The following is a 113,696-nucleotide window of genomic DNA, read 5'->3' as shown; positions in this document are numbered from 1 at the left end:
CTCAGCCTTGTCCCTGTGGTAGCGCTGACGAGTATAGCCTATGTTGTGGTCGTATTGTGTCCGGAGAACGAGTAGCACCCGATCCGTCACATCTCATGCGCTCTCGTTACTGCGCTTTTGTGATGAAAGACGCAGATTACTTAATTAAGAGCTGGCATCCAACCTGCAATGCGGCCGCGTTTCGTGATGATATCATCGCCGGATTTGCCAATACCAAGTGGCTCGGCCTGACTATTTTTGAACATACCTGGTCAGACGCAGAAAATACAGGGTATGTTAGTTTTATCGCGCGCTTTTCCGAACAAGGGAAAACCGGGGCGATTATCGAACGCTCTCGTTTTATCAAAGAAAACGGTCAGTGGTATTATATTGACGGTACCCGCCCGCAGTTGGGTCGAAATGATCCCTGCCCGTGCGGTTCAGGCAAAAAATTTAAAAAGTGCTGCGGCCAGTGACGCCTGACAGTATCGATACAGCAAACACTCTCAACAGGATTTTTCCGGCAATGCAATCACTACAACGTAAAGTTCTGCGTACTATTTGTCCCGATCAAAAAGGCCTTATCGCGCGGATTACCAACATTTGCTATAAGCACGAGCTTAATATTGTGCAAAACAATGAATTTGTGGACCATCGCACCGGTCGCTTTTTTATGCGGACCGAGCTGGAAGGCATCTTCAATGATTCCACTCTTCTGGCCGATCTGGACAGCGCCTTACCGGAAGGCTCTGTTCGTGAACTCAATCCCGCCGGACGCCGTCGGGTAGTGATTCTGGTTACCAAAGAGGCGCATTGTCTGGGCGACCTGCTGATGAAAGCCAACTATGGAGGGCTGGATGTTGAAATCGCCGCGGTCATTGGCAACCATGAAACGTTACGCTCGCTGGTTGAACGTTTTGAGATCCCTTTCGAACTGGTCAGCCATGAGGGATTAACGCGTGAAGAGCATGACACGAAGATGGCGGACGCCATTGATGCCCATCAACCGGACTATGTGGTGCTGGCCAAGTATATGCGTGTTTTGACGCCAGGTTTTGTGGCGCGCTTCCCGAACAAAATTATCAATATCCACCACTCATTCCTGCCGGCGTTTATCGGCGCGCGCCCTTATCATCAGGCCTATGAGCGCGGCGTGAAAATCATCGGCGCTACCGCGCACTATGTGAATGATAATCTGGATGAAGGCCCAATCATTATGCAGGACGTGATTCACGTCGATCACACCTACACCGCAGAAGATATGATGCGTGCCGGGCGCGACGTTGAGAAAAACGTATTAAGCCGCGCGCTGTATCAGGTTCTGGCGCAGCGGGTCTTTGTTTACGGCAATCGGACGATTATTCTTTAATCGTCAGTAATATGAATTGATTAGCTTTAATCCGTTACGGATGAAAAGTACGCAAACAGTTCATTTCAGGCAAAGGAATGCTTTACAGCGGCGTGTCATTTGATATGATGCGCCCCGCTTCCCGAAAGGAAGCGGGCCAGTATTAAGCATTACCCCGTGGTGGGGTTCCCGAGCGGCCAAAGGGAGCAGACTGTAAATCTGCCGTCATCGACTTCGAAGGTTCGAATCCTTCCCCCACCACCATTATTCACTACAGCGATGTAGTTAACTTGATGAGCAATGCAGAAGTTTGCACTTGTCGGGGAAGGGTGAGAACCTTCGATTAAGGTTCGACTTGAGCGAAAGCGAGAGAACGTTGCCAACGGCAACGGCCCGTAGGGTGAGGAGCGAAGCGACGAATAATCCTTCCCCCACCACCATCTTCAAGCTTTACCTACAATTTGAATTACCCCTGGTGGGGTTCCCGAGCGGCCAAAGGGAGCAGACTGTAAATCTGCCGTCATCGACTTCGAAGGTTCGAATCCTTCCCCCACCACCATCACTCTCGTCGCGTATCTTATCCCCGTTAAGCACAGTGCCTCATATCTCTCCGTACGGGGAAGGATGAGAAGCTTCGACTAAGGTTCGATTCGAGCGAAAGCGAGAAAGCGTTGCCGCAGGCAACGACCCGAAGGGCGAAGCGCGCAGCGCTGAGTCAACCTTCCCCCACCACCATCACTCTCGTCGCGTATCTTATCCCCGTTAAGCACAGTGCCTCATATCTCTCCGTACGGGGAAGGATGAGAAGCTTCGACTAAGGTTCGATTCGAGCGAAAGCGAGAAAGCGTTGCCGCAGGCAACGACCCGAAGGGCGAAGCGCGCAGCGCTGAGTCAACCTTCCCCCACCACCATCACTTCCCAGTCGCACTTCAGCAAGATCAAACCTTAATGTCCTATATTCTGCCCTCAATACTTGCCCGCAATATGCCTGATGCGCTGCGCTTATCAGGCCTACAGGAGAGTTGACGCCTGCGTAGGCCGGATAAGGCATTTATGCCGCCATCCGGCAAACAGCCATAAAAAAACTCCGCCGAAGCGGAGTTTAGGGCATCGAGAGAAAATCAGTGACGTGCACGAACAATCTGGTATTTGCGGGTCAGATACTCGACCGGCACGCTCCAGATATGCACCAGGCGCGAGAATGGGAACAACAGGAACAGCGTCATCCCCAGTACCAGGTGCATACGGAAGATAAAGGCCACACCGTCCAGATGTGCGGATGCGCCACCGTGGAAGGTCACAACTGACTGCGCCCACCCGACCAGCTTCATCATTTCACTCCCGTCCATATGCTGGGCGGAGAACGGAATGGTCAACAGGCCCAGCGCGCACTGAATCACCAGCAGCGAGAGAATCAAAATATCTGCTCCGGTAGTGGTGGCGCGGACACGTGGGCTGAACAGACGACGCTTGAGCAGTAAAATACCGCCAACCAGAGTCAGCACGCCGCAGGCGCCGCCGGCAATCATCGCCATCTTCTGTTTCACGTCGACCGGCAGAAAAGCTTCATACATCCAGTGCGGCGTTAACATGCCCAGGAAGTGACCGGCGAAAATACCCAAAATCCCAATGTGGAACAGGTTTGACGCCAGGTTCATTCCTTTGCGATCCAGCATCTGGCTGGAGGCCGCCCGCCAGGTGTACTGGCCGTAGTCGTAACGTAACCAGCTACCGATCAGAAATACCGATCCGGCAATGTACGGGTAGATATCAAAGAAGAACATATTCAGGAAGTGCATTAGTGCTGTCCTCCGGTGGTGATATTCAGATATTGCGGCGCCACGGCACCGGCAAAACGACGCTGGTGAGCGGAGATCTCCGACTCGCCACACCCCTGATCGGCGAAGAATTTCACCTGCTCTTCTTCCCAGACCGCATCCAACGCTTGTGGGGTATCATCACGTGCTTCATTCGCAATTTTTTCAGCCACTTTATCGCTGTCGATAACGGTATTCGCCAGTTTTAACAGCAGATCGAACAGCACCGCATAACGGCTGTCACGCTGTTGCAAACGTGCGCTTAGCAGCGCCAGAATCGGCGCGATATCCTGTAATCCCCCTAACGCTTCGCTTTTCGGCAATTGCGCAAGGTATTCCAGATACAGCGGCAGATGATCGGGAAGTTCGCGGCTGTCGAGCTGCAAACCGTGCTGTTCATACTGTGCCATCAGGTCAACCATCGCCTGACCGCGATCGCGGGATTCCCCGTGTACATGTTCAAACAGCAGCAGCGATGTGGCGCGACCACGGTCAAACAGTTCACTGTAGGCGGCCTGTACATCCAGCATGTCCTGCGCGGTTAAATCGCGCAGGAAAACGCCCAGAGCCTGGGCATCCTCTTTATCCAGGTTCTCAGATGACGCGAGTGCATCGAAAAGTTCCTGCTGATGCTGCCACAGGGCTGCATCCGGGTACTCGAGCAGACGCGAAACAATGACGAGTTCAATCATGCGTGCGGCTCCGTTTTGCTGGTCACATCAACAGCGTCGATGCGGCGGCTGTTGAACAGATTGAATTTGGTATCAGACCCGTGGCAACCATCGCCGAAGGTAAAGCCACAACCGCTTTTCTCCGGGAATGCGTCACGCGCCAGTTCACGATGGCTGCTCGGCACCACGAAACGATCTTCATAGTTGGCAATCGCCAGATAACGATACATTTCCTGCGCCTGGGCTTCGCTTAAACCCACCTCTTCCAGCGCGCGGGTATCCACTTTACCGTCTACGGTTTCCGCACGTTTGTAGTGACGCATCGCCAGCATCCGTTTCAGTGCCAACAGTACCGGCTGGGTGTCGCCAGCGGTCAACAGATTCGCCAGGTACTGAACCGGGATACGCAGACTGTCTACATCCGGCAGAATACCGTTGCTGCCCAGTTCACCCGCGTCGGCGGCAGACTGAATCGGCGACAGCGGCGGCACGTACCAGACCATCGGCAGCGTGCGGTATTCCGGATGCAGCGGCAGCGCCAGCTTCCAGTCCATCGCCATTTTGTACACTGGCGATTGCTGCGCCGCATCGATCACGCTCTGCGGCACGCCGTCCTTCAGCGCCTGTTCAATGACAACCGGATCGTTCGGATCGAGGAACACGTCCAGTTGACGCTGGTACAGATCTTTTTCGTTTTCCGTACTGGCGGCGCTTTCAATGGCATCTGCGTCATACAGCAGTACGCCAAGGTAGCGGATACGCCCCACGCAAGTTTCCGAGCAAACGGTCGGCTGACCGGCTTCGATACGCGGGTAGCAGAAGATGCACTTCTCGGACTTGCCGCTCTTCCAGTTGAAGTAAATTTTCTTGTACGGGCAACCGGTGATACACATCCGCCAGCCGCGGCACTTGTCCTGGTCGATCAGCACGATGCCATCTTCTTCACGCTTGTAGATAGCACCGCTCGGGCAGGTCGCCACGCACGCCGGATTGAGGCAGTGCTCGCACAGGCGCGGCAGGTACATCATGAAGGTGTTTTCGAACTGGCCGTACATCGCCTTCTGCATGTTTTCGAAATTCTGATCGTTGGCGCGTTTTTCGAACTCGCCGCCCAGAATCTCTTCCCAGTTTGGCCCGCTGGTAATTTTGTCCATCCGCTGGCCGGTAATCAGCGAGCGCGGACGCGCGATCGGCTGATGTTTGCTTTCCGGCGCGGTATGCAGGTTCTGGTAGTCGTAATCAAACGGCTCGTAGTAGTCGTCGATGCCCGGCAGATGCGGGTTAGCGAAGATTTTACCCAGCAGCAGCGCCCGGTTGCCCATGCGCGGCTGTAGTTTGCCGTTGATTTTGCGGATCCAGCCGCCTTTCCATTTTTCCTGATTTTCCCAGTCATTCGGAAAACCAACGCCAGGCTTACTTTCTACGTTGTTGAACCACGCGTATTCCATACCTTCGCGACTGGTCCAGACGTTTTTACAGGTGACTGAACAGGTATGACAGCCGATGCACTTATCGAGATTCAGCACCATGCCGACTTGTGAACGAATTTTCATTTTACGCTCTCCTGTACCTGGTCATTGCCTTCGCCATCCAACCAGTTAATGTTCTTCATCTTACGTACCACCACAAACTCATCGCGGTTGGAGCCGACGGTACCGTAGTAGTTAAAGCCGTAGGCTAACTGCGCATAGCCGCCGATCATATGGGTCGGTTTCGGCGTAATGCGCGTCACCGAGTTATGAATACCGCCGCGCTGCTGGGTAATTTCCGACCCCGGCAGGTTTACGATACGTTCCTGCGCGTGGTACATCATGGTCATGCCCGCCGGTACACGCTGGCTGACCACTGCGCGTGCGGTCAATGCGCCGTTGCTGTTGAAGACTTCGATCCAGTCGTTATCTTCAATGCCCAGATCTTTGGCGTCGGTTTCGCTCATCCACACAATCGGGCCGCCACGCGACAAGGTCAGCATCAACAGGTTATCGCTGTAGGTCGAGTGGATACCCCATTTCTGGTGCGGCGTCAGGAAGTTGAGCGCCTTCTCCGGATTACCGTTGGATTTACGCCCCATCACCTCTTTCACCGAGCGGGTGTCGATCGGTGGACGATACACCAGCAAACTTTCGCCGAAGTCGCGCATCCACTGGTGATCCTGATACAACTGTTGGCGGCCAGACAGCGTACGCCATGGAATCAACTCGTGAACGTTGGTATAACCGGCGTTATAAGAAACGTGCTCATCTTCCAGACCAGACCAGGTCGGGCTGGAGATAATTTTGCGCGGCTGGGCCTGAATATCGCGGAAGCGGATTTTCTCTTCTTCTTTATTGGTTGCCAGATGCGTATGGTCGCGACCGGTAAACTCGCTCAGCGCCGCCCAGGCTTTCACCGCCACCTGACCGTTGGTTTCCGGCGCTAACGTCAGGATCATCTCTGCCGCGTCAATCGCCGTGTTGAGCATCGGCTGGCCTTTCGCCGGACCGTCCGCTTTGGTGTAATTGAGCTTACGCAGCAAGTCCATTTCGCTCTGCGTGTTCCAGACAATCCCTTTCCCGCCGTTGCCGATTTTCTCCATCAGCGGGCCGATAGAGGTAAAGCGTTCGTAAGTCGCTGGGTAATCGCGCTCGACGGTCATGATGTGCGGCGCGGTTTTCCCTGGAATCAGATCGCATTCGCCTTTTTTCCAGTCTTTCACGTCCAGCGGCTGCGCCAGTTCAGCGGCAGAATCGTGCTGGATCGGCAGCGTCACGACGTCAGTCTCTTTACCCAGGTGGCCTACACAGACTTCGGAGAATTTCTTCGCAATGCCTTTGTAGATTTCCCAGTCGCTTTTCGATTCCCAGGCCGGATCTACGGCGGCAGACAGCGGATGAATAAACGGATGCATATCCGAGGTATTCATATCGTCTTTTTCATACCAGGTCGCCGTCGGCAGTACGATATCGGAGTACAGGCAGGTGCTCGACAGGCGGAAGTCCAGCGTCACCACCAGATCCAGTTTGCCGTCCAGGCCATTGTCACGCCATTCCACTTCTTCCGGCTTCACACCGCCCTGTTTACCCAGATCCAGCCCCTGAATACCATGCTCAGTACCCAGCAGATATTTCAGCATGTACTCATGGCCCTTACCGGAAGACCCAAGCAGGTTAGAACGCCAGATGAACAGGTTACGCGGGTGGTTTTTACCGTTTTCCGGCTGCTCGGCGGCAAAGCGAATCGAACCCTCTTTCAGGGATTTGACGGTATAATCTACCGGTGTCATACCGGCTTTTTCCGCTTCACGCGCAATATACAGCGGGTTAGTGCCTAACTGCGGCGCCGACGGCAACCAGCCCATACGCTCGGCGCGCACATTGAAGTCAATCAGATGACCGCTATAGCGGGATTTGTCCGCCATCGGCGACAGTAACTCCTCGGCGGTCACCGTCTCGTAGCGCCACTGGCTGGAGTGGTTATAGAAGTAAGAGGTGCTATTCATGTGACGCGCCGGACGCTGCCAGTCAAGGGCAAACGCCAGCGGCTGCCAGCCGGTCTGCGGACGCAGTTTTTCCTGGCCGACGTAGTGCGCCCAACCGCCGCCGCTCTGACCAACGCAACCACAGAACACCAACATATTGATCAGCCCGCGATAGTTCATATCGAGGTGATACCAGTGGTTCAGACCGGCGCCAACGATAATCATTGAATGCCCGTGCGTTTTGTCCGCGTTATCGGCGAACTCCCGTGCGATACGGATGATCTGCGCCCGCGGCACGCCGGTGATCTGCTCGGCCCATGCTGGCGTATACGCTTTGGTATCATCATAACTGGCGGCACAATTTTCATCGTTGAGGCCGCGTTCCAGACCATAGTTCGCCATGGTCAGGTCATACACGGTAGTGACTAACGCTGAAGAACCATCGGCCAGTTGCAGACGTTTAACCGGCAATTTATGCAGCAGGACGTTATCCAGCGCCACATGATTAAAGTACTCTGAACCCTCGCCGCCGAAATACGGGAAGCCCACGTCAGCAATCTCATCCTGGCTGCCCAGCAAGCTGAGCTGCAATTCAGTTTCTGCACCGGTAGTCCCGTCGCGCTGTTCGAGGTTCCATTTGCCTTTTTCGCCCCAGCGGAAACCAATTGAACCGTTTGGCGCCACCATTTCACCGTTGCTGTTAATGGCGACGGTTTTCCATTCCGGGTTATTTTCCTGCCCCAGCGAATCAACGAGATCGGCAGCGCGCAGCATACGACCTGCGGCATAATAACCATCACGCTCTTCAAGCATCACCAGCATTGGCATGTCGGTATAGCGACGGACATAATCGGTGAAGTACTGGCGCGGGTTGTCGAGGTGGAATTCGCGCAGCATGACGTGGCCCATCGCCAGCGCCATCGCCGCATCGGTCCCCTGCTTCGGTGCCAGCCACAGATCGCACAGTTTGGCGATTTCGGCATAGTCCGGCGTCACCGCGACGGTTTTAGTGCCTTTGTAACGTACTTCGGTAAAGAAGTGGGCATCCGGCGTACGGGTTTGCGGCACGTTAGAGCCCCAGGCGATAATATAGCTGGAATTGTACCAGTCAGCGGATTCCGGCACGTCGGTCTGCTCGCCCCAGGTTTGCGGGGAGGCTGGCGGCAGGTCGCAGTACCAGTCGTAAAAGCTCAGGCAGGTACCGCCAATCAGCGAAAGATAACGTGCGCCGGAAGCGTAGGAAACCATCGACATCGCCGGAATGGGTGAGAAGCCCGCGACGCGGTCAGGGCCATAGGTTTTCACGGTGTACACGTTGGAGGCGGCGATCAGCTCGTTCACTTCCTGCCATGAGGAGCGAACAAAGCCGCCACGACCACGCGCCTGTTTGAAGCTTTTGGCTTTATCGGCATCTTCAATGATGGAGGCCCATGCCTCTACCGGATCGCGATGCAGTTTTTTCGCCTCGCGCCACATCTTCATCAGACGTTTGCGCATTAGCGGATATTTCAGTCGGTTAGCGCTGTAGAGATACCAGGAGTAACTTGCCCCGCGCGGGCAGCCGCGAGGTTCATGGTTTGGCATATCAGGACGGGTGCGCGGGTAATCGGTTTGCTGTGTTTCCCAGGTCACCAGACCATTTTTGACATAAATTTTCCAGCTACAAGAACCGGTGCAGTTCACCCCATGGGTTGAGCGCACAATTTTGTCATGCTGCCAACGTTGGCGGTATCCGTCCTCCCAGTCCCGGTTTGTTTCGAGAAGCTGGCCGTGCCCATCGGCAAAGGTTTCGCCCTTCTGCTTGAAGTAGCGAAACCGGTCCAGGAATTTACTCATCGGGTTTCTCCTGTGTGGAACCTTACGGCTCTCTGATAAATCGACATTGCTTAACTAAGGGCGAAGGTAACGCGCTGAATGGGCGTGAGAATTGATAACGATCAAGGCGGACAGGGATGCAAATGGCGCGCAAACCTTCTACATACTCCTTTTGGAGGAGGAATTTTATTTATATATCTTATTGATTTAAATGTATAAAATTAAATTTACGCACGACATGAATGTTAAATTTTCAACAAGTGGGTATTAAGGGGTATCCCCCTGGATGACCGATAAAGATGTGCGTGGTTAGCCCTGTCGCGTCTATCTTTTTGACTATAAGTATGTTGTAACTAAATGCGGGTAAAAAAAAGCGCGGTCTAACGCCGCGCAAAGGATAATCAAAAGTTACTTTTTATTTTTAGAATGACGTCCATATACCGCCCAGGTAATAACGACGCAGGCGATATAGAAAATAAGAAAGACTTTCATCGCGCCGACTGGCGAACCGGTTAAGGCTAAAGATGAACCAAACGCTTTCGGAATAAAAAAGCCGCCAATCGCGCCAATCGCGGAAATAAAGCCCAGCGCCGCCGCCGTATCGGTCGCCGCTTCACGCATGGCTCTTTCGTCCGACCCGCCTTCCGCTTTTACCCGGTCCATCGTCAGTTTACGGAAGATAACGGAGATCATCTGGAAGGTAGAACCACTCCCCAACCCAGCCGTCAGGAACAGCGCCAGAAATACCCCGTAGAACGCGATAAAGCTACCGCCAACGCCGCCAGTAGGTAATGTCAGGAACAGCAGACCGCTGAAAATCGCCATCAGGACAAAGTTGATAAGCGTGACGCGAGTCCCCCCCAGACGGTCAGAAATTGCGCCGCCTGCCGAACGCGCCAGCGCGCCGATAAACGGACCGAAAAACGCATAATGCAGGATCTGCACATCCGGGAATTGCGTTTTAGACAGCATAGCGAACCCCGCGGAGAAACCGATAAACGATCCGAAGGTCGCCAGATACAGCAGACTCATGATCCACAGATGACCACGTTTGAGCACCGGCAGTTGCTCTTTTAGCGAGGCCTTAGACGTCGCCAGTTCGTTCATGCCGAACCACGCCGCCAGCGTAAAAATGGCCAGGAAAGGCACCCAAATCCAGGCAGCGTTCGCCAGATAGAGCTGAGAACCGTCCGGCTGCTCTACACCGTGGCTGCCAAAGGCGGCAAAGATAGAGAGCGAAACCACCAGCGGCGCAACCAGCTGCATCACGCTCACGCCCATATTGCCCAGACCGCCGTTCAGACCCAGCGCGCCGCCCTGCTTTTGTTTAGGAAAGAAAAAGCTGATGTTCGCCATACTGGAGGCAAAGTTCGCGCCGGCAAAACCACACAGCAAGGAAATAATAATGAAAGTGCTAAAGGGCGTACTGGTATCCTGAACGGCAAAGCCTAACCATACGCAAGGCACGATGAGGATACCGGTACTGAACGCTGTCCAGCGACGTCCGCCAAATAGCGGCACCATAAAGGAGTAAGGCACCCGTAGCAGCGCGCCGGAAACAGATGGCAGCGCAGTCAACATAAAGAGCTGATCGGTCGTAAAATTAAATCCCACTTTCGGCAGGTTCACCGCCACTGCGCTGAATAGCATCCAGACGCAAAACGCCAGCAGTAAACACGGGACAGAAATCCACAAATTACGGCTAGCGACACGATGGCCGCGCTGCTGCCAGAACGCCGGATCTTCCGGACGCCATTCCGTGATAACAGCGCCAGTTGCCCTTTCCGGGGCGGATGAGTGACTCATAGACACCTCTGATTCTTGATTTGATGTCTGCCACATTAGGGTTTACTGCCGAAGGTAAGTTGATATAAATCAAAGGAAAAGTCGTCATCACCGGCGACTAAAAAGCGTTATTACCCTTAATGAGTAGGCTATTTTGGTAAAAAAGCTGTGGTTTTTCACCATGCTGTGTCTGTCTACTCCTTCCCGTCGCAGATACCTCTCTACGGCGGCAATTAAGGAGTAACTCGTTATAGGTATGGGTATACTCCGCTGTATCGTTGAGAATAGCGGCACAGCCGATTGACGCCCCTCTTTTTTGCTACGTTTTTTCGGCGACATTACCCCGAAGAAAGAAGGTAACATGTTTAAACGGTGTTTCTCTCCTCTTACGCTGGTTAACCAACTGGCGCTGATTGTCATGCTCTCTACCGCTATCGGCGTGGCGGGGATGGCGGTTTCCGGCTGGCTGGTTCAGGGCGTGCAGGGTAGCGCTCATGCGATTAATAAAGCGGGCTCATTGCGTATGCAAAGCTATCGACTACTGGCCGCTGTCCCGCTGGATGCTAAAGATCAAAAGCTGCTGGATGAGATGGAGCAAACGGCATTCAGCCCGGAACTGACCCGCGCCGCTGAGCGAGACGGGCAGCAAAAGCAGCTTAAAGCGTTGCAGGATTACTGGCATAACGAACTCTCGCCAGGACTACAGCACGCGCAAAACGCGCACGCGGTCGCAGAAGATGTCACGCGCTTTGTGGCGGGCCTGGATCGCCTGGTGACGTCGTTCGACCATACTACTGAATTGCGTATCGAACGCGTGGTATTAGTTCACCGGGTAATGGCGATCTTTATGGCGCTATTGCTGGTATTTACGATTATCTGGCTACGTGTTCGCCTTTTGCAGCCCTGGAAACAGTTGTTATCAATGGCGCGCGCCGTCAGTCAGCGCGACTTTACCCAACGTGCCAATATCAGTGGACGCAATGAGATGGCCGCGTTGGGTTCTGCGCTCAATAATATGTCTGAAGAACTGGCCGAAAGTTATGCGGTACTGGAACAGCGCGTACAGGAAAAAACAGCCGGTCTGGAACATAAAAATCAGATTCTCTCGTTTTTGTGGCAAGCCAACCGCCGGCTGCATTCACCGGCTCCGCTATGTGAGCGTCTTTCACCGGTACTGAATGGCCTGCAAAATTTAACCCAGTTGCATGATATTGAGCTGCGAGTCTATGACCTGGAAGATGAAGATAATCACCAGGAATTTACCTGTCAGTCGGACATCAGTTGCGATGATAAAGGCTGCCACCTTTGCCCACGTAGCGCCCTGCCGATGATTAACGGCGGCACCACCTTAAAATGGCGGCTCACCGATTCTCACACCCAATACGGTATTTTGCTGGCAACGCTGCCCTATGGACGCCATCTCAGCCACGATCAGCAACAGTTGGTGGACACGCTGGTTGAACAGCTTACCGCGACTCTGGCGCTCGACAGGCATCAGGAGCGCCAGCAGCAGTTGATTGTCATGGAAGAGCGTGCCACCATTGCCCGCGAACTGCATGATTCTATTGCCCAGTCGCTCTCTTGTATGAAGATGCAGGTGAGCTGCCTGCAAATGCAGGGCGACGTGTTACCGGAAAGCAGCCGTGAGTTACTCAGCCAAATTCGCAATGAGCTGAACTGCTCCTGGGCGCAACTGCGCGAACTGTTAACCACTTTCCGCTTACAGTTGACGGAACCCGGGCTACGTCCGGCGCTGGAAGCAAGCTGCCAGGAGTTCAGCGCCCGGTTTGGCTTTACGGTAAAACTGGATTATCAGCTTCCCCCCCGCCTGGTGCCTTCACACCAGGCGATACACCTGTTGCAAATTGCCAGGGAAGCCCTCAGCAACGCCCTTAAACACTCTCATGCCGACGATGTGGTGGTGACAGTGACGCAATGTGGCAAACAGGTCAAACTAAAAGTGCAGGATAATGGCTGCGGCGTCCCGGAAAACGCCGAACGCAGTAATCACTACGGCATGATCATCATGCGCGATCGGGCGCAAAGTTTGCGCGGCGATTGCCAGGTACGCCGACGCGAGACTGGCGGAACAGAGGTCACTGTTACTTTTATTCCAGAAACAAACTTCACAGAAACCCAGGGAGATACCCATGAATAATCAGGAACCGGCAACCATCCTGTTAATTGACGACCATCCGATGCTACGCACGGGTGTAAAGCAGCTTGTGAGTATGGCGCCCGATATCAGCGTGGTCGGAGAAGCCAGCAACGGTGAGCAGGGTATTGACCTGGCGGAATCGCTCGATCCCGATCTGATCCTCCTTGATTTGAATATGCCGGGAATGAATGGTCTCGAAACGCTGGATAAATTACGCGAAAAAGCGCTGTCAGGACGTATTGTCGTTTTCAGCGTATCCAACCATGAAGAAGATGTCGTCACGGCGCTAAAGCGCGGCGCGGATGGTTATCTGTTGAAAGACATGGAGCCTGAGGACTTGCTCAAAGCGTTACAACAGGCCGCCGCCGGCGAAATGGTATTAAGTGAAGCGTTAACGCCGGTACTGGCGGCCAGCCTGCGGGCCAACCGCGCTACCACCGATCGCGATGTAACGCAACTCACCCCGCGTGAGCGCGATATTCTGAAGCTCATCGCGCAGGGATTGCCAAATAAGATGATTGCCCGACGTCTGGATATCACCGAAAGTACGGTCAAAGTGCACGTGAAACATATGCTCAAGAAAATGAAGCTGAAATCGCGCGTGGAGGCCGCCGTCTGGGTACATCAGGAACGCATCTTTTAATTATTGCTCCTGGAACGGTTGCCAATGCGGATTATCGTCCGGCATCGTGATAAACGGTTCAGTCAGCGCGAGCGTGATCTCATTGGAAGAGACACGCTGACCTTTTTCATCTTCAACCACCACTGATAAACGCCAGCGATTTGCCGCGCCTTCGCGGTGATCCCAGGCCGGCATAATGATTGTCCAGCCCTCGGTACTGCGGGTGTCCGTTCCTGCCGTCAAACTTAATGCCTGTGTATCGCCCTGCCAGCTCAAATGACGAATACCGTGCACGCTGCGCACCTGCAATTTTAACGCAACCGTCTCACCAGGCGTAAGATCCCAGGGCGGCGTCGCCAGAAAAACCGTTAACGTTTTACGCTGCCGATACTCCATTGTCGGCAGCGAGTTACGTTGCGGCGTATCATAGCGGCTACCGCGTAATGACTGGCTTTGCGCCACTTCACTGACGGCAAGCTGCTTTTTGAGCGGCACGCCGAAGCGGTAGTTAAGCGTCAGCCCCAGGTTATTTTGACTGACCCCGCTCTCGCCCTGTTTGTGCTGGGCGGTCACGGTAAGCAAAGGTACTGGCGTATAGTTGAGACCCAGTTTTAACGCGACAGGATTGTGATACCCCGTTCCGGAGTCAAACAGATCCACGCTATCGCCAAAGTACTGCTCCAGACTAACGCTGGTATTGATATGCTGGTAAAACGGCAGCCGCATTTGCGCGTTGATATCATACCCGCGCGCCATTCGCTGTTCTAAGGTCGCCGTATGCGTCTGCCAGTCGGCAAAAGGCTGATAATAGTTGGCGGATAAACGCAAATATTCTCCCCACGCCTCCGCGCCAAAGCCGGCGCGCTGCAAATTTTCATCCAGCAGATTATCGTAAAAGGTATTATAGCCAAGAAGCCAGCCATCCTGCGCCCAGCGCTGTCCTACGCCAACGTTGCTTACCAGTCCGTCAGTCTGTTGCGTAAGGCCAAGCTGGCTCCAGGTCAGATAGCGCTGTTTATCCTGTAAAGGGATAAACCAGCTTCCGCGACTGCCGTTAAAATGACCTTCGTTATCGACGTTAATATCAACGCTGGCGCTGCCCCAGGCTGATAGCCAGCTTTCAAGCTGCTGGTTAACCTGCTCGCTGACCACATCGCGTACCTGTCCGAAAGCGAATTGCCGCGCCTGTTCACCGGTATCCAGATCGTTATTTTTCATGCTGGCTTCGCCAAACGCTTTGGCCATCTCGGCAAAATGCTTTTCCCCTTCGTGGGATTCCGGCATCATGCCTAAATCCGGCAGACGGTTTTGCGTGAAAGGGTCTTGCGCCTGCGCACAGATCGTACCGCTGGCAGTCAGCAAGAGAAGCGAGAGTGAGAATGAACGAAAAACAATACGGCTCAACGTGTCGGCAACTTCTACAACAAAAGATAAGAGGAATGGCATCAGAGTAAACCATAACGTGTCCGGACAGGTTTTGCAGCCTTTTCTCGTGCTTCCAGGAATATCCTTATTTTTTCCGCAGAGCGTCCCGGGATTTTATCCACGCATTTGGCGGCACCCGGCTCACGAGGTAACATAACGCCATTGCCGACAAAATTTCTCAAGGAGAAGGGTTATTCATGCAAAATATCGTCATTATCGCTAACGGCGCCGCCTACGGCAGCGAATCATTATTTAATAGCCTGCGTCTGGCCATTGCGCTGCGCGAGCAGGAAAGCCATCTCGATTTACGCCTGTTTTTGATGTCAGATGCCGTAACCGCAGGGTTACGCGGTCAAAAACCAGCCGAAGGCTACAATATTCAGCAAATGCTGGAAATTCTGACCGCGCAAAACGTACCGGTAAAATTATGCAAAACCTGTGCGGACGGACGTGGTATCACTCCCCTGCCGCTGATTGACGGTGTGGAAATCGGAACGCTGGTCGAGCTGGCGCAATGGACGCTGGCGGCGGACAAAGTGCTGACATTTTAAATCTGTACGCGGGAAAAGCTCCCGCGTCAGGATAGACTTCCGGCAAGAAAATCAGGCTAACACGCGAGTAATACCGCGTTCATTTTTTCTTATGCCATTTATCATCCTCGCCTTTTTCATAATCGTTTTTAACCGCCGCCCAGGCGACTTTGTGTGCGGTTTCCTCGCGGCTGGCGTCATCACGACGATCGGCTTTATCTTTATATTGCTCCCAGGCGCTATTAAACGCTTCTTTGTAAATGTCCTGGGCATGGGCTGGAAGAACATTCCGTACATTATCGGGTAAATCACTTTTGGCTTTATACGGCATCAGCGCCTCCGTCTTCAGGGAAAACATTAAGTGTGGTAAACAATGCGTTATTACGCCAGTCGAGGAGGATTTTTGCTTTTTACGGAAATTAACTTTTTGTTATTTAAACACTGTTAAAACAAGATGTTTGTTTTACTGACCTTGAAAGAAAAAAATCGTCTACGCCGTAAAACTACGTAAAAAACCACTAAAAAAATACAAATTTCTGCTATTTTTACCTTCTTTACTCTTTCCAAAATATTAACACCTGCACAAGGGAGACCCTCATGACACATGCCTGTGAGGCGGTGAAAACCCGCCATAAGGAGACTTCGCTTATTTTCCCGGTTCTTGCGCTGGTAGTGCTGTTCCTTTGGGGAAGCAGCCAGTCACTACCAGTGGTTATTGGCATCAATATCCTTGCACTTATTGGTATTTTAAGCAGCGCATTTAGCGTGGTCCGTCATGCCGATGTATTAGCGCACCGACTCGGCGAACCCTACGGATCGCTTATTTTAAGCCTGTCCGTCGTTATTCTTGAGGTGAGTTTAATTTCAGCGCTGATGGCCACCGGCGATGCTGCGCCAACGCTTATGCGTGATACGCTCTACTCTATTATTATGATTGTCACCGGGGGACTGGTCGGTTTCTCGTTGTTGTTGGGCGGGCGTAAATTCGCAACGCAATATATGAATTTATTCGGGATTAAGCAGTATCTTATCGCGCTGTTTCCGCTGGCGATTATTGTGCTGGTTTTTCCCATGGCATTGCCGCAAGCCAATTTCTCTACCGGTCAGGCATTATTGGTCGCGTTAATTTCTGCCGCGATGTACGGCGTATTTTTGTTGATTCAAACCAAAACGCACCAGAGCTTATTTATCTATGAACATGAAGATGAAGGCGATGATGACAATCCACACCACGGTAAACCCTCCGCGCACAGTAGCGGCTGGCATACGGTCTGGTTACTCATTCATTTAATTGCGGTCATTGCCGTTACCAAAATGAATGCCAGCCCGCTGGAGGCGTTGCTGACCAGCATGAACGCCCCGGTCGCCTTTACCGGTTTCCTGGTCGCGCTGTTAATTCTCTCGCCGGAAGGACTGGGCGCGCTGAAGGCGGTACTGAATAATCAGGTTCAGCGGGCAATGAATCTGTTCTTCGGATCGGTGTTGGCGACGATTTCATTAACCGTGCCAGTCGTCACGCTCATCGCCTGGGCGACAGGTAATGATCTGGTGTTTGGTTTAGGCGCGCCGGAAATGGTAGTGATGGTAGCCTCGTTAGTGCTGTGCCATATTTCGTTCTCTACCGGACGCACCAACGTGCTAAACGGCGCGGCGCATCTGGCTTTATTTGCCGCCTATCTGATGACGATTTTTGCCTGATATAAAAAAGCCGGATAGTATCTTATCCGGCCTACACAGCTAAAAACCGCAATCAGTTCTCGGTATCCAGCTCGTCGAAGCTTTTCACCAAATCATCAATCGCTTTTATCTGGGTCAGGAACTGCTCCAGTTTCGCCAGCGGCAGCGCGGAAGGACCGTCGCACTTCGCGTTAGCCGGGTCCGGATGCGACTCCAGGAACAGGCCCGCCAGACCGACAGCCATACCGGCGCGCGCCAGCTCGGTCACCTGACCACGACGACCGCCAGAGGCGGCGCCAAATGGGTCGCGGCATTGCAGCGCATGGGTAACGTCGAAAATCACCGGCGAGTTGCCGGAGACCTTTTTCATCACGCTAAAGCCCAGCATATCCACCACCAGGTTGTCATAACCGAAGTTCGCGCCGCGGTCGCACAGAATCACCTTATCGTTACCGCCCTCATGGAACTTATCCACGATATTGCCCATCTGACCCGGGCTTACGAACTGCGGCTTTTTCACGTTAATCACAGCGCCGGTTTTCGCCATCGCTTCCACCAGGTCGGTCTGGCGCGCCAGAAACGCCGGGAGCTGAATCACGTCAACCACATCAGCAACAGGCTGCGCCTGGCTGGCTTCATGGACGTCAGTGATCACTTTTACGCCAAATGTCTGTTTGAGCTCCTGGAAGATTTTCATCCCTTCTTCCAGACCCGGCCCGCGGTAAGAGTGAATAGAGGAACGGTTGGCTTTATCAAAAGAGGCCTTGAACACGTAAGGAATACCCAGCTTCTGGGTAACGGTTACGTAGTGCTCACAAATGCGCATTGCCAGATCGCGAGACTCCAGCACGTTCATACCGCCAAACAGCACAAACGGCAGGTCATTTGCCACCTTAATGTCGCCAATGTTAACCACTTTTTGTTTCATAGGATCGCCTTACACTTATAGGTAAAATGTCGGTTAATTAATGTAGAACAATTTGCTTGTGCGCAATGGTGTTGATCTGCGCACGAATCATTTCGCTGATCGGGTCTTCCGGACACTGTTCAACGAAGTAGCTTAAATCAGTCAGCGCAACGTGTTCACACTCAAGCTGCGCGTAGATCAACCCGCGGTCACGGATTTCGTAAGGATCTTCCGGGTTAAATTGCAACAATGCTTCGCTAACGCGCAGCGCCAGCTCCATTTGCCGTTCCTCCATCAGCGAGGATTTCAGCGTATCCAGTAGCTTACGAATCACTTCGGCGTTATCCGCCTCGTCCAAATCTTCGTTAAACAACTCGGCGACCGGACTAATATTGCCTTTTAACCAGACTTCGAGGGTATGTTCATCAAGCGTTTCACCGTTGAACGGGTTAATCAGCCACATTTCCCCTTCCAGCGATTCAATACGCAAAATCAACTGCGTTGGGAAGATAACGGGCACCAACGGCAAATCAAGACGGTTTGCTATCCATAATAAAATAGCGCCCAACGATACCGCGCTACCCTGGCGTTTTTTCAGGACTTTATCGAGCCATAAAGCATCAGAAAGACGGTAGACGCCGCGGGAATCCGTGAACCCCCACTCGCCGTAAAAAAGTGCCAGCAATTTTTCCAGTTGCTCATCCTGAGACAGGAGCTGGCTAATTTCTTCCTGCGCCAGACTGACCAGACGTTCCAGTTCGTCGTAGACAAACTGCGTGGGAAAATCCAGGCGAATCATCTCTGATGCCAGGATCATGCCATCACACAGCGGCGCATTGTTAAATTCGAAATCAGCTAACGACCTCATGACTTACCCCAGTAACGGTATTTTTGTGGTGGCGAGTTTAATGATGATGTACAGCACCACCAGCGCCAGCGGAAAAGCGATAAAACGCGCCTGCTGGCTGCGCGCCTGACGATAATCAAGCGCAATAAAACCCAAAACGATGTAGATGATAACGCCAAACAGTTTTTCAGTCAGCCATGAGCCCGACTCCGTGAATGGCAGGATGTGCGTTTTAACGATTAACCCAATACCGCTAAGCAGTAACAGGGTATCTATGACGGGAGGCACGATTCGTGTCCAGCGCGCGGCGGCCAACGCATGGCCGCAATAGCGCCACCAGTAACGAGCGACAAACAAACTGACGGAGAGCGCAACACAGATAAGATGAAGCGTGAGCAACATTGCAATTGTCATGGCGTAAAACGTCCGCAGGTCACGCGTTCATTACCGCCATAATCACGACACGTTTCTACATCCGTGTAACCAGACCGCCTGAAAACCGCTCTTACCGCTTCGCCCTGCTGCCAACCGTGTTCCAGCAGCAGGAAGCCGCCGGGCGTTAACATCTGGCGGGCGTTATCGATAATATGCGTAAGATCCGCCATACCGTTTTCGTCCGCCACCAACGCCGAGCGCGGTTCAAAGCGTACATCGCCTTCGCTAAGATGCGGGTCCTGCGCGTCAATGTAGGGCGGATTGCTGACAATCATGTCGAACTGCTGCCCCGATAGCGCGCTGAACCAACAACTTTGCAGTATACGCACATTCCGGATAGCCAAATGTTCCGCGTTGCGTATCGCCAGCGCAACCGCATCAGGCATACGATCGACCGCAGTCACCTCGCAATCCGGTCGCTCGCAGGCCAGCGCCAGCGCAATCGCGCCGGTTCCGGTGCCTAAATCCAGAATACGACAGGTTTTTACCGGCAATCGCGCCAACGCCTGTTCAACCAGACATTCGGTATCCGGGCGCGGGATTAGCGTGACGGGAGAAACGAAGAGCGGCAGCGACCAAAATTCGCGTAAGCCCGTCAGGTACGCAATGGGTTCGCCCTGTTTACGCCGCTGCAGCAGATCCGCGAGCTGTTGTTGCTGGACGTCGGTAAGCGGCGTTTCGCCAAAGGCCATGATATACGTCCGCCCCTTGCCCGTAACGTACTCAAGCAGGATCTCGGCGTCGCGCCGGGGGCTGTCGCTGTCCCGGAGCTGGTTTACCGCCTCATGCAGCCAGTGCTGAAAATCCATTATTCCTGCTCGGACAACGCGGCTAACAGGTCAGCCTGATGTTCCTGAACAATCGGCTCAATCAGCATATCCAGCTTACCTTCCATCGTTTCATCAAGGCGATATAACGTCAGATTAATACGATGATCGGTCACGCGCCCCTGCGGGAAATTATAGGTCCGGTTACGATCGCTGCGATCGCCGCTGCCAAGCAGATTGCGTCGCGTTGACGCCTCGGCCTGCTGGCGTTTTGCCGTTTCGGCGGCGTGAATGCGCGCCCCGAGCACCGAGAGCGCTTTCGCTTTGTTTTTATGCTGCGAACGCTCGTCCTGGCATTCCACCACGATGCCGGTCGGCAAGTGGGTAATACGGATAGCGGAGTCGGTGGTGTTAACGTGCTGACCGCCCGCGCCGGAAGAACGAAACGTATCAATGCGCAGATCCGCCGGGTTAATATCCGGCAGCTCGGCTTCCGGCAGCTCCGGCATCACGGCGACGGTACAGGCGGAGGTATGGATACGCCCCTGCGACTCGGTCGCCGGAACACGCTGTACGCGGTGTCCGCCGGACTCAAATTTCAGTCTGCCATACACGCCGTCGCCGCTGATTTTGGCGATGATCTCTTTATAACCGCCATGCTCGCCTTCGCTCATGCTCATGATCTCCACGCGCCAGCGGCGCGATTCGGCATAACGGCTGTACATGCGGAACAGATCGCCGGCAAACAGCGCGGCTTCATCGCCGCCGGTGCCGGCGCGAACCTCAAGGAACGCGTTTCGTTCATCGTCCGGATCTTTCGGCAGCAGCAGTACCTGTAACTGTTGCTCCAGTTGTTCGCTTTTTTCTTTCGCTTCGCGCAGTTCTTCCTGCGCCATTTCTCGCATTTCAGGATCGTCGAGCATCATCTGAGCCGTCTCGATATCGTCCTGAACCTGTTGCCAGTCCGTAAAACAGCGAGAAACGTCGCTTAATTGCGCATATTCGCGCGACAATGCGCGAAAGCGGTCCTGGTCGGCGATAATTCCCGCATCGCCCAGCAACGCCTGAACTTCCTCATGGCGTTCGTGCAGGGCTTCCAGTTTGGCAACGATAGAAGGCTTCATAGGCGTAAATTCACCCTGTAAAAAAGTGTGGTGTGTGCTGCTACTCCAGCCCGAGGCTGTCGCGCAGAATATTCAGGCGTTCGTCATCCCCGTCACGGGCAGCCTGTTGAAGTGATTTCGTTGGCGCATGAATCAGGCGGTTGGTCAGTTTCCATGCCAGATCCTGCAAGATGGCTTGCGCATCACCGCCCTGTTGAAGGGCCGACAGCGCTTTGGTAGTCAGTTCGTCACGAATCTGCTCCGACTGACTACGGTATTCCCGAATGGTCTCGCTGGCCCCCTGGGCGCGTAGCCAGGCCATAAACTCGCTGGTTTCCTGCTCAACAATCGTTTCCGCTTCTACCGCCGCAGCCTGACGCTGCGCCAGATTATGCGAAATGATGCTCTGTAAATCATCGACGCTATAAAGATAAGCGTTCGCCAGTTTGCCGACTTCCGGCTCAACGTCGCGCGGTACGGCGATATCCACCAGCAGCATCGGCTGGTTGCGACGGCTTTTTAATGCGCGCTCCACCATGCCTTTACCGATAATCGGCAGCGGGCTGGCGGTCGAACTGATGATAATATCGGCATCCTGCAAACGGGCGTCGATATCGCTGAGCGAGATAACCTCAGCGCCTACCTCATCCGCCAGGGCTTGCGCGCGCTCGCGGGTTCGGTTGGCGATAATCATCTTTTGTACTTTATGCTCGCGCAGGTGACGCGCCACCAGTTCAATGGTTTCGCCCGCGCCAACTAACAGTACAGTGACCGTCGACAGCGATTCAAAGATTTGGCGGGCGAGCGTACAGGCGGCAAACGCGACGGAGACGGCGCTGGCGCCGATATCGGTTTCAGTCCGCACTCGCTTGGCGACGGAAAAAGACTTCTGAAACATTCGCTCCAGCGCGCTGGCGTTAAGGTGGCCTTTTTGCGAATCCGCAAACGCTTTTTTCACCTGACCGAGGATTTGCGGTTCGCCCAGCACCAGTGAATCCAGACCGCTGGCGACGCGCATCAGGTGGCTGACGGCGTCATTGTCCTGATGCCAGTACAGACTGTTGCGCAGATCGTCCTCGTTCAGGTTATGGTAATCGCATAACCAGCGGATCAGCGCTTCTTGCAGGTTATCCTGCTCTTCCACGCTCAGATACAGCTCTGTACGGTTACAGGTTGACAGCACGACCCCGCCCTGCACCATTGGCTGCGCAAGCAGGCTGTCCAGCGCCTGATCAAGCGTGTCCGGCGAAAACGTTACGCGTTCTCGCAGCGATACAGGTGCCGTTTTATGGTTAATACCGAGCGCTAAAAGGGTCATGTCTGCGGGAGTAGTACCAGCGTTGATATGGTTAGTCTGCTTGCATCATACAGGATGCGCGTGGTCAATAAAAGAGAGAGCCCCCTTTTGGAGTAATTGGCAGCGCTCGCTAATTTGATGATTTAAGACAACTTGAAAGTAGACGATGTCACCAGGCGGCGCTAGCATTAAAGGCTATAACTGTAACCGATAGCAAAAATTTGCCGAATCGCGACGCGAACGTTTTTACAGCCTGCAGGTTCAGTTTTCAGGCCTGATAAGCGTAACGCCATCAGGCAATTATTGCACCGTATCACAAGGATTCGTCATCACTATGACCCTGCCCGATTTTCGCCTGATTCGTCTACTGCCGTTAGCAAGCCTGGTTCTCACCGCCTGTACGCTTCCTGGGCATAAAGGCCCGGGCAAGAGCCCGGATTCCCCTCAGTGGCGCCAGCATCAGCAAGAGGTGCGTCATCTGAATCAATACCAGACGCGCGGCGCCTTTGCTTACATCTCAGATGATCAGAAAGTCTATGCGCGCTTCTTCTGGCAACAGACCGGACAGGATCGCTACCGCCTGCTGCTTACCAACCCGCTGGGCAGCACCGAGCTGGAGCTTAACGCCCAGCCGGGCAACGTCCAGTTGGTGGATAACAAAGGCCAGCGTTATACCGCCGATGACGCCGAAGAGATGATCGGCAAACTCACCGGGATGCCGATTCCGTTAAACAGCCTGCGGCAGTGGATCCTCGGTCTGCCTGGCGATGCCACTGACTACAAACTGGACGACCAGTACCGCCTGAGCGAAGTGAACTATCGCCAGGATGGTAAAAACTGGAAAGTGGTTTACGGTGGCTATGACAGCAAAACGCAGCCTGCCATGCCTGCCAATATGGAGCTTTCCGACGGCAGTCAGCGCATTAAGCTGAAAATGGATAACTGGATTGTGAAATGATGACCCATTGGCCTTCTCCGGCAAAATTAAATCTGTTTTTATATATCACCGGACAGCGTGCAGACGGCTACCACACGCTGCAGACGCTGTTTCAGTTTCTGGATTATGGCGACACACTCCACATCGAACCGCGTCGCGATGGCGAAATCCATTTATTAACGCCGGTTAACGGCGTTGAAAATGAAGACAATCTGATCGTCCGCGCCGCGCGGCTGTTGATGAAAGTCGCCTCGGAGAGTGGACGCCTGCCCACCGGAAGCGGCGCGGATATCAGCATTGAGAAGCGCCTTCCCATGGGCGGCGGTCTGGGCGGCGGCTCGTCTAACGCCGCGACCGTTCTGGTGGCGCTCAATCATCTTTGGCAATGCGGGCTTTCGGTTGATGAACTGGCGGCAATCGGCTTGACGTTGGGGGCGGATGTTCCCGTGTTCGTGCGCGGCCACGCGGCTTTTGCCGAAGGCGTAGGCGAAATATTAACGCCGGTGAATCCGCCGGAAAAATGGTATCTGGTCGCGCACCCTGGCGTAAGCATTCCGACGCCGGTTATCTTTAAAGATCCTCAATTGCCGCGTAATACGCCAAAAAGGTCAATAGATACGTTACTAAAATGTGAATTCAGCAATGATTGCGAGGTTATCGCAAGAAAACGTTTTCGCGAGGTTGATGCGGCGCTTTCCTGGCTGTTAGAATACGCGCCGTCGCGCCTGACTGGGACAGGGGCCTGTGTCTTTGCTGAATTCGATACAGAGTCTTGTGCTCGCCAGGTGCTTGAGCAAGCCCCGGAATGGCTCAATGCTTTTGTGGCGAAGGGTGTCAACCTCTCCCCATTGCATCGAGAGTTACTCTAACGCATTCGGGTTTCAGGAAGATGGCGAAATGACGAATCGCCGGTCATATATGCCGTATTTGACCGGTGTGAGGCATCGATACCAGCGCACATGAAACGTGAATGAAGACGAGTAAGCCGGGCAAGCTGAGCTTCGGTGACAACGTCACCTTGTTCCAGACGTTGCATCGCGCTCTTTAATACACCGCCTGGATAGGATTTTGCCTGGCCCGCACAGTTTTCGGCAGATTCTTTCCACCAATGGACGCATGCCTGAGGTTCTTCTCGTGCCTGATATGAAGCTTTTTGCTGGTAACGCCACCCCGGAACTAGCACAACGTATTGCCAACCGCCTGTACACTTCTCTCGGCGACGCCGCCGTAGGTCGCTTTAGCGACGGCGAAGTCAGCGTACAAATCAACGAAAATGTACGCGGTGGTGATATTTTCATCATCCAGTCCACTTGTGCCCCAACCAACGACAACCTGATGGAATTGGTCGTTATGGTTGATGCCCTGCGTCGTGCTTCCGCAGGTCGTATCACCGCCGTTATTCCCTACTTTGGCTATGCACGTCAGGACCGTCGCGTACGTTCCGCCCGTGTGCCGATTACCGCAAAAGTTGTCGCTGACTTCCTGTCCAGCGTCGGCGTTGACCGCGTTCTCACCGTAGATCTGCATGCTGAACAGATCCAGGGCTTCTTTGACGTTCCGGTTGATAACGTGTTCGGTAGCCCAATCCTGCTCGAAGATATGCTGCAACTGAATCTGGATAACCCGATCGTGGTTTCTCCGGATATTGGCGGCGTGGTTCGTGCCCGCGCTATCGCTAAGCTGCTGAACGATACCGATATGGCTATCATTGATAAACGTCGTCCGCGCGCGAACGTTTCTCAGGTGATGCACATCATCGGCGACGTCGCTGGCCGTGACTGCGTGCTGGTTGATGATATGATCGATACCGGCGGTACTCTGTGCAAAGCAGCAGAAGCATTGAAAGAACGTGGCGCTAAACGCGTGTTTGCCTACGCGACGCACCCGATCTTCTCAGGCAATGCGGCAAACAACCTGCGCAACTCCGTCATTGATGAAGTCGTTGTCTGCGACACCATTCCGCTGACCGACGAAATCAAAGCGCTGCCGAACGTGCGTACCTTGACCCTGTCAGGTATGCTGGCCGAAGCGATTCGCCGCATCAGCAACGAAGAATCGATTTCCGCCATGTTCGAGCATTGATCGAACCCGGATCTGAAACCCGCTGCGGCGGGTTTTTTTGTCTGTAACACCCTTTTGTATGACTTATGCCTCCTTCACCTGCCATTTAGTTGACAGATGATGCGCTCATGGATGAAACATTATTGTGAACAAATTATTTTCCTCACATGTGATGCCTTTCCGCGCTCTCATCGATGCTTGCTGGAAAGAAAAATATACCGCCTCCCGGTTCACCCGTGATGTGATAGCCGGGATCACCGTCGGGATTATTGCTATCCCGCTGGCGATGGCGCTGGCAATTGGCAGTGGCGTTGCGCCGCAATATGGCCTCTATACCTCCGCTGTCGCCGGGATCGTGATCGCGCTAACCGGCGGCTCGCGCTTTAGCGTTTCCGGCCCTACCGCCGCGTTTGTGGTGATTTTGTATCCGGTATCGCAACAGTTTGGTCTGGCGGGCCTACTGGTCGCCACGCTGATGTCGGGCTTCTTCCTGATCCTTTTCGGCCTGGCGAGACTGGGGCGATTGATTGAATATATCCCGGTGTCGGTCACGTTGGGTTTTACCTCAGGGATTGGTATTACCATCGGTACCATGCAGATTAAAGATTTTCTTGGTCTGCAGATGGCCCATGTGCCAGAGCACTATTTGCAGAAAGTCGGCGCGCTGTTTATGGCGTTGCCCACCGTCAATATTGGCGATGCCGCCATTGGCGTGGTAACGCTGGGAACGTTGATTTTCTGGCCGCGTCTCGGTATTCGTCTGCCAGGACATCTTCCCGCGCTGCTGGCCGGTTGCGCCGTAATGGGGATTGTTAATCTGCTGGGCGGCAATGTGGCGACTATCGGCTCACAGTTCCATTACGTTCTGGCTGACGGCACCCAGGGCAACGGCATCCCGCAGCTCCTGCCGCAACTGATGCTGCCGTGGAGTCTTCCTGGCTCCGATTTCACGCTAAGCTGGGATTCACTGCGCGCGCTGCTGCCAGCGGCCTTCTCGATGGCAATGCTGGGGGCAATCGAATCATTGCTCTGCGCCGTCGTGCTGGACGGCATGACCGGCACCAAACATAAAGCTAACAGCGAACTTATCGGCCAGGGGCTGGGGAATATGGTCGCGCCGTTCTTTGGCGGCATCACCGCCACCGCCGCGATTGCCCGCTCTGCCGCCAACGTTCGCGCTGGCGCGACCTCTCCCGTCTCGGCGGTAATTCACGCTATCCTGGTCATTCTGGCGCTACTGGTCTTAGCCCCGCTACTCTCCTGGCTGCCGCTTTCCGCGATGGCGGCGCTACTGCTGATGGTGGCATGGAATATGAGTGAAGCCCATAAAGTGGTGGATCTGTTACGCCATGCGCCGAAAGACGACATCATCGTTATGCTGCTGTGCATGTCATTAACGGTTCTGTTTGATATGGTCATCGCCATCAGCGTGGGGATTGTTCTTGCTTCCCTGCTGTTTATGCGCCGTATTGCGCGAATGACTCGACTTGCGCCGGTCAATGTCGATGTGCCTGATGATGTGCTGGTGCTGCGTGTTATCGGTCCGCTCTTTTTCGCCGCGGCGGAAGGGCTGTTTACCGACCTTGAGTCACGTATTAAGGGCAAACGTATCGTCGTTCTGAAATGGGACGCAGTACCAGTGCTGGATGCAGGCGGGCTTGATGCTTTTCAGCGTTTTGTGAAGCGTCTGCCGGAGGGTTGCGAATTGCGTATCAGTAACCTGGAGTTCCAACCGCTGCGCACAATGGCGCGTGCCGGTATCAAACCTATTCCTGGGCGTCTGACCTTCTTCCCGAACAGGACGGAGGCGTTAGCGGATTTACTCAGTTAATGGACAATGCCCGGTGGCGATAACGCTTACCGGGCCTGAACCGGTTAGCTATGACGACGATTGTCGTTACGGCGGCAACGTTTGTCATAGTGACGTACCCACCAATATTTGTCGCTCACCTGCTCATGCCCCCCTACACGAGCCCCCGCCAGCCAAAGAACTGCACCGACAAAAATGCTCAGTATTGCGCCATGCGCAAAAAATTGCGGCAAATTAAACTGCGGCAGTTGGTTTAAAATAGAGTAACCCACGCCGACAACCATCACGACCAGCCCCAACCCCATCAGCACGTTACCGAATAACGAAGCGTTTTTGCGTTTCATATGTCACCTCCGGAACTTTTGGGTTGTTTTTAGGAAATCCCCCTAAACTTTATGTGTAAAGTATAGACAACACTTTCGTTTGTAAGTGCGGCTGTGATCACAAATGTAAAGTTTCATTTAACAAAACTTTACAAATAACACACTGAACAGTTTACATTTTTAATAATCAATGCTGGCAATTATTTAATTTACTTCAGAGTGTCGCTGTGTTTTGTCAAGCGGGCAGACAGACAGTAAACTACGCGCCAGTTATGGATCTACTCAGGACAAAAAACGTGGCAATTAAATTGATTGTTGGTCTGGCGAATCCCGGCGCGGAATATGCCGCGACGCGACACAATGCAGGCGCATGGTACGTCGATTTACTGGCGGAGCGCCTGCGTGCGCCATTGCGTGAAGAGCCTAAATTCTTTGGCTATACCTCACGCATCACGCTGGAAGGGGAAGATGTTCGCCTGCTGGTACCCACCACGTTCATGAACCTCAGTGGTAAAGCAGTTGGCGCAATGGCCAGTTTTTACCGTATTCAGCCGGACGAAATTCTGGTCGCTCACGACGAGTTGGATCTCCCTCCGGGCGTCGCGAAATTTAAACTTGGCGGCGGCCACGGCGGCCACAATGGTCTGAAAGACATCATCAGCAAGCTGGGCAATAATCCCAACTTTCACCGCTTGCGCGTTGGAATTGGTCATCCAGGCGATAAAAATAAAGTTGTTGGTTTCGTGCTGGGTAAACCCCCTGTTTCTGAACAAAAATTAATTGATGAGGCCATTGACGAAGCGGCACGCTGTACGGAATTGTGGTTCAAAGAGGGTCTGGCCAAAGCAACAAGCCGTTTGCATACCTTTAAGGCGCAATAACCAGTGATGTGCGGCATTTTTGCCGCACGCCGTGTATAATAGGCGAAGTTATTTCCATTTCTGCAATCTGTTTTCTATAACAGGTTGATTATTAAGATATTAAGGTGAGTTAAATCATGGGATTCAAATGCGGTATCGTCGGTCTGCCCAACGTCGGGAAATCCACCCTGTTCAACGCGCTGACAAAAGCCGGTATTGAAGCGGCAAACTTTCCGTTCTGCACTATCGAACCGAATACCGGTGTCGTGCCGATGCCCGATCCGCGTCTGGACCAGTTGGCTGAGATTGTTAAACCGCAACGCATTCTACCAACCACGATGGAGTTCGTGGATATCGCCGGTCTGGTGAAAGGCGCGTCCAAAGGCGAAGGGTTGGGTAACCAGTTCCTGACCAATATCCGTGAAACCGAAGCTATCGGTCACGTGGTTCGCTGCTTTGAGAACGACAATATCATCCACGTGGCGGGTAAAGTAAATCCGGCAGAAGATATTGATGTTATCAATACCGAACTGGCGCTGGCTGACCTCGATACCTGCGAGCGCGCTATCCATCGCGTACAGAAGAAAGCCAAAGGCGGCGATAAAGACGCCAAAGCGGAACTGGCCGCGCTGGAAAAATGCCTGCCGCACCTGGCCGAAGCGGGGATGCTGCGTTCGCTGGACCTGACGGACGAAGATAAAGCGGCTATCCGTTATTTAAGCTTCCTGACGCTGAAGCCGACGATGTATATCGCTAACGTCAATGAAGACGGTTTTGAAAATAACCCGTATCTCGACCAGGTTCGCGAAATCGCCGCCAAAGAAGGTTCGGTCGTGGTTCCGGTGTGTGCCGCCGTCGAAGCTGATATTGCTGAGCTGGATGATGACGAGCGCGACGAATTTATGGCTGAACTGGGTCTGGAAGAACCGGGGCTGAACCGCGTTATTCGCGCAGGTTATCGCCTGCTGAACCTCCAGACCTACTTTACCGCCGGGGTGAAAGAAGTTCGCGCATGGACCATTCCGGTTGGCGCAACCGCGCCGCAGGCGGCAGGTAAAATCCATACCGACTTCGAAAAAGGCTTTATCCGCGCCCAAACTATCGCCTTTGACGACTTTATTACCTATAAAGGTGAACAAGGCGCGAAAGAAGCCGGTAAGATGCGAGCGGAAGGCAAAGATTACATCGTTAAAGATGGCGATATAATGAACTTCCTGTTCAACGTCTAAATAACATTTGTTGTCTCATGAGGTTTCATTGAACCTCATGAGAGGCAAAGAAAGTCATAAAATCCACGCAGCCGCGTGGATTTTTTATTTCATAATATCTCAACTCATGCTGACAGGCTCAATTAACGCAGAGCTAACAGGGTAAGTTCTTTTCTTAATTACCAGTCGACATTCACTGTATGATTATAAAAAGGATGCTGCTCCTTTAGCGGCGTCTCATAACTTGGGATCGCATCATAATCATCTTTTCCCCGAACGGAATACCTTCCCGCTTCGATATCAAAACGATGTTTGAGCCATCCCGCAACATGACTTGCGAAAGCTTCTTTTCTTCTTAATGGCCAATCAACAGAAGCCAAATTAACATCTAATAAGTACCGCCCTTCTTTATTAACCTTGATCATTCCAGCCTGCAGTAACGCCCGTACCACCTGGGATTGGTTATCATGAATCCAGACCCAGGCATTTCCAAATTCCATTGCATAACTATCATTTAAAAAATCTTTTTTTGAATATAATTCATTTACATAATCATTGATAGAATCAGCATAATTTTTTACTTTAGATGCAGATAAATCAAAAAAAGATTCAAATCCGAAAGTATTATCATTAATACAAGACAGTAACGCGCCCGGTTCCGAGAGCTGGGTCCATGATTGTAAACTCTCTACAGCTATAATGAATTTGAAAGTATTTCTTCCGATTACACCCCGGTCAATTAAAGTTAAAATATCGTGAGCTACGGTAGGAATATCTTCTACAAATGGGACGATTATTCCCGCACCACTTATTTCGCTTGATTTAAAATCAAACCCTGGGGTGCTTTCAATGTTTTCCGGAATACCATACTCTTTAATATGATTAAGGAAATTTTTAATATCGCCACGATATGGCCATCGCCATTCGCGTTCATGTGTCCAGTCAATCTTACCTGAAACATAAGTAACATATCTATATTGTTCAATCAAAGGAAGAGCAGTTTCATCAAGAATACGTTCCCCGTTTCTGCCTTGCGAGCATCGAGCATTGTTATGCTCATCCAACCCATATATGACTGGCCTTGCCCCATAATTAAACATTTGCTCTTTAGGTAAAACGATTGCATATAAACCGATTTTTTCTTTTCGTTCTAATCGGCGAACACCAGTTTCTAAATAAGCTGCAATCGGCATATCTGTAAAGCATACCACCGGGGAGTCACCATATACGGTTCGTTGCCCATTTCGGTATGACCAGGACGAGAAAATTTTATGACTGCGTAAAGATAATCGAAGTAAATATTTAGCATCAATGAAACATGCGTGGTGCTGATTATTAAAACCACAGTGTTCAGGCAAATAAATATGGCTACCGGTCTCTAAATCAACGTCCCGAAAAAAATGAATCAAATAATCGGACAAGTCAAATCTGATGTTATTTTTCATGGGACGCCCTCTTTCAAACGGTCTCTTTTTTGCATTCCTTTAAAACCAGCATCACTATTTTATATAAAAATCTTCACGAAGTATGCTTCTTTTAACGATGACATCAAATCCTCCCTCCTTTTGCGTCAACTTACGTATCCTGAAATGGCGAGACCAGGCTAAATCTACCCGAGGTCACTCGCTGAAACCTCATCCTGGAACAAGCTCAACCGTCCTTCCCCGCCACGGCCCTTTCGCCGAAAAACCGATAATGGGTATAAATATACCGCTATAAGCTATACCCACACACTTCACATTGTTTCTTATCGTTAATCCGATACGCTTTTTTCACATTATTTCTGGCGATATACGCCGGTGCAAAGTGAATCGGGCTCGTTTCCGCGCTCGCGCGTAACACAATTGATTTGCCTTGCTGGCGGAACGTCAACGGACCCGCAAAAGCGCCTTATGCCCCTGGCGGAGCGTGGTGCAAAAAGGAGAAAAAATACGCGTTATGAATAACGAGGAGACCTTTTATCAAGCCATGCGTCGTAAGGGAGTGACCCGACGCAGCTTTCTCAAATTCTGTAGCCTTGCCGCCACATCGCTGGGACTGGGCGCCGGAATGACGCCAAAGATCGCCTGGGCGCTGGAGAATAAACCGCGGATTCCGGTGGTCTGGATTCATGGACTGGAATGCACCTGCTGTACCGAATCCTTTATCCGTTCCTCGCACCCGCTAGCCAAAGATGTGATCCTCTCGCTGATTTCCCTTGATTATGACGACACCCTGATGGCCGCCGCCGGCGCACAGGCCGAAGAAGTCTTTGACGATATTACCACTCGCTACGCCGGGAAATACATTCTGGCGGTGGAAGGCAATCCGCCGTTAGGAGAGCAAGGAATGTTCTGTATCAGCGGCGGCCGCCCGTTTATTGAAAAACTGAAGAAAGCCGCCGCGGGCGCCAGCGCTATTATCGCCTGGGGAAACTGCGCCTCCTGGGGTTGCGTCCAGGCCGCCCGCCCCAATCCGACCCAGGCAACGCCTATCGATAAAGTGATCACCGACAAGCCGATCGTGAAGGTTCCAGGATGTCCGCCAATCCCGGATGTCATGAGCGCCATTATCACCTATATGGTGACGTTTGATCGTCTGCCGGAACTCGATCGCATGGGCCGTCCACTAATGTTCTACGGTCAGCGTATCCACGATAAATGCTACCGCCGCGCCCATTTTGACGCCGGTGAATTTGTCGAGAGCTGGGATGATGACGCCGCCCGCAAGGGATACTGCCTGTACAAGATGGGCTGTAAAGGACCAACCACCTATAACGCCTGCTCCTCCACACGCTGGAATGACGGCGTCTCCTTTCCTATCCAGTCCGGTCACGGATGTCTGGGATGTTCAGAAAATGGTTTCTGGGATCGCGGCTCGTTTTATAGCCGCGTGGTGGATATTCCCCAGATGGGTACCCATTCAACCGCCGATACGGTGGGGCTGACCGCGCTGGGCGTGGTCGCGGCGGGCGTTGGCGGTCACGCTGTCGCCAGCGCGCTCAACCAACGTAAACGCCACAAACAACAGTTAGCGCAAGCCGAACAACAGCCGGACAATGAGGATAAACAGGCATGAGTAACCAGTATCAAACCCAGGGTTATACCGTTAACGACGCCGGCCGTCGTCTGATCGTGGACCCGATTACCCGCATCGAAGGGCATATGCGCTGCGAAGTGAACATTGATGAGCAAAACGTCATTACCAATGCCGTTTCCTGCGGCACAATGTTCCGCGGGCTGGAGATCATTCTGCAAGGCCGTGACCCGCGTGACGCCTGGGCGTTTGTTGAACGTATTTGTGGTGTCTGTACCGGGGTACATGCTCTGGCATCGGTGTACGCTATCGAAGATGCGATTGGTATCCAGGTGCCGGATAACGCCAATATTATACGTAACATCATGCTGGCTACGTTGTGGTGTCACGATCATCTGGTCCATTTTTATCAGTTAGCCGGCATGGACTGGATTGATGTCCTGAATGCGCTGAAAGCCGATCCGCGCGCCACCTCGCAGTTGGCGCAAAGCCTTTCCGCCTGGCCGATGTCATCGCCGGGCTACTTCTTTGACGTACAAAATCGATTGAAGAAATTTGTCGATGGCGGCCAGCTTGGGATATTCCGTAACGGCTATTGGGGACATCCACAGTACAAATTGTCGCCAGAGGCTAATCTGATGGGCTTTGCCCACTATCTTGAAGCCCTCGACTTCCAGCGCGAGATCGTCAAAATCCATACCATATTTGGCGGTAAGAACCCCCATCCTAACTGGATCGTCGGCGGGATGCCGTGCGCGATCAATCTCGATCAAAGCGGCGCGGTCGGGGCTATCAATATGGAGCGCCTCAACCTGGTGCAGTCGATCATCACCCGCACCGCCGACTTCATTAACAACGTGATGGTTCCGGACGCGCTGGCTATCGGCCAGTTCAATAAAGCATGGAGTCAAATTGGCACCGGTCTGTCGGATAAATGCGTGCTGAGTTACGGCGCATTTCCGGACATTGCCAACGACTTCAGCCAGCAAAGCCTGTTAATGCCGGGCGGCGCGGTGGTCAATGGCGATTTTAAAAATGTCATGCCGGTAGATTTGGCCGATCCGCAGCAGATACAGGAGTTTGTGGATCACGCCTGGTACCGCTATCCGGACGATCGGCTGGGTCGTCATCCTTTTGACGGCATTACCGATCCCTGGTACAACCCGGGTGATGTCAAAGGCAGCGATACGCATATCCAGCAGCTCAACGAGCAGGAACGTTACTCCTGGATTAAAGCGCCGCGCTGGCGGGGTCATGCCATGGAAGTCGGCCCGCTTGCCCGAACGCTTATCGCGTACCACAAAGGGGATGCCGCCACCATAGAGTCGGTAGATCGCATGATGTCCGCCCTTAAACTGCCGCTCTCCGGTATCCAGTCTACGCTTGGTCGTATTTTATGCCGCGCGCACGAAGCGCAATGGGCCGTCGGTAAGCTGCAGTATTTTTTCGACAGGCTTATGACCAACCTGAAAAACGGCGACCTGGCCACCGCCAATACCGAGAAATGGGAACCGGCCAGTTGGCCGCAGCACTGCCGCGGCATCGGTTTTACCGAAGCGCCTCGCGGAGCGTTGGGACACTGGGCGTCAATACGCGATCAGAAGATTGAACTCTATCAGTGCGTGGTTCCCACCACCTGGAACGCCAGCCCGCGCGATCCTAAAAAACAGATCGGCGCCTATGAAGCGGCATTGATGGGAACGCAAATGGCGATTCCCGACCAACCGTTAGAAATCCTGAGGACGCTGCACAGCTTCGACCCCTGCCTCGCCTGTTCAACCCACGTGCTCGGCGACGACGGCAGCGAACTGATTGCCGTCCAGGTACGCTAAGCGTTAAGGAAAAGAACGATGACTGGAAAGCTATCTCCACGCGTCGGGGAGGCGCGTGATACTGCCGTCAGCCACTATGTGTTTGAAGCGCCGGTACGCCTGTGGCACTGGCTAACGGTGGCCTGCATGTTGGTACTGATGGTAACAGGCTACTTCATTGGCCGACCGCTGCCGTCGGTGAGTGGCGAGGCGACCTATATGTTTTACATGGGCTATATCCGGCTGATCCACTTTGCCGCCGCGATGATCTTTACCGTGTTACTGCTGGGGCGAATTTATTGGGCCTGTGTCGGCAACCGCTATTCGCGAGAGCTGTTTATCGTCCCGGTCTGGCGTCGCAGTTGGTGGCAAGGCGCTTTCTCCGTGGTCCGCTGGTATCTGTTTCTGGAGAAAAAACCGGGGAGCGACATCGGACATAACCCTGTCGCGCAGGCCGCGATGTTCGGCTATTTCCTGTTATCGGTATTTATGATCCTCACCGGTTTCGCTCTGTTTGGCGAGCATAGCCAGTACGCCATCTTTGCGCCGTTCCGCTATGTAGTTGAATTTTTCTACTGGACCGGCGGCAACTCCATCGATATTCACAGTTGGCACCGACTGGGCATGTGGCTGATCGCCGCCTTCATCGTCGGGCACGTTTACCTCGCTATCCGGGAAGACATTATGTCCGACGATACGGTGATCTCCACCATGATCAATGGCTATCGCAGCCACAAATTCCCCAAACCGCACGACAAGGAGCCCTCATGAATGCGCAACGCGTAGTGGTGATGGGGTTAGGAAACCTGCTGTGGGCCGATGAAGGATTCGGTATCCGGGTCGCGGAGCGTTTGTATGCCCGATATCACTGGCCTGAAGAGGTAGAAATTGTGGACGGCGGTACGCAAGGGCTAAACCTGTTAGGTTATGTAGAGCAAGCCAGCCATCTCCTGCTCCTTGACGCGATCGATTATGGCCTGGCGCCGGGCAGCCTGCGAACCTATGCCGGCGAGAAAATCCCCGCGTATCTCAGCGCCAAAAAAATGAGCCTGCATCAAAACAGTTTTTCCGAAGTTCTGGCGCTGGCCGACATCCGCGGGCATCTGCCCTGTCACATTGCGCTGGTCGGCCTGCAACCGGCGCTACTGGACGACTACGGCGGTAGCCTGAGCGAAATAGCTCGCAGCCAGCTACCGGCGGCGGAACAGGCCGCCCTGGAGCAACTGGCCGCCTGGGGGATCGTACCGCAGGCAAACGAGGTCGCACGCTGCCTGAACTATAAATGCCTGTCGATGGAAAATTATGAGGGAGTGCGCATACGTCAGTATCAGACACGTCTGGAGGGCAAAAGAAGTGGCGAATGACACCCCGTTCTCTGCGCTATGGCAACGCCTGTTAACCCGGGGATGGCAACCGGTAGAGGCTTCCACGGTAGACGACTGGATCAAACTGGTTGGAGATGGCGTCATCCTGTTAAGTAGCGATCCGCGGCGTACGCCGGAAGTCAGCGATAACCCGGTGATGATTGCCGAACTCCTGCGTGAGTTCCCGCAGTTTGACTGGCAGGTGGCGGTGGCCGACCTTGAACAAAGCGAAGCTATCGGCGATCGCTTTAATGTTCGTCGGTTTCCGGCGACGTTGGTTTTTACAGACGGCGAGTTACGCGGCGCGCTCAGCGGCATTCATCCCTGGGCTGAACTGCTCACGCTGATGCGTTCGATGGTTGACACTCCCGCAGCGCAGGAGACAGCACAATGAGCAACGCCTTTTTTCATCTGCTGGGGCCAGGTACGCAGCCTGATGACGCCAGTTTCTCGATGAATCCCTTACCGCTCACCTGTCAGGTCAATGGCGACCCAAGTATGGCGGCGCTGGAGCGCTGCGCTCACAGCCCGGCGGTGATGGCATTGTTGACCGATCTGCGAGGTCAGCTTGCCCGGTGCATTCCGGAAGTCGGCGACGTGCTGGGATGGGAGTTATCTCCCCTGAATGCCGATGATCTCTCATTCCTCAATACGTTATTGGGAGAAGGCGAAGTCTCGGTACGCATTCAGCATCCGGACGGGAGTGAAAGCGAGATCCAGGAGACCATCTTCTGCGGCCTGTGGCGGGTACGCCATCTGCATAACCGACGCCTGCTGACGGATCGTCTGGAAGCGGGTAGCGCGCCCCTGACATTGTGGCAAGCGGCGACTGCCGATACGCTGCCTGACGACTCTCTGCTGCCTCCGCCTGTCGCTGGCCTGATGAATGGACTGCCGCTGGCCCATGAGTTATTGGCGCACGTACGCGATCCGGCGTTGCAACCTCACAGCATCAATTTGACCCAACTGCCACTCAGCGAGGCCGATCGTCTTTTTCTGGCGCGTTTATGCGGACACGGGAACATCCAGATTCGCATCTCCGGGTATGGCGAAAGCCAAATCAACGCCACAGCATTGCGCCATCTCTGGCATGTGCGCTGTCTGGACGCCCTTAAAGGGCCGTTGCTCGATAGCTATGAGATTTGTCCTTTGCCGGAGCTGGTACTGGCGGCACCGGAAGATCTGGCCGATTCGCGCCAGCGCCTGGATGAAGTCTGCCGATGGCTGGAGACGCGCTAACGCTCTCAACAGGAACGTAACCGGTGTCCGGTACTGATTAGCTTTTTACTCTCTTTCTGCCTACAGGAGTTAGCATGTGGGATGTCATTGACTTATCGCGCTGGCAGTTTGCGCTGACCGCGCTGTATCACTTTTTATTTGTTCCTCTTACGCTTGGGCTGATTTTTTTGCTGGCCGTCATGGAGACGATCTATGTGGTGACGGGGAAAACCGTCTACCGCGATATGACGCGTTTCTGGGGCAAGCTCTTCGGGATCAATTTTGCTCTCGGTGTGGCTACCGGCCTGACCATGGAGTTTCAGTTCGGGACTAACTGGTCGCTCTATTCCAACTATGTGGGCGATATTTTCGGCGCGCCGCTGGCGATGGAAGCGTTACTGGCCTTCTTTCTCGAATCCACTTTTGTCGGCCTGTTCTTTTTCGGCTGGCAGCGGCTGAATAAATACCAACACCTGCTGGTCACCTGGCTGGTGGCCTTCGGCTCCAATATTTCAGCATTATGGATTCTGAATGCCAATGGCTGGATGCAGCATCCTACCGGCGCTCATTTCAACATCGATACGTTACGGATGGAAATGAGCAGCTTCAGCGATCTGGTCTTTAACCCGGTGAGCCAGGTGAAATTCGTCCATACCGTCATGTCCGGTTATGTCACCGGCGCCATGTTTATTATGTCCATCAGCGCCTGGTATCTGCTACGTGGCCGCGAGCGTGAAGTGGCCTTGCGCTCGTTTGCTATCGGCTCAGTATTCGGCACCCTGGCCATTCTGGGAACCCTGCAACTGGGGGACAGTTCGGCCTACGAGGTCGCCCAAATTCAGCCGGTGAAACTGGCGGCGATGGAAGGCGAATGGCAAACCGAACCCGCGCCCGCGCCGTTTCATCTGATTGCCTGGCCGCAGCAGGAACAGGAGCGTAATGCGTTTGCCGTGAAGATCCCTGCTCTGCTGGGTATTCTGGCCACCCATTCGCTGGATACGCCAGTTCCGGGGTTAAAAAACCTGATGGACGACACTCTGCCGCGCCTGAAGCGTGGCCGGGAGGCCTGGCTACTCATGCAGGAGATAGCGCAAGGCAATCGCTCGCCGCAGGTGCTGAATGCGTTTCACGCCGTTGAGGGCGATCTGGGGTACGGCATTCTGCTGGCGAAATATGCCCCGGATATGAACCATGTGACGCCGGAGCAATATCGTGCGGCCCAGCGTGGCGCTATTCCTCAGGTGGCGCCGGTGTTCTGGAGTTTCCGTATTATGGTCGGCTGCGGTTCGCTGCTGTTAGTGGTGATGTTGATTGCGTTGATACAGACGCTGCGAATGCGTATCGACCAGCATCGCTGGGTATTGCGTATGACGCTCTGGAGCCTGCCGTTACCGTGGATTGCCATTGAAGCCGGTTGGTTTATGACGGAGTTTGGCCGTCAGCCCTGGGCGATTCAGGACATTCTGCCGACCTGGTACGCTCACTCCGCGCTGACGCCGGGCCAGTTGGCCTTCTCAATGGGACTTATCCTCGGACTTTACACCCTGTTTTTAATCGCGGAAGTCTATCTGATGCAGAAGTACGCGCGTCTTGGGCCAAGCGCCATGCAACATCAACAACAAGCGCAACAACAGGGATAAAGGAGACAATCATGTTGGATTATGAAACGTTGCGGTTCATTTGGTGGCTGCTGATCGGCGTTATCCTGGTGGCATTTATGGTAACTGACGGGTTTGATATGGGTGTCGGTTGCCTGCTCCCGCTGATAGCGCGCAACGATGACGAACGCCGGGTGTTGATCAATAGCGTCGGCGCCCACTGGGAAGGAAACCAGGTATGGTTGATTCTCGCGGGCGGGGCATTATTCGCCGCCTGGCCACGGGTCTATGCCGCCGCGTTTTCCGGTTTTTATGTGGCGATGATCCTGGTGCTGTGTGCCCTCTTCTTTCGCCCGCTGGCCTTTGATTATCGGGGTAAAATCGCCAATGCTCGCTGGCGCGCGCTGTGGGATACCGGTCTGGTTATCGGCAGCCTGGTTCCCCCCGTCGTATTCGGTATCGCGTTCGGCAACCTGTTTTTAGGCGTGCCGTTTGCCTTCACGCCGCAGCTTCATGTTGACTATTTTGGCACCTTCTGGCAGTTACTCTCGCCCTTTGCCCTACTGTGTGGATTATTGAGTCTGTCGTTGGTGATTATGCAAGGAGGCGTCTGGCTACAGTTGAAAACGGAGGGCGTTATTCGTCAACGGGCTCTGTCGGCCACCCGCCACAGCGCGCTGCTGATCGTGATCTGCTTCCTGCTGGCCGGTTACTGGCTGTGGGCCGGCGTTGATGGCTTTGTCTTACTCACGCAAGATGCCAACGGCCCTTCCAATCCGCTCTTAAAAGGCGTGGCGATACTCCCTGGCGCATGGATGAACCACTTTATACGCTCGCCGCTACTGCTCATCATCCCGTTGCTCGGTATGATCCTGCCGATTCTGGCTTTCTATGCCTGCCTTCGCGGTCAGACTATTCGTGGATTTCTGTTCGCTTCCCTGACCCAGGCCTGCGTCATCTTTACCGCCGGCATAACGCTATTTCCTTTTGTGATGCCGTCGAGTGTTAGTCCTCTCTCCAGCCTGACGGTGTGGGACAGCACCTCCAGCCAGATGACGCTCGAAATCATGCTGGTGATTGTGCTGATTTTTCTGCCGATCGTACTGCTCTATACGCTGTGGAGCTATTACAAAATGTTGGGGCGTATCAACCTGGAGACCCTCCGCCGCAACGATCATGAACTTTATTAGGGAGCGGAAGCGATGTGGTATTTACTGTGGTTTGTCGGCATTCTGCTGATGTGCTCACTGTCGACACTGGTGTTGGTATGGCTTGAGTCGCGTCAACAATAAAGAGGTAAACCGGGGTCAGCGCCGTCTGACTCCGGTTATTTTTATCTTTTTACGCGCCTGGTGAAGACGTTTCCCCGCCGACAGGACGACATAACATTGATACATGTCGTTATCATAATGTTTACTTTTAGAGGTGCGTCATAATTATGACAAATAGCCGCCTTGCACATATTACGCATATTTAAGCAATTAATTGCATAATTAGCGATATATCACCTCTTATATAGGATAGTTAACCACTTCCAATCCAAAATCATAACGAAAATCCAACTGCCTGCCATTTTTGATCTGAGTTAATTGTTTAAAAAAGTGTTAAATTTATCGCTACATGGTGTGATCTACTATGTACCACGGTCAATTAAAGAACATATTACTTTTATCACTAAGGTTTATCATGGATAAGTTATCTTACGCTTCAGATAGCAGCACATCTGCCTGGAATACCTACCTGCAACAAATCGAGCGTGTGGCCCCTTATCTGGGCGAGTTATCCCCCTGGGTGGATACTCTGCGCCACCCAAAACGCGCTCTGATCGTCGATATTCCGGTACAAATGGATGATGGCACTATTCGTCATTTCGAAGGATATCGCGTGCAGCACAACCTCTCCCGAGGTCCGGGTAAAGGCGGTGTTCGCTACCATCCTGACGTTGATCTCAATGAAGTGATGGCCCTGTCAGCATGGATGACCATCAAATGTGCCGCGCTGAACCTGCCGTACGGCGGCGCCAAAGGCGGCATCCGCGTCGATCCGTTCTCGCTGTCGGAAGGTGAACTGGAGCGTTTGACCCGCCGCTATACCAGCGAGATCGGCATTATCATCGGGCCGCAGAAAGATATTCCTGCGCCGGATGTCGGCACCAACGGTAAAGTGATGGCCTGGATGATGGATACGTATTCCATGAATCATGGCACGACGGTCACTGGCGTCGTCACCGGTAAGCCTATCCATCTTGGCGGTTCGCTGGGCCGTGAAAAAGCGACGGGGCGCGGCGTTTTCGTCAGCGGGCTGGAAGCCGCGCGTCGGGCGAATATCGCCGTTGAAGGCGCTCGCGTTGCGGTTCAGGGTTTTGGTAACGTCGGCAGCGAAGCCGCGCGTCTGTTTGCAGGCGCTGGCGCCCGTGTCGTGGCGATTCAGGATCATACCGCAACGCTGTTTAACGCCACCGGTATTGACATGAAGGCGCTCACGGCATGGCAGACAGAACACAAACAGATAGCCGGTTTCCCGGGCGCGGAAACTATCGCCAGCGATGCGTTCTGGCGTCTGGAGATGGATATTCTGATCCCGGCGGCGCTTGAAGGCCAGATAACTCGTCAGCGCGCGGAAGCCCTGACGTGTAAGCTGGTGCTGGAAGGGGCTAACGGCCCGACCTATCCGGATGCTGATGATGTTCTGGCCAGCCGTGGTATCCTTGTGGTGCCTGACGTGGTCTGTAACGCAGGCGGCGTAACCGTCAGCTACTTCGAATGGGTACAAGATATGGCCAGCTTCTTCTGGAGCGAAGAAGAGATCAACGCGCGCATGGACAAAATCATGACCGACGCTATCGTCCATGTCTGGGAGAAAGCGACTGAGAAATCCTGCTCTCTGCGCACCGCAGCCTATATTGTCGCCTGTGAGCGCATTCTGTTGGCCCGTAAAGATCGCGGTATCTATCCGGGTTAAGGCGACAAATCATTACGCTAAAATCCACGTCCCGGCGTGGATTTTTTGTCTGTATACCCCGTTTTCCACGCGCGCGCCGATAAATTCCGTCTCAATAAAATGTCTGTTTGTTCGCAAAATAGCGGTTCAATCACGCGTATCTGGTCATCGTAGACTAAGGTTTTGTCATGGTAAATGCCGTTGGCTTTGGCTCACCGCTAAGGAGATAACTTGATGATACCCCCAGAGATTCGCCGTTCTGTTCTACTGCAGAAAGCCATAAAACTGGCGCTGGCAGGGACGCTGCTGACGTTTGCATCGTTTTCGGCGACTGCCGCAGACCCGTCTTCCGACACTGAAACTCCGCAGCCGCCGGATATTTTGCTTGGCCCGCTCTTTAATGATGTCCAGAATGCAAAACTCTTCCCCGATCAGAAAACCTTTGCTGACGCCATACCTAATAGCGATCCGCTCATGATTCTTGCGGATTATCGTATGCAGCGGAACCAGTCCGGCTTCGATTTGCGTCATTTTGTTGATGTTAACTTCACCCTGCCGAAAGCGGGTGAAAAATATGTCCCGCCGGCCGGACAGTCATTGCGTGAACATATTGATGGCCTGTGGCCGGTGCTGACCCGCTCAACTAAAAACGTCGAAAAGTGGGACTCGCTCTTGCCGTTGCCTGAATCCTATGTCGTACCGGGTGGGCGATTCAGAGAGATTTACTACTGGGACAGCTATTTTACGATGCTGGGGCTGGCGGAAAGCGGGCACTGGGATAAGGTGGCGGATATGGTGGCGAACTTTGGTTACGAAATTGACGCCTGGGGGCATATTCCCAACGGCAACCGTACCTACTACCTGAGTCGTTCGCAGCCGCCTTTCTTTGCGTTTATGGTTGAGTTACTGGCGCAACATGAAGGTGACGATGCGCTGAAAGAATACCTGCCGCAACTGCAAAAAGAGTACGCCTATTGGATGGAGGGCGTTGAGACATTGCAGCCAGGGCAACAAAACCAACGCGTCGTCAAACTGGAGGACGGCAGCGTTCTCAACCGCTACTGGGACGATCGGGATACGCCCCGCCCTGAATCCTGGGTTGAAGATATCGCTACCGCCAAAAGCAACCCCAACCGCCCGGCAACGGAGATCTATCGAGACCTCCGCTCTGCCGCCGCCTCTGGCTGGGATTTCAGCTCCCGCTGGATGGATAATCCGCAGCAGCTCAGTACCATTCGCACCACCACGATTGTCCCTGTCGATCTTAACGCTCTGCTGTATCAGCTGGAGAAGACCCTCGCCCGCGCCAGCGCTGCGGCGGGCGATCGGGCCAAAGCCTCGCAATATGACGCGCTGGCCAACGCGCGGCAAAAAGCCATTGAAATGCATCTGTGGAATAACAAAGAGGGTTGGTATGCCGACTACGATCTGCAGAACAATAAAATCCGCAACCAACTCACCGCTGCCGCGCTGTTCCCGCTCTATGTAAACGCCGCCGCGAAAGATCGCGCCGCGAAAGTGGCGGCGGCGGCCCAGGCGCATCTGCTACAGCCTGGCGGGCTGGCTACCACCTCGGTTAAAAGCGGACAGCAGTGGGATGCGCCAAACGGCTGGGCGCCGTTACAATGGGTCGCTGCCGAAGGATTGCAAAATTATGGGCAGGATGACGTGGCAATGGAAGTCACCTGGCGCTTTTTAACCAATGTGCAGCACACCTACGATCGCGAGAAAAAACTGGTCGAAAAATATGACGTCAGCAGTACCGGAACCGGCGGTGGCGGCGGCGAATATCCCCTTCAGGACGGCTTTGGCTGGACCAACGGCGTGACGCTGAAAATGCTCGATCTGATTTGTCCGCAGGAAAAACCGTGTGATAGCGTACCGTCTACTCGTCCGGCATCGTTAAGCGCAACGCCGACAAAAACGCCGTCTGCAGCGACGCAGTAACGCGTGTTTATAGTAGGTTGACCCGGCGCTGACCGGGTCAACGCTTACACGTTCTGCAGCGGTTAGCCGCGTCGCAGAAGGCGGAAAATCACCAGCACCACAATCGCGCCCACCACGGCGACCAGGAAACTGTGCAGATTAAAGCCGCTGATACTGCCGCCAATACCAAACATCGTCGCCAGCCATCCGCCAACGACCGCCCCGACGATACCGAGAATACAGGTCAGGATAAATCCCCCGCCATCGCGCCCCGGCATAAGCAATTTGGCGATAACGCCGGCAATCAAACCAAAAATAATCCAGGCGATAATTCCCATTTGCAAACCCTCTTTCCAGTAAAAACGTTTTAAGTATAGGCAAAGTCGAGCGTCGCATTTCTGAACACTGATTTATCTCGCGGACATAAAAATTTATTTATCGCTATTAAGTTCTTTCTACCGATGCCGATAACCCAACGATAGTCTGCGTATCAGGGGTTATTTCGTGTGAGTGGTTACAATGAGCAGTTCCTGAAAAAAAATCCATTAGCGATATTAGGCGTGCTACGGGATTTAAATAAAAATCAGGTTCCACTGCGTATTTCATGGGCGCATGGTCAATTCATCAGTAAAATTTTGGCGGTAGACCCGGAAAAACTCATCGTAGATTACGGCAGCCAGGAATATGAAAATAGCGCCGTATTACGTGCCGGGCAGGTAGCCATTATCGCAGAAACGCAGGGTGCAAAAGTCGAGTTCACGTTGCCGCAACTCGTTACAGGCGAATATCAGCGGCTGCCGGCCTTTATCACGCCCCTGCCGTCGTCACTGTGGTTTGTCCAGCGCCGGGAGTATTTTCGCATTGGCGCGCCGCTGTATCCGCCTTATTACGGCGTCACCACGCTACCGGACACCCGTACGTTACGTTTTCGCCTGTTTGATCTTTCCCTGGGCGGCATGGGCGCGCTACTGGAATCCGCCATCCCCGACGGACTAATCGAAGGCGCACGCTTTTCGCAGGTTGAACTGAACATGGGGCCATGGGGGATTTTTCACGTTGACGCCCAGCTTATCGCCATCAGCGAGCGTAAGGTGATTGATGGGAAAAATGAAACGATCACCACTCCCCGCCTGAGCTTTCGTTTCCTTAACGTTAGCCCGGCGGTGGAGCGGGAGTTGCAGCGGATTATTTTTTCGCTTGAGCGCGACGCCCGAGAAAGAGCGAATAAAGTGCGAGAATAATCTTCACGCTAAACTACATGGCGTCCAGCGCCTGCTGAAGCTTCCAGATATAGCGCGGCGCCTGCGGCGCGGGATGATTATCAACAACATGTTCAAAAAACTCGTCCGCATCCAGATCGTTAATTTTTTCTATCGCCTTCTTCCTGTCGGATGAAAAAGTACGCAATAACGCGCCTGCGCCGTTAGCATAAGAGACGACCAGCGCATATTGCATCACCTGCGGATCTTTGATGCCGGCCAGCGGCCCATTTTCCAGAATGCTCAGATACGCCGCGCCCATTGAGATGTTACGCTCAGGGTTTTTCAGCTCGCTGGTGGTCGGTTCGCCACGCCAGCCCATACGACGGTAAACGTCACGCCCGGAGGTCGACGCCTTTAACTGCATCAGGCCAATCGCATTGGACTTACTGACCGCGTTAGGGTTGCCACCGGATTCAATGGCGATAATCGCGGTGATTAAATGCGGATCAACCCCCCATGCCGCCCCGGCTTTTTCACTGATGGGCATCCACTGCATCGCACGCTTTACAGGCACTTCGGCATTCCACGGCGGATTCCTGTAATCCTGTTTTGAGCTACAGCCAGCCAGTATTACTACCAAAAAAGCAAACCATCTTAATTTCACGTCATCTATCCTTATAGCCGTAACTTATCTGCCGAAGAGGTCATACCGCCCCGGCCAGGTACTTAGGTTGCCTCCCTGGTGCGCATCCAGAAACGTCGCACAACGAGGGACATCGCCTAATATATGCGGCATGATATACATTTGCATTCTATTGTCAGCAAGGAATTACCATGTCTCTGTTTCATTTAATCGCCCCCTCGGGCTACTGTATTAACCAACAGGCCGCGTTACGCGGCGTTCAGCGCCTGACTGACGCGGGTCATCAGGTGGAGAATGACGAGGTGATTCGTCGCCGCTATCAGCGTTTTGCCGGTACGGACGCGGAACGGCTGGCCGATGTTAATTCGCTGGCCTCGCTAACTTCGCCGGATACGATCGTCATGCCGGTTCGCGGCGGCTATGGCGCCAGCCGCTTGCTGGATCGTATCGACTGGCAGGCGCTCGCCTCCCGGCAACAGCGCGATCCCTTACTGATTTGCGGTCATAGCGATTTTACGGCGATTCAGGCTGGACTCCTGGCGCAGGCCAATGTCATCACCTTTAGCGGTCCTATGCTGGCGGCAAATTTTGGCGCCGAAACGCTGAATACGTTCACCGAGCAACATTTCTGGCTGGCGCTACGTAAGGCGCAATTTACCGTAGAGTGGCAAGGCGACGGCCCTCAGTGCGACGTACAAGGCACCTTATGGGGCGGAAATCTGGCGATGTTGATTTCCCTTATCGGTACGCCCTGGATGCCGACTATCGATAAAGGAATTTTAGTGCTGGAAGATGTCAATGAGCATCCTTTCCGGGTGGAGCGTATGCTTTTGCAACTGGAGTACGCCGGAATTTTAAACCGTCAGAGCGCCATCGTTCTCGGCAGCTTTAGCGGCGCGGCGCCCAACGAGTATGACGCTGGCTATTCTCTGGAGAGCGTCTACGCGTTTTTACGTTCCCGTCTGTCCGTTCCGCTGATTACCGGTCTCGACTTCGGGCATGAACAGCGTACGGTGACGCTCCCTATCGGGGCAAACGCGACGCTTAAAAATACGCGCCAGGGGACTCAACTCACTTTATCTGGTCATCCTACGCTGCAATTGTAAAAAAAGTCCCCGACAGGCTAAGTAAAACGCTGCCCTGGCCGTTATTATGTTAATGTTAAATAATACGAAGTCGTGTGAGTCAGGAGATATAAAACGTTGGATGCTGCAACAATTATTAGTCTATTTATTTTAGGTTCCATCCTTGTAACCAGCAGTATCCTGTTAAGTTCATTCTCATCGCGACTGGGTATCCCGATTCTGGTCATTTTCCTCGCCATTGGGATGTTAGCGGGTGTGGATGGCATTGGCGGTATTCCTTTCGATAATTATCCTTTCGCTTATATGGTCAGTAACCTGGCGCTGGCGATTATTTTACTCGATGGCGGAATGCGCACCCAGGCCAGCTCTTTCCGGGTAGCGCTGGGCCCCGCGCTGTCGCTGGCGACGCTCGGCGTGCTGATCACGTCGGGGTTAACAGGTATGATGGCCGCCTGGCTGTTTCATCTGGATCTTATCGAAGGTCTGCTTATCGGCGCGATAGTCGGTTCCACTGACGCCGCAGCGGTCTTTTCTCTGCTTGGCGGCAAAGGGCTAAACGAACGTGTAGGCTCCACGCTGGAGATCGAATCGGGAAGTAACGACCCGATGGCCGTTTTTCTGACCATTACATTAATTGAGATGATCCAGAAACATGAAACCGGCCTGGACTGGATGTTTGCCGTCCATATTATCCAGCAGTTCGGTCTCGGTATTGTTTTTGGCCTCGGCGGCGGTTACCTGCTACAGCAGATGATCAACCGTATTTCTCTGCCCAGCGGCCTGTATCCGATGCTGGCGCTCAGCGGCGGTATTCTGATTTTTGCTTTGACGACCGCGCTTGAAGGCAGCGGCATTCTCGCGGTCTATCTGTGCGGATTCCTGTTAGGAAACCGTCCGATTCGCAACCGTTACGGCATCCTGCAAAACTTTGACGGACTGGCCTGGCTGGCGCAGATCGCCATGTTCCTGGTCCTGGGACTGCTGGTGACGCCTTCCGATCTGTGGCCGATTGCCGTCCCTGCGCTTATTCTCTCTATCTGGATGATTTTCTTCGCCCGCCCATTGTCGGTGTTTACCGGCCTGCTGCCATTTCGCGGCTTCAATCTTCGGGAGCGCATTTTCATCAGTTGGGTCGGACTGCGCGGCGCGGTGCCGATTATTCTCGCCGTTTTCCCGATGATGGCCGGGCTTGAAAACGCTCGCCTGTTCTTTAATGTCGCTTTCTTTGTGGTACTGGTGTCACTGCTCCTGCAGGGAACATCGCTGTCATGGGCGGCGAAAAGAGCCAAAGTGGTCGTGCCTCCGGTTGGCTGGCCAGTATCGCGCGTGGGGCTTGACATCCATCCTGATAATCCGTGGGAGCAATTCATCTATCAGTTGAGCGCCGACAAATGGTGCGTCGGCGCGGCGTTGCGCGACCTGCATATGCCGAACGAAACCCGCATTGCCGCGCTATTTCGCAATAATGAACTGTTTCACCCCACGGGTAGTACTCGTCTGCAGGAAGGCGACGTACTCTGCGTGATTGGCCGGGAGCGCGATCTGCCAGCGCTGGGCAAATTGTTTAGCCAGTCGCCGCCGGTTTCGTTAGATCAGCGTTTCTTTGGCGATTTTATCCTCGAAGCGAATGCGAAATTCGCCGACGTGGCGCTTATCTACGGGCTGGAAGAAGGAACGGAATACCGGGATAAACAACAAACCCTGGGTGAAATCATACAGCAACTGCTGGGCGCTGCGCCGGTCGTCGGCGATCAGGTGGAGTTTGGCGGCATGATTTGGACGGTAGCTGAAAAAGAAGATAACGTGGTACGCAAGATTGGGGTGCGCGTCGCCGAAGACGAAGCAGAATAAGGTCGCCTGGCAACGTCGACCCGCCCCCAAGTGGACCGGTCGACGCCTTAGCCTGAATTAGGTTACGTTGTCACAAACGGCACACGCGGCGCTACGGCGCACAGTAGCTCATAGCCCAGCGTGCCTGCCGCAGAGGCGACATCATCGACCTTAATTTCTTTGCCCCATAATTCAACCGGCGTGCCGATTCCCGCCTGCGGACACGGCGTCAAATCCACCGCCAGCATATCCATTGAAACGGTGCCTACTGTTCTGGTACGGATACCGTCCACCAGCACGGGCGTCCCGGTCGGCGCATGGCGTGGATAGCCATCGGCATAACCCGCCGCGACGATGCCAATGCGTTGTTCCTGAGTCACAGAATACCCTCCGCCATAGCCTACCCTTTCACCCGCGCTCAGCGTCTGCACGCCAATAATTTCGCTACTCAGCGTCATCACGGGTTTTAGCCCGGTATCGGCAATATCCCGCCACTGTCCTGACGGCGACGCGCCGTACAAAATAATGCCCGGCCTGACCCAGTCATAATGCGCCTGGGGATGCCACAGCGTCGCTGCCGAATTTGATAACGAGTATGCACACTGCAGGCCTTCTGTCGCCAGCGCAATACGTCTCATCGCCTCCCCGATACCTTCCGGATGATCGGCCTGAGCAAAATGTGACATCAGGGTCATTTCACCGACATTGCGCATTGTCCGCAATTGCTGCCAGACGGTCTGCACCCGCTCAGGCTGAAAACCGAGTCGGTTCATGCCGCTGTTGACTTTGACATAGATATCCAGCGGCGCGTTAAGCCGCGCATTTTGCAGCGCTTTCAACTGCCAGTTACTGTGGATGCAGGTGGTCAGCCGATAAGTGTCATACGCCTCCAGGTCTTGCGCATGGAAAAACCCCTCCAGCATCAATATCGCCCCTTTCCACCCGCGCTCACGCAGGGTAATCGCCTCTTCAAGGTTGAGCATAGCGAAACCATCTGTGGCGCCCAGCGCGCTCCAGACGCGTTCAATACCGTGGCCGTAGGCGTTGGCTTTCACTACCGACCAGACGCGCGCCTCTGGGGCCGCCCGGCGCACAATAGCCAAATTTTGTTTCATTACCTGTAAATCAAGGCTGGCCTGTATAGGGCGGGTCATTTCACTTCCTTTATCAGTTATGCGCGCTATGCAAACGTTGCGGGCGGGTGGGCGTAAAATCGGAACGGTATCGCGCCACGCTCAGATCGTCGTAGGGTATCGCTGGCGTACGACCCGACAAGATATCGCTTAACAACTGGCCTGAACCGCAGGCCATCGTCCAGCCTAAGGTGCCGTGTCCAGTATTAAGCCACAGATTTTTATAACGGGTGCGTCCTACTACCGGCGTGCCGTCCGGCGTCATGGGGCGCAGGCCGGTCCAGAATGTGGCCTGCTCAATATGACCGCCGCGCGGAAAGAGATCGCGCACAACCATCTCCAGCGTCTCGCGGCGTGGTTGCAGTAAGTCGGTATTAAAGCCCACGATTTCCGCCATTCCCCCCACGCGAATACGCTTATCAAAACGCGTAATAGCGATTTTGTAGGTTTCATCAAGAATCGTCGATACCGGCGCGCCGTCTGGCTCGACGATTGGGATGGTTAATGAATAGCCTTTCAGCGGATACACCGGGATATCAACAATGCCTTTAAGCATCGCCGTCGAATACGATCCAAACGCCATGACATACGCATCGGCTTTAATGATCTCATCGGCGCATTTCACGCCGTAAATCTGATCATTTTCGTACAGTAATTTTTCCACGGGAGTATTAAAGCGAAAGGTTACGCCCGCCTGCTCCGCCATGCGCGCCAGACGCTGGGTAAAGAGCTGACAGTCCCCGGTTTCATCATTCGGTAAGCGCAGTCCGCCGGTTAATTTATGCGCAACCTCAGCCAGAGCGGGTTCAACTTCCGCCAGTCGGCTGGCTTCCAGGAGCTGATACGGCACCCCGGCATCTTCCAGTACGGCGATATCACGGGTGGCGTTCTCATACTGTTGCGCGGTGCGGAAGAGTTGCAGCGTTCCCCCCTGGCGGCCTTCATATTCGATACCGGTCGCGGCGCGTAGCGTTTTCAGACAGTCGCGACTATATTCCGCCAGACGCACCATGCGGCCTTTATTTTCCATATAATGCCGGGTATCGCAGTTACGCAGCATTTGCCACATCCACTTCAGTTGAAACGGGGTGCCATCCAGACGCACCGCCAGCGGCGCATGGCGCTGGAACATCCATTTTATCGCCTTCAGCGGTACGCCAGGGGCCGCCCAGGGCGCCGCATATCCCGGTGAAATTTGTCCGGCATTCGCCGCGCTGGTTTCTTGCGCCGGGCCGGATTCGCGATCGATGACGGTGACATCATGCCCCGCCTGACTCAAGTACCAGGCGCTGGTCACGCCAACTACGCCACTCCCCAGGATGACAACTCGCATAGCCACTCCGTTAATAGTAAAAGAACAATCTTCTGATTACATCTTGATAACCCAGATGAAAATATTATTCAACATATGACTTTTTTATGGTGACGTGCTTCACATATACCCTAAAGACAAGCGATCCCACTGGTTTGGGATCTCCTGCTACGCGGCATGGCTATACAGCATAAAATGATGCCAATACCCGATTTTTTGCCGTTCAATGTGGAGGAAATCGCAAAGAAAAGTTTTCACGATCAAGTCGTTTTTTAACATGGTGTTCTATGCTTGAAAGGAGGCGCTCCATACAGAGAGCGTCGCCAACAATGAGGGTGCGCGAATGGCAACGATTGATTCCATGAACAAGGACACCACACGTTTGAGCGATGGACCCGACTGGACATTTGATCTGCTGGATGTCTATCTGGCAGAGATAGACCGCGTGGCGAAACTCTACCAACTGGATACTTACCCGCACCAAATTGAAGTCATCACTTCCGAACAGATGATGGACGCCTACTCCAGCGTCGGGATGCCGATCAACTATCCGCATTGGTCGTTTGGCAAAAAGTTCATTGAGACGGAACGTCTGTATAAGCATGGTCAACAAGGACTGGCTTATGAAATTGTGATCAACTCTAATCCCTGCATTGCCTACCTGATGGAAGAGAACACCATCACCATGCAAGCGCTGGTCATGGCGCACGCCTGTTACGGACACAACTCCTTTTTTAAAAATAATTATCTCTTCCGGAGCTGGACGGATGCCAGCTCTATCGTCGATTACCTGATTTTCGCCCGAAATTACATTACCCGCTGTGAAGAACGCTACGGAGTGGATGAAGTAGAAAAACTGCTCGACTCCTGCCACGCGCTGATGAATTACGGCGTCGATCGTTATAAGCGCCCGCAGAAAATCTCGTTGCAGGAAGAGAAAGCGCGACAAAAAAGCCGGGAAGAGTATCTACAAAGCCAGGTGAATATGCTGTGGCGCACGCTGCCAAAACGCGAGGAAGAAAAAACTGTCGCCGAAGCACGCCGCTTTCCCGCTGAACCGCAGGAAAACCTGCTCTATTTTATGGAGAAAAACGCCCCGTTGCTCGAGCCGTGGCAGCGCGAAATTCTGCGCATCGTGCGTAAAGTCAGCCAGTATTTTTATCCGCAGAAACAGACGCAGGTCATGAACGAGGGCTGGGCGACCTTCTGGCACTACACCATCTTGAACCATCTCTATGATGAAGGCAAAGTGACGGAACGCTTTATGCTGGAGTTTTTACACAGCCATACCAATGTCGTATTCCAGCCGCCCTATAATAGCCCCTGGTATAGCGGAATTAACCCCTATGCGCTCGGCTTTGCCATGTTCCAGGATATCAAACGTATTTGTCAGTCGCCCACGGATGAAGATAAATACTGGTTTCCGGATATTGCCGGTTCCGACTGGCTGGAAACGCTGCACTTCGCCATGCGCGATTTTAAAGATGAAAGCTTTATCAGTCAGTTCCTGTCGCCCAAAGTGATGCGTGATTTCCGTTTCTTCACGGTACTTGATGATGACAGGCATAATTATCTGGAGATCTCCGCCATTCATAACGAAGAAGGTTATCGGGAGATTCGATCAAAACTGTCGTCACAGTATAACCTGAGCAACCTGGAGCCGAATATTCAGGTCTGGAATGTGGATTTACGTGGCGACAGATCGCTGACGTTGCGTTATATCCCGCATAACCGCGCGCCGCTGGATAAAGGCCGCAAAGAGGTGCTGAAACATGTGCATCGGTTATGGGGCTTTGATGTGATGCTGGAGCAACAAAATGAGGATGGCAGCGTAGAACTGCTGGAGCGTTGTCCGCCGCGCATGAACATGCTGTAATCGAGATACTGCCCGGTAGTGTTTGCGCTTACCGGGCATCGCGGGATTATCGTCCCTGAATCGCTAAATCGCCGGGCAGATTTTTCTGCATCCGATGCCAAATCTCGCCGCTGTCATGCCCGTAACGCCGCACCGTTTCATACACCTGGTCGTGCGCACCCTGCTCGCATAACGACGATAATTTATGATAGAAACCCAGTGCCAGACTGCGCGCTTCCGGATTGGCGAAATAGTGGCGACCAATGCGGGTGTATAACCCTTTCATACCATTCAGGATCAAGCCGTAAATAGGATTGCCGGAGGCGAATGCCAGACCACGAAAGATGTTATAGTCCAGATCGGCGAATGCATCAGCATGGTCGGCCACTTCGTGGGCAGTGGCCAGCACTTCCTGCGCCTTATCCGGGTGTTGACGCAACGCGGTACGAATAAAGATAGTAGAAATATTGGTACGCACCGACAACAAATTGTCGATCAGTTGCGGAACGCTTTCATGGTCAAGGCGGGCCAGCGTTTCAAGGATATTCAGCCCTGACGTTTCCCAAAAATTATTAACCTTTGTCGGTTTGCCATGCTGAATAGTCAGCCAGCCATCTCGCGCCAGCCGCTGTAACACCTCGCGTAATGTCGTGCGCGTCACGCCGATCAGTTCGGAGAGTTCTCGTTCTGCCGGTAAGATCGTGCCAGGAGGAAAGCGGTTATTCCAGATACTTTCAATAATATACTCTTCCGCGAAACCCGCCGGGCTCTGCGCCTTAATGACCATAGTGAGATTTCCATTACACAGCAAAACATAGTTGCACTCATCATACCAGACGGGCGTAACACCTGATAGCGGACGCAATGAAGAAAAAGGGGATCAAGGCACCATTTCTGATATCGCCTGCCAATATCGTTAAGGACTTGCTTGCATTCGTCGCGCTCGCTACTCTCTGTGTTTAAACATAAAAACGCTATTTCATTTTTCTAGGTAAGGAAAAATTTCATGGAGATCTCATGGGGTCGCGCCATGTGGCGCAACTTTTTAGGCCAGTCGCCCGACTGGTACAAACTGGCACTACTTGTCTTTTTAATTATTAACCCATTCATTTTCTTAGCTAATCCCTTTATTGCCGGTTGGCTGCTGGTGGCAGAGTTTATCTTCACCCTGGCGATGGCGTTAAAGTGTTACCCCCTGCTGCCCGGCGGGTTACTGGCCATTGAAGCCGTCATCATCGGCATGACCAGCGCCGCCCATGTACGTGAAGAGGTTGCCGCCAACCTGGAAGTCTTGCTGCTGCTGATGTTTATGGTGGCAGGCATCTACTTTATGAAGCAGTTATTGCTGTTTATTTTTACCCGTCTGTTACTCAGTATCCGCTCGAAGATGGTTCTGTCGCTGGCCTTTTGCGTCGCCGCCGCGTTCTTGTCGGCTTTTCTTGACGCGCTTACCGTCGTTGCGGTGGTGATCAGCGTCGCCGTCGGTTTTTACGGGATTTACCATCGTGTGGCCTCATCGCGCGGCGAAGAGAACGATATGCTGGACGATAGCCATATCGATCCGCATTACAAAACGGTGCTGGAGCAATTCCGCGGATTCTTGCGTAGCCTGATGATGCATGCGGGCGTGGGGACGGCGCTGGGCGGCGTCATGACCATGGTCGGGGAGCCGCAAAACCTGATCATCGCTAAAGCGGCTGGCTGGCATTTCGGCGACTTCTTTTTACGGATGTCGCCTGTCACCGTCCCGGTACTGATATGTGGACTGTTAACCTGTATGCTGGTCGAGAAAATGCGCTGGTTTGGCTATGGCGAAACGTTGCCCGAAAAAGTCCGCGACGTCTTGCAGCAATTCGACGATCAAAGCCGTAAGAAGCGCACCCGCCAGGATAAAATTAAACTAATAGTCCAGGCAATTATTGGCGTCTGGCTGGTTACCGCCCTCGCCCTCCATCTCGCGGAGGTGGGGCTGATTGGTCTGTCGGTTATTATTCTGGCCACCGCGTTAACGGGTGTAACCGATGAACACGCCATCGGCAAAGCGTTTACCGAGTCGCTGCCGTTTACTGCGCTGTTAACCGTTTTCTTCTCCATTGTGGCGGTTATTATCGATCAACATCTTTTCGCGCCGATTATTCAGTTTGTCTTGCAAGCCTCTGAACACGCGCAGCTAACGCTGTTCTATCTCTTTAACGGCCTGTTGTCTTCCATTTCGGATAACGTCTTTGTCGGCACTATTTATATCAACGAAGCGAAGGCGGCAATGGAAAACGGCGCTATCAGCTTAAAACAGTTTGAGCTGTTAGCTGTGGCCATCAATACCGGTACTAACCTGCCATCGGTAGCGACACCAAATGGTCAGGCGGCATTCTTATTCCTGCTGACCTCCGCGCTGGCGCCGTTAATCCGTCTCTCCTATGGCCGTATGGTCTGGATGGCGTTACCGTACACTATCGTACTGACCCTGATAGGGCTACTGTGCGTCGAATTCACTCTTGCGCCGGTCACCGAATGGATGACTCAGGCAGGATGGTTAGCAACGCTTTCGTAACGTTTGGCCGGGCAATACACCGCCCGGCTCCGATTTTTGCCTGATAATTATCCAATTACACATTATTTCATTTCCCGCTAGTGGCGCACGAATTGAATTGGTTTACACTGCGGTCTCTACGCATGTTGCAGGGAAATTATTATGTTGCGATTTTTAAACCAGTGCTCACGGGGTCGGGGCGCATGGTTACTGATGGCGTTTACCGCCCTGGCGCTGGAAATGGTGGCGCTGTGGTTCCAGCACGTCATGTTACTTAAACCTTGCGTGCTATGTATTTACGAACGTTGCGCCCTGTTTGGCGTGATGGGCGCGGGTCTGGTCGGCGCAATAGCGCCGAAAACGCCGTTGCGATACGTGGCGATGGTTATCTGGATTTACAGCGCCTGGCGGGGTCTACAACTGGCGTATGAACATACGATGATTCAGTTGCATCCCTCGCCGTTCATGACCTGTGACTTTATGGCGCGCTTTCCAGACTGGTTGCCGTTGGGTAAATGGCTGCCGCAGGTGTTTGTGGCATCCGGTGATTGCGCCGAACGCCAGTGGTCGTTTTTAACGCTGGAGATGCCACAATGGCTGTTGGGGATCTTTGCCGCTTACCTTGTGGTGGCGATAGCCGTCGTCATAGCCCAGGCATTTAAGCCTAAAAAACGCGACCTGTTCGGTCGTTGATACACACGCTCCTTCGGGAGCGTTTTTTTTGCCCGAAGCGTTGTTTGCCAGTGATTAAAAGGTGTATATTAAATACATCTTTTAATCACCACATCAGGGAGATGTCTTATGTCCCACTTGCGCATCCCGGCAAACTGGAAAGTTAAACGCTCTACCCCCTTTTTCACCAAAGAAAATGTTCCGGCGGCACTGCTCTCTCATCACAACACAGCGGCAGGCGTTTTCGGACAACTCTGCGTGATGGAAGGCACCGTGACCTACTATGGCTTTGCGAATGAAACCGCGACAGAACCCGAAGTGAAAGTGGTGATTAATGCCGGGCAATTCGCCACCAGTCCGCCGCAATACTGGCATCGGGTAGAGCTGAGCGATGATGCGCGGTTCAACATTCATTTTTGGGTAGAGGAAGACCATCAGGGCGAGGAAATGTATCAACAGAAAAAAGCCTGACATCGGTAAACCAGTCACCACTGGGCGGCGTCCCGCCCAGTAGCCAGGTAATTGATGGCGCTAATTAAACGCTAGAGTAGTTTAATTTTAACGTGGTATCCCTCAAGCCCTTTCATCGTTTCTCGCGGCGCGAACTCTATTTCGGAAACCTCTTGCCCGGTTTTCTTCCGTAGTTCGGCGACCTTTTTGCTAATGAGTGCCGCGATTTCCTCTTCTGCTTTATGTGTCAACTCTTCGCTGTTCATTGATTTCCTCCTTTGAACTCGCAAACGGCTAAGCGCAAATAAGACAGTGTCGTCATGGACGCGCTACTATTTTAACGTACAAAAAATTATAGGCTATCTTTCTGAGGATTATCAGGATGTTTCGCTTTAGAAGATGCAAAAAACCGCCTGGCACAGACGGTGCATCAGGCGGTTGGTTAATAGCACAAGACGCTATCTACGAGGATCTTCAACCTCATTCTGGGTATCCGGGTCGAGAGGATCGTCTCCCTCTGGTGTATCCGGAATATTTTCACCAGGAAGCGGCTCATCCTCTGGTAATGGATCGACTAAATCAGGACGTTCAGACATAAAGCCTCCAACGAACCATAGTTATTAAAGATACCCTACAGCACTACTTTTGGTTTTTCTTTGGATTTTTTCCTTCGTCTTCGGGTGTCTTATCAGGCTTCCTGGGCTGATCCTTTGAAACGCGCAACGGTTGGTTATTCATGGGGTAACTCCTCAGGATAGGCAGCGATATACTGCTTTGAAAGTATAGAGTCGCCGCCATACGTGCGCGAGCGCAGCGACAAGGCGCGTCAGGGAAGAATAGAAGGCAGTGATAACGCCAGGTGACGGAATTTGCACGCAATTCCTGATTTCAGGGGCCGCCCAGCGTAAATTAAAGAATTGTAAACAATCAGCCGTTTTGCCGAAGACTTATTCTGCCCACGACGGTTTATTTAAAATATGATCCTGCCAGTCCCGTACTTCGGATTCTTTAACCGCGATATGACGGACAGAAATTCGCTCGCCATGCATAGCGGCTTTCGATCCAGTCAGCAGCGGATGCCATGTCGGCAAGGGCTTACCTTCCGCCAACAAACGGTAGGCGCAGGTCATCGGCAACCATTCAAAGTCTGGCAAGTTTTCGCGAGTGAGTTTGATACAGTCGGGTTCAAATTCAAAACGGCGTTCATAATGACGGCACTGGCACGTTTTGATATTTAATTGCCTGCACGCCACGTTGGTGAAGTAGATTTCATCTGTATCTTCATCCATCAGCTTATGCAGGCAGCATTGACCGCAGCCATCGCACAGCGACTCCCACTCGGCATCGGTCATTTCATCCAGGGTTTTACGTTGCCAGAAAGGTGTATCGCTCATTAAAGTATCCGCCATTGCACTAAAGCTGCACCTTATAACCAGTCTGGCCTGCAGATGCAAGTTTTACCGCCGCTGAAGGCGGCAAGCAGATTTTACAGAACGCGGGTAGACAACGTTTCGCCATTAAAACGAATGTCCAGCTCATCGCCGCTTAATAATGGCCCCACGCCTGCCGGCGTGCCGGTTAGCACCACGTCCCCGGCTTTGAGCGTAAAATAGCGGCTCATATAGGCGATAAGGGGCACAATAGGATGAATCATATCCGCGGTCGACCCTTGCTGGCGAACCTCGCCATTAACGTTAAGTCCGATAACCGTATTTTGCGGATCGCCGCAGAAGGCCGCGACAGGGATGAAGCCTGAAATCGGACATGCGTTATCAAAACCTTTGGCTTTTTCCCAGGGCTGTCCGGCCTTTTTCATTTTCCCTTGAATATCGCGCAGGGTTAAATCAAGCGCCACGCCATAACCAGCTATCGCTTTACGTACATGATCTTCGGTCGCCTGGCGGAGCGTTGCGCCAATCAGCACAGCAAGCTCAACTTCATGATGAACAGCGCCCATATCCGCCGGAATCGCCAGCGGCTGGCGAATATCACACAATGCGGTTTCCGGCTTGATAAAAAGCACGGGTTCTTCCGGCGTCGCGCTGCCCATCTCCTTGATGTGATTTGCGTAATTACTGCCCACGCAGACCACTTTACTTACCGGGTAATCAAGCAAGGCACCTTGCCAGTTACGATGTTGATACATATTTTCCCCTAAGATCATGATGGAATTCAGGCGCGGCGCCGAATACCGTTTAACGGTCAGCGTGCGACGTATTTTGTCCCACCGAAGAAAGATGTTGTTTCAACAAATCTTCCGGCGGCGGCGGCAATTGTAAATAATAGCCCTGCTCGCTTAACGCCTGTTTTACTTTTTCGAGCTCGGCATTGACTAATTTTTTACGTCCATCAAGCGGCAGCATCATCGCTAACTGCGGCTGACCGAATCCTTTCATCAACGCTTCAGGCACTCGCGAAAAATCGTCTTTTTTTTCGACATACAAATAGGTTTGATCGCGCTTGCTACTTCTATAGATCACACAAAACATACTTTTACTCTGAATTAACGGGATGGTGACTTGCCTCAATATAATACTGACTATAACATGCCTTCTGGACTTCGGAATATCACTCCGTATCGGAGATGATAAATAGCAAATTGAGTAAGGCCAGGATGTCAAACACGCCAATCGAGCTTAAAGGCAGTAGCTTCACCTTATCAGTGGTTCATTTGCATGAAGCGGAACCAGAGGTTATTCGTCAGGCGTTAGAAGACAAAATAGCGCAGGCTCCTGCGTTTTTAAAACACGCCCCTGTCGTTATTAACGTTAGCGGTCTTGAAAGCCCGGTAAACTGGCCGGAACTGCATAAGATCGTGACCTCAACCGGCTTACGCATTATCGGCGTGAGCGGCTGTAAAGACGCCAGCCTGAAAGTAGAAATCGATCGGATGGGTCTTCCTTTACTGACTGAAGGTAAAGAGAAAGCGGTTCGGGCTGCGCCCGTTGAGCCGGCAACGCCCAGCGAACCGCCGCAAAACGCTAATCCCATCACAAAAACGCGATTAATTGATGTTCCGGTTCGTTCCGGTCAGCGCATTTATGCTCCACAATGTGATCTGATTGTTACAAGTCACGTCAGCGCTGGCGCAGAGCTTATCGCTGACGGCAATATCCATGTCTATGGCATGATGAGAGGTCGCGCGCTGGCAGGGGCGAGCGGCGATCGGGAAGCGCAAATTTTTTGTACCCATCTGACGGCAGAACTGGTCTCTATCGCAGGTGTTTACTGGCTGAGTGATAAAATCCCGGCAGAATTTTATGGCAAAGCGGCGCGCCTGCGTTTAGCAGACAACGCTTTGACAGTTCAACCGTTGAATTGATCCCTTTTTAACAAGGAATTTTTATGGCACGCATTATTGTTGTTACTTCGGGTAAAGGGGGCGTTGGCAAGACCACCTCCAGCGCGGCCATCGCTACAGGTTTGGCCCAGAAGGGAAAGAAAACTGTCGTCATTGATTTTGATATCGGACTGCGTAACCTCGATCTGATTATGGGGTGCGAACGTCGTGTCGTTTACGATTTTGTAAACGTCATTCAGGGCGATGCGACACTGAATCAGGCGCTGATCAAAGATAAGCGTACTGAAAATCTCTTCATTCTTCCGGCGTCGCAGACCCGGGATAAAGACGCGCTAACGCGCGAAGGCGTCGCTAAGGTACTGGACTCACTGAAAGCGATGGACTTTGAGTTCATCGTTTGCGACTCGCCGGCGGGTATCGAAACCGGGGCGCTGATGGCGCTCTATTTTGCCGATGAAGCGATCATCACGACTAACCCGGAAGTCTCTTCTGTCCGTGACTCGGACCGTATTCTGGGTATTCTGGCATCGAAATCTCGTCGCGCAGAAAATGGCGAAGAACCGATTAAAGAACATCTTCTGTTGACGCGCTACAATCCAGGCCGCGTAAATAAAGGCGACATGCTCAGCATGGAAGATGTACTGGAGATTCTGCGTATTAAACTCGTCGGGGTGATCCCGGAAGATCAATCCGTACTGCGCGCATCTAACCAGGGCGAACCGGTGATTCTTGACGCCACTGCGGATGCGGGTAAAGCCTATGCAGATACCGTAGATCGTCTGTTGGGAGAAGAACGTCCTTTCCGCTTCATTGAAGAAGAGAAGAAAGGTTTCCTCAAACGCCTGTTCGGAGGATAAATTATGGCATTACTGGATTTTTTTCTCTCGCGGAAAAAGAGTACCGCTAATATTGCAAAAGAGCGGTTGCAAATCATTGTCGCGGAACGTCGCCGTAGCGATGCCGAACCGCATTATTTACCGCAGTTACGTAAAGATATTCTTGAGGTCATTTGTAAATACGTACAAATCGATCCGGAAATGGTTACCGTCCAGCTTGAGCAAAAAGATGGTGATATCTCCATCCTTGAACTTAACGTAACGCTGCCGGAAGCCGAAGAGTCAAAATAAGCTCTTTTATGGGAAAATTCCTGGATTAAAAAAGGCAGAAGAATCTGCCTTTTTTATTTTTTTACATTATTCCGAATACGGACATTTATTTCACTGGCCGTTTTCCCGGCAATTACCGTCGTTAACGCGGATACTCCTGCAACAGAAGAGTTAACTTCTCCGCCATCAGTTCGGCGCGCCAGCCGGAAATCAATTCCGGTTGCCCATTTTGCGGTTTTAATTTCCAGTGCCAGTTAAGTAACTGATTAATCTGCCGACGCGATGCCAGTAGCTCGCCGCTGACGTGATGCGACGCGCTCACCTCCGCCACCAGCGCTTTGATGGCCTTAAACGCTTTGCGATAGCCCGGCATGTCCATCAGATTCAACAGGGGCTCCGGCAATGCCTCTTCCGGTAACGCCTGTGCTTTCGCCACCAGCGATATCAACGTCTTGCCGTGAAAACGAATCTCGCTGCCGAAAAGCCCCAGGCTATCCAGCTCACCGAGACTGCCCGGCATATAACGCGCGACCGCCCACAGGTTTTCTTCACGCACAACAAAGTTCACCGCCATATCGCGCTCACGCGCCTTACGTAGCCGCCAGTCAGCTAAAAGTTGCAGACAGGCTAACTGGCGGGTACGCAGTTGCCAGGCATTAGTGATATCCCGCCATGCTTCTTCCGGTGCCTGAATCTCCTGACGACGCTGCTGCATCAATCGGCATTCATCAAGCGCGGCAGGCAGCCATCCTGCGGCTTCAGTTTCAATCATCAGCTTTTTAGCGATCGGTAACAGATACCAGACATCCGCCGCCGCGTATTCACACTGACGCTCGCTTAAAGGCCGGGCTAACCAGTCGGTACGAGATTCGCTTTTATCCAGCGCCACGCCCGTATACTCTTCTACCATCGCCGCAAACCCCCACGACAGCGGACGCCCGCAAAACGCCGCCAGAATTTGCGTATCAATCAGGGGTTCCGGCAGTTCGCCAAACGCATTCAGAAATACTTCCAGATCTTCGCTACCCGCGTGCAGAAATTTGGTGATTCCCGTATCGCGCAACACCGCTTTTAACGGCGACCAGTCGCTGATGCCGAGCGGATCGATCAGGGCGACATTTGCCCCGTCAAATAACTGGATCAATCCTAACTGCGGGTAATAGGTGCGGGTACGGACAAATTCCGTATCTAAAGCAATAGCCGGACATGCGCGGACAGCTTCACACAGGCTCGCCAGCGCATCGTCCGTTTCAATCATTTGGTAATTCAAATCGTGTTCTCTTTGGTTCGCGCCAAAAAAAACGCCGGCTTAACCGGCGTCTCTCGTTAGCTGACTTAACGCTCAGGCTTTATTGTCTACTTTGCCACGGGCTTCGTCACGCAGTTCTCGTCGTAAAATTTTCCCAACGTTAGATTTTGGTAATTCCTCGCGAAACTCGACCTGTTTGGGCACCTTATATCCGGTCAGATGGCGACGGCAGAAGGTGATCAACGCATCGTCAGTCAATGCCGGATCTTTCTTAACCACAAAAAGCTTCACCGCTTCGCCGCTACTACCGGAAGGCACGCCAACCGCCGCGACTTCCTGCACGCCAGAATGCTGCATCACCACATCTTCAATTTCGTTTGGATAAACGTTGAAACCAGAAACCAGAATCATATCTTTCTTACGATCGACAATCCGCAGAAAGCCGTCTTCATCCATAACCGCAATATCGCCCGTATGCAGCCAGCCATCTTTAATGATTTCATCCGTCGCGTCAGGACGCTGCCAGTATCCCAGCATAACCTGCGGGCCTTTCACGCAAAGCTCTCCGGCCTCACCCGGCGCGACTTCGTTGTCATCGTCATCCACCAGTTTGGCTTCTGTTGAAGGTACTGGCAGGCCGATACTGCCGCTGTGATAATCAATATCATGCGGGTTGACGCTCACCAGCGGGGCGCACTCGGTCAGCCCGTAGCCTTCCAGCAGGTATTGCCCGGTCAGCTTTACCCAACGTTCCGCAACGACATTTTGTACCGGCATCCCGCCGCCGGCTGACAGATGCAGCGAAGAAAAATCCAGCTGTTGAAACTCTTTATTATTGAGCAGAGCGTTGAATAGCGTATTAACGCCAGTCATCGCCGTAAATGGATATTTCGCCAGCTCCTTGACCAGGCCGGGGATATCACGCGGATTGGTAATCAGCAGGTTTTGCCCACCCAGCTCGATAAAAAGCAGACAGTTCATGGTTAAGGCAAAAATGTGATACAGCGGCAGCGCGGTCACTACCAGCTCTTTCCCCGGGTGCAGCAGCGGCCCATAGGTCGCTTTCACCTGCTCCAGATTCGCCAGCATATTGCGGTGGGTCAACATCGCGCCTTTCGCCACGCCCGTCGTACCGCCGGTATATTGCAGGAAAGCCAGATCTTCAGCGACAACCTCGGGTTTGACATACTGCATACGGTAGCCATGCTGTAGCGCGCTGCGAAACGAGATCGCATCTGGCAAGTGGTATTTTGGCACCAGACGCTTGATGTATTTCACGACAAAGTTAACAACCGTACCTTTGGCGGTAGAAAGCTGGTCGCCCATCCGCGTCAGAATAACGTGCTGTACCGACGTTTTCTCGACCACTTTTTCCAGCGTATGGGCAAAGTTAGAAACAATAATGATTGCCGCCGCGCCGCTATCGTTAAGCTGATGCTCAAGTTCGCGCGGCGTGTAAAGCGGGTTAACGTTCACCACAATCATGCCGGCGCGTAAAATACCAAATAGCGCGACGGGATACTGCAACAGGTTTGGCATCATCAGCGCCACACGGTCGCCTTTTTTGAGTCCCAGCCCTTGTTGTAAATAAGCCGCAAATGCCCGACTACGTTCTTCTAATTTACGGAAGGTCATTACCTCCCCCATATTGACGAACGCAGGCTGATCGGCATAGCGCGTCGCCGCATGTTCAAACAGTTCAACCAGGGATTGATAACGGTCAGGGTTGATCTCCGCCGGAACATCAGCAGGATAACGGTTAAGCCAAACCTTCTTCAATGCATCACCTCTAAAATGAGTGTTCGTCGTCATCACAACCCCAGTTAATAAACAAGTCGTTAACATTATATTAACTCAGCGTACCAGTTTATTAATTACGCAACTGAAAGGTTGCGAAGCGCGTCACTATTTATTTTTATTATGTCTCTATGAATGCAGAAACAGCGGACCAGCCGCTGTTTCTTTTATTGATAAAACAAAGAGTTACTCTGTTACTATCGTCTGAACCTCTGCGGGTCCAGGGTTATACCACCCCCAACCGCCATAGCCATAAGGCCAGGCGCGTCCGCCGTAAAACCACGGATCGATCGGCTGTGGAGGCATGACGACCTGCTGAACAAGATGCCAGCGTTTATAGCCGGTAGCCTGCATCAGCATAAATTTATACGGCGTATTGCCGATTTTACCGTCAACCGTGCCGGTTATCGGGCCGACAACGGTAACTAACTGGCCACGGAAGTCCACCGGGTCCAGAAAACCGTTCACATCGGCAAAAATTCTGCCGCGCGAGGCTTCGCCCAGAACAGGACGCGCGCCGCTGTCGAGCGGTACGGTCGCGATTTCAAGCCGGGTTTTTCCCTGCTGATTTTGTACCGCCACAACTTTGCCGCCAAAACGCGCCTCTTGCCCGATATAGAGCTGCGGCGCATTCATCACCCGCACCAAATCCTGCTGCGGCGTCGGACTCGAACCTTTAATGGCATCCGGGATAGTCACGCAACCGCTCAGCATAAGCGCAAAAGCGCACGCCAGCACCCCTTTTATTAACCGTTTTTGAACCGCCATGATGCGACTCCTTTTTCTCGACCTCTATTCCACCCCACAGCATAAAGTATGGGGGGTAATAGTAGTGAGAGTCATTCTTTGCCGGGAAGTTTCTTCCACGCCACTTCGTTACGCAAATAAACCGGCTCGGCATGTTCCACGGCAACGGTCTCTCCTGCCGCCAGCTTTTGACTGGCGATGGGCAACATATCTTCCGCTGCCGGGAGCGACACCTCCCCATCATGAAGCGTCAGGCCGCACTCCTTCGCCAGATCGGGCCAGGCGGACCAACCCGTTCCTACGGTCGCCCACTCGCCGGAAAGCTGTTTCAACCGCTCGCCGACCCGTTCCGGTTTCAACACCGCTTCCGTCTCTTCGCCCTGCCAGACGCCCTGCGCATCACGCTGGTATTCCGCCCAGTACACTTCGCCCATCCGCGCGTCAATCGCAGCGAGTACGCGGGTCGCGCCGGTTTTACGCCACGCGCCCTGCGCCATCGTGGCAAGCGTCGAAACACCGATCATCGGCAGATTTGCCCCTAACGCCAGCCCTTGCGCAATACCAATGCCGATACGCACGCCGGTAAAGCTGCCCGGACCGCGCCCAAACGCCAGCGCATCTATCTCATTGAGCGAGACGCCGCTGGCGGCCAGAATCTCCTGCACCATGGGCAGGATACGTTGAGTGTGTTCTCGTGGACAAAGCTCAAAGTGAGCATTGATAGTACCGTTGTTCCACAGGGCGACAGAACAGGCCTCTGTGGCGGTATCGATAGCCAGAATTCGCATGAGGTTTCGTGCTTAGATCAATAAAATAGCGCGCATCTTACCATACTCCGTAACAAATTACTCGGCGGATGGAATCGCAAGAAAGCGAACGGCACGGGCGATATCACGCGTGCGCGGCGCAGGAGGCAGGCTGGCGAGAAACGTGGCGCCATAGGGCCGCATCACCAGCCGGTTATCACAAATCACTAACACCCCGCGATCGTCCGCATCGCGAATCAGCCGCCCTACGCCCTGCTTCAGCGTAATCACCGCGTCGGGCAGTTGAACCTCATCAAACGGATCGCCGCCGCGCAAACGACAGTCTTCCATTCGCGCTTTTAACAGCGGGTCGTCCGGGGAAGTAAACGGCAATTTGTCGATAATCACCAACGATAACGTATCGCCGCGCACGTCCACCCCTTCCCAGAAGCTGCTGGTGGCGACGAGCAGCGCGTTGCCCGCGCTAACAAATTGCTGTAACAGTTGGCCTTTACTGGTTTCCCCTTGCAACAATACCGGCAGCGTCATGGTGGCGCGAAACTGCTCCGCCAGCTCGCGCATCATGGCGTGTGAGGTGCACAGCATAAAACATCGCCCGTTATTGGCTTCGATAATCGGCCTGAGCATAGCCGCCAACTGTCGCGCCGCGCCGGGCTGGTTGGTTTGCGGTAGGTTACGCGGTACGCAGAGTAACGCCTGGCGCGTATAGTCGAATGGGCTGGGCAGTAGCATGGATTCTGCCTGTTCAATTCCCAGACGGGCGGTAAAGTGGTGAAGATCATCATTTACCGACAACGTGGCCGAGGTAAAAATCCAGCTACCGGGCTTCTGTTCCATCACTTCTTTGAATTTGTCCGCCACGGTGAGCGGCGTCAGCGCCAGGGTGAAATGGCGCGAGGTGCACTCATACCAGTAGCTGTATCCCGGCTGATTGATCTCTTTTAAGCGTTTCAGCCGTGAACGGTATAGCGTGGCGCGTTCAAAAGCCGCATCCAGCAGCGCCGAACGGCCCAGCGACAGCTTCGCCACGTCGTAACAAAGCTCCAGCGTATCATCCAGCAGTAAAAATGCCCGTTGGATACGTGGGTCGGCTAACAGTTCACGCAAATTTCCCCGGTAGCCGGGCTCCCCCAGTTGCAGACGAAAATCCTGGGCGCTCTGGGCAAGGCGATCGGCGCATTTTTGCAACTGTTGAGTGTCTTTCAGTTCCGTCCGGTAGGCGATGGTGATGTCTTTTGCTAAATCCAGCAACTGACGGCTGGAGAGCGATTGTCCGAAATACTGGCTGGCGATATCAGGCAGTTGGTGGGCTTCATCGAAGATCATTACTTCAGCCTGAGGGATAAGTTCGCCAAACCCGCTCTCTTTAACCACCATATCCGCAAGAAAAAGGTGGTGGTTTACAATCACCACATCCGCGTCCATCGCCTTTTTACGCGCTTTCACCACAAAGCACTCTTTGTAGAGCGGGCAATCGCTGCCAAGGCAGTTGTCGTTGGTACTGGTGACCAGCGGCCAGGCCTGGGAATCTTCTGCCACGCTGACGCAGGTGCTGATATCGCCATCCCGCGTCTGATTTGACCAGGAGCGCAGCAATATCACGTCGCTTAACGTTTGTACCGGTAAATCGCCGCCCGCCAGCGCTTGTTGTTCCAGACGCTCCAGGCAGAGGTAGTTTGAACGTCCTTTCAACAGGGCCGTCTTACCGGTAAACGCCAACGCTTTTGCTACCGTCGGCAGATCGCGGCTGTAGAGTTGATCCTGCAACGCTTTCGACCCGGTCGAAATAATGACTTTTTTCCCGGCGCGCAACGCCGGAGCGAGGTAAGCATAGGTCTTCCCGGTTCCGGTGCCGGCTTCAACAACCAAAGGCTGCGCATTTTCAATCGCTTGTGTTACGGCAACCGCCATTTGCCGCTGTGGTTCGCGCGGTTTAAAGCCGGTTATCGCTTTGGCCAGTTGGCCATCTGCTGCAAAATCGTCCGTCACACTGCCCCCTGTTAATTTGCACAGGGATTATGTCAGGGTAGAAAGGCTTACGCCAGTTACAGAGGTGACGGCGGCGCCACATTGTGGCAGTCTTGAACCATTCAAATGAAAAGCATAATGAGGAATAAGTAATGTCTATCGTGCGTATTGATGCCGAAGATCGTTGGTCAGACGTGGTGATCTACAATAATACGCTGTGGTATACCGGCGTGCCGGAAAACCTGGACGCCGATGCTTTTGAGCAAACGGCGAATACTCTGGCGCAAATTGATGCGGTGCTGGAAAAACAGGGCTCCAGTAAGTCACGTATTCTGGATGCCACTATTTTCCTGAGTGATAAAGCGGATTTTGCCGCCATGAATAAGGCGTGGGATGCGTGGGTCGTCGCAGGCCATGCGCCGGTACGCTGTACCGTACAGGCCGGGTTGATGAACCCGAAATATAAAGTTGAGATTAAGATTGTCGCGGCGGTATAAGCCGGTTATTCGTCTTCATCCTCAAAACGCGCCACTATCCGTTCGCCGGTATGGTTGGCGCGAAGTTCGCCCGCCACCTGGGCAATCGCTTCTCCGCTGCTCATACCTTGCGACATCAATTCCTGGATACGTTCTACGGCTTTTTGCTGTTGTTCATGACTGAGTGAAGGTAAACCTGCAAACATGATTAACTCCTGCTAAATTGTTAGCGCTAATTATTTCACGCTACCCGGCGGTAAGCCAGTAGTGTTGTAACGAGTCAGGAATGATGAAGACGTTATCTCCCACTGTTATCACCTTACCCTGGCGTCCGGACGCCGCTGAACACTATTTTGCGCCCGTAAACCATTTGCCCTGGGCGATGCTGCTGCATTCAGGTGATGCTATTCATCCCTATAACCGCTTTGATATTTTGGTCGCCGATCCTGTCACCACACTGACCACGCGCGCGCAGGAAACCACGGTATGTACTGCGCGCACGACCACCGTCACTCTCGACGATCCGTTACACGTTTTGCAGACTCAACTGGAGGCGCTGCCTTTTCATCCTCAGCCTGACCCTGACTTACCCTTTCAGGGCGGCGCGCTGGGTCTGTTTGGTTATGATTTAGGGCGGCGTTTCGAAATTCTGCCCGATACTGCCGCGCGCGATATCGTTTTACCCGATATGGCGATTGGCCTTTACGACTGGGCGCTGATTGTCGATCACCATAAACAGGTAGTGTCGCTGATAAGCTATCACGATGCAGACGCCCGATATCGCTGGCTCACCAGCCAGCGCGCGCCGACCCGCACGCCCTTCAGGCTTACCTCGGCCTGGCAATCCAATATGACGCGTTGCGAGTATGGCGAAAAGTTTCGTCAGGTGCAGGCCTGGCTGCACAGCGGGGACTGCTATCAGGTCAATCTTTCCCAGCGTTTTCAGGCGAGCTACGAGGGTAATGAATGGCAGGCTTTCGAACGCCTTAACCGCGCAAATCGCGCCCCGTTCAGCGCCTTTCTTCGTTTACATGACGGCGCCATATTGAGCCTTTCTCCCGAGCGTTTTATCCAACTGGAGAATGGTCATATTCAGACGCGCCCGATCAAAGGTACGCTTCCACGGCTTAACGATCCGCAGGCGGATCGTCAGCAAGCGCAGAAACTGGCAAACTCAATGAAAGATCGCGCTGAAAATTTGATGATCGTCGATTTGATGCGTAACGACATTGGCCGGGTCGCCGTGCCGGGTTCGGTGAAAGTGCCGGAACTGTTCGTCGTCGAACCATTTCCTGCCGTTCACCATCTGGTTAGCACCATTACCGCCCGTTTACCGGACTCGCTTCATGCCACCGACCTGCTGCGCGCGGCTTTCCCCGGCGGCTCCATTACCGGCGCGCCTAAAGTGCGGGCGATGGAAATTATCGACGAACTGGAGCCGCAGCGACGCAACGCCTGGTGCGGTAGCATCGGTTATCTGAGTTTCTGCGGCAAGATGGATACCAGTATTACTATCCGCACCGTCACGGCAACGCAGGGCCAACTCTATTGCTCTGCCGGCGGCGGTATCGTGGCCGATAGCAAGGAAGAAGCGGAATATCAGGAAACTTTTGATAAAGTTAATCGTATCCTGCACCCACTGGAGAACTAATACGTGGATACCAGCCGTCTGACGCTCGATCATTTCTTATCGCGCTTTCAGCTTTTGCGCCCGCAGATGACTCATGAAACGTTAAATCAACGTCAGGCCGCCGTACTGATCCCTGTGGTTCGCCGCCCCCAGCCGGGGCTGCTGTTGACCCAGCGGGCTATTCATTTACGCAAACACGCCGGACAGGTCGCCTTTCCCGGCGGGGCCGTGGACAGTACCGATGCTTCGCTTATCGCCGCAGCGCTTCGCGAAGCGCAGGAGGAAGTCGCCATCCCGCCGCAAGCCGTGGAAGTGATTGGCGTTTTACCGCCGGTAGACAGCGTGACCGGTTTTCAGGTCACCCCGGTGGTCGGCATTATTCCGCCAAACCTCCCCTGGCGCGCCAGTGAAGACGAAGTGTCTGCGGTGTTTGAAATGCCGCTGGCGCAAGCGTTGCAACTGGGTCGATATCATCCGCTTGATATTTACCGTCGCGGCAATTCGCACCGCGTATGGCTCTCCTGGTATGAGCATTATTTCGTCTGGGGCATGACCGCAAACATTCTTCGTGAGCTGGCGCTGCAAATCGGCGTAAAGCCCTGACTGTACACAACGCCATTCACGTTGCCTCAAGGCGGTAACAATCGCCTCCCCCAAAGAGGCAGCCTGAAGGGCAACGTGTATATACTTAACTTTACGCGCGCAAGACACGACTTGAGATTACTGTCGCAATATTAGTAAAAACGCGGTTATTCATTAGTTTAATTCATGTGAATAGTTAAGCTGATGCCAGCGTTCCCTCTTACACTATGCGCAGTTATAACATCGTAACCGGAAGCCCCGGTTGCCCTGTCAGGAGTATTATCGTGATTAGCCTATTCGACATGTTTAAGGTAGGGATTGGTCCCTCCTCTTCCCACACTGTTGGCCCGATGAAGGCCGGTAAACAGTTCGTCGATGACCTGGTCGAAAAAGGATTACTGGATAACGTTACCCGCGTCGCTGTCGATGTCTACGGCTCGCTGTCGCTGACGGGGAAAGGTCACCATACCGATATCGCCATTATTATGGGTCTGGCGGGTAATGAACCCGCTACCGTGGATATTGATAGTATCCCCGGTTTTATTCGCGACGTCGAAACGCGCGAGCGTCTGTTACTGGCCCAGGGACGTCACGAAGTCGACTTCCCGAAAGATGACGGAATGCGTTTTCACAACGGCAATTTGCCGCTGCATGAAAACGGGATGCAGATCCACGCCTGGCATGACGACACGGTCATTTATAGCAAGACGTACTATTCCATCGGCGGCGGCTTTATCGTTGATGAAGCGCATTTCGGCCAGGAAGCGACGAATGAGGTTACTGTACCTTATCCGTTTAAATCGGCGAAAGAAATGCTGGAGTATTGCAACAGCACCGGCCTTTCACTCTCCGGCATGGTGATGCAAAACGAACTGGCGTTGCATAGCAAGAAAGAGATTGAAGAGTATTTCGGTCACGTCTGGCAGACCATGCAGGCCTGTATTGATCGTGGTATGAATACCGAAGGCGTGCTGCCGGGGCCGCTGCGCGTACCGCGTCGCGCCTCTGCGCTGCGTCGTATGCTGGTTTCCAGCGATAAGCTTTCCAGCGATCCGATGAACGTCATTGACTGGGTGAACATGTTTGCTCTGGCGGTGAACGAAGAGAACGCCGCAGGTGGTCGCGTCGTGACGGCGCCAACCAACGGCGCGTGCGGCATCGTGCCTGCGGTACTGGCTTACTACGACCATTTTATTGAGTCTGTCAGCCCGGATATTTACACCCGCTACTTCCTGGCGGCAGGCGCTATTGGCGCGCTGTATAAGATGAACGCGTCTATTTCCGGCGCGGAAGTCGGCTGTCAGGGCGAAGTCGGGGTCGCCTGTTCGATGGCGGCGGCAGGCCTTGCTGAACTGTTGGGCGCCAGCCCGGAACAGGTTTGCGTTGCCGCTGAAATCGGCATGGAGCATAACCTGGGGCTGACCTGCGACCCGGTTGCCGGTCAGGTGCAGGTGCCGTGTATCGAGCGTAACGCCATTGCTTCGGTTAAAGCGATCAACGCTGCGCGTATGGCCATGCGTCGAACCAGCGCGCCGCGCGTCTCGCTGGATAAAGTCATCGAAACGATGTACGAGACCGGAAAAGACATAAACGCCAAATACCGCGAAACGTCGCGCGGCGGGTTGGCCATTAAAGTCCAGTGTGATTAAACGCCATTTCCCCTCCCTTCGCCCATCTGCTACGGATGGGCGAAATTTTTATCTCTTCCTCGTCGACTCCACGTTTCCCCACTACACTTGCTGTGTCGCGGTTGGCTTTTGTCGCCAACGCTTATTGGGCGGCCCGCATGCAAACAGCACAACGGATCATCAATCATTATCGCCGTAATCGTTTCATTGTTTGCACGATTTGTGCACTGGTCACGCTCATTCTTACGCTGAGCATCCGATTTATTTCGGAGCGGAACTTAAATCACCATCGCACGGTTGCATTCGCGAATCATGCCGTTGATGCGCTGGATAATGTGCTGCATCCTCTCCTGGTCGGACGAAACATATTGCTACCCTTACTTGAGCTTCCGTGCGCGACCGCGCATTTGCCGTTGCGTAAGCAAGCCGCCCGCCTGCAAACCATTCGTTCTATCGGGCTGGTAAAAGAGGGAATTCTCTACTGCTCAAGCATTTTTGGCGCCCGTAATACTCCCATACGCCAGCTTCAGCCCGATCTTCCCGCAGCTGGCGATCTGCTGCTACTTTCCACGGACCAATCGTTACTCAAGGGAAGCCCGATCCTCATTCAGTGGTATCCCGCCTCTGCCGATGGCCAGGATGGCGTGATGGAAATTGTGAATATTGACTTGCTGGCGACTATGCTACTTGAGCCGCAGCAGCCGCAAATTACCAGCGCCAGCCTGACGGTCGGCAAACGGCACCTGTTATATGGTCGGGGCGTGGTCGATACTCTTCCGGAATTAAAAAAAGATGAAGAGCGTTACCAGCTTTCATCGCGGCATTTCCCTTTTACTATCAGCGTCAGCGGGCCGTCGGCAGGCGTACTGGCGTTCAAACATCTCCCGACGCAGTTACCGCTGGCCGTATTGCTTAGCCTGTTGATCGGTTATATCGCCTGGCTGGCAACGGCCAGCAGAATGAGCTTTTCCTGGGAGATTAATCTGGCCCTTGCCGAACGGGAGTTTGAGCTATTTTGTCAGCCGTTGCTTAATGCCCGCACGCAGCAGTGTACCGGCGTTGAGATCCTGTTACGCTGGAATAACCCGCGCCAGGGCTGGATCTCACCGGATGTTTTTATTCCTATCGCCGAGGAGCATAACCTGATAGCGCCGCTGACCCGCTATGTGATTGCGGAAACCATTCGGCAGCGGCACTACTTCCCCATCAACCATCAGTTTCATATCGGCATCAATGTGGCGGCAAGCCATTTCCGACACGGCGTGCTTCTCAAGGATCTTAATCAGTACTGGTTTAGTGCGGAACCTGTTCAGCAACTGGTGCTGGAGCTCACGGAACGCGACGCGTTGCTTGACGTTGATTACCGCCTGATGCGCGAGCTGCATCGTAAAGGCGTGAAGTTAGCCATCGATGATTTTGGCACAGGAAACAGCTCGCTCTCCTGGCTGGAAAAACTGCGGCCGGATATTTTGAAAATCGATAAATCCTTCACCGCCGCCATCGGTACCGATGCGGTCAATTCAACGGTGACCGATATTATTATCGCGCTGGGGCAAAGACTGAATATTGAACTGGTGGCGGAAGGGGTCGAAAACCAGACGCAGGCACAGCATTTGCGCCAGCATGGCGTGCAAATGTTACAGGGCTATCTCTATGCGAAGCCGATGCCCATTAGCGAATTTCCACAGTGGCTGGCGGGCAGCGCGCCGCCGCCCGCCCGGCATAACGGACAGATTATGTCCGCGATGCCGCATCTATAGACTTGATTCCTGCGTGTGACGTTATTCCTCTTCGTCGTGGGCAGGCTGTTCTTTAACAATCCGAACCAGATCGACACGATAGTCGTTGGCCTCGACAATGGTGATCCGCAGGGGCGGAACATCAATGACATCGCCTACACGAGGAATATGGCCATTAGCGGCGATCACTAACCCCGCGACCGTCGCAATATCGCCCTCTTCGTTCACCAGATGGTCAACTTCCAGCGCCTGCTGTAGCGCATGAAGATCGGTGCCGCCCTTCACTATCCAGCCCTCGGCATCGGCAACGATTTCCGGCGTTTCATCGGCATCCGGGAACTCACCGGCAATCGCTTCCAGCACATCCAGCGGCGTAACCAGCCCCTGCACCACGCCGAACTCGTTAGTGACGATAACGAAACTGCCGCGCGCGCGACGCAAAACGCCTAACAGATTGATAGGATCAAGCGTTTCCGGCACCACTATCGCCGGAGAAGACGCGGCGATAGCCGCAACGTCCGCGCCCTCTTCCAGCGCCACCAGCAACTCTTTCGCCCGAACGATACCGATAATTTCATCCAGCTCGCCCCGACATACCGGGAACAGGCTATGCGGAGAAGAGAGTAACTGCTGACGGATTTCAGCTACGCTGAGATTCGCATCCACCCAACTAATTTCGCCTCGCGGCGTCATAATGCCGCGCAGGGAGCGCGACGCCAGAGTCAGTACGCCGTTAATCATGTAGCGTTCTTCTTCGGCGAAGGCGCCTTCCGACACCGATATCGCGGCCGGGCTATCCGTCTCATGTTGTGTACTCGCCTGACGTTTACCGCCCATCAGACGCAGGATAGCGTCCGCAGTACGCGCGCGCAGCGGCAACGTGGACTGATGACGAATAAAGTTGCGGCGCGCAATCTGGTTAAACACCTCGATAACGATCGAGAAACCAATTGCCGCGTACAGGTAGCCTTTCGGAATATGGAAACCAAACCCTTCCGCCACCAGGCTCAAGCCGATCATCAGCAGGAAACTCAGACAGAGCACCACTACCGTCGGATGCTGGTTGACAAAACGGGTCAGCGGTTTTGACGCCAGTAGCATCACCGCCATCGCAATCACCACCGCCGCCATCATAACCGGCAGATGGTTTACCATACCTACCGCCGTAATCACGGCGTCCAGCGAGAAGACCGCATCCAGGATGACAATCTGCGTGACTACCACCCAGAAGCTCGCATAGCCTTTACCGTGTCCGGTGTCATGCTCGCGGTTTTCCAGACGTTCATGCAGCTCGGTGGTCGCTTTAAACAGCAGGAATATACCGCCCAGCAGCATAATTAAATCGCGGCCGGAGAAGGTAAAATCCCAGACGGTAAAGAGCGGCTTTGTTAAGGTCACCAGCCACGAAATAATGGACAGCAGCGCCAGACGCATAATCAGCGCCAGCGAGAGCCCGATAAGACGCGCTTTGTCACGCTGCTTTGGCGGCAATTTATCGGCGAGGATCGCGATAAAGACCAGGTTATCGATACCCAGGACAATTTCCAGGACGACGAGCGTGAGTAAACCCACCCAAATTGAGGGATCCATTAATAATTCCATGACAAGCTCCTGCTTAAGGAATGACTAAACGGCGCCCACAACATCTCAAAGGATGCAGGCGGTAACGCAATAAACAAAGTAAGGCTATGGCAAGATATGCCAGATTGACAGGCGCAAAACGGCCAAAGAGTGAAATGACGTCGGTGACGATCCATACAACGGGCTGCTGCCCTATACCCCATTCTAATTAAACGGAAGCTAAACATAACAGAGACAACTGGTTTTTGGCAAAGATTTACCTTCCTTTGCAAAGAGATGTAACCGGGATATTTTACACTTCGAAATTTCTCATTATCGAAAACAAAATTACGGATCTCCATCACACAAAATATTTTTTTCGATATCTAAAATAATTCACGAAAATCATGCGTTTTTCGTTGTAACCCTCATCTGAATCGATTCGCTTGCGGACGGCGATTCAAAAAATACATCTGTCAAGTTGATGTGTTGACAATAATAAAGGAGGTAGCAAGTGACCATTGCTATTGTTATAGGCACACATGGTTGGGCTGCAGAGCAGTTACTTAAAACAGCCGAAATGCTGTTAGGCGAGCAGGAAAACGTCGGCTGGATCGATTTCGTTCCAGGCGAAAATGCCGAAACGCTGATCGAAAAGTACAACGCTCAGTTGGCTAAACTCGATACCAGTAAAGGCGTGCTATTTCTCGTTGATACATGGGGAGGCAGTCCGTTTAACGCTGCCAGCCGCATTGTCGTCGATAAAGAGCGCTATGAAGTTATTGCCGGCGTCAACATCCCGATGCTGGTCGAAACGTTTATGGCTCGTGACGACGATCCGAGCTTTGACGAACTGGTCGCACTGGCGGTAGAAACCGGTCGTGAAGGCGTAAAAGCGCTGAAAGCGAAACCGGTAGAAAAAGCCGCGCCAGCGCCAGTCGCCGCCGCGCCAAAAGCGGCCACGCCGGCAAAACCGATGGGCCCGAATGATTATATGGTTATCGGGCTTGCCCGTATTGATGACCGCCTCATTCACGGTCAGGTCGCTACCCGTTGGACCAAAGAGACCAATGTCAGCCGTATTATTGTTGTGAGCGATGAAGTCGCGGCGGATACCGTACGTAAAACGCTGCTGACGCAAGTTGCGCCGCCGGGCGTTACGGCGCATGTGGTTGACGTCGCGAAGATGATTCGCGTCTACAATAACCCGAAATACGCCGGCGAACGCGTGATGCTTCTGTTTACCAATCCTACCGACGTCGAGCGCATCGTTGAGGGCGGCGTGAAAGTCACTTCCGTGAACATTGGCGGTATGGCCTATCGTCAAGGTAAAACGCAGGTGAACAACGCCGTTTCCGTCGATGAAAAGGATATCGAAGCCTTTAAAAAGCTCAACGAGCGCGGCATCGAGCTTGAGGTGCGTAAAGTTTCCACCGATCCGAAACTGAAAATGATGGATTTAATTGCCAAAGTGGCGAAATAACCGCCGGCATTTAATTAGCTTTCACACTTAAGATAGCAATAGGAGAAGTACAATGGAGATTACCACTCTTCAGATTGTGCTGGTGTTCATCGTCGCATGTATCGCAGGTATGGAGTCGGTACTTGATGAATTTCAGTTCCACCGTCCGCTGATCGCCTGTACCTTAATCGGCGCCGTTCTGGGGGACATGAAAACCGGTATTATCATCGGCGGTACTCTGGAAATGATCGCTCTGGGCTGGATGAACATCGGTGCTGCCGTTGCGCCTGATGCCGCACTAGCGTCCATCATCTCTACCGTTCTGGTCATCGCCGGGCATCAAAGCATTGGCGCCGGTATCGCGCTGGCGATTCCGCTGGCGGCGGCAGGCCAGGTACTGACCATTATCGTTCGTACCATCACCGTGGCATTCCAGCACGCGGCGGACAAGGCGGCTGAAAACGGCAACCTGACGGCGCTCTCCTGGCTGCACGTTTCTTCTCTGTTCCTGCAGGCAATGCGTATCGCTATCCCGGCGGTTATCGTTGCCATCTCCGTAGGCACCAGCGAAGTACAGGGAATGCTGAATGCGATTCCTGAAGTCGTCACAGGCGGTCTGAACATCGCCGGCGGCATGATCGTCGTGGTTGGTTATGCGATGGTTATCAACATGATGCGCGCAGGCTACCTGATGCCGTTCTTCTACCTCGGTTTCGTCACCGCGGCTTTCACAAACTTCAACCTGGTCGCACTGGGTGTCATCGGCGCAGTGATGGCTATTCTTTACATCCAGCTGAGCCCGAAATACAACCGTGTAGCGGGCGCGCCTGCAGCGGCTGCTGGCAATAACGATCTCGACAACGAACTGGACTAACAGGTGAGCGAAATGGTTGATATGACTAAAACTACCACCGAGAAAAAACTCACTCCGAGCGATATTCGCGGCGTATTTCTTCGTTCTAACCTGTTCCAGGGGTCATGGAACTTCGAACGTATGCAAGCGCTGGGCTTCTGCTTCTCTATGGTGCCGGCGATTCGTCGCCTGTATCCGGAGAATAATGACGCGCGTAAACAGGCGATTAAACGTCACCTGGAGTTCTTTAACACTCATCCTTACGTTGCGGCGCCGGTACTGGGCGTGACCCTGGCAATGGAAGAAAAGCGTGCGAACGGCGCAGAGATTGACGATGGCGCTATCAACGGTATCAAAGTCGGTCTGATGGGACCGCTGGCAGGCGTCGGCGACCCTATCTTCTGGGGTACCGTCCGTCCGGTATTCGCGGCGCTGGGCGCAGGTATTGCGATGAGCGGCAGCCTGCTTGGTCCGCTGCTGTTTTTCATCCTGTTTAACCTGGTGCGTCTGGCGACCCGTTATTATGGCGTGGCTTATGGCTACCGCAAAGGCGTCGATATCGTTAAAGATATGGGCGGCGGCTTCCTGCAAAAACTGACTGAGGGGGCGTCAATCCTCGGCCTGTTTGTCATGGGGGCATTGGTTAACAAGTGGACGCATGTGAATATCCCGCTGGTGGTCTCCACCATCACCGGTCAGGATGGTCAGACACGCGTTACCACCGTGCAAACCATTCTCGACCAGCTGATGCCGGGTCTGGTTCCGCTACTGTTGACCTTTGCCTGTATGTGGCTGCTGCGTAAGAAAGTTAACCCGCTGTGGATTATCGTGGGCTTCTTCGTCATTGGTATCGCCGGCTACTCCGTAGGACTGCTGGGCCAGTAAGGCTGTTGTACACTACCGGGGCCAAACGGCCCCGTTTTTTTATTTCTCTGGAGGATAAATGACTATCACGGACCTGGTGCTGATTCTCTTTATTGCCGCATTATTGGCTTACGCTCTCTACGATCAGTTCATCATGCCCCGCCGCAATGGCCCCACTCTGCTTTCTATAGCCCTGCTTCGCCGTGGTCGCGTAGACAGCGTTATCTTCGTTGGGCTGGTCGCCATCCTTATTTATAACAACGTAACCAGCCACGGAGCGCAGATGACCACATGGTTATTAAGTGCGCTGGCGTTAATGGGGTTTTATATATTCTGGATCCGCACGCCACGGATCATCTTTAAACAACGTGGCTTTTTCTTCGCCAATGTCTGGATAGAATATAACCGTATTAAAGAGATGAATTTATCGGAGGACGGCGTACTGGTGATGCAATTAGAACAACGACGCTTGCTTATCCGTGTACGCAATATCGACGATCTGGAAAAAATATATAAACTTCTTATTGAAAATCAATAATCTAAGATATAGCCTCAACTATGTTTTTCGAATTTTATTTCGAATCATAATATAGCTAAGGCTATATTTTCTATTGACCAATTGTTATTTAATTTAACGTTTTATTGATGAATAAATCTAAATGAAAATCGTTTTCAATTAGAAGGCAAATAATATTTTATCGCTGTTGTTTTATATTCTAAAAATATGTTAATGTTGCGCCGTCAATTGGGGAGTAGCCGATTTCCAGACTCCGGAAATGTACGCGTCAACATACTCGTTGCAAAACGTGGCGCGTACGGACCAGCCGCCGCTGGTCAGGCGAGACCATAGGCGCATCAACTGCTGTGTATTTCGTCACAGAATGGCGACATGCATGTTTGCTGGGGGCAGTGATGTGTTTAATGGATACCCCGGTCAGGACGTTGTCATGCACTTTACTGCTACTGTTCTTCTCGCTTTCGGCATGTCGATGGATGCTTTCGCGGCATCAATTGGCAAAGGCGCCACCCTACATAAACCCAAATTCTCAGAAGCGTTGCGTACCGGCCTTATCTTTGGCGCGGTTGAAACGCTGACCCCGTTAATCGGCTGGGGGCTGGGGATATTGGCGAGTAAATTCGTTCTGGAATGGAACCACTGGATAGCCTTTGTTCTGCTGATCTTTCTGGGCGGACGCATGATCATCGAAGGTATCCGCGGCGGTAGTGATGAAGATGAAACACCGTTACGCCGCCACAGCTTTTGGCTATTAGTCACGACGGCTATAGCGACCAGCCTCGATGCGATGGCGGTTGGCGTCGGTCTGGCGTTTTTGCAGGTAAACATCATCGCTACCGCATTAGCTATCGGTTGCGCCACGCTTATCATGTCCACCCTCGGAATGATGATCGGTCGCTTTATCGGCCCAATGCTGGGTAAGCGTGCTGAAATTCTCGGCGGGGTCGTACTGATAGGAATTGGCGTCCAGATCCTCTGGACGCATTTTCACGGTTAACGGTTACGCTGCCAGAGATGAAGGTTGAAATCCGTCTGGCAGCTAAGTCCGGTGCTGGCGGCCAGTTGTTCCCACACTTCTGGCCTGGCGCGCCAGGCAAATGGCGTCATTTGCAACAGTGCTACAGCCGCTTCGGCGGTGAGCTGCATGTGATAAGCAAGGCGGGTACTCTGCTGCAATGTGAATCCGTCGAGCTGCTCGGTATACGGCGCATGTAAACGCACCTCATCATAAATGAGCCCTTTTAGTTCCATCAGATGATGCGGCCCCGGCGTGGCGGTAACGACCCAACCACCAGGTTTCACCACACGCGCCAATTCCTGCGCCTTACACGGGGCATAGATTCTGATCACCGCATCCATTGACGCATCGGCAAAGGGCAGTCGATGGCTTGACGCCACACAAAACTTCACCTGCGAATAGCGTTTCGCCGCCGCTTTGATCGCCGTTTTAGCAACGTCCAGTCCAAACGTGGTGACTTCCGGCAACGCCTCGGCAAAAGCGTGAGTGTAATACCCCTCGCCGCAGCCAATATCCAGAATCGCCGTGGCCGACTGATCCAGCCGCTCGCGCAACAGGTTAATCACGGCATCGCGCAGCGGCTGATAATGGCCCGCATCAAGAAACGCTCTCCGCGCCTGCATCATTTCGGCACTGTCGCCCGGATCGCGCGAACGTTTATGCTGTACCGGCAGCAGATTGATGTAGCCCTCTTTCGCCACATCAAACTGATGGCGCTGTGGACATATAACGCTGTTATTAATCTGCGTAAGCGGCTGATGGCAAAGCGGACAGGTAAACGACATGACAACTCCGGACTGGGGCGCTAAAGGGCGCAAGTGTAACGCGAATTGCGCCCCGGGAAAATCCTTTACGAGCCCGGAACCGCAACGTGGCTGCCATGCATCACCAGAAGGTGATCTGAATCGGCTGGCATACCGTCTGGCTCAACATTTTCCAGCCGCAGCACATCGCCCATGATCTGGCTGAATACGGGCGCAGATACCGCGCCGCCATAATAAGCCCCGTTTTGCGGATTATTAATCACCACCACCAGCGCAAATCTGGGGTTACTTGCCGGCGCGACGCCTGCGGTATATGCCACATACTTATCGACGTATTTACCATCATCGCCAATTTTTTTCGCCGTCCCGGTTTTGACCGCAATACGGTAGTCTCTTACTGCGGCTTTTGTTCCGCCGCCGCCAGGCAACGCGACGCTCTCCATCATATGTTCCACCTCGTGCACCAGTTCTTCCGGCATTACCCGCGTGCCGATCACGGGCGGATCAACTTTGGTGATCGATAACGGACGGTAGATACCAAAGCTGCCAATCGTGGCATAAACATGCGCCAGTTGCAGCGGCGTCACCATTAATCCATAGCCAAAAGCGAAGGTAGCGCGATCTAAATCACTCCAGTAACGGCGTTTCGGTAATAACCCGCTGCTCTCTCCGGTGAGACCCAGTCCGGTAGGCACGCCGAAACCAAAGCTTTTATAAGTATCCATTAATTTCTGCACCGGCATCGCCAGAGAAAGGTGAGAAACGCCGGTATCGCTGGATTTTTGCAAAATGCCGGTTAATGTCAGTTCCGGATAGTAACCGACGTCGCGGATACGGTGTCCATCGAGAGTAAAAGGATGGGTATCGATAACGCTGTCCGGCTGCACGATGCCCTGCTGTAACGCAGTCATAATGACCAATGGCTTCACAGTAGAACCGGGTTCGAAAGTGTCGCTAATCGCGCGGTTACGAAAATCGTCCAACTGCGCGCCTTCACGATTGTTCGGGTTGAAATCCGGGTAGCTCGCCATCGAGAGAATTTCACCCGTTGGGATGTTAATCAATACGGCAGCGCCGGATTCCGCTTTGTTCCAGATGACGGCGTTATCCAGCGCATCTTCGGTAACCGTTTGCAGACGTTCATCAATGCTAAGCTGAAGTTCATGAGCAGGAACCGGATTCACTTCCGTAATGTTCTCAATAACGTGACCAAATTTATCTTTACGCACCAGCCGGGAGCCCGGTTTTCCCGTCAGTTGCGCATTAAAGCTCTTTTCAATACCTTCTATTCCCTGCCCGTCGATATTGGTAAAGCCGATCAAATTGGCCGCTACGTGTCCGGCAGGGTAAAAACGGCGCGACTCTTCCCGCAGGTTAATACCCGGTAGATTCAGTTTATCTATCCATTCGGCTTGCTGGGGTGAAACCTGGCGCGCGAGGTAGATAAAACGGCCTGCCGGGTTACTGTTTACCCGTTCCGCAAGCGTACTGAGCGACAGATGCAGGGCGCTGGCCAGCGCCTGCCAGCGCTCATTGTAGCCAACGCCGCCTTTGCTTATGATAGTCTTCGGATCGGCCCAGACAGCATTAACCGGAACGCTCACCGCTAAGGGCCGCCCTTCTCTGTCGGTGATCATGCCGCGTGGAGAGGCCGTGGTCACTTCACGAAGCGAGCGCATATCTTCTTGTTTCACCAGTTTCGACGGCGTAACAATTTGCAGCCATGCCACCCGCCCTAACAACAATGCCATACTGAGCAGAATGGCAGTGCAAAGTAGTGCAAAACGTATGGGCGTAAAATTACGGGTATCGCCGTCGCTTTTCTTTTTCACCTGATCTCCAGCCGAATCATTTTTCAGGTGATTGATTTAACGGGAAACGGACGGAAAAACCAGAAAAAACAATGCTAATAATATCGCGCCTTTGCAACAAATCGCTAACGAGAGCGCGTCCAGACACATTTTGAAGGATATTGAATTAAAAAGCCCCGCTTTTAGCGAGGCTTTATATCTGAGGCTGACGCGACAAACGCATCAAATCAGTGGTGTCGATCAGATAGCTGTTACGTTAACAGCAGCCGGACCTTTCTGGCCGTCCTGAATTTCGAACTCAACGTTCTGGCCTTCAGCCAGAGTTTTGAAACCATTGCCCTGGATAGCGGAGAAGTGTACGAACACATCTTTGCTGCCGTCAGCCGGAGTAATGAAGCCAAAACCTTTGGATTCGTTGAACCACTTAACTTGACCTTTAATCTTTGCCATTTGCAAAATTCCTTAGAGTGTTTTCTTTGCCCGTAGGCATAACATAGATAAAACTGAGACATTACTGCTTGAGGCACTAATATAAGGTTCGGCAGAGAAGCGGTATTCAACGTCAACGTGTTTACTCAGGACTTCTTTACTGAAAATGCCACACATAAACAGAACTGTACCTCGTTTAACCCAAAGCCTGTTATCACATACAACGTTAATTATGGCAAGCCATTTTTAAACGTGTCTCGATCCGTCGCACAAATTACGAGAACCTTCACAAATTGACAGCACGTTTATGCAACAAAGTTGCGAAAGATATATCCTCACGCGCTGACGGACTCCTGACAACGTCACTGCTGAAAAGCCATTTTTCTACCATAGCTCAATAACTTCGCTTCTTCCAGTGCATCAAATCACATTTAAAAGCTGTATTTTTCATATCACTTTTTATGCTGAGTTATGCATAAATTGTCACAATGATAAAAAACACCTTTTAATCAAAATAATAGAAAAGAAAAGCGATTTTCGACACCGCTTTTTGTGATGTTATGCGTCTTTACAGAATGCCTTAAAATAATGAACAAACAATGACAATCCATAAAGAGAGAGAAACGTTTCGCTTTTAATAGAGAATGAGCGGTATCACAAAAATGCCATATGTCCTTTTGTTATACATATAAAACTATGTTGCATATAAAGCCATACATTATGTAAGGCGTTGATGCCGTAGTATCAGTTGCAAACGGCAACGCGGAGTGATCCGACGGGGAAATGGGGCGTATGGCACTGGCGCCATTTGCGCCCCGGTAAGCATTATCGTTCAGCAACCAGACGAATGATGTCCTCATCCTCTTTTGGTTCGCTTGCCGCTGTTGCGGGTTCCGCTTCTTTTTCTGGTTCGTTTGCTTCGCAAAGGCGGCGTAACAACGCGTTTTGCCGCTTCTGTTGATCCAATAACGCTTCGAGCAGTTCTATCTGCTCGTTGGCACGGGAACTTGCCCGGTTGACAAAGAACCAGAGCGCCAGCCCCACCACCAGAACCACCATTGATACTATTAAAGATGCAAGAGAAAACGCACCAGAGTTTAAAACGTCGTTCATTTCACCACCTCGATGTAGAGACGTCATTCTACCACTGCTACACGGGAAGGAAATCTCTGGTGTAAAACGTTTACCAGGGAATAAATTTATTGATGGCGCAAATACCGCTGAAAAATTGTACATCCTGATCGCACATGATATTAAACACCTGCGCCCACAGCAACAGGCATACTACCACCACGATGCCGAGAACGACCCATCGAAATTTTTTCACTCCACTCTCCGATCTTACATCTTATGTCGCTAAATTATCATGAGTTACTTAAACCAGGAGTAACTGTAGCGGCATTATATGTTTTTAGGAATGATTCACTTGTTTCAATCAATGTACACGCTACTCTTATTCTAACTAAAAAAGAAAAGAGGTAGTAATGCGTTTGATCATTCGCGCAATTGTATTGTTTGCCCTGGTGTGGATAGGCCTGCTGATGAGCGGCTATGGCATCCTGGTGGGAAGTAAAGTGAACGCTGCGGGGCTGGGTTTACAGTGCCATTACCTGACCGCACGCGGCACCAGCACGGCGCAATATCTCCATACCAACAGCGGCATTATTGGCTTTTCCGACTGTCCCATTTTTAGAAAAAGCGCCACCGTGGTGGATAATGGCTAAGCGGCAATAAATAATTTCACAGGGAAACTATCACCAATAATTCCGCTATATTGGCTGTTGTTCATAAGTACTGTTAAATAATATTTTAATAACCGTTAAATAAGCCGACAGACATTATCTTCTTTTACGATTTCATCCCACCCGATGTTATAAAAAAAGCAGCTACATTTTTCGCAGCTGCTTTTTTTTAACGTCATGCTAATAACGTTGCTTAGAAGGGATAATCGTTGTAACCCATTTGCTCAGAAATTTTACGCGCGGCGGCGTGTAACATAGCCACATATTCCTGTAGGCGTTCTTCTGAAAAACGCAGCGTCGGGAACGAAATGCTTAACCCTGCGATGACTACGCCAAAACGGTCAAATACCGGTACGCCGATACAACGTAACCCTTCTTCCTGTTCTTCGTTATCTTCACCGTAGCCTTGCGCACGCACTTCATCCAACAGCGGCAGCAACGCTTCAGTGCTGGTAATCGTGCGTCCAGTGCTTTGCTTATACTCTACGCCGTCGAGAATCTGCTTAACCTCATCACGGTCGCGCCAGGCCAGAAGCACTTTACCGATGGCCGTACTGTACAGCGGATTACGACGCCCAATACGTGAGTACATCCGCAGATTGTACATAGAGTCAATTTTATGGATATAGACAATGCTGTCTTCATCCAGCGCGCCAAGATGGATAGTTTCTTTTGTCAGACGAGACAGTTCGCGCATCTGAATGTCCGCACTGCGGATGAGATCAACATTTTGCAAAGCTCGTGCGCCCAGCTCAAACAGCTTTAGCGTCAGAGAGTATTTTTCAGACTCCCCCTCCTGAGCCACGTAGCCCAGCGTTTTCATGGTTTGCAAAAAGCGATAAACGGTACTTTTCGACATCATGACGCGCTGCGATAGCTCGGTAATCCCTATTTCACGCTCTTCACCCAGCGCCTGCAGAATGCCGAAAACTTTCAGCACAGAAGATACAGAATCAGGCTGCTTATCCAGATCTGCGTTTGCCATTTATCACCTCATTACGAGCGTTTTATAAAATTCAGAACGAGTTTTTATTATAATTTCACGCCAGGTCGCCCGCAATCCATCTTTGCTTACTTCGTTACAAATCTGCGACATAACAACTCAGTATTAATGCTAACATTATTATTCAGCTCATAATTCCCCTTATTACAAAATACTTATGGAAAAAACACGGGCCGATGGCCTGCCCCTCCCGCAGAGATACGGCGCTATCCTGACGATTATTATCGGTATTTCGATGGCGGTTCTGGATGGCGCAATCGCTAATGTCGCGCTGCCAACCATTGCGACTGATTTACATGCCTCCCCTGCCAGCTCTATCTGGATTGTCAATGCGTACCAAATCGCCATTGTCGTCTCACTACTTTCCCTGTCTTTTTTAGGCGACATGTTTGGTTATCGCCGGATCTATAAATGTGGTTTAGTGGTATTTCTGCTTTCATCATTGTTTTGCGCGCTTTCAGACTCGCTGCAGATGCTGACGCTGGCGCGCATCGCGCAGGGATTTGGCGGCGCGGCGCTAATGAGCGTAAACACGGCGCTGATTCGTCTTATCTACCCCCAGCGTCATCTGGGACGAGGCATGGGAATTAACTCTTTTATCGTCGCAGTCTCTTCCGCCGCGGGTCCGACGATCGCCGCGGCGATTTTGTCCATCTCATCATGGAAATGGCTGTTTCTGATTAATGTCCCGCTAGGTATCATCGCGTTAATTCTGGCCATCCGCTTTTTACCAGCAAACATCGCCCATGACACTAAGCCGCGCTTTGACTTACCGAGCGCGGTAATGAATGCGCTCACATTTGGCCTGCTGATTACCGCATTGAGCGGCTTTGCCCAGGGACAGTCGCTAACGTTGATTGGCGCAGAGCTGCTCGTTCTGGTCGTGGTCGGGTTTTTCTTCGTGCGCCGCCAGCTTTCTTTGCCCGTCCCTTTGTTACCCATCGACTTGTTACGCATTCCGCTTTTTTCACTCTCGATCGGCACGTCAATTTGCTCGTTCTGCGCGCAAATGTTAGCCATGGTCTCGCTACCTTTTTATCTGCAAACCGTGCTGGGCCGTAGCGAAGTAGAAACCGGCCTGTTATTGACGCCCTGGCCGCTGGCAACGATGGTGATGGCGCCGCTGGCGGGATACCTGATAGAACGTCTTCATGCCGGTTTGCTGGGGGCGCTGGGAATGGTGATAATGGCAGCCGGGTTGTTTGCGCTGGTCATGTTGCCAGGCTCCCCCTCCGATCTGAATATTATCTGGCCGATGATCCTTTGCGGCGCAGGGTTTGGCCTGTTCCAGTCGCCGAATAATCACACCATTATCACTTCCGCGCCGCGTGAGCGCAGCGGTGGCGCCAGCGGGATGCTGGGCACGGCGCGACTGTTAGGCCAAAGTACTGGCGCCGCGCTGGTAGCGCTGATGTTGAACCAGTTTGGCGATAGCGGTACGCATCTTTCGCTGCTCGCAGCGGCGATCCTGGCGACTCTCGCGGCGGTAGTGAGCGGTTTACGTATTACGCAACCACGCGTTCAGGCGTAAAAAAAGCGCGTCATTCGACGCGCTTTTCATACTTGCCAGTGGTCTTATTATTTCAGGTACTCGCCGCTACGCAGCGCTTCAATGCGTTTATCCAGCGGTGGGTGCGTCATAAACAGCTCGCTTAACGATTTCGATTTACCGTTAATACAAAACGCCATCATGCTGGTCGCTTCTTGCGGCTCGTAGCTGGTTTTCAGGCGCTGCAACGCGGCAATCATTTTTTCACGGCCAACCAGCTTCGCCGATCCCGCATCGGCATGAAACTCACGGTAACGGGAGAACCACATGGTGATAATGCTCGCCAGAATACCGAAGACCAGTTCCAGCACCGTCGCAACGGCGAAATAGATTAGCGGATTACCGTTACTTCCTTCGCCCTCATCACGGTTGCCGCCCAGAAAACCAGCGGCAATTTGCGCGATAATGCGCGAAATAAAGATAACGAAGGTGTTAACCACCCCCTGAATCAACGTCATCGTCACCATATCGCCATTGGCAATATGGCTGATTTCATGCGCAATGACGGCTTCCGCTTCGTCAGGGCTCATGTTTTGCAACAAACCGGTGCTCACAGCGACCAATGAGGCGTCACGGCGTGCGCCCGTCGCAAACGCGTTAATGTCCGGCGCATGGTAGATAGCAACCTGCGGCATGGCGATACCGGCCTGGCGCGCTTGCGTTGCTACGGTGTTCATCAACCAGCGTTCTCTTTCATTGCGAGGCTGTTCAATAACTTCCCCTCCTACGGATTTTAACGCCATCCATTTGGACATCAGCAATGAAATAAAAGAACCGCCAAAACCAAACAGCAGCGCCATGATCAGCAAGCCTTGCACGCTGCTCGACTGTATCCCTGTCAGGCTCAGAACCAGCCCGAAAACGACCATCACGGCCAGGTTCGTCAGCAGGAAGAGCGCGATTCGCATCATAATTTTCTTTTAACCTCAATTTAACAAAGCGCACTATGCGATTACCCACATCGTATGGGTCTTATGGCTATTTTCAAGCATCACCAGGCGGTAAGTCACGAGAAAAACACAACTTTACATTTTGTAGCATTATCCTGACGACTTCTGCGCTTGTTAAAAAAAACAGGCACAATTTTTTGTGCCTGTTTAGCGTTACTTATTGGCTGCCGCCTGCTCCGCTGGTTTTTCTTTTTCAAGATGCGCCAGATCCAGAGCAATCTTCACCGTTTCATCAAGGTACGGGTCCGGCTCCTGGTAATCCTTTGGCAGATCGTCCAGTTTCTTCAGCAACGGTTTACCCTCACGTTTAAACCGATCGTTAATACGCGCCAGACGCAGAGCGTCTTCTTCATTGTTCTCTTTCTCACGCTGCGCATAATTCAGAGAGACAATGTTGCGCTTATCCTTCATGGCATTGAAACGTGCGATATCCTTCATGATGTACTGGAACTCAGGATCTTTGGCGATACGCGCGTTGTGTTCTTTCAATAATTCCGGGCCAAACGGGGCCAAATCATCCGATTTCACGTACTTCGCCGCATCAATGCTATCCCACGGCAAGGCGTTATCTTCAAATTTTTCTCCGGTTTCCGTCTCTTCATTGCCAGTCGGCATGATGATATCCGGCGTGACCCCTTTACGCTGCGTACTACCGCCGTTGACACGGTAAAACTTCTGAATGGTGTACTGCACCGAACCCAGCGCAGGCCATTCCGGGCGAAGCATCTGATCGTAAATTCGGTTTAGCGAACGATATTGTTGTACCGTCCCTTTACCGAAGGTCGGCTCACCGACAATCAGCGCGCGCCCATAATCCTGCATCGCGGCAGCAAAGATTTCCGATGCCGAGGCACTGAAACGATCGACCAGCACCACCAGCGGGCCTTTGTAGTAGACCACGCCGTCGGTGTCGCTATCCTCACGCACTTTGCCGTTATTGTCGCGCACCTGAACTATCGGACCAGAAGGGATAAACAGACCGGAAAGCGAAACGGCTTCCGTCAGCGCCCCGCCGCCGTTTGAACGCAGATCGATAACGATGCTGCTAACGTTCTGTTTTTCCAGCTTCTGAAGCTGAACTTTGACATCATCGGTCAAGCCAACATAGAAGCCTGGAATATCCAGTACGCCAACTTTTTCCTTGCCGACGGTTTTCACCGACATTTTAACCGCGCGATCTTCAAGACGAATCCGTTCACGCGTCAGCGTGATGATACGCGTTTTCGTCCCTTTGCCAGCCGGCAGTATTTCCAGTCGAACCTTGCTGCCTTTCGGCCCTTTGATCAGCGCCACCACATCGTCAAGACGCCAGCCAATGACGTCGACCATCGGTTTTCCGGCTTGCCCTACGCCGACGATACGATCGCCGACGCTAATCGACTTGCTCTTCGCTGCCGGGCCGCCGGCAACCAATGAGTTAATGACAGTATAATCGTCATCCATTTGCAGCACCGCGCCGATACCTTCCAGAGACAGGCTCATTTCGGTATTAAACTGCTCGGTATTGCGGGGAGAAAGATAATTCGTATGTGGGTCGATTTCACGCGCAAAAGCGGTCATCGCCAGCGAGAACACATCTTCACTGTTGGTCTGCGCCAGGCGACGAATAGCGAATTTGTAGCGACGCGTCAGCGTTTCGCGAATTTCTTTGTCGCTCTTGCCGGTGAGTTTCAGACTGAGCTCATCGAATTTCACTTTACCATCCCACAGCGCATTTAGCTCAGCCTCATCTTTCGGCCAGGGCGCTTTACTGCGGTCCAGGTTAAACGTATCGTTTCCGGTGAAATCCATTGGCCGTTCCAGCACTTTTAGCGCGTACTGGTAACGTTCAAACCGGCGCTTTTGCGCCAGGTTATAAAGATCGTAAAAAACATCCAGCTTACCCGTGCGCAGCTCATCGCCCAACACGGTTTTCTTTTTCGCAAACTGCTCGACATCGCTCGCCAACAAAACGTTGTGGCTATAGTCGAGAAGATTCAGATAGCGATCAAAAATCTTTGCCGAAAATGCCTCATCCAGATCGAACTGGCGATAATGGGAGCGGGTAAAACGCGACGTTACGCGCTCGCTCACCGTCGCATGTTGCGTCTCTTCCTTTAATACGGGAATTTGATCGGCACGCGTAATATCTTCCACGGCGAAGGACTGGCCTGCTAATGCAAGCAGGCCAGCTAACGCGGTAAGCCTAAAAAAAGTGTTCATGCCAGGCCTGGCCTCCGTTTCAGAACACCAGGTGTTCTGCGCGTACAATCAAAGACATACCCGAATTCAGCTGTACACGGACACCATCTTTGGTGATTTCTAATACGGTGGCATCCATCGCATTATTACCCGCTTTCACCTTGAGGGACTGCCCTACGGTCAATACTGAAATATCAGAAACCGGCGTGTGCTTCTCTTCGCGAGGCGCACGCGGCGCTTTCGTCGTCGGTTTATCAGCGCGAGGTTTACGTTCAGCGCCTTCTTTACGACGCGCTACCGGGCGAGGTTTACGCTCGCGTCGCGGCGCGTCTTCTTTTTCGCCAGCCGCCGCGGCAGCTTCGCGTTTTTTCGCTTGCTGCTCTGCGCGCTGCGCCTGAACACGGGCTTTGGCTTCTTCAAGCTGCTTGCGCGCATGTTCGACATGCTGCTCTTCCAGCTCGCCGCACGGATTGCCATCAAGGTCGACGCGCGTTGCGCCCGGCTTAACGCCGTACAGGTAACGCCAGCTTGAAGTATAAAGACGTAAAGCGGAACGAAGTTGCGTTTTGCTGAGGTTCATTTCGCCCCCAACTCGCTCTACCAGATCCTGAAAAATACCAATTTTCAGCGGGCGAGCTTCGCCTTCCGCACTAAAACAGTGAGGAAAACGCTCGGCCAGAAACGCGATAACTTCTTTACTGCTATTCAACTTAGGTTGATTTTCCATGAAATTTCCTGATTACAACGGACGTAGCCAACAAGCAGCAGGCATGAACAGGCGTCATTATAATGACGCCATCAGTAATTGCTACGTTATCCGTTGATTATCCTGCGACGCTCGCAAAGAATTTTTTGTAATCCGTCGTTGCAAGCACGGTTTCAAGCTGTGCGACCAGCGTACGCAGGCCGTGTTCATCTTCTTCGGTAAAACGGCCAAACGCCGTGCTATCTATATCCAGCACGCCGATAATCCGTTCGCCAACCGTGACAGGCAGCACAATTTCGGCGTTGCTGGCGGCATCACAGGCAATATGGCCGTCAAACGCATGAACATCATCAATACGTTGAACCTTATTCTGCGCTACCGCTGCGCCGCACACGCCGCGACCAACCGGAATCCGCACACAGGCGATTCGCCCCTGAAACGGCCCCAACACCAGCGTATCGCCTTCGAGGAGATAAAATCCTGCCCAGTTCACCTCGGTAAGACGTTCGAACAGTAGCGCGCTGGTATTCGCCAGCGTGGCCAGAAAGCTGGTTTCACCTGCCATTAACGACTGAAAATCGCGGTTTAACGCCGCGTATAGTTCTGTTTTGCTCATTATATAATCACTTCGTGGTCTTACTCCTAAACACAGGCTATTAAAATAAGCATTAAATGCGTTCTTGCTCAAGATTATTCCTGTCATGAGTTAAGATTACATTATTCTAACACTTTGATTCACGATACATGGCTCTGAACACCTCACACGTCACGCCAACAAAAAAGCTAACGATCAGGTCAATTAGCGAAGCGCTGCCGCGCAGCCACTACCAGCGCTGCCCTGAATGCGACATGCTGTTCAGCTTGCCGGAGATGAGCGCTCATCAAAGCGCTTATTGTCCTCGTTGCCAGGCTAAAATTCGCGATGGGCGCGACTGGTCGCTGACGCGGCTGACCGCGATGGCGGTAACCATGCTGCTATTGATGCCGTTTGCCTGGAGCGAACCGTTACTCCATATCTACCTGTTGGGCGTACGCATTGATGCCAATGTGATGCACGGCATCTGGCAAATGACGCAGCAGGGCGATCCGTTAACCGCCGCAATGGTGCTCTTTTGCGTGGTGGGCGCGCCGCTTATTCTGGTTTTTTCAATTGCTTATCTGTGGTTTGGCAGCCTTCTCGGCATGAATCTGCGTCCAGTCCTGCTGATGCTGGAAAAACTGAAAGAGTGGGTGATGCTGGACATCTATCTGGTCGGTATTGGCGTTGCCTCTATCAAAGTGCAGGACTATGCCTTTCTGCAGCCGGGCATCGGGCTTTTAGCGTTCGTCTCGTTGGTGGTTCTTAGCATTCTGACTATGATTCATCTGAATGTGGAGCAACTATGGGAACGATTTTATCCGCAGCGCCCTGCTCAACGTGCGGACGAAAGATTGCGCGTCTGTCTTGGCTGCCACTTTAGCGGCTATCCGGATGCGAAAGGACGCTGCCCGCGTTGTCATATTCCGCTACGGTTACGCAGAAAACAGAGCATACAGAAGTGTTGGGCGGCCTTGCTGGCGTCTATTGTTTTTTTGCTGCCGGCAAACCTGCTGCCTATCTCGGTAATCTACATTAATGGCGGGCGTCAGGAAGATACTATCCTGTCGGGCATCATGTCGCTTGCCAGCAGCAATATCGCCGTCGCCGCCGTCGTTTTTATCGCCAGTATTTTGGTGCCGTTTACCAAAGTCATTGTGATGTTTACGCTACTGTTGAGTATCCATTTTAAATGCGAACAGGGACTGCGGGCGCGAATTCTGTTGCTGCGTCTGGTGACATGGATAGGCCGTTGGTCGATGCTGGATCTTTTCGTTATCTCGTTAACCATGTCTCTGATTAATCGCGATCAGATTCTGGCTTTTACTATGGGACCGGCTGCGTTTTATTTCGGCGCAGCGGTAATTTTGACTATTCTTGCAGTGGAATGGCTGGATAGCCGCTTACTTTGGGATGCACATGAGTCAGGAAACGCCCGCTTCGAAGACTGAAGCGCAAATTAAAACCAAACGCCGTATTTCACCTTTCTGGCTGCTACCGCTTATCGCGCTAATGATCGCAGGGTGGCTAGTATGGGATAGCTACCAGGATCGCGGCAATAGCGTGACTATCGATTTTATGTCGGCGGACGGTATCGTACCAGGCCGTACTCCCGTTCGCTATCAGGGAGTAGAAGTCGGCACCGTGGAAGATGTCAGTCTGAGCAAAGATCTGCGCAAAATTGAAGTTCGCGTCAGTATCAAATCAGATATGGAAGATGCGTTGCGCGAAGAGACGCAATTCTGGCTGGTGACGCCCAAAGCCTCGCTGGCGGGCGTTTCCGGCCTGGATGCGTTGGTCGGCGGGAATTACATCGGTATGATGCCAGGTAAAGGCAAGCCCAGAGATCATTTCGTCGCCCTGGATACACAGCCTAAATACCGGCTTAGCAACGGCGATCTGATGATTCATCTCAATGCGCCGGATCTCGGTTCGCTTAATAGCGGTTCACTGGTCTATTTCCGTAAAATCCCTGTCGGACGGGTGTATGACTATTCGATTAATCCTAACAAACAGGGCGTTACGATTGACGTTCTGATTGAGCGACGGTTTACCGATCTGGTGAAAAAAGGCAGCCGTTTCTGGAATGTCTCCGGCATTGACGCCGATCTAAGCCTGAGCGGCGCGAAGGTGAAACTGGAGAGCCTCGCGGCCCTGGTCAATGGCGCGATTGCGTTTGACTCGCCGGACAATTCCAAACCCGCCGCCCAGGATGACACGTTCGGCTTATATAAAGATTTAGCCCACAGCCAACGAGGGGTAATCGTTAAACTTGAGCTGCCCAGCGGAGACGGTCTGAAGGCGGAATCTACGCCGCTCATGTACCAGGGACTGGAGGTGGGTGAGCTTTCTAAACTGACGCTCAACCCTGGCGGTAAAGTCACCGGAGAGATGACCGTCGATCCCAGCGTTGTTCCGCTGATGCGGGAAAATACGCGTATTGAGTTACGCAATCCCAAACTGTCGCTAAGTGACGCGAATATCAGTTCGTTGTTAACCGGAAAAACCTTCGAGCTGGTGCCGGGCGACGGCGAACCGCGCAGTGAATTTGTGGTGGTGCCGGGTGAAAAAGCCCTGCTGCATGAAGCGAATGCCTTAACCCTGACGCTGACAGCCCCGGAAAGTTACGGCATCGAACCGGGCCAGCCGTTAATTTTACATGGTGTAAAAATTGGCCAGGTCATCGAGCGCAACTTATCCAGTAAAGGCGTGTCATTCACCGTCGCGATTGAACCGCAGCACCGGGATTTGGTACAGGGCGACAGTAAATTCGTGGTCAACAGCCGGGTGGATGTCAAAGTCGGCCTTGACGGCGTAGAGTTCCTCGGCGCCAGCGCCAGCGAGTGGATTGACGGCGGAATTCGTATTTTACCCGGTACGAGCGGGAAGATGAAATCCACCTACCCGCTCTATGCTAACCTGGAAAAAGCGCTGGAAAATAGCCTCAGTGACTTACCAACTACCACCTTAACGCTGACGGCCGAAACGTTGCCGGATGTCCAGGCAGGTTCCGTCGTGCTGTATCGAAAATTTGAAGTAGGCGAAGTCATCACCGTTCGCCCACGCGCCAATACCTTTGACATCGACCTGCATATTAAGCCGGAATATCGCCACCTGTTAACCAGCAATAGCGTGTTCTGGGCGGAAGGCGGCGCGAAGGTGCAACTTAACGGCAGCGGCCTAACGGTACAGGCCTCGCCACTCTCCCGCGCGCTGAAAGGGGCCATTAGTTTTGATAACCTGAGCGGCGCCAGCGCCAGCCGGCACAAAGGCGATAAACGCATTCTTTATGCTTCAGAAACTTCCGCCCGCGCGGTAGGCGGACAAATTACGCTGCACGCGTTCGACGCTGGAAAATTGGCGGAAGGGATGCCAATTCGTTACCTCGGTATTGATATCGGTCAGATCCAGACGCTGGAGTTGATCACCGCACGTAATGAAGTGCAGGCAAAAGCCGTACTTTATCCGGAGTACGTACAGACATTTGCCCGCGCCGGGACACGTTTTTCCGTTATTACGCCACAAATTTCCGCGGCGGGCGTCGAGCATCTGGATACGATTCTCCAGCCCTATATTAACGTTGAGCCAGGACGCGGCGCGGCGCGGCGCGACTTTGAACTGCAGGAAGCCACGATTACCGACTCACGCTATCTGGATGGGTTAAGCATCGTCGTGGAGGCGCCAGAAGCAGGCTCGCTTAATATTGGCACCCCCGTCCTGTTCCGCGGTATCGAAGTGGGAACCGTCACCGGAATGTCCCTGGGGTCGCTCTCCGATCGCGTGATGATCACCTTGCGCATCAGTAAGCGTTACCAATATCTGGTGCGTAATAACTCCGTATTCTGGCTCGCCTCCGGCTATAGTCTCGACTTTGGTCTGACAGGCGGCGTGGTGAAAACGGGAACATTTAATCAGTTCATCCGTGGCGGTATCGCCTTCGCTACTCCACCTGGTACGCCGCTGGCACCAAAAGCGCAAGCCGGTAAGCATTTCCTGTTACAAGAGAGCGAACCGAAAGAGTGGCGTGAATGGGGTACCGCTCTGCCACGTTAAACACCAGGCTCCGGCGTACTCGCGCCGGAGCGTTTTATGCTACACTGCGCGCCTGTTTTTTTGCCGGCGATACACCTGTGGCTCAACACGCTGTCTATTTTCCTGACGCTTTTCTGACGCAAATGCGTGAAGCAATGCCTTCCACGCTCTCTTTTGATGAATTTATTTCGGCCTGCCAACGCCCGTTGCGCCGCAGTATACGCATCAATACGCTTAAAATATCCGTGGCTGATTTCCTTGCCCTAATCGCGCCCTACGGCTGGTCGCTCACGCCAATTCCGTGGTGTCATGAAGGATTCTGGATCGAGCGCGATGATGAAGAGGCATTGCCGCTTGGCAGTACCGCTGAGCATTTAAGCGGCCTGTTTTACATTCAGGAGGCCAGTTCGATGCTGCCGGTCGCGGCCCTGTTCGCCGATGGTAATCATCCGCAGCGGGTCATGGATATGGCAGCGGCGCCTGGTTCCAAAACCACGCAGATCGCTGCCCGCATGGGGAACCGCGGCGCCATTCTGGCCAACGAATTTTCGGCCAGCCGCGTCAAAGTTCTGCACGCTAATATCAGCCGATGTGGAATCGCCAATACCGCACTGACGCATTTCGATGGCCGCGTATTTGGCGCTGCGTTACCGGAGATGTTTGACGCTATCCTGCTGGATGCGCCCTGCTCTGGCGAAGGCGTAGTACGTAAAGATCCTGATGCGCTAAAAAACTGGTCGCCAGAAAGCAATCTGGATATCGCGGCGACACAGCGGGAACTGCTCGACAGCGCTTTTCATGCTTTACGACCCGGCGGCACGCTGGTCTACTCCACCTGCACGTTAAATCGCCAGGAAAACGAAGCGGTCTGCCTCTGGCTGAAAGAGACCTACGCCGACGCCGTTGAATTTTTGCCGCTGGGTGATCTGTTTCCTGACGCTGACCGCGCCCTCACCCCGGAAGGCTTCCTGCACGTCTTCCCGCAAATTTACGACTGCGAAGGATTCTTTGTCGCACGTCTGCGTAAAATGTCATCCCTTCCAGCCATGCCCGCGCCGGGGTATAAAGTGGGGGCGTTTCCTTTTACCCCCCTCAAAGGCCGCGAAGCATTACACGTTACCCAGGCGGCCAACGCCGTCGGACTGCTATGGGATGAAAATCTCCATCTTTGGCAGCGTGAAAAAGAGGTCTGGCTGTTCCCGGCAGAGATTGAATCACTGATCGGAAAAGTCCGTTTTTCCCGGCTCGGTATTAAGCTGGCTGAAAGTCATAATAAAGGCTATCGCTGGCAACATGAGGCGACGATAGCCCTTGCCTGCCCGACTCATGCTCACGCGTTCGAACTTTCTGCGCAAGAGGCGGAGGAGTGGTATCGCGGTCGGGATATTTATCCGCAAACACCCCCTGCCGCTGATGATGTCCTGGTGACGTTCCAGCATCAGCCGCTTGGTCTGGCAAAACGTATCGGCGCCAGAATAAAGAACAGTTACCCGCGTGAACTGGTACGTGATGGCAAACTCTTTACTGGTAACAGTTAAAAGGCGCACAAAAAAACCGCACTTTTTGACTGGCGCTTTTGCGTACGTTGACTACGCTGAAAAATGGACGGCTAAACTGGTCGTACCACAATTAGCGTATTAACGGAGAGCACGATGATGAAAACCAGTGTGCGCATTGGCGCTTTTGAAATCGACGATGCCGAATTACATGGCGAATCACCGGGGGAGCGAACGTTAACTATCCCCTGTAAATCCGATCCGGATTTATGTATGCAACTGGACGCCTGGGATGCCGAAACCAGCGTTCCCGCCATTCTCAACGGGGAACATTCCGTTTTGTTCCGTAATCATTACGATCCTAAATCTGATGCCTGGGTCATGCGTCTTGCCTGACTCAAAAAGAACCCGTCGCCAGGCGGGTTATTTATTCTTCCTTTTCTCATTTCCCCCCTGCGCTAACCTCTCCTACACTATCGTGTAAAGTAGTTAACATTGAGGATGTAATGTTCGCGCTGGTACTTTTTGTATGTTACCTGGATGGAGGATGCGAGGATATTGTCTTGGACATCTACGATACCGAGCAGCAATGTCTTTATTCGATGGACGATCAACGGATTCGCCATGGCGGCTGTTTTCCGGTAGAGGATTTTATCGACGGCTTCTGGCGACCTGCGCAGCAATATAGCGATTTTTAACCCTGGTCGCTGATACCGCTATTGTATCCGCGCTAACGTCAATTGCCCGCCAAATACCGCGCCTGTATCAATATAGTGTACGTTGGCAAAATCCATGCGCCGGCGCAACGGCGTATGGCCAAACCAAAAATGATCGGCTCCGCTAATCCCGCCACGCTTATTTATGAGCCGTTCGCGGCTCCAGAGAACCTGATGTAAGTCGACCTTTTTTTGCCATTGATAGGTTGACGCTGGATAATCTGCATGAGCGATCACATGCGTGCTATGGCGGCAGCGAACTTCCAGTATCCAGGGCAGCCGCCGACAAAGGATAAAAAGCGCTTCAGCTTGCGCAGCGTGTTCAGCCGTCAGGCGGGTAAACCAGTCGCCACCATTCATCAACCACAGCGTCGACTGCGATGAGGCCCGCGCATCCAGCGCCATTTGTTCATGATTGCCGCGAACCGCCATCATCCAGGACTCACGCAGTAAAGCCAGGCAACCCAGGCTGTCCGGGCCTCTATCAATGAGATCGCCCACAGAAACTAACAAGTCTTGTTGCGGATCAAATCGACACTCACGTAACTTTTTCATTAACATTGAAAAACAGCCGTGGATATCGCCGACCACCCAGACATGCCGCCAATTCTTTGCCTCTATTCGCTGATAAATCTCTTCAGGCCGCATCATGTTTTTCCTGTCGTTCATTACCCAGGACAGATATAAAAAGATAGCGTGTGCAGATTTTTTTTGCTTAGTAAACGTGCTCTGTTGTAAATAGCGAATTTCATCAGTAGCGAGTAAATGCTTTGTTATCATCGCAATAAAATATAACTGGCTGCGCCAGGGGAGTGTTATCCCCTGGCGCAGCGAGCTACTCACTATCGCCTGTTCACGTTCAATATTCTTCCTCCTTAAAAACATATCGGAAACATAAACCACATATCGACACCACAGGCTTCAGCACACTCTTCAGCTGAGTGAGTTGCAAGGCAAACCAGCGCCAATGCAGGTGTCGTTACCGTGGCGACCATCGCCCCCACAAACAGGAGCAGCATAATTTTTTTTAAAGGCGGCATAACCTCTCCTGACAGTTAACAGACCATTAATCCTTATCGAGACATCATCCGTGCGCGGGTATCATAGACTTAACAACACGCAGCGTTACAAAAAAAGCTGTCTGGTTATACTGGTATTTAGAGTAATAACAATTATTTTAAGTTTTAAGGGTGTCCATTTGATTTTTATATTAAAATAAATATGACGACGTTTTGTTAAAAGCGTCGCCATAAAAATGAATATATAGTTTCAGAAAATCTGCTATTAATTCATACGGTTAATAGCGGTATTGTGTTTGCTATCTTCAGGAGGCATTCTGAAGATACTTATTCGCAATATTTTCTATAGTTAACTGAAATTGTTGTGGCGTTGGCATCGTCCCCTTATTAAACAGCGGCGTAACTTCTTTCATAACGATTTTCTCAGCATGCGCTTTAAAAGACACCTGCTGATTATGATTTATAAACATATGCGGATATTTAATGCTCGCTGCAGCAATGAGGGGGACGACAAAAGGATTCGCCCCTGCCCCACCTGGAGTAAATACGCCGTTTTTCATCTCTCCAGGTAGCCCCGCATTCTGCGCAGCCTCTCCTATCTCTTTCAGAAATGGGGTAATACTGATCCCTTTACTGATGAGTAATTTACAACATTGATCTTTATTATTACTGTACACGGCTGCTAATATGGCTTCGCATGTCTGACGAGCATAGGCCGGATCTTTACTCGCATTACCTTTGATATCCAGGCTATTGAGCTTTTGCAGCATAAAATCTTTAACAGTTTTACTGGTTAATACTGCCCTCCCCTCAGAGGCGCTCCCACGATGAAAATGGGTAGTCGGTATGTCTGTTTGCAGATGCAGGCTAAAGCGATCTGACAAACTCGTCGACAGGCTGATAAAGCTATTTCTAACGGCAGTAATACTTTTTGCAAAAATGTCCTTCTCCGTTGTTTTTTCTTTTACTGGTTCAACGTCACTTCTATGGATTCTGTAGTTCTGGGTGGATAGTGTTATGTTAGTCACGGTAGTTCTCCTTTTAGATAACTATGCATAGCTACACTTTATTTATATTTCTTGCTTTCAAAAAATAGCCACCTTCTCCACAACCATTTTTACTCATTGATCTTTATAAATTTTATTTTCCTGATGGATTTTGTTCTTCTGTCACTTAGCCTGTTTTTTTTCGGCGCAAGGTGATCGACTTTTATCGAGGAACATTTTTATCGGGACAATCCTGAACAGGCAAAACATCACTTCAATTCAACTGCTGCGTCACACAAAACATTCATGAATATTATTATTTATGCTGATGTTGTTACGATTTTACCCCCATTCACAGGCTGGCGACCAATTATCCTGCCAGCGAGTTAGCCGCTTTTTCAAAACCTATAAAGTCGCCATGCCAAACCTCTCCGCCACTGTAACCCTTATCTAAATATCAATTAATTAACTGATTTTTATATATTATGACTTTTCATGGCGTTCAGAAAAACTACAAATGAAATGGATTGACTCATCTATTAGTGGTCAAAAAAACGCGCTACGAGAAATAATCAGTAACAATTGCAACACTATTCCAATCATAACGTAAACTATATGATACCAGACGATTATTATTGCTTTTAGGTAACATCTTTGTATGGCTGCTTTTAAGCAACAATACTCTAACACAACATATAACATTATAACTTACAATAGGTTAACAAATGGAATTACAGCTTATGCTTAACCACTTTTTCGAGCGCGTCAGAAAGGATGCAAATTTCAACGCATTTCTAATCGATCTGGAATATAATAATATCGCTTATTACATCTATTTTGTTGCTACCGGTAATGTGAAAATTATCACTCATGCAGGCCACTTCATTTCTATTAAAAGCAATAGAAAGCTGATTAAAGTCAATTCAACACCAAATACGCAATTAATAAAATTGACTTCAGCCAAACACTTTTCGGGGGAACATTCCTATGAAAAATACTGTACCGATCTGGCAACAGCAGGCGTTTTTAAATGGATTGTTGAATTAAACCAAAAAACTCGACAATACTGGTCGAAAGACAACCAATTATTATATATAGAAAATGTGGTCATGCCGCTTTAACAAGCCAGGGTAATAATAGCGTCAGTCGTGACATTCGGCGTGTTACGACTGCGGATTATCCATTTGAGACCATAATGAGAGTCTGACTACGAGAGTTACCCTGTGCAGTCCGACCGGCGCAGCAACGTTTGACACGATTCCCGACAACAGCATCTCCTGGTGCAGGAGAAATGATTTTCAAAGCGATATCGACTAAAAGCTCAAAATATTTGCCTGCTATTTATATTCTATCTAATTAATACCCTCCAGGAAGTGTGGCATAATTGCAGAATCTGTCAGGATTCCGGGAGCATACCGGAGCGTAATCGAAAAACCATCTGGAGATGTATGAGCACGGATGAAATCAGTTATCAAATTCTTTACCGGTACTATCTGGAAAAGCTATACAGTACCCTTACCAGAAGAGTAGATAACGTGCTGTCATTTGCCCTCGTTTTTCTCGGGGTCGGCGTCACCATAAACGTCGGGAGTCCCTTTATTCTGGGGCCAGGCATTGTGGGTATCACCATACTAAAAAGAGTACTCCGCTTCGGCACGCGATCAGCACAGGCCGATCGGCAGTCCCGCGCCTGGCTGAAACTTTTTAATACTCAGCACCGCTTTCCTTCAGATAAGACACTGTTCCTTGCCTTCACATCGCTTGAGCAAGACACGAGCGAAGTATGGTCCATGCTTATTGGTCCTGCCATCGTCATGACTGAGACCGCCCTCGGAAAAACGCCCATTGAGCCATTGACGGCGGGTGAAAAACTCTGTGCATTTTTGAGCGGCGCGACGAAATCCCAGCCAGCAGATCGCAATTGAACTGTCTTCTAAACGCCTGTGCCATACCCCAGAGATTTAGTATAAAATTAATTAATGGAGTACTAACGCTGTCAGCAGGTTTCTCTGAGTGAAAGATTCGTATTATACGCACAGCCCAGTTTACAGTTTATATAACAGCGCAATATGTTTTTGTATCCGGACCATGCCGCCTACAAGCGACTGTCTGAGTACCTCTAGCCGTGCCATGGGGTATTAGCTCAAATGTGAGCTGACATATCTATGGCACAGCGCCAAACCTAATCTGACTGTCCGCCCTGTGCCAGAAGCGGACGCTGATCATGGTGTGTTAAGGCCAACAATACGATATATTTTAAAGCCACCTGATTGCAGCTTTCATAAAACTATGGGTATTCAAATGCAGCAAAGCTATAAACCAGGCTTAATTAAATAATGCCTTTGCGAACCTACTTTAGGAAAGTCCGGTAGCGACATTTGAAGTATATAACCCTGTTTTTCATAAAAAGGGAGAGCCTGGAAGCTAAAGGTATCTACAAGTCCATGAACACAGCCTTTCCGCAAACCTTCTTTTTCGGCCATCTCCATAAGTTTGCTCCCCAGACCGTTGCTCCTTGCAGATTCACTTACCCAAAGATAGTCGATGCAGAGCCACGGACCTTTTCTGTCAGCAATTAATCCGCCTACCATTTCGCCGCTTTCGTTTCTGCAGTAGACCCCAAGCTGCCCATTTTTACTAAAATCGACGAACTGAGCATTGTAGCTTCTTAACCCGGTTAATAGTTCTTCTTTATCAAATTCAGTAACTTGATGTGTAATTTGAATGTCCATACATATCCAATTGAACAAGTTTGCATTTGGAATATAACGTTATAAATAAGTTAATTAAATGTATCAATAGAAAGTTTATTTTTACTTCTGGGGGCAGGTCACGTCCGCTACTCGCTTCAAGCAGACTGTCAGTTGGAGTCTGAGCTGGTACAATTAATGTGCCACTGGTTAGAAATCAGTAATACGATTTTATCAGGCTGATGCTCTGGCCTGTCAGGATTTGAGGTATCCACCCGGTTTACCAGCACCCTGTATTTGGCACCGGTGGAACCCACTTCCCGATCCAGGATATCCAGTACCCACCACCGAACCTTTTCCCCAAAAGACATGAACAACCTCAAGCGCCTTGTCTGGATGATAACCACGGTATGAAGTTTGATAACGCGTGGAATCAGGGCGTTTGGTACGCTCTCCGTTCAGCAACTGGACGCCCTTCTCCCCAGCCTTTCAGCGTTGAAAATTTGCCAGCGCTGGGTGAAGAGTGTAGGCGAATTATGAAAATCACTTCTGCCGTTTATACTTCGAAAAAGACGTTATCAAAAAGGTGGTTCGCAAGCGCGGAGTTATTAAATCTTTACTTAACGAAATACGGTTTAAGTTGCTTGAATTGCAGCAGAAAGAAAACGACGGCTTGCTGATGCTGGACAAATTAAACAAGCATGGCATCAATGGACTGATACGCCGTCAATAGAAGAAAGGGAGCATGGACGATCCCGTCACATCACCAATCACAACGGAAGAGCACAAAACAGCATTTCACAGCGTAAAGGATAAAACACGATGCCATTTTCAATCAAAAACATATGTTCAGGTCCACAAGGACACTATCCAGAAATCTCCAGACCTATACAGGACAAGCCAGTACCGAGGAATTGCACACTGACCTCAACAACATGCAAAATACAGGACTATACAGTATTCAGCAGATGTTCCTGCAGTTATGAAATGCGCCCACCCGGTGCAGAAGAAAGAACCCCACGACTAAAATTCTCAGCAACGGAGCTCTCATGGCTATCTAAAACAATAGAAACAGAGATGCGCAACACAAAAGAATGAGCCTGTCAGTAATTCTGTGTAACTGCCCAGTTATTAAAGGTGATCGCTCAGGTGGTCACCTAACTTGAGAATAAAACGACTCACTACCAGTTCTGGATCGGCATACTCCATTTTTTCGACGCATCCTTGATCGCCAGATAAATAACCTTTCGTACCGAGTCATCCGTCGGGAACACCTTGCGTTTCTTAATCGCGGCACGGATCACGCTGTTCAGGGATTCGATTGCGTTTGTCTTGTAGATGGCCTTGCGGATATCCGGCGGATAACTGAAGAGCGTATTGAGGTTTTCCCGGTGCGCACGCCAGCTTTTGCTGATTTGCGGATATTTATCGTCCCGGACTTTCGCGAACGCATCCATCGCCATCAGTGCCGCATCTTCGGTCGGGACCTGATAGACCGTCTTCAGGCCGCTGGTGACGGCTTTGTAGCCTTTCCAGGCTACGTATTTCAGGCTGTTACGCACCATATGAATGATGCACAGCTGGATATGGGTCTGCGGGAAGACGCTGTTTATCGCATCCGGGAAGCCCTTCAGACCATCCACACAGGCAATCAGGATGTCCTTAAAATCAGGAAGAAGCAGGTCTTCATAGCGGGTGATATACCGAGGCGAAAGCATTTCTCGCTTCATAGCCCACTGTTGCGGCATCCCCCCCGGCGAAGTACAGCGTCCCCTTCCCGTCTTTTGCGTTAAGATGGTCCAGTACGTCCATCAGCTTCGCACTACCGGCGCGCGGCGCGTTATGTAAAATCACAGATTATCCTGCGATCGTGAAAATTCCCCCTGTGCCGTCGGCGTATTAGCCGCCGGGGGGAGTAGCCAGGTACCTTTCCACGTCAGCCTGGAATGTGAGTCCGGCGCCGTATCCAGCCCCCGTCCAACCATTAGTGCCGCCAATGTCGCGATGGGGTTTGTCGTTAATCAACCCACCGCCGTGGCGGTGGCTCGTCGCCTAGGGATAACCGCATCCGCAGGCGGTCTGTCGTGGCTACTGGACACCCATTATAGCGAACCCGGCGTAGCTTCCGGAGTGGGAATTCGCATCTATAACGATGCCGGTACGCCGATTAATCTGTTGCCCGATCGTATCAGGACGGGCATCGGCAACGCCCGAGGCTGGTATGGCTATAAAGATTTAACCACACGGGTATCATCCGGTTCAGTAGAAACCTACAGCGGTGATTTTACTGCCTCACTTGAGGCGATCGGCGGACAAACAGTAACAGCAGGAAGCGTTAATGCGCAATTACAGGCATCGCGTCGTAGTGTGTCTGGCATCTATGTTACGTTATAAACTGTTTTGCTCTGGTAACCCATTATGTTCTGCGGCTACGTAATGGGTTTTACAAGCTCTGGTGATGAATCTGACTCAGAACAAATTCTTCCAGGTAGCCGTACGGCCAGGAGAAGTAATTTAGAAGCGGATCACAATTTTGTTAATTGATTAGATTTTATCCCAAATGGCGCCAGTATTAAGGTCGCCATATAAAAACATTCTATTACAACGAGTTATCTCCTCCTGCCTCCGCCCCGGCGCAAAGCTATAGTTTTTTCTATCTCCTTGTGAAACAAACAATTATTCTTGCTATGGCGCTGATTAACAATCGTTCGCGGGCAACGTACATTCAGCGAGTTTCAGAGCTTCCTGACGGAATTCCGCCGGTGCTGTTTCCGGGGCTTCTTACTGGTTGATACAGATCCTGCCTCTTACTTGAGAATTTACTCATTTAGCCGTATGTCCATTATGGGTGGATAAGATCATTTATCATCGTAAGGGTTGAAAGCGATAAGTTAAACTTGTCCTGGCTCAACAAGGGAACCCGACTAATGATGAGCTCTTCATCTTCAAGGCGTTTTATGCCTTCCAGCAAGAATAGACATTAAATCGACAACTGCTGCCAGGTCTTGCTGGCGCAGTGGACAATCGTGTGGTAACAGCCTGAGTCATTTCTTATTTTTCTCATTCAGCATAACTGCGTCTTCTGATAGAGAAATTTTTATCTAAACATATAAAAAACACAGTGAAGAAAACGCTACTTTTTTCTAGCTAAAAAGCTAAATTAATTTTTTTACGGAGAGGATCTTATGCGCAAGGTGTCGATATCTATATTATTCATGCTAGTTTCACTGACCTGGGGGACTACATGGTTGGCTATGCGAATTGCCGTTGAAACTATCCCTCCAGTGTTTGCAACCGGAATGAGGTTTATGTTTGCAGCACCTTTTTTAATCATCATTGCATGGTTAAGAAAAAAAACACTGTTGTTTCCTCCCGGACAACGATTATTCCAGTTTGTGATTTGCATCTTTTATTTTTCTATTCCTTTCTCACTAATGATTTATGGTGAAACCTATGTCAACTCTGGGCTTGCCGCCATTATCTTTGCGAATATGCCTGTGGCCGTTTTGATAGCATCGGTTTTGTTTCTAAATGAAAAAGCGAAACTAATGCAGATCGCGGGCTTAACTATCGCAATCACTGCATTGACGGGGATACTTCTTGAAGAAACGAATACAAGTACAGAGAGTCACTGGCAGGGTATCACTGCACTTATTTCTGCTGTGTTAATCCATGCCATAATATATACACAATGTAAGAAAAGAAGTTGTACTGTCTCTGTTATCACATTTAATGCACTCCCGTGCCTTTTAGCTGGGTTGATACTTTCTGCGACAGGATGGTTTTTTGAAAGACCACAAGTATCAACCTTCTCAGTACACTCAATATTAGCTACCCTGTATCTCGGGGCTTTTGCTGGAGTTTTTGGTATCCTGTGCTACTTTGCGCTTCAGCAAAAGGCTAATGCCTTCCAGGCTTCGCTTGTATTTCTTATCTTTCCGCTGATTGCGGTAAGTCTGGAAGACTATATTTATGGATATGCTATTTCAACACACTCAATGCTGCTTATTATACCATTAGCTATCGGGATATTTCTTACTCTTGTCGCCAGAAATATCCCTGTAACCAGCAGATGCCGGGATAATTCATCACAGAAATAATCGATTTATAATAACGCAAATAATTCCTGATGCCTTACTGAGCTCCAGCTAATGCGGGGTGGATAAGCTGGAATACAGACCCGGTAATACACAGCGATTATATTAACAAGCAATGTAATAAAGGAGTTTTTTATGTTCATGTTTCTGCCATTCTTGCTTGCACTGAGCGTGGCAATGGGAGCCATAAACAGAAAGGATAAAGTCAGCTACATTCTGTGGGCCGTTTTACTCATCGTCACTATTTTATCATTCATCCATCATATGACCAATTCGCTGACTTTGTCATTTTAAGGAGTGTGTATGAAAACGCATCATCATCCAACAACATTTGTTCATCTGATTAATCAGATGGGACTCCTTGGGATATGCGTTGCTCTGGTTGTAGCCTTTTATTATCAACTCGTTAGGCATGAGCTGCCTTGTCCAATTTGCTTATTACAGCGGGCTGGCCTCATCATCGCCGGTTTTGGCTTTTTATTTAACCTCTGCTTTGGTCTACGAGGTATACATTACGGGATGGTAATTATTGGCAGTATCCTGACCGGAGTTATGGCATCCCGGCAAATATGTTTGCATATCATGCCCGGTGACACAGGTTATGGTTCTGCATTTTTTGGATTACACTTTTATACCTGGACTCTGATTACGTCAATTCTGATTATTATTGCTGTTGCGGTAATTCTGGCAATCAGTAGCATGAATGTTGCATTTCGTTCATTGAATATTAATCCGGACCTGTTCAGTATTGTCGGTTGGGTATTTCTGTTACTGATTACTGCCAACCTTATTTCAACTGTACTGGAATGTGGCGGAGGGGAATGTGCTGCTAACCCGGTCACATATAAGCTACTGTCGAAACAGGATATTGCCTTTCTGAAAACAGGCCTCCTGACGAGGACAGTTCTCCGGTTATGACGCACTTTTAAAATGACTGATTGGTAAATATATAGCAAGCACCTGTCTTGTAGAAATTGGAATGGTTATGGGCTAACACGGAAGTTACAGTAACGTTGAAATGGTGCAATAATAGGAATCAAACTTACAACCTTCGCATTACGAATTAGTAGAATCACATTTAACTAGCTGTTTCAAATACACATTTCCGCATTCACATTGCTCAACTCAATGGCACATGATGTTAGAAATAGAATGACACTTCACCATGTTTGATACAAAAATGGCACACCCTATAAAGCATCCACAGCACATATTTGGGCGGCACGCACCGTGGAAATACTGCATTACCCTAACACAGGGAATTTTCTGTACAGCGTCGACAGCCCCACATCATAAATAATCGCTACCTGCTGTCGCGGTACTCCTGCCCTAATGAGGCCCCCTGCCTGCGCCCATTGCTCCGGCGTCAGTTTTGGCCTACGGCCACCAATGTAGTGGCACTGTAGTGGCACACTGGGTACTGAAGCAATGGCCGCAACTGGCGCTTGATGCTATCAGCCAGATAACCTTCCAGATGGATAACAAACATAGCAGCTATCCTGTCTGTATCGGATTTGTAAAACCAGACGTTGACCATCTTCATCAAGGTTAAAGGAACAAAGAGCTCTTTAAAGTAACTCTTTGTTCCATTACGATAGTTTAAATATGATGTCGCGGCCATTCTGGAGAATGGCCAGTTCCTCATCCCGTTCTGCCAGTTGACGTTTCAGACGGGCGATCTCAGCGGACATCTCCTGCTCGCGTTCAGAAGAAGAGAGCTGATTTTGCGGTTTGCTTCGCCAGTTGTAGAGCTGTGATTCATACAGGTTAAGTTCGCGGGCGGCAGCGGCCACCCCAATGCGTTCAGCCAGTTTCAGGGCTTCCTGACGAAATTCAGGCGTGTGCTGCTTGCGTGGCTTTTTGGTGGTTGATACTGGTTTTGTCATGTAAGTCACCTCTTACTTGAGAGTTTACTCACTTAGTCGCGTGTCCACTATTGCTGGGTAAGATCAAAATCAAGGTTACGAATCTGGTAGACGCCGTCTGTTACTTCAAACAAGCCACTGATATTGATTAGTTGGGACTGAAGCCACAGACCAGGGTTAACAGTGTCAGGAGATTTTTCCCCTTCTTTTATGAAAGCGTACTGCTGTGGATTCCAGATGACATTCCCTTGCTCTCCCTTAATCACCTCTTCAGGTAAACCAGCGATAAAGCCTTTATGGGCATTCGTGAAATCGGTGTTATCAGAGAAAGGAAGTTGGTTATAAAGCGCATCGTTAGCTTGCTTGGTTGAAGCAGTGGCACCTTTTGGGGCTTCCTGTGCAAATAAAGGTGTCAGCGCAGTGGAAGAGAGTAGCCCCGCCAGCGCAAAACTTTTAACGATCAACTTAAGTCTCATTTGTACCCCTCATGTAAAAATGTTCTGTATCACTCAGTCTGATCGATTAATTATCTGTTAATTCAAACAATTAAAGTTATTTCTGGCCATTTTCGCTCTTTTAAATATAATCAAAACGTTACATTTCACTATTTATGGATACAAATAAATCGTATTTTACGTCTGCCAGTACATCCTCTTTTAGTAAGTGGGGTAAACTCGCTTCCAGTTTCCGGGAGACACTATAATTCTCCCCCCTACTACAGGAATTGTGACTATAAGTTCGTCACTGTGGAGCAAAAAATCATCTCATCAGCCAAAAATGCAGCCTGGCCTGATAGCTTTTCCATTTTTCACCGTGAAGTATCTCCGCACTACACTGGATAGTAATTATTCATTATATGAGGCGATTAAGGATGGGGCAGGATTCGGACGACAGGCGCCGTACCTCCAGTGCTGGAAGGGTATGGCAGGATCATAAAGATATGGTCAGGCAAGCGCTACGTGTAAGTATTCCGTGGTTCACATTTGTGAATATCAGCTTTGCGCTTATCATTTTATTTCGCCACATACTCATCAGTGACTTTGACAAGTCGATCAGTGCACAGACTGGAATACTGCCTTTAATAGACGATATTATGGGCAGTATTATTGTTTTTTCGTTCCTGATACTCCTTTTCATTTACCGCCTTCCGACCAGATTTACTCCTCTTTGTCTGGTGATGCTGCTGATTCTCAGTCTGATGTGGAGCTATTGTAGCTACTGTTTTATTGTCTGGTGGCAGCTGCCTTTTGCCTGGCCTCTCAGTGTCATCCTTATGCTTACCGCGCTGGCTGCGCTTTATTATCATCTGCTAGCGTTGCTACTTTTCATCGTCCCGTTATGGCTGACCGCCCTACTGGCCAGTGTGCAGCTTAACCAGTATGTGAATATCCGGTTTTTATTAGTCTGGCTTACTCTTACCGCCATACTCATTTATGGTCGCTTTATCCTGCAGCGCTGGTTTGATGAAGCCTGGTTGCGTTACCAGGAAAACCGGATGCTTATCGCGCGTCTCGACGTTATGGCTCACCAGGATGCACTGACCGGGACCGCTAATCGACGTTCAATGGAAAGTTTTCTTGGGGATGCTCTCCGCCAGACGGAGCCGTTTGCACTGATCATGCTCGATGTGGACTATTTCAAAAACTATAACGACCATTATGGTCACCAGGCTGGCGATGCCTGTCTGGCAAAGGTGGCCTGTGTAGTGAAGAGGTCGATTCGTACTCCGGCAGACCTGGTGGCACGTTACGGGGGCGAGGAGTTTGTCGTTGTGCTGCCTTCTTCGTCGCTGAATGAAGCAGCACTGGTTGCTCAACGTATTCAGACAAACCTGCGTGAAACCGCACTGCCGCATGCAGCATCTGCGGTTAGCGAAACGGTCACCGTCAGCATGGGCATCACCCTTTCCACAGCCGGTGACACTGTTACCGGCATTATTGCCAGAGCGGACGAGGCCCTTTATCGGGCTAAACAACAGGGACGTAATCGTTGGGTAAAGTAAAACCAGTTGCCCGGTGTTTGATACAGATGATCACCTTGCCATACTCAGATAATTAAAACTGAATATTTGGAAGCAAAAAAGACAGTCGGACTCACGGAATCTTTGCGCTGGTACAGCCTGAATATCAGATAAAATTATGTCCAGCCGCAGACAACCAGTTGACAGTGGAATATTCCTGGTGTTGTGAACAAGGCGACATTCACAACACGACTGTGCTCACGGAATTCAAATGCCGAACGGGTGATTACGATATTCACTACCTCTGCAAAGTTATATTATTCGATTTTCATGCAGATTTCGCCTCCCGGTAATGTCCCGGATAAAATGCCAGTACCCTTTGCATCGTCACGCTGTTCCGGCACTCCGTACAGATAACGTTTCTGGTCCGGTCGTAGGAACTCACGACACCTTCCGGCGTTTTCAGAAAGCGGGTAATCCTGGCATCTTCACGTTTCTGCTTCCAAAGCAGGAAAGCCTGTTCCGAAGGAAAAATACCGCTTCTCCCGGCCTGATACAGATCCCCACAACTTTCCGCCTTTTCCAGGTAGTGGCGGGCTGTAAAAATGGTTAACCCTGTTATCTTCCGCAGCTCTCCAAACGTCATCCGAGCGTGTGTTCGTATCAGTTCCGTCAGGCGCTTCTGTATTTCAGCTTTCTGCGCCGGTGTGTAATTTCTGCTCATAAGTCCCCCCTGTTAAAGCCTTCCCGCCGCCTTACGCCGTCTAAATTCTTCCATCATCAGTTGTGCCGGGGTTGGCCCTGCCGGATGACGCGGCTCTGCCAGTTGACGGCGTACCGGCGGTAGCCACAACGGAAATCCGAAAAGTTCCGGCGCTGGGTGACTGTGACACCATGAGTTTTGTCAGCGCCATCATTCAGTGTTCCCAGCTTGGGCTGGAACCCGGCGGCGCGCTCGGTCATGCCTATCTGCTGCCGTTCGGAAACAAAAACGAAAAGTCAGGCAAAAAAACGTTCAGTTAATTATTGGCTACCGGGGAATGATCGACCTTGCCCGCCGTTCCGGACAGATTGCCAGCCTTTCCGCGCGCGTTGTCCGTGAAGGTGACGATTTCAGCTTCGAGTTTGGTCTGGAAGAGAAGCTGGTACACTGTCCGGGTGAGAACGAAGATGCACAGGTTACTCATGTCTATGCCGTTGCCCGCCTTAATCGATCGCTGCCGACTGGTAAGCCGAACTGATTTCATGATCAGTGCCGGAATCAGGGAAAATAGCCCGACCGGGAATATACACCCGGATGGGCTGACAAAGAGATTTGTAAAAGCCAGAAAAATTTCAGGCGTTAAATTTAGTGATAACCCACCGACATTTCACGAGATCCGCAGCCTAGCTGGTCGGCTGTACAAAGACGAACGCGGCGAGGAATTCGCCCAAAAACTCCTGGGCCACACCTCAGCGAACACCACGAAACTCTATCTCGATGAACGCGATAATAAAGCTTACGTGATGCTCTGATTTTGCTGTAAAAGAAATGTTAAACTGGATTTGGATGTGATATAACCAAAAAGACCGGAATACAGAAATTCGAAAAATTTCGGATCGTTAATTGTAAGTAGCTTATTTATAAGAAAAATAAAAAGAAACCGAATACGATTCCTGTTTACGGCAACAATTGATCTTTCTCTTTAAATTCACAAGGTTACATATTAATTAAGTGATTTTAACGATTAGAATACGTTATTTTTGATTCTAATAGATTCAATTAGTTATCACTTTTTACGTTTTAATTCTGACATATTTCGAACCATTTTGCATATAAATCCCCCGACCAATCAAACTCACTGCCCAATATATCACTCGACCTCTTCCACTGGTGGCCTCCCGATGCCAAATGCCCATGTAGACGAAGGCTTAATAATGATGCCAACAAAAGCGATCACGAAAAGTTGAACAGATACCTGGTTTCAGATTAAACACATTGATTAGCCATTCTTAACCAGTAGAATCCGCCGCGACTGGCAACCATTCAATATTCGCACTATCGAACGATCGCCAGTTTGCCGCAGTCCGTTCCTGCATACGACGTGGCTGCGGCACCGATCATACCGGGCAGTCGTCAAACCTCCAGGATCGCGCATCGTCAACGATGCAGGTGATCGTGAACAAGATATAGTTTTCCACAGTTCGTACAGGATAGGCCTCCTTATTGCTGCCTTCGCAGTGACAGTAACTGTCCCTGTGTTTTCACATCCTAACCTACCATGTCCCCGATAAGTTAAGTATATGAGCGTATAGGAGCGTATAGGAGCTTTTCGACCATGGGCACAACCTCTAAATCTGAAGGGAGTTCATCAATAGATACAATAATGAACGTTTATTTAAAGATCTTTGTAGTCAGTCCCTGTTAGGTTGTCGTGACATAAGAATATCGCTTAATTTTGAATATAGGGAAATATAATTGATTATAAATGTTGGACATGTAGCTACAGAAAAATTCGACACAACTGGAGTGAGCGCCTGTAACAACCAACAGAGTACTTCAGTTGATTTATCCTCCTGTATTATTAATGCTGCTTCAGAATGTACCGTTTTTGTCAGAACAATAATAAAGAAATCGGACAGTTATGATGCTATGCAAATTGACAGGCTTAAAATTGATACGCAGGAAAAATACGACGCTCTTAATTTACAAAGAGAACATCACAAGAAATTTCTGCAAGCTATAAAAGCAAACTCTTTTGACAGAGCTATGGCTGAAAGACCAGAAAACCCAATATCTCTGAGTCTAATATATTCTTCCATTGATTCAATAAAATATAACACAGGGAACTGTGCTGATATGTCGCTAATTTTAGGTGCGATTATTGCAAAATATATACCACAAAGACTAACCGGAATAGGATTTTCGAAAAATAGTGTATTTGATGCCAGAATAAGCACATCCCTTATGTATAATAGCGCGTCAGGAGGGAATCATGTGGTCGTTTTTTTGACTTTTACTGATTCAAAAGGAATATCGGAATATATACTTGACCCTTGGCTAGATGCGCGCATTTTCAAAAAGGAAGAGTCATATGAAATTTATAAAAACAATAGCAGTGAATATATTAATGAAAATCATTGCTTCGAAGCATACGATAAATACACTGCTATAATGAATAGCGCAGAATATATAGACGCCATAACAAAGACAATAAATCTTTTATATAGAGTTAATCTTGATGAAATTCAATTAACCAATCCATTTAAGTTTATATAATTAACTCTTATGGATGATTAAAGGAGTGTTATTTTCCCATGAATGGCATCAAAGGCATGTTACTCGCCGGAAATTTTCTGTACAACGTCGAAACGCCAACATCATAAATAATCGCTACCTGCTGTCACGGTACTCCGGCCCTAATGAGGCGCCCGGCTGCTCCCATTGTTCCTGTGA

110 protein-coding genes, 2 tRNA genes, 3 other RNA genes, 10 pseudogenes and 1 riboswitch (1 of these 126 cut by a window edge) are annotated in these 113,696 nt (G+C 51.6%); of the genes and pseudogenes, 68 read left to right on the top strand and 57 right to left on the bottom strand.

Features of this window, described 5'->3' with window-relative positions:
* The 7 genes from LCS67_RS10375 to LCS67_RS10345 all read left to right on the top strand — a co-directional run.
* Positions 1-455 carry the 3' portion of a YchJ family protein gene (locus LCS67_RS10375; RefSeq protein WP_024151597.1) on the top strand. The gene continues 4 nt to the left of window position 1, outside the view, so 455 of the gene's 459 nt are visible here — the last part of the coding sequence; its start codon lies off the left edge, out of view; it ends in the stop codon at positions 453-455.
* Positions 456-505: 50 nt separating this feature from the next.
* Positions 506-1,348 carry a formyltetrahydrofolate deformylase gene (purU, locus tag LCS67_RS10370; protein WP_001191156.1) on the top strand — a complete coding sequence of 281 codons (843 nt, stop codon included), beginning with the start codon at positions 506-508 and terminating at the stop codon, positions 1,346-1,348.
* A gap of 158 nt (positions 1,349-1,506) precedes the next feature.
* A tRNA-Tyr gene (locus tag LCS67_RS10365) sits at positions 1,507-1,591 on the top strand.
* Between the two features lie 44 nt (positions 1,592-1,635).
* Positions 1,636-1,767: non-coding RNA, RtT sRNA (locus tag LCS67_RS10360), on the top strand.
* A gap of 34 nt (positions 1,768-1,801) precedes the next feature.
* Positions 1,802-1,886: transfer RNA gene (locus tag LCS67_RS10355), tRNA-Tyr, on the top strand.
* A gap of 44 nt (positions 1,887-1,930) precedes the next feature.
* Positions 1,931-2,062: non-coding RNA, RtT sRNA (locus LCS67_RS10350), on the top strand.
* A gap of 44 nt (positions 2,063-2,106) precedes the next feature.
* A non-coding RNA gene (locus LCS67_RS10345) (RtT sRNA) lies at positions 2,107-2,238 on the top strand.
* Positions 2,239-2,448: 210 nt separating this feature from the next.
* Here the strand turns inward: LCS67_RS10345 and narI are convergent.
* From narI to narK, 5 genes are all read right to left on the bottom strand, one after another.
* Positions 2,449-3,126 (bottom strand): respiratory nitrate reductase subunit gamma, encoded by a 678-nt coding sequence (narI, locus tag LCS67_RS10340; RefSeq protein WP_000545594.1) that lies wholly within the window; start codon positions 3,124-3,126, stop codon positions 2,449-2,451.
* Positions 3,126-3,836: a nitrate reductase molybdenum cofactor assembly chaperone gene (gene narJ, locus LCS67_RS10335; protein ID WP_031568297.1), complete on the bottom strand. Its 711-nt coding sequence runs from the start codon at positions 3,834-3,836 to the stop codon at positions 3,126-3,128. Before narJ ends, narI begins: the two co-directional genes overlap by 1 nt.
* On the bottom strand, positions 3,833-5,368 hold the full coding sequence (gene narH / locus LCS67_RS10330) for a nitrate reductase subunit beta (RefSeq protein ID WP_031568295.1): 1,536 nt from the start codon (positions 5,366-5,368) through the stop codon (positions 3,833-3,835). The genes narJ and narH overlap by 4 nt, the downstream gene beginning before the upstream one ends.
* Positions 5,365-9,108 (bottom strand): nitrate reductase subunit alpha, encoded by a 3,744-nt coding sequence (locus LCS67_RS10325; RefSeq protein ID WP_031568294.1) that lies wholly within the window; start codon positions 9,106-9,108, stop codon positions 5,365-5,367. Before LCS67_RS10325 ends, narH begins: the two co-directional genes overlap by 4 nt.
* 387 nt (positions 9,109-9,495) lie before the next feature.
* A complete protein-coding gene (narK, locus tag LCS67_RS10320; protein WP_000019848.1) occupies positions 9,496-10,893 on the bottom strand; it encodes a nitrate transporter NarK in 1,398 nt (465 codons plus the stop codon).
* A 340-nt stretch (positions 10,894-11,233) separates the two neighbouring features.
* Between narK and narX the strand changes: the two genes are divergently transcribed.
* Both narX and narL read left to right on the top strand, forming a co-directional pair.
* Entirely contained in the window at positions 11,234-13,030 is a 1,797-nt protein-coding gene (gene narX / locus LCS67_RS10315; protein WP_023212654.1) for a nitrate/nitrite two-component system sensor histidine kinase NarX, read from the top strand.
* Complete coding sequence (gene narL / locus LCS67_RS10310) at positions 13,023-13,673, top strand: two-component system response regulator NarL (RefSeq protein ID WP_001064598.1); 651 nt, start codon at positions 13,023-13,025, stop codon at positions 13,671-13,673. Before narX ends, narL begins: the two co-directional genes overlap by 8 nt.
* Here narL and LCS67_RS10305 read toward each other — a convergent pair whose 3' ends face one another.
* Complete coding sequence (locus tag LCS67_RS10305) at positions 13,674-15,098, bottom strand: YchO/YchP family invasin (protein ID WP_001116357.1); 1,425 nt, start codon at positions 15,096-15,098, stop codon at positions 13,674-13,676.
* A 176-nt stretch (positions 15,099-15,274) separates the two neighbouring features.
* On the opposite strand from LCS67_RS10305, the gene LCS67_RS10300 reads away from it, so the two are divergent.
* The gene (locus LCS67_RS10300) at positions 15,275-15,628 is read left to right on the top strand and encodes a DsrE/DsrF/TusD sulfur relay family protein (RefSeq protein ID WP_001179794.1); all 354 of its coding nucleotides are present in this window, start codon (positions 15,275-15,277) and stop codon (positions 15,626-15,628) included.
* A 79-nt stretch (positions 15,629-15,707) separates the two neighbouring features.
* Here the strand turns inward: LCS67_RS10300 and chaB are convergent, their stop codons facing one another.
* Positions 15,708-15,938, bottom strand: a complete 231-nt coding sequence (gene chaB, locus LCS67_RS10295) for a putative cation transport regulator ChaB (protein ID WP_001146392.1) — start codon at positions 15,936-15,938, stop codon at positions 15,708-15,710.
* Positions 15,939-16,204: 266 nt separating this feature from the next.
* Between chaB and chaA the strand changes: the two genes are divergently transcribed.
* Positions 16,205-17,305, top strand: a complete 1,101-nt coding sequence (gene chaA / locus LCS67_RS10290; RefSeq protein ID WP_000148418.1) for a sodium-potassium/proton antiporter ChaA — start codon at positions 16,205-16,207, stop codon at positions 17,303-17,305.
* Between the two features lie 52 nt (positions 17,306-17,357).
* On the opposite strand, the gene kdsA is transcribed toward chaA, so the two are convergent.
* From kdsA to hemA, 6 genes are read right to left on the bottom strand one after another with little or no spacing between them, the layout of a single operon-like run.
* Positions 17,358-18,212 carry a 3-deoxy-8-phosphooctulonate synthase gene (gene kdsA / locus LCS67_RS10285; RefSeq protein ID WP_000811046.1) on the bottom strand — a complete coding sequence of 285 codons (855 nt, stop codon included), beginning with the start codon at positions 18,210-18,212 and terminating at the stop codon, positions 17,358-17,360.
* A gap of 37 nt (positions 18,213-18,249) precedes the next feature.
* The gene (gene sirB1, locus LCS67_RS10280; RefSeq protein ID WP_001257065.1) at positions 18,250-19,059 is read right to left on the bottom strand and encodes an invasion regulator SirB1; all 810 of its coding nucleotides are present in this window, start codon (positions 19,057-19,059) and stop codon (positions 18,250-18,252) included.
* A 3-nt stretch (positions 19,060-19,062) separates the two neighbouring features.
* Entirely contained in the window at positions 19,063-19,452 is a 390-nt protein-coding gene (sirB2, locus tag LCS67_RS10275) for an invasion regulator SirB2 (protein WP_000150667.1), read from the bottom strand.
* Positions 19,449-20,282: a peptide chain release factor N(5)-glutamine methyltransferase gene (gene prmC / locus LCS67_RS10270; RefSeq protein WP_031568287.1), complete on the bottom strand. Its 834-nt coding sequence runs from the start codon at positions 20,280-20,282 to the stop codon at positions 19,449-19,451. Before prmC ends, sirB2 begins: the two co-directional genes overlap by 4 nt.
* Positions 20,282-21,364 carry a peptide chain release factor 1 gene (prfA, locus tag LCS67_RS10265; protein WP_000804708.1) on the bottom strand — a complete coding sequence of 361 codons (1,083 nt, stop codon included), beginning with the start codon at positions 21,362-21,364 and terminating at the stop codon, positions 20,282-20,284. The genes prmC and prfA overlap by 1 nt, the downstream gene beginning before the upstream one ends.
* 40 nt (positions 21,365-21,404) lie before the next feature.
* Complete coding sequence (gene hemA / locus LCS67_RS10260; protein ID WP_031568285.1) at positions 21,405-22,661, bottom strand: glutamyl-tRNA reductase; 1,257 nt, start codon at positions 22,659-22,661, stop codon at positions 21,405-21,407.
* 313 nt (positions 22,662-22,974) lie between these two features.
* On the opposite strand from hemA, the gene lolB reads away from it, so the two are divergent.
* The 4 genes from lolB (at position 22,975) to dauA (ending at position 27,469) form a co-directional block, all read left to right on the top strand.
* Entirely contained in the window at positions 22,975-23,598 is a 624-nt protein-coding gene (lolB, locus tag LCS67_RS10255) for a lipoprotein insertase outer membrane protein LolB (protein ID WP_000174484.1), read from the top strand.
* Positions 23,595-24,446: a 4-(cytidine 5'-diphospho)-2-C-methyl-D-erythritol kinase gene (ispE, locus tag LCS67_RS10250; RefSeq protein ID WP_023245082.1), complete on the top strand. Its 852-nt coding sequence runs from the start codon at positions 23,595-23,597 to the stop codon at positions 24,444-24,446. Before lolB ends, ispE begins: the two co-directional genes overlap by 4 nt.
* 265 nt (positions 24,447-24,711) lie before the next feature.
* A complete protein-coding gene (gene prs / locus LCS67_RS10245; RefSeq protein WP_001518537.1) occupies positions 24,712-25,659 on the top strand; it encodes a ribose-phosphate diphosphokinase in 948 nt (315 codons plus the stop codon).
* A 124-nt stretch (positions 25,660-25,783) separates the two neighbouring features.
* Positions 25,784-27,469, top strand: a complete 1,686-nt coding sequence (gene dauA, locus LCS67_RS10240; protein WP_001037186.1) for a C4-dicarboxylic acid transporter DauA — start codon at positions 25,784-25,786, stop codon at positions 27,467-27,469.
* A gap of 44 nt (positions 27,470-27,513) precedes the next feature.
* Here dauA and ychH read toward each other — a convergent pair whose 3' ends face one another.
* On the bottom strand, positions 27,514-27,792 hold the full coding sequence (gene ychH, locus LCS67_RS10235) for a stress-induced protein YchH (protein ID WP_000823878.1): 279 nt from the start codon (positions 27,790-27,792) through the stop codon (positions 27,514-27,516).
* Between the two features lie 275 nt (positions 27,793-28,067).
* Between ychH and pth the strand changes: the two genes are divergently transcribed.
* Both pth and ychF read left to right on the top strand, forming a co-directional pair.
* The gene (gene pth, locus LCS67_RS10230; RefSeq protein WP_000985595.1) at positions 28,068-28,652 is read left to right on the top strand and encodes an aminoacyl-tRNA hydrolase; all 585 of its coding nucleotides are present in this window, start codon (positions 28,068-28,070) and stop codon (positions 28,650-28,652) included.
* Positions 28,653-28,768: 116 nt separating this feature from the next.
* Complete coding sequence (gene ychF, locus LCS67_RS10225; RefSeq protein ID WP_000505850.1) at positions 28,769-29,860, top strand: redox-regulated ATPase YchF; 1,092 nt, start codon at positions 28,769-28,771, stop codon at positions 29,858-29,860.
* 158 nt (positions 29,861-30,018) lie between these two features.
* Here the strand turns inward: ychF and LCS67_RS10220 are convergent, their stop codons facing one another.
* On the bottom strand, positions 30,019-31,284 hold the full coding sequence (locus LCS67_RS10220; protein ID WP_000794374.1) for a DUF4427 domain-containing protein: 1,266 nt from the start codon (positions 31,282-31,284) through the stop codon (positions 30,019-30,021).
* Between the two features lie 493 nt (positions 31,285-31,777).
* Here LCS67_RS10220 and hyaA point away from each other — a divergent pair, with 493 nt between their 5' ends.
* The 11 genes from hyaA (at position 31,778) to LCS67_RS10165 (ending at position 43,732) form a co-directional block, all read left to right on the top strand.
* On the top strand, positions 31,778-32,896 hold the full coding sequence (hyaA, locus tag LCS67_RS10215) for a hydrogenase 1 small subunit (protein ID WP_001058312.1): 1,119 nt from the start codon (positions 31,778-31,780) through the stop codon (positions 32,894-32,896).
* Positions 32,893-34,686, top strand: coding sequence for a Ni/Fe-hydrogenase large subunit (gene hyaB / locus LCS67_RS10210; protein WP_000070982.1), 1,794 nt, complete (start codon positions 32,893-32,895; stop codon positions 34,684-34,686). The genes hyaA and hyaB overlap by 4 nt, the downstream gene beginning before the upstream one ends.
* An 18-nt stretch (positions 34,687-34,704) precedes the next feature.
* A complete protein-coding gene (gene hyaC / locus LCS67_RS10205; protein ID WP_000147038.1) occupies positions 34,705-35,436 on the top strand; it encodes a Ni/Fe-hydrogenase b-type cytochrome subunit in 732 nt (243 codons plus the stop codon).
* A complete protein-coding gene (gene hyaD / locus LCS67_RS10200) occupies positions 35,433-36,029 on the top strand; it encodes a hydrogenase 1 maturation protease (RefSeq protein WP_000993804.1) in 597 nt (198 codons plus the stop codon). Before hyaC ends, hyaD begins: the two co-directional genes overlap by 4 nt.
* Positions 36,019-36,423: a hydrogenase-1 operon protein HyaE gene (gene hyaE, locus LCS67_RS10195; RefSeq protein WP_001262570.1), complete on the top strand. Its 405-nt coding sequence runs from the start codon at positions 36,019-36,021 to the stop codon at positions 36,421-36,423. Before hyaD ends, hyaE begins: the two co-directional genes overlap by 11 nt.
* Entirely contained in the window at positions 36,420-37,268 is an 849-nt protein-coding gene (locus tag LCS67_RS10190; RefSeq protein WP_000063367.1) for a hydrogenase expression/formation protein, read from the top strand. The genes hyaE and LCS67_RS10190 overlap by 4 nt, the downstream gene beginning before the upstream one ends.
* A 74-nt stretch (positions 37,269-37,342) precedes the next feature.
* Positions 37,343-38,887, top strand: a complete 1,545-nt coding sequence (gene appC / locus LCS67_RS10185) for a cytochrome bd-II oxidase subunit 1 (RefSeq protein ID WP_000263601.1) — start codon at positions 37,343-37,345, stop codon at positions 38,885-38,887.
* A gap of 11 nt (positions 38,888-38,898) precedes the next feature.
* Positions 38,899-40,035: a cytochrome d ubiquinol oxidase subunit II gene (appB, locus tag LCS67_RS10180; RefSeq protein ID WP_000888110.1), complete on the top strand. Its 1,137-nt coding sequence runs from the start codon at positions 38,899-38,901 to the stop codon at positions 40,033-40,035.
* Positions 40,036-40,047: 12 nt separating this feature from the next.
* Entirely contained in the window at positions 40,048-40,137 is a 90-nt protein-coding gene (gene cbdX / locus LCS67_RS10175; protein ID WP_000270306.1) for a cytochrome bd-II oxidase subunit CbdX, read from the top strand.
* A gap of 394 nt (positions 40,138-40,531) precedes the next feature.
* On the top strand, positions 40,532-41,806 hold the full coding sequence (locus tag LCS67_RS10170) for a Glu/Leu/Phe/Val family dehydrogenase (protein WP_001519734.1): 1,275 nt from the start codon (positions 40,532-40,534) through the stop codon (positions 41,804-41,806).
* A 213-nt stretch (positions 41,807-42,019) separates the two neighbouring features.
* Positions 42,020-43,732 carry an alpha,alpha-trehalase gene (locus LCS67_RS10165; RefSeq protein WP_000612835.1) on the top strand — a complete coding sequence of 571 codons (1,713 nt, stop codon included), beginning with the start codon at positions 42,020-42,022 and terminating at the stop codon, positions 43,730-43,732.
* Between the two features lie 62 nt (positions 43,733-43,794).
* Here the strand turns inward: LCS67_RS10165 and LCS67_RS10160 are convergent, their stop codons facing one another.
* Positions 43,795-44,049, bottom strand: coding sequence for a GlsB/YeaQ/YmgE family stress response membrane protein (locus tag LCS67_RS10160; protein WP_000511320.1), 255 nt, complete (start codon positions 44,047-44,049; stop codon positions 43,795-43,797).
* A gap of 168 nt (positions 44,050-44,217) precedes the next feature.
* On the opposite strand from LCS67_RS10160, the gene ycgR reads away from it, so the two are divergent.
* Entirely contained in the window at positions 44,218-44,952 is a 735-nt protein-coding gene (gene ycgR / locus LCS67_RS10155) for a flagellar brake protein YcgR (protein ID WP_000017413.1), read from the top strand.
* 13 nt (positions 44,953-44,965) lie between these two features.
* Here ycgR and emtA read toward each other — a convergent pair whose 3' ends face one another.
* Positions 44,966-45,577 (bottom strand): membrane-bound lytic murein transglycosylase EmtA, encoded by a 612-nt coding sequence (gene emtA / locus LCS67_RS10150; RefSeq protein ID WP_000776974.1) that lies wholly within the window; start codon positions 45,575-45,577, stop codon positions 44,966-44,968.
* Positions 45,578-45,747: 170 nt separating this feature from the next.
* Between emtA and ldcA the strand changes: the two genes are divergently transcribed.
* Positions 45,748-46,662 carry a muramoyltetrapeptide carboxypeptidase gene (gene ldcA, locus LCS67_RS10145; RefSeq protein WP_000051613.1) on the top strand — a complete coding sequence of 305 codons (915 nt, stop codon included), beginning with the start codon at positions 45,748-45,750 and terminating at the stop codon, positions 46,660-46,662.
* Positions 46,663-46,758: 96 nt separating this feature from the next.
* Entirely contained in the window at positions 46,759-48,492 is a 1,734-nt protein-coding gene (locus tag LCS67_RS10140) for a potassium/proton antiporter (protein ID WP_000338376.1), read from the top strand.
* Between the two features lie 62 nt (positions 48,493-48,554).
* Here LCS67_RS10140 and dadX read toward each other — a convergent pair whose 3' ends face one another.
* Both dadX and LCS67_RS10130 read right to left on the bottom strand, forming a co-directional pair.
* Complete coding sequence (gene dadX, locus LCS67_RS10135; RefSeq protein WP_000197894.1) at positions 48,555-49,625, bottom strand: catabolic alanine racemase DadX; 1,071 nt, start codon at positions 49,623-49,625, stop codon at positions 48,555-48,557.
* A 13-nt stretch (positions 49,626-49,638) separates the two neighbouring features.
* Complete coding sequence (locus tag LCS67_RS10130; RefSeq protein WP_001266935.1) at positions 49,639-50,937, bottom strand: D-amino acid dehydrogenase; 1,299 nt, start codon at positions 50,935-50,937, stop codon at positions 49,639-49,641.
* A 322-nt stretch (positions 50,938-51,259) separates the two neighbouring features.
* Here LCS67_RS10130 and LCS67_RS10125 point away from each other — a divergent pair, with 322 nt between their 5' ends.
* A complete protein-coding gene (locus tag LCS67_RS10125) occupies positions 51,260-52,792 on the top strand; it encodes a SpoVR family protein (RefSeq protein WP_000190831.1) in 1,533 nt (510 codons plus the stop codon).
* 46 nt (positions 52,793-52,838) lie between these two features.
* Here the strand turns inward: LCS67_RS10125 and fadR are convergent, their stop codons facing one another.
* Positions 52,839-53,558, bottom strand: a complete 720-nt coding sequence (gene fadR / locus LCS67_RS10120) for a fatty acid metabolism transcriptional regulator FadR (protein ID WP_000234826.1) — start codon at positions 53,556-53,558, stop codon at positions 52,839-52,841.
* Between the two features lie 219 nt (positions 53,559-53,777).
* On the opposite strand from fadR, the gene nhaB reads away from it, so the two are divergent.
* The 3 genes from nhaB (at position 53,778) to LCS67_RS10105 (ending at position 56,444) form a co-directional block, all read left to right on the top strand.
* Positions 53,778-55,322, top strand: a complete 1,545-nt coding sequence (nhaB, locus tag LCS67_RS10115) for a Na(+)/H(+) antiporter NhaB (protein ID WP_000406426.1) — start codon at positions 53,778-53,780, stop codon at positions 55,320-55,322.
* Between the two features lie 141 nt (positions 55,323-55,463).
* Positions 55,464-55,994: a disulfide bond formation protein DsbB gene (gene dsbB / locus LCS67_RS10110; RefSeq protein WP_000943475.1), complete on the top strand. Its 531-nt coding sequence runs from the start codon at positions 55,464-55,466 to the stop codon at positions 55,992-55,994.
* Between the two features lie 108 nt (positions 55,995-56,102).
* Positions 56,103-56,444, top strand: a complete 342-nt coding sequence (locus LCS67_RS10105) for a DUF1971 domain-containing protein (protein ID WP_000018967.1) — start codon at positions 56,103-56,105, stop codon at positions 56,442-56,444.
* Positions 56,445-56,515: 71 nt separating this feature from the next.
* On the opposite strand, the gene LCS67_RS10100 is transcribed toward LCS67_RS10105, so the two are convergent.
* From LCS67_RS10100 to LCS67_RS10080, 5 genes are all read right to left on the bottom strand, one after another.
* Entirely contained in the window at positions 56,516-56,689 is a 174-nt protein-coding gene (locus LCS67_RS10100; protein WP_001083582.1) for a GnsA/GnsB family addiction module toxin, read from the bottom strand.
* 192 nt (positions 56,690-56,881) lie between these two features.
* Complete coding sequence (locus tag LCS67_RS10095; protein ID WP_001519337.1) at positions 56,882-57,019, bottom strand: hypothetical protein; 138 nt, start codon at positions 57,017-57,019, stop codon at positions 56,882-56,884.
* 351 nt (positions 57,020-57,370) lie between these two features.
* Positions 57,371-57,817, bottom strand: coding sequence for a YcgN family cysteine cluster protein (locus LCS67_RS10090; RefSeq protein ID WP_001285703.1), 447 nt, complete (start codon positions 57,815-57,817; stop codon positions 57,371-57,373).
* 92 nt (positions 57,818-57,909) lie between these two features.
* Positions 57,910-58,569, bottom strand: a complete 660-nt coding sequence (locus LCS67_RS10085) for a fumarylacetoacetate hydrolase family protein (RefSeq protein WP_001519895.1) — start codon at positions 58,567-58,569, stop codon at positions 57,910-57,912.
* 49 nt (positions 58,570-58,618) lie between these two features.
* The gene (locus LCS67_RS10080; protein WP_001537109.1) at positions 58,619-58,912 is read right to left on the bottom strand and encodes a YcgL domain-containing protein; all 294 of its coding nucleotides are present in this window, start codon (positions 58,910-58,912) and stop codon (positions 58,619-58,621) included.
* A gap of 125 nt (positions 58,913-59,037) precedes the next feature.
* On the opposite strand from LCS67_RS10080, the gene minC reads away from it, so the two are divergent.
* From minC to minE, 3 genes are read left to right on the top strand one after another with little or no spacing between them, the layout of a single operon-like run.
* Entirely contained in the window at positions 59,038-59,745 is a 708-nt protein-coding gene (gene minC / locus LCS67_RS10075) for a septum site-determining protein MinC (protein WP_000072525.1), read from the top strand.
* Positions 59,746-59,768: 23 nt separating this feature from the next.
* Positions 59,769-60,581, top strand: coding sequence for a septum site-determining protein MinD (gene minD, locus LCS67_RS10070; RefSeq protein WP_000101047.1), 813 nt, complete (start codon positions 59,769-59,771; stop codon positions 60,579-60,581).
* 3 nt (positions 60,582-60,584) lie between these two features.
* Positions 60,585-60,851 carry a cell division topological specificity factor MinE gene (gene minE / locus LCS67_RS10065; protein WP_001185666.1) on the top strand — a complete coding sequence of 89 codons (267 nt, stop codon included), beginning with the start codon at positions 60,585-60,587 and terminating at the stop codon, positions 60,849-60,851.
* Positions 60,852-60,972: 121 nt separating this feature from the next.
* Here minE and rnd read toward each other — a convergent pair whose 3' ends face one another.
* The 5 genes from rnd to LCS67_RS10040 all read right to left on the bottom strand — a co-directional run bounded on the left by rnd (position 60,973) and on the right by LCS67_RS10040 (position 67,379).
* Positions 60,973-62,100: a ribonuclease D gene (rnd, locus tag LCS67_RS10060; RefSeq protein WP_024151594.1), complete on the bottom strand. Its 1,128-nt coding sequence runs from the start codon at positions 62,098-62,100 to the stop codon at positions 60,973-60,975.
* 72 nt (positions 62,101-62,172) lie between these two features.
* Positions 62,173-63,858 (bottom strand): long-chain-fatty-acid--CoA ligase FadD, encoded by a 1,686-nt coding sequence (gene fadD, locus LCS67_RS10055; RefSeq protein ID WP_000758418.1) that lies wholly within the window; start codon positions 63,856-63,858, stop codon positions 62,173-62,175.
* Positions 63,859-64,062: 204 nt separating this feature from the next.
* The gene (locus LCS67_RS10050; RefSeq protein WP_000290596.1) at positions 64,063-64,644 is read right to left on the bottom strand and encodes a Slp family lipoprotein; all 582 of its coding nucleotides are present in this window, start codon (positions 64,642-64,644) and stop codon (positions 64,063-64,065) included.
* A gap of 71 nt (positions 64,645-64,715) precedes the next feature.
* Positions 64,716-65,411 (bottom strand): tRNA (adenosine(37)-N6)-threonylcarbamoyltransferase complex dimerization subunit type 1 TsaB, encoded by a 696-nt coding sequence (gene tsaB, locus LCS67_RS10045; protein WP_001221017.1) that lies wholly within the window; start codon positions 65,409-65,411, stop codon positions 64,716-64,718.
* 57 nt (positions 65,412-65,468) lie between these two features.
* Positions 65,469-67,379, bottom strand: a complete 1,911-nt coding sequence (locus tag LCS67_RS10040; RefSeq protein ID WP_031568261.1) for an ATP-dependent DNA helicase — start codon at positions 67,377-67,379, stop codon at positions 65,469-65,471.
* A 131-nt stretch (positions 67,380-67,510) separates the two neighbouring features.
* Between LCS67_RS10040 and LCS67_RS10035 the strand changes: the two genes are divergently transcribed.
* Entirely contained in the window at positions 67,511-67,855 is a 345-nt protein-coding gene (locus tag LCS67_RS10035; protein WP_000029550.1) for a RidA family protein, read from the top strand.
* A 5-nt stretch (positions 67,856-67,860) separates the two neighbouring features.
* Here the strand turns inward: LCS67_RS10035 and LCS67_RS10030 are convergent, their stop codons facing one another.
* Complete coding sequence (locus LCS67_RS10030; protein WP_000457328.1) at positions 67,861-68,040, bottom strand: YoaH family protein; 180 nt, start codon at positions 68,038-68,040, stop codon at positions 67,861-67,863.
* Positions 68,041-68,120: 80 nt separating this feature from the next.
* Here LCS67_RS10030 and pabB point away from each other — a divergent pair, with 80 nt between their 5' ends.
* The 4 genes from pabB to LCS67_RS10010 all read left to right on the top strand — a co-directional run bounded on the left by pabB (position 68,121) and on the right by LCS67_RS10010 (position 73,434).
* Positions 68,121-69,485, top strand: a complete 1,365-nt coding sequence (pabB, locus tag LCS67_RS10025) for an aminodeoxychorismate synthase component 1 (RefSeq protein ID WP_072208043.1) — start codon at positions 68,121-68,123, stop codon at positions 69,483-69,485.
* Between the two features lie 3 nt (positions 69,486-69,488).
* The gene (locus LCS67_RS10020; RefSeq protein ID WP_000381543.1) at positions 69,489-70,067 is read left to right on the top strand and encodes a CoA pyrophosphatase; all 579 of its coding nucleotides are present in this window, start codon (positions 69,489-69,491) and stop codon (positions 70,065-70,067) included.
* 263 nt (positions 70,068-70,330) lie between these two features.
* Positions 70,331-71,695 carry an L-serine ammonia-lyase gene (gene sdaA / locus LCS67_RS10015; RefSeq protein ID WP_023233151.1) on the top strand — a complete coding sequence of 455 codons (1,365 nt, stop codon included), beginning with the start codon at positions 70,331-70,333 and terminating at the stop codon, positions 71,693-71,695.
* Positions 71,696-71,832: 137 nt separating this feature from the next.
* Complete coding sequence (locus LCS67_RS10010; protein WP_001192519.1) at positions 71,833-73,434, top strand: EAL domain-containing protein; 1,602 nt, start codon at positions 71,833-71,835, stop codon at positions 73,432-73,434.
* A 21-nt stretch (positions 73,435-73,455) separates the two neighbouring features.
* Here the strand turns inward: LCS67_RS10010 and yoaE are convergent, their stop codons facing one another.
* Both yoaE and LCS67_RS22820 read right to left on the bottom strand, forming a co-directional pair.
* On the bottom strand, positions 73,456-75,015 hold the full coding sequence (yoaE, locus tag LCS67_RS10005; protein ID WP_000421815.1) for a CNNM family cation transport protein YoaE: 1,560 nt from the start codon (positions 75,013-75,015) through the stop codon (positions 73,456-73,458).
* Positions 75,003-75,170 (bottom strand): protein YoaL, encoded by a 168-nt coding sequence (locus tag LCS67_RS22820; RefSeq protein ID WP_370739650.1) that lies wholly within the window; start codon positions 75,168-75,170, stop codon positions 75,003-75,005. Before LCS67_RS22820 ends, yoaE begins: the two co-directional genes overlap by 13 nt.
* Before the next feature lie 317 nt (positions 75,171-75,487).
* Here LCS67_RS22820 and manX point away from each other — a divergent pair, with 317 nt between their 5' ends.
* From manX to mntP, 5 genes are all read left to right on the top strand, one after another.
* Positions 75,488-76,456 (top strand): PTS mannose transporter subunit IIAB, encoded by a 969-nt coding sequence (gene manX / locus LCS67_RS10000; RefSeq protein ID WP_000150523.1) that lies wholly within the window; start codon positions 75,488-75,490, stop codon positions 76,454-76,456.
* A gap of 52 nt (positions 76,457-76,508) precedes the next feature.
* On the top strand, positions 76,509-77,309 hold the full coding sequence (gene manY, locus LCS67_RS09995; RefSeq protein WP_000406918.1) for a PTS mannose transporter subunit IIC: 801 nt from the start codon (positions 76,509-76,511) through the stop codon (positions 77,307-77,309).
* Between the two features lie 12 nt (positions 77,310-77,321).
* Positions 77,322-78,173, top strand: coding sequence for a PTS mannose transporter subunit IID (locus LCS67_RS09990; RefSeq protein ID WP_001518647.1), 852 nt, complete (start codon positions 77,322-77,324; stop codon positions 78,171-78,173).
* A 58-nt stretch (positions 78,174-78,231) separates the two neighbouring features.
* Complete coding sequence (locus LCS67_RS09985) at positions 78,232-78,690, top strand: DUF986 family protein (RefSeq protein WP_000156280.1); 459 nt, start codon at positions 78,232-78,234, stop codon at positions 78,688-78,690.
* A 196-nt stretch (positions 78,691-78,886) separates the two neighbouring features.
* Positions 78,887-78,988, top strand: a riboswitch (yybP-ykoY riboswitch).
* 111 nt (positions 78,989-79,099) lie between these two features.
* Positions 79,100-79,666, top strand: a complete 567-nt coding sequence (mntP, locus tag LCS67_RS09980) for a manganese efflux pump MntP (protein ID WP_001518359.1) — start codon at positions 79,100-79,102, stop codon at positions 79,664-79,666.
* Here mntP and rlmA read toward each other — a convergent pair.
* The 6 genes from rlmA to mgrB form a co-directional block, all read right to left on the bottom strand.
* The gene (gene rlmA, locus LCS67_RS09975; protein WP_000010916.1) at positions 79,663-80,472 is read right to left on the bottom strand and encodes a 23S rRNA (guanine(745)-N(1))-methyltransferase; all 810 of its coding nucleotides are present in this window, start codon (positions 80,470-80,472) and stop codon (positions 79,663-79,665) included. The genes mntP and rlmA overlap by 4 nt on opposite strands.
* A 65-nt stretch (positions 80,473-80,537) precedes the next feature.
* Positions 80,538-82,283, bottom strand: coding sequence for a peptidoglycan glycosyltransferase FtsI (gene ftsI / locus LCS67_RS09970; RefSeq protein WP_000730322.1), 1,746 nt, complete (start codon positions 82,281-82,283; stop codon positions 80,538-80,540).
* A 219-nt stretch (positions 82,284-82,502) separates the two neighbouring features.
* Positions 82,503-82,712 (bottom strand): transcription antiterminator/RNA stability regulator CspE, encoded by a 210-nt coding sequence (gene cspE / locus LCS67_RS09965; RefSeq protein WP_001062678.1) that lies wholly within the window; start codon positions 82,710-82,712, stop codon positions 82,503-82,505.
* 12 nt (positions 82,713-82,724) lie between these two features.
* Positions 82,725-82,868: a DUF2627 domain-containing protein gene (locus LCS67_RS09960; RefSeq protein ID WP_001537930.1), complete on the bottom strand. Its 144-nt coding sequence runs from the start codon at positions 82,866-82,868 to the stop codon at positions 82,725-82,727.
* A 648-nt stretch (positions 82,869-83,516) separates the two neighbouring features.
* On the bottom strand, positions 83,517-83,804 hold the full coding sequence (locus tag LCS67_RS09955; RefSeq protein ID WP_001000660.1) for a YebO family protein: 288 nt from the start codon (positions 83,802-83,804) through the stop codon (positions 83,517-83,519).
* A 70-nt stretch (positions 83,805-83,874) separates the two neighbouring features.
* On the bottom strand, positions 83,875-84,018 hold the full coding sequence (gene mgrB, locus LCS67_RS09950) for a PhoP/PhoQ regulator MgrB (RefSeq protein ID WP_000714547.1): 144 nt from the start codon (positions 84,016-84,018) through the stop codon (positions 83,875-83,877).
* A 157-nt stretch (positions 84,019-84,175) separates the two neighbouring features.
* Between mgrB and yobH the strand changes: the two genes are divergently transcribed.
* Complete coding sequence (gene yobH, locus LCS67_RS09945) at positions 84,176-84,415, top strand: invasion protein YobH (RefSeq protein WP_001236778.1); 240 nt, start codon at positions 84,176-84,178, stop codon at positions 84,413-84,415.
* 211 nt (positions 84,416-84,626) lie between these two features.
* Here yobH and kdgR read toward each other — a convergent pair whose 3' ends face one another.
* Positions 84,627-85,418 carry a DNA-binding transcriptional regulator KdgR gene (gene kdgR, locus LCS67_RS09940; protein ID WP_001262195.1) on the bottom strand — a complete coding sequence of 264 codons (792 nt, stop codon included), beginning with the start codon at positions 85,416-85,418 and terminating at the stop codon, positions 84,627-84,629.
* Positions 85,419-85,593: 175 nt separating this feature from the next.
* Here kdgR and LCS67_RS09935 point away from each other — a divergent pair, with 175 nt between their 5' ends.
* On the top strand, positions 85,594-86,967 hold the full coding sequence (locus LCS67_RS09935) for an MFS transporter (protein WP_000416142.1): 1,374 nt from the start codon (positions 85,594-85,596) through the stop codon (positions 86,965-86,967).
* A 47-nt stretch (positions 86,968-87,014) separates the two neighbouring features.
* Here LCS67_RS09935 and htpX read toward each other — a convergent pair whose 3' ends face one another.
* The 4 genes from htpX to LCS67_RS09915 form a co-directional block, all read right to left on the bottom strand.
* Positions 87,015-87,896, bottom strand: a complete 882-nt coding sequence (gene htpX, locus LCS67_RS09930; RefSeq protein WP_000984498.1) for a protease HtpX — start codon at positions 87,894-87,896, stop codon at positions 87,015-87,017.
* A gap of 192 nt (positions 87,897-88,088) precedes the next feature.
* Positions 88,089-90,137: a carboxy terminal-processing peptidase gene (prc, locus tag LCS67_RS09925; protein WP_001091241.1), complete on the bottom strand. Its 2,049-nt coding sequence runs from the start codon at positions 90,135-90,137 to the stop codon at positions 88,089-88,091.
* 19 nt (positions 90,138-90,156) lie between these two features.
* Entirely contained in the window at positions 90,157-90,843 is a 687-nt protein-coding gene (gene proQ, locus LCS67_RS09920) for an RNA chaperone ProQ (protein ID WP_000431401.1), read from the bottom strand.
* A 97-nt stretch (positions 90,844-90,940) separates the two neighbouring features.
* On the bottom strand, positions 90,941-91,438 hold the full coding sequence (locus tag LCS67_RS09915) for a GAF domain-containing protein (RefSeq protein ID WP_001518229.1): 498 nt from the start codon (positions 91,436-91,438) through the stop codon (positions 90,941-90,943).
* Between the two features lie 128 nt (positions 91,439-91,566).
* On the opposite strand from LCS67_RS09915, the gene yebS reads away from it, so the two are divergent.
* The 5 genes from yebS (at position 91,567) to LCS67_RS09890 (ending at position 97,625) form a co-directional block, all read left to right on the top strand.
* The gene (yebS, locus tag LCS67_RS09910; protein WP_023214462.1) at positions 91,567-92,850 is read left to right on the top strand and encodes a membrane integrity lipid transport subunit YebS; all 1,284 of its coding nucleotides are present in this window, start codon (positions 91,567-91,569) and stop codon (positions 92,848-92,850) included.
* Positions 92,819-95,452 (top strand): PqiB family protein, encoded by a 2,634-nt coding sequence (locus LCS67_RS09905; RefSeq protein ID WP_001542507.1) that lies wholly within the window; start codon positions 92,819-92,821, stop codon positions 95,450-95,452. The genes yebS and LCS67_RS09905 overlap by 32 nt, the downstream gene beginning before the upstream one ends.
* A 77-nt stretch (positions 95,453-95,529) precedes the next feature.
* On the top strand, positions 95,530-96,969 hold the full coding sequence (rsmF, locus tag LCS67_RS09900) for a 16S rRNA (cytosine(1407)-C(5))-methyltransferase RsmF (protein WP_001633706.1): 1,440 nt from the start codon (positions 95,530-95,532) through the stop codon (positions 96,967-96,969).
* A gap of 117 nt (positions 96,970-97,086) precedes the next feature.
* The gene (locus LCS67_RS09895) at positions 97,087-97,323 is read left to right on the top strand and encodes a YebV family protein (RefSeq protein ID WP_024131167.1); all 237 of its coding nucleotides are present in this window, start codon (positions 97,087-97,089) and stop codon (positions 97,321-97,323) included.
* A 110-nt stretch (positions 97,324-97,433) separates the two neighbouring features.
* Positions 97,434-97,625 carry a YebW family protein gene (locus LCS67_RS09890; RefSeq protein WP_000457835.1) on the top strand — a complete coding sequence of 64 codons (192 nt, stop codon included), beginning with the start codon at positions 97,434-97,436 and terminating at the stop codon, positions 97,623-97,625.
* Between the two features lie 18 nt (positions 97,626-97,643).
* On the opposite strand, the gene pphA is transcribed toward LCS67_RS09890, so the two are convergent.
* The 3 genes from pphA to sopE2 all read right to left on the bottom strand — a co-directional run bounded on the left by pphA (position 97,644) and on the right by sopE2 (position 99,690).
* Positions 97,644-98,294, bottom strand: a complete 651-nt coding sequence (gene pphA, locus LCS67_RS09885) for a protein-serine/threonine phosphatase (RefSeq protein ID WP_031568237.1) — start codon at positions 98,292-98,294, stop codon at positions 97,644-97,646.
* A 224-nt stretch (positions 98,295-98,518) separates the two neighbouring features.
* Positions 98,519-98,683 (bottom strand): hypothetical protein, encoded by a 165-nt coding sequence (locus LCS67_RS09880; protein WP_001134850.1) that lies wholly within the window; start codon positions 98,681-98,683, stop codon positions 98,519-98,521.
* A gap of 284 nt (positions 98,684-98,967) precedes the next feature.
* A complete protein-coding gene (sopE2, locus tag LCS67_RS09875) occupies positions 98,968-99,690 on the bottom strand; it encodes an SPI-1 type III secretion system guanine nucleotide exchange factor SopE2 (protein WP_000182077.1) in 723 nt (240 codons plus the stop codon).
* A 683-nt stretch (positions 99,691-100,373) separates the two neighbouring features.
* Between sopE2 and LCS67_RS09870 the strand changes: the two genes are divergently transcribed.
* Together LCS67_RS09870 and LCS67_RS09865 are read left to right on the top strand one after the other, a co-directional pair.
* Complete coding sequence (locus tag LCS67_RS09870; protein ID WP_000422887.1) at positions 100,374-100,769, top strand: DUF1398 domain-containing protein; 396 nt, start codon at positions 100,374-100,376, stop codon at positions 100,767-100,769.
* Positions 100,770-101,096: 327 nt separating this feature from the next.
* Positions 101,097-101,573, top strand: a complete 477-nt coding sequence (locus tag LCS67_RS09865) for a hypothetical protein (RefSeq protein WP_000102093.1) — start codon at positions 101,097-101,099, stop codon at positions 101,571-101,573.
* Between the two features lie 387 nt (positions 101,574-101,960).
* On the opposite strand, the gene LCS67_RS09860 is transcribed toward LCS67_RS09865, so the two are convergent.
* Together LCS67_RS09860 and LCS67_RS09855 are read right to left on the bottom strand one after the other, a co-directional pair.
* Positions 101,961-102,380: a GNAT family N-acetyltransferase gene (locus LCS67_RS09860; protein WP_000354410.1), complete on the bottom strand. Its 420-nt coding sequence runs from the start codon at positions 102,378-102,380 to the stop codon at positions 101,961-101,963.
* Positions 102,381-102,508: 128 nt separating this feature from the next.
* Entirely contained in the window at positions 102,509-102,709 is a 201-nt protein-coding gene (locus LCS67_RS09855; RefSeq protein ID WP_000007801.1) for a hypothetical protein, read from the bottom strand.
* A 39-nt stretch (positions 102,710-102,748) separates the two neighbouring features.
* Here LCS67_RS09855 and LCS67_RS09850 point away from each other — a divergent pair, with 39 nt between their 5' ends.
* Both LCS67_RS09850 and LCS67_RS09845 read left to right on the top strand, forming a co-directional pair.
* Positions 102,749-103,018: a hypothetical protein gene (locus LCS67_RS09850; RefSeq protein ID WP_001611547.1), complete on the top strand. Its 270-nt coding sequence runs from the start codon at positions 102,749-102,751 to the stop codon at positions 103,016-103,018.
* 165 nt (positions 103,019-103,183) lie between these two features.
* On the top strand, positions 103,184-103,324 hold the full coding sequence (locus LCS67_RS09845) for a hypothetical protein (protein ID WP_001611546.1): 141 nt from the start codon (positions 103,184-103,186) through the stop codon (positions 103,322-103,324).
* Positions 103,325-103,469: 145 nt separating this feature from the next.
* Here LCS67_RS09845 and LCS67_RS09840 read toward each other — a convergent pair.
* Positions 103,470-104,002, bottom strand: a pseudogene (locus LCS67_RS09840) (transposase); the annotation flags it as partial.
* A 12-nt stretch (positions 104,003-104,014) separates the two neighbouring features.
* A pseudogene (locus tag LCS67_RS09835) lies at positions 104,015-104,180 on the bottom strand (DUF4113 domain-containing protein); the annotation flags it as partial.
* On the opposite strand from LCS67_RS09835, the pseudogene LCS67_RS09830 reads away from it, so the two are divergent.
* The 4 genes and pseudogenes from LCS67_RS09830 to LCS67_RS09815 all read left to right on the top strand — a co-directional run.
* Positions 104,167-104,732: pseudogene (locus tag LCS67_RS09830) on the top strand (fimbrial protein); the annotation flags it as partial. The pseudogenes LCS67_RS09835 and LCS67_RS09830 overlap by 14 nt on opposite strands.
* Positions 104,733-105,523: 791 nt before the next feature.
* Positions 105,524-106,438, top strand: coding sequence for a DMT family transporter (locus LCS67_RS09825; RefSeq protein ID WP_001233453.1), 915 nt, complete (start codon positions 105,524-105,526; stop codon positions 106,436-106,438).
* Positions 106,439-106,570: 132 nt separating this feature from the next.
* Positions 106,571-106,729 (top strand): DUF5993 family protein, encoded by a 159-nt coding sequence (locus LCS67_RS09820; protein WP_000480735.1) that lies wholly within the window; start codon positions 106,571-106,573, stop codon positions 106,727-106,729.
* 9 nt (positions 106,730-106,738) lie between these two features.
* The gene (locus LCS67_RS09815; protein ID WP_000848064.1) at positions 106,739-107,353 is read left to right on the top strand and encodes a disulfide bond formation protein B; all 615 of its coding nucleotides are present in this window, start codon (positions 106,739-106,741) and stop codon (positions 107,351-107,353) included.
* A 326-nt stretch (positions 107,354-107,679) separates the two neighbouring features.
* Here the strand turns inward: LCS67_RS09815 and LCS67_RS22815 are convergent.
* Positions 107,680-107,826 (bottom strand): annotated as a pseudogene (locus LCS67_RS22815) (helix-turn-helix domain-containing protein); the annotation flags it as partial.
* A gap of 14 nt (positions 107,827-107,840) precedes the next feature.
* Here LCS67_RS22815 and LCS67_RS22810 point away from each other — a divergent pair.
* Complete coding sequence (locus tag LCS67_RS22810) at positions 107,841-107,987, top strand: hypothetical protein (RefSeq protein ID WP_000951652.1); 147 nt, start codon at positions 107,841-107,843, stop codon at positions 107,985-107,987.
* A gap of 52 nt (positions 107,988-108,039) precedes the next feature.
* On the opposite strand, the pseudogene LCS67_RS09805 reads toward LCS67_RS22810, so the two are convergent.
* Both LCS67_RS09805 and LCS67_RS09800 read right to left on the bottom strand, forming a co-directional pair.
* Positions 108,040-108,321 (bottom strand): annotated as a pseudogene (locus tag LCS67_RS09805) (transposase); the annotation flags it as partial.
* Between the two features lie 68 nt (positions 108,322-108,389).
* Positions 108,390-108,776 (bottom strand): annotated as a pseudogene (locus LCS67_RS09800) (hydrolase); the annotation flags it as partial.
* 395 nt (positions 108,777-109,171) lie between these two features.
* Between LCS67_RS09800 and LCS67_RS09795 the strand changes: the two are divergent.
* Positions 109,172-110,302 (top strand): GGDEF domain-containing protein, encoded by a 1,131-nt coding sequence (locus LCS67_RS09795; RefSeq protein ID WP_000529514.1) that lies wholly within the window; start codon positions 109,172-109,174, stop codon positions 110,300-110,302.
* A gap of 286 nt (positions 110,303-110,588) precedes the next feature.
* Here LCS67_RS09795 and LCS67_RS09790 read toward each other — a convergent pair whose 3' ends face one another.
* Both LCS67_RS09790 and LCS67_RS09785 read right to left on the bottom strand, forming a co-directional pair.
* The gene (locus LCS67_RS09790) at positions 110,589-110,984 is read right to left on the bottom strand and encodes a DUF977 family protein (protein WP_000089407.1); all 396 of its coding nucleotides are present in this window, start codon (positions 110,982-110,984) and stop codon (positions 110,589-110,591) included.
* Positions 110,985-110,996: 12 nt separating this feature from the next.
* Positions 110,997-111,107, bottom strand: a pseudogene (locus LCS67_RS09785) (replication protein); the annotation flags it as partial.
* Here LCS67_RS09785 and LCS67_RS09780 point away from each other — a divergent pair.
* The 3 genes and pseudogenes from LCS67_RS09780 to LCS67_RS09770 all read left to right on the top strand — a co-directional run.
* Positions 111,104-111,468: pseudogene (locus LCS67_RS09780) on the top strand (recombinase RecT); the annotation flags it as partial. The pseudogenes LCS67_RS09785 and LCS67_RS09780 overlap by 4 nt on opposite strands.
* Positions 111,467-111,775 (top strand): annotated as a pseudogene (locus tag LCS67_RS09775) (tyrosine-type recombinase/integrase); the annotation flags it as partial. The pseudogenes LCS67_RS09780 and LCS67_RS09775, both read left to right, overlap by 2 nt.
* 943 nt (positions 111,776-112,718) lie before the next feature.
* The gene (locus LCS67_RS09770) at positions 112,719-113,519 is read left to right on the top strand and encodes a hypothetical protein (RefSeq protein WP_001542520.1); all 801 of its coding nucleotides are present in this window, start codon (positions 112,719-112,721) and stop codon (positions 113,517-113,519) included.
* 28 nt (positions 113,520-113,547) lie between these two features.
* Here the strand turns inward: LCS67_RS09770 and LCS67_RS09765 are convergent.
* Positions 113,548-113,676 (bottom strand): annotated as a pseudogene (locus LCS67_RS09765) (helix-turn-helix domain-containing protein); the annotation flags it as partial.
* Between the last annotated feature and the right edge of the window lie 20 nt (positions 113,677-113,696).

It is taken from the genome of Salmonella sp. A7 (assembly GCF_020181675.1).
GTDB classification, from domain to species: domain Bacteria; phylum Pseudomonadota; class Gammaproteobacteria; order Enterobacterales; family Enterobacteriaceae; genus Salmonella; species Salmonella enterica.
This window is presented reverse-complemented; position numbering and strand designations above follow the sequence as displayed.

What these genes read in the sequence shown, in the direction of transcription:
- purU (WP_001191156.1), top strand. Translation starts at nt 506, where the DNA reads ATGCAATCACTACAACGTAAAGTTCTGCGTACTATTTGTCCCGATCAA.
- narI (WP_000545594.1), bottom strand. Translation starts at nt 3,126, where the DNA reads ATGCACTTCCTGAATATGTTCTTCTTTGATATCTACCCGTACATTGCC.
- narJ (WP_031568297.1), bottom strand. Translation starts at nt 3,836, where the DNA reads ATGATTGAACTCGTCATTGTTTCGCGTCTGCTCGAGTACCCGGATGCA.
- narH (WP_031568295.1), bottom strand. Translation starts at nt 5,368, where the DNA reads ATGAAAATTCGTTCACAAGTCGGCATGGTGCTGAATCTCGATAAGTGC.
- LCS67_RS10325 (WP_031568294.1), bottom strand. Translation starts at nt 9,108, where the DNA reads ATGAGTAAATTCCTGGACCGGTTTCGCTACTTCAAGCAGAAGGGCGAA.
- narK (WP_000019848.1), bottom strand. Translation starts at nt 10,893, where the DNA reads ATGAGTCACTCATCCGCCCCGGAAAGGGCAACTGGCGCTGTTATCACG.
- narX (WP_023212654.1), top strand. Translation starts at nt 11,234, where the DNA reads ATGTTTAAACGGTGTTTCTCTCCTCTTACGCTGGTTAACCAACTGGCG.
- narL (WP_001064598.1), top strand. Translation starts at nt 13,023, where the DNA reads ATGAATAATCAGGAACCGGCAACCATCCTGTTAATTGACGACCATCCG.
- LCS67_RS10305 (WP_001116357.1), bottom strand. Translation starts at nt 15,098, where the DNA reads ATGCCATTCCTCTTATCTTTTGTTGTAGAAGTTGCCGACACGTTGAGC.
- LCS67_RS10300 (WP_001179794.1), top strand. Translation starts at nt 15,275, where the DNA reads ATGCAAAATATCGTCATTATCGCTAACGGCGCCGCCTACGGCAGCGAA.
- chaB (WP_001146392.1), bottom strand. Translation starts at nt 15,938, where the DNA reads ATGCCGTATAAAGCCAAAAGTGATTTACCCGATAATGTACGGAATGTT.
- chaA (WP_000148418.1), top strand. Translation starts at nt 16,205, where the DNA reads ATGACACATGCCTGTGAGGCGGTGAAAACCCGCCATAAGGAGACTTCG.
- kdsA (WP_000811046.1), bottom strand. Translation starts at nt 18,212, where the DNA reads ATGAAACAAAAAGTGGTTAACATTGGCGACATTAAGGTGGCAAATGAC.
- sirB1 (WP_001257065.1), bottom strand. Translation starts at nt 19,059, where the DNA reads ATGAGGTCGTTAGCTGATTTCGAATTTAACAATGCGCCGCTGTGTGAT.
- sirB2 (WP_000150667.1), bottom strand. Translation starts at nt 19,452, where the DNA reads ATGACAATTGCAATGTTGCTCACGCTTCATCTTATCTGTGTTGCGCTC.
- prmC (WP_031568287.1), bottom strand. Translation starts at nt 20,282, where the DNA reads ATGGATTTTCAGCACTGGCTGCATGAGGCGGTAAACCAGCTCCGGGAC.
- prfA (WP_000804708.1), bottom strand. Translation starts at nt 21,364, where the DNA reads ATGAAGCCTTCTATCGTTGCCAAACTGGAAGCCCTGCACGAACGCCAT.
- hemA (WP_031568285.1), bottom strand. Translation starts at nt 22,661, where the DNA reads ATGACCCTTTTAGCGCTCGGTATTAACCATAAAACGGCACCTGTATCG.
- lolB (WP_000174484.1), top strand. Translation starts at nt 22,975, where the DNA reads ATGACCCTGCCCGATTTTCGCCTGATTCGTCTACTGCCGTTAGCAAGC.
- ispE (WP_023245082.1), top strand. Translation starts at nt 23,595, where the DNA reads ATGATGACCCATTGGCCTTCTCCGGCAAAATTAAATCTGTTTTTATAT.
- ychH (WP_000823878.1), bottom strand. Translation starts at nt 27,792, where the DNA reads ATGAAACGCAAAAACGCTTCGTTATTCGGTAACGTGCTGATGGGGTTG.
- ychF (WP_000505850.1), top strand. Translation starts at nt 28,769, where the DNA reads ATGGGATTCAAATGCGGTATCGTCGGTCTGCCCAACGTCGGGAAATCC.
- LCS67_RS10220 (WP_000794374.1), bottom strand. Translation starts at nt 31,284, where the DNA reads ATGAAAAATAACATCAGATTTGACTTGTCCGATTATTTGATTCATTTT.
- hyaA (WP_001058312.1), top strand. Translation starts at nt 31,778, where the DNA reads ATGAATAACGAGGAGACCTTTTATCAAGCCATGCGTCGTAAGGGAGTG.
- hyaB (WP_000070982.1), top strand. Translation starts at nt 32,893, where the DNA reads ATGAGTAACCAGTATCAAACCCAGGGTTATACCGTTAACGACGCCGGC.
- hyaC (WP_000147038.1), top strand. Translation starts at nt 34,705, where the DNA reads ATGACTGGAAAGCTATCTCCACGCGTCGGGGAGGCGCGTGATACTGCC.
- hyaD (WP_000993804.1), top strand. Translation starts at nt 35,433, where the DNA reads ATGAATGCGCAACGCGTAGTGGTGATGGGGTTAGGAAACCTGCTGTGG.
- LCS67_RS10190 (WP_000063367.1), top strand. Translation starts at nt 36,420, where the DNA reads ATGAGCAACGCCTTTTTTCATCTGCTGGGGCCAGGTACGCAGCCTGAT.
- appC (WP_000263601.1), top strand. Translation starts at nt 37,343, where the DNA reads ATGTGGGATGTCATTGACTTATCGCGCTGGCAGTTTGCGCTGACCGCG.
- appB (WP_000888110.1), top strand. Translation starts at nt 38,899, where the DNA reads ATGTTGGATTATGAAACGTTGCGGTTCATTTGGTGGCTGCTGATCGGC.
- cbdX (WP_000270306.1), top strand. Translation starts at nt 40,048, where the DNA reads ATGTGGTATTTACTGTGGTTTGTCGGCATTCTGCTGATGTGCTCACTG.
- LCS67_RS10170 (WP_001519734.1), top strand. Translation starts at nt 40,532, where the DNA reads ATGGATAAGTTATCTTACGCTTCAGATAGCAGCACATCTGCCTGGAAT.
- LCS67_RS10165 (WP_000612835.1), top strand. Translation starts at nt 42,020, where the DNA reads ATGATACCCCCAGAGATTCGCCGTTCTGTTCTACTGCAGAAAGCCATA.
- LCS67_RS10160 (WP_000511320.1), bottom strand. Translation starts at nt 44,049, where the DNA reads ATGGGAATTATCGCCTGGATTATTTTTGGTTTGATTGCCGGCGTTATC.
- ldcA (WP_000051613.1), top strand. Translation starts at nt 45,748, where the DNA reads ATGTCTCTGTTTCATTTAATCGCCCCCTCGGGCTACTGTATTAACCAA.
- dadX (WP_000197894.1), bottom strand. Translation starts at nt 49,625, where the DNA reads ATGACCCGCCCTATACAGGCCAGCCTTGATTTACAGGTAATGAAACAA.
- LCS67_RS10130 (WP_001266935.1), bottom strand. Translation starts at nt 50,937, where the DNA reads ATGCGAGTTGTCATCCTGGGGAGTGGCGTAGTTGGCGTGACCAGCGCC.
- LCS67_RS10125 (WP_000190831.1), top strand. Translation starts at nt 51,260, where the DNA reads ATGGCAACGATTGATTCCATGAACAAGGACACCACACGTTTGAGCGAT.
- fadR (WP_000234826.1), bottom strand. Translation starts at nt 53,558, where the DNA reads ATGGTCATTAAGGCGCAGAGCCCGGCGGGTTTCGCGGAAGAGTATATT.
- nhaB (WP_000406426.1), top strand. Translation starts at nt 53,778, where the DNA reads ATGGAGATCTCATGGGGTCGCGCCATGTGGCGCAACTTTTTAGGCCAG.
- dsbB (WP_000943475.1), top strand. Translation starts at nt 55,464, where the DNA reads ATGTTGCGATTTTTAAACCAGTGCTCACGGGGTCGGGGCGCATGGTTA.
- LCS67_RS10105 (WP_000018967.1), top strand. Translation starts at nt 56,103, where the DNA reads ATGTCCCACTTGCGCATCCCGGCAAACTGGAAAGTTAAACGCTCTACC.
- LCS67_RS10100 (WP_001083582.1), bottom strand. Translation starts at nt 56,689, where the DNA reads ATGAACAGCGAAGAGTTGACACATAAAGCAGAAGAGGAAATCGCGGCA.
- LCS67_RS10095 (WP_001519337.1), bottom strand. Translation starts at nt 57,019, where the DNA reads ATGTCTGAACGTCCTGATTTAGTCGATCCATTACCAGAGGATGAGCCG.
- LCS67_RS10090 (WP_001285703.1), bottom strand. Translation starts at nt 57,817, where the DNA reads ATGAGCGATACACCTTTCTGGCAACGTAAAACCCTGGATGAAATGACC.
- LCS67_RS10085 (WP_001519895.1), bottom strand. Translation starts at nt 58,569, where the DNA reads ATGTATCAACATCGTAACTGGCAAGGTGCCTTGCTTGATTACCCGGTA.
- LCS67_RS10080 (WP_001537109.1), bottom strand. Translation starts at nt 58,912, where the DNA reads ATGTTTTGTGTGATCTATAGAAGTAGCAAGCGCGATCAAACCTATTTG.
- minC (WP_000072525.1), top strand. Translation starts at nt 59,038, where the DNA reads ATGTCAAACACGCCAATCGAGCTTAAAGGCAGTAGCTTCACCTTATCA.
- minD (WP_000101047.1), top strand. Translation starts at nt 59,769, where the DNA reads ATGGCACGCATTATTGTTGTTACTTCGGGTAAAGGGGGCGTTGGCAAG.
- minE (WP_001185666.1), top strand. Translation starts at nt 60,585, where the DNA reads ATGGCATTACTGGATTTTTTTCTCTCGCGGAAAAAGAGTACCGCTAAT.
- LCS67_RS10050 (WP_000290596.1), bottom strand. Translation starts at nt 64,644, where the DNA reads ATGGCGGTTCAAAAACGGTTAATAAAAGGGGTGCTGGCGTGCGCTTTT.
- tsaB (WP_001221017.1), bottom strand. Translation starts at nt 65,411, where the DNA reads ATGCGAATTCTGGCTATCGATACCGCCACAGAGGCCTGTTCTGTCGCC.
- LCS67_RS10035 (WP_000029550.1), top strand. Translation starts at nt 67,511, where the DNA reads ATGTCTATCGTGCGTATTGATGCCGAAGATCGTTGGTCAGACGTGGTG.
- LCS67_RS10030 (WP_000457328.1), bottom strand. Translation starts at nt 68,040, where the DNA reads ATGTTTGCAGGTTTACCTTCACTCAGTCATGAACAACAGCAAAAAGCC.
- pabB (WP_072208043.1), top strand. Translation starts at nt 68,121, where the DNA reads ATGATGAAGACGTTATCTCCCACTGTTATCACCTTACCCTGGCGTCCG.
- LCS67_RS10010 (WP_001192519.1), top strand. Translation starts at nt 71,833, where the DNA reads ATGCAAACAGCACAACGGATCATCAATCATTATCGCCGTAATCGTTTC.
- yoaE (WP_000421815.1), bottom strand. Translation starts at nt 75,015, where the DNA reads ATGGAATTATTAATGGATCCCTCAATTTGGGTGGGTTTACTCACGCTC.
- LCS67_RS22820 (WP_370739650.1), bottom strand. Translation starts at nt 75,170, where the DNA reads ATGGATCGTCACCGACGTCATTTCACTCTTTGGCCGTTTTGCGCCTGT.
- manY (WP_000406918.1), top strand. Translation starts at nt 76,509, where the DNA reads ATGGAGATTACCACTCTTCAGATTGTGCTGGTGTTCATCGTCGCATGT.
- LCS67_RS09990 (WP_001518647.1), top strand. Translation starts at nt 77,322, where the DNA reads ATGGTTGATATGACTAAAACTACCACCGAGAAAAAACTCACTCCGAGC.
- LCS67_RS09985 (WP_000156280.1), top strand. Translation starts at nt 78,232, where the DNA reads ATGACTATCACGGACCTGGTGCTGATTCTCTTTATTGCCGCATTATTG.
- mntP (WP_001518359.1), top strand. Translation starts at nt 79,100, where the DNA reads ATGCACTTTACTGCTACTGTTCTTCTCGCTTTCGGCATGTCGATGGAT.
- rlmA (WP_000010916.1), bottom strand. Translation starts at nt 80,472, where the DNA reads ATGTCGTTTACCTGTCCGCTTTGCCATCAGCCGCTTACGCAGATTAAT.
- cspE (WP_001062678.1), bottom strand. Translation starts at nt 82,712, where the DNA reads ATGGCAAAGATTAAAGGTCAAGTTAAGTGGTTCAACGAATCCAAAGGT.
- LCS67_RS09960 (WP_001537930.1), bottom strand. Translation starts at nt 82,868, where the DNA reads ATGTGTGGCATTTTCAGTAAAGAAGTCCTGAGTAAACACGTTGACGTT.
- LCS67_RS09955 (WP_001000660.1), bottom strand. Translation starts at nt 83,804, where the DNA reads ATGAACGACGTTTTAAACTCTGGTGCGTTTTCTCTTGCATCTTTAATA.
- yobH (WP_001236778.1), top strand. Translation starts at nt 84,176, where the DNA reads ATGCGTTTGATCATTCGCGCAATTGTATTGTTTGCCCTGGTGTGGATA.
- kdgR (WP_001262195.1), bottom strand. Translation starts at nt 85,418, where the DNA reads ATGGCAAACGCAGATCTGGATAAGCAGCCTGATTCTGTATCTTCTGTG.
- LCS67_RS09935 (WP_000416142.1), top strand. Translation starts at nt 85,594, where the DNA reads ATGGAAAAAACACGGGCCGATGGCCTGCCCCTCCCGCAGAGATACGGC.
- htpX (WP_000984498.1), bottom strand. Translation starts at nt 87,896, where the DNA reads ATGATGCGAATCGCGCTCTTCCTGCTGACGAACCTGGCCGTGATGGTC.
- prc (WP_001091241.1), bottom strand. Translation starts at nt 90,137, where the DNA reads ATGAACACTTTTTTTAGGCTTACCGCGTTAGCTGGCCTGCTTGCATTA.
- proQ (WP_000431401.1), bottom strand. Translation starts at nt 90,843, where the DNA reads ATGGAAAATCAACCTAAGTTGAATAGCAGTAAAGAAGTTATCGCGTTT.
- LCS67_RS09915 (WP_001518229.1), bottom strand. Translation starts at nt 91,438, where the DNA reads ATGAGCAAAACAGAACTATACGCGGCGTTAAACCGCGATTTTCAGTCG.
- yebS (WP_023214462.1), top strand. Translation starts at nt 91,567, where the DNA reads ATGGCTCTGAACACCTCACACGTCACGCCAACAAAAAAGCTAACGATC.
- LCS67_RS09905 (WP_001542507.1), top strand. Translation starts at nt 92,819, where the DNA reads ATGAGTCAGGAAACGCCCGCTTCGAAGACTGAAGCGCAAATTAAAACC.
- LCS67_RS09895 (WP_024131167.1), top strand. Translation starts at nt 97,087, where the DNA reads ATGAAAACCAGTGTGCGCATTGGCGCTTTTGAAATCGACGATGCCGAA.
- LCS67_RS09890 (WP_000457835.1), top strand. Translation starts at nt 97,434, where the DNA reads ATGTTCGCGCTGGTACTTTTTGTATGTTACCTGGATGGAGGATGCGAG.
- pphA (WP_031568237.1), bottom strand. Translation starts at nt 98,294, where the DNA reads ATGATGCGGCCTGAAGAGATTTATCAGCGAATAGAGGCAAAGAATTGG.
- LCS67_RS09880 (WP_001134850.1), bottom strand. Translation starts at nt 98,683, where the DNA reads ATGCCGCCTTTAAAAAAAATTATGCTGCTCCTGTTTGTGGGGGCGATG.
- LCS67_RS09870 (WP_000422887.1), top strand. Translation starts at nt 100,374, where the DNA reads ATGGAATTACAGCTTATGCTTAACCACTTTTTCGAGCGCGTCAGAAAG.
- LCS67_RS09865 (WP_000102093.1), top strand. Translation starts at nt 101,097, where the DNA reads ATGAGCACGGATGAAATCAGTTATCAAATTCTTTACCGGTACTATCTG.
- LCS67_RS09860 (WP_000354410.1), bottom strand. Translation starts at nt 102,380, where the DNA reads ATGGACATTCAAATTACACATCAAGTTACTGAATTTGATAAAGAAGAA.
- LCS67_RS09855 (WP_000007801.1), bottom strand. Translation starts at nt 102,709, where the DNA reads ATGTCTTTTGGGGAAAAGGTTCGGTGGTGGGTACTGGATATCCTGGAT.
- LCS67_RS09850 (WP_001611547.1), top strand. Translation starts at nt 102,749, where the DNA reads ATGAAGTTTGATAACGCGTGGAATCAGGGCGTTTGGTACGCTCTCCGT.
- LCS67_RS09845 (WP_001611546.1), top strand. Translation starts at nt 103,184, where the DNA reads ATGTTCAGGTCCACAAGGACACTATCCAGAAATCTCCAGACCTATACA.
- LCS67_RS09825 (WP_001233453.1), top strand. Translation starts at nt 105,524, where the DNA reads ATGCGCAAGGTGTCGATATCTATATTATTCATGCTAGTTTCACTGACC.
- LCS67_RS09820 (WP_000480735.1), top strand. Translation starts at nt 106,571, where the DNA reads ATGTTCATGTTTCTGCCATTCTTGCTTGCACTGAGCGTGGCAATGGGA.
- LCS67_RS09815 (WP_000848064.1), top strand. Translation starts at nt 106,739, where the DNA reads ATGAAAACGCATCATCATCCAACAACATTTGTTCATCTGATTAATCAG.
- LCS67_RS09795 (WP_000529514.1), top strand. Translation starts at nt 109,172, where the DNA reads ATGGGGCAGGATTCGGACGACAGGCGCCGTACCTCCAGTGCTGGAAGG.
- LCS67_RS09790 (WP_000089407.1), bottom strand. Translation starts at nt 110,984, where the DNA reads ATGAGCAGAAATTACACACCGGCGCAGAAAGCTGAAATACAGAAGCGC.